Annotated in this window: 100 protein-coding genes and 4 pseudogenes (2 of these 104 running past the window's edge); 42 read left to right on the forward strand and 62 right to left on the reverse strand. The window is 72.9% G+C overall.

Annotation, left to right across the window (positions count from 1 at the left end):
• A protein-coding gene (locus AC067U_RS05525; RefSeq protein WP_478828344.1) for a tyrosine-protein phosphatase crosses the window boundary here: on the forward strand, positions 1-682 show its 3' portion. Its footprint begins 266 nt before the window's first position; the window shows 682 of its 948 coding nt (coding positions 267-948); the start codon falls outside the window, past its left edge; it ends in the stop codon at positions 680-682.
• Between the two features lie 154 nt (positions 683-836).
• Here AC067U_RS05525 and AC067U_RS05530 read toward each other — a convergent pair whose 3' ends face one another.
• The 3 genes from AC067U_RS05530 to AC067U_RS05540 form a co-directional block, all read right to left on the reverse strand.
• Complete coding sequence (locus AC067U_RS05530; protein WP_478828345.1) at positions 837-1,817, reverse strand: MASE1 domain-containing protein; 981 nt, start codon at positions 1,815-1,817, stop codon at positions 837-839.
• A gap of 150 nt (positions 1,818-1,967) precedes the next feature.
• Positions 1,968-2,798 (reverse strand): PP2C family protein-serine/threonine phosphatase, encoded by an 831-nt coding sequence (locus AC067U_RS05535; RefSeq protein WP_478828346.1) that lies wholly within the window; start codon positions 2,796-2,798, stop codon positions 1,968-1,970.
• A 267-nt stretch (positions 2,799-3,065) separates the two neighbouring features.
• Entirely contained in the window at positions 3,066-4,847 is a 1,782-nt protein-coding gene (locus tag AC067U_RS05540; protein WP_478828347.1) for a DEAD/DEAH box helicase, read from the reverse strand.
• Positions 4,848-5,030: 183 nt separating this feature from the next.
• Here AC067U_RS05540 and AC067U_RS05545 point away from each other — a divergent pair, with 183 nt between their 5' ends.
• Positions 5,031-5,675 (forward strand): SIMPL domain-containing protein, encoded by a 645-nt coding sequence (locus AC067U_RS05545; RefSeq protein WP_478828348.1) that lies wholly within the window; start codon positions 5,031-5,033, stop codon positions 5,673-5,675.
• Between the two features lie 77 nt (positions 5,676-5,752).
• Here AC067U_RS05545 and AC067U_RS05550 read toward each other — a convergent pair whose 3' ends face one another.
• The 3 genes from AC067U_RS05550 to AC067U_RS05560 form a co-directional block, all read right to left on the reverse strand.
• Entirely contained in the window at positions 5,753-6,910 is a 1,158-nt protein-coding gene (locus AC067U_RS05550; protein WP_478828349.1) for an acetyl-CoA C-acetyltransferase, read from the reverse strand.
• A 97-nt stretch (positions 6,911-7,007) separates the two neighbouring features.
• On the reverse strand, positions 7,008-7,655 hold the full coding sequence (locus tag AC067U_RS05555) for a TetR/AcrR family transcriptional regulator (RefSeq protein ID WP_478828350.1): 648 nt from the start codon (positions 7,653-7,655) through the stop codon (positions 7,008-7,010).
• Positions 7,656-7,669: 14 nt separating this feature from the next.
• Positions 7,670-8,452, reverse strand: a complete 783-nt coding sequence (locus AC067U_RS05560; protein WP_478828351.1) for an SDR family oxidoreductase — start codon at positions 8,450-8,452, stop codon at positions 7,670-7,672.
• Positions 8,453-8,654: 202 nt separating this feature from the next.
• Between AC067U_RS05560 and AC067U_RS05565 the strand changes: the two genes are divergently transcribed.
• From AC067U_RS05565 to AC067U_RS05575, 3 genes are all read left to right on the forward strand, one after another.
• Complete coding sequence (locus AC067U_RS05565) at positions 8,655-9,884, forward strand: acyl-CoA dehydrogenase family protein (protein ID WP_478828352.1); 1,230 nt, start codon at positions 8,655-8,657, stop codon at positions 9,882-9,884.
• Positions 9,884-10,903: an acyl-CoA dehydrogenase family protein gene (locus AC067U_RS05570; protein ID WP_478828353.1), complete on the forward strand. Its 1,020-nt coding sequence runs from the start codon at positions 9,884-9,886 to the stop codon at positions 10,901-10,903. The genes AC067U_RS05565 and AC067U_RS05570 overlap by 1 nt, the downstream gene beginning before the upstream one ends.
• A 771-nt stretch (positions 10,904-11,674) precedes the next feature.
• A complete protein-coding gene (locus AC067U_RS05575) occupies positions 11,675-12,439 on the forward strand; it encodes a class I SAM-dependent methyltransferase (protein WP_478828354.1) in 765 nt (254 codons plus the stop codon).
• 50 nt (positions 12,440-12,489) lie between these two features.
• On the opposite strand, the gene AC067U_RS05580 is transcribed toward AC067U_RS05575, so the two are convergent.
• Complete coding sequence (locus tag AC067U_RS05580) at positions 12,490-13,245, reverse strand: SDR family NAD(P)-dependent oxidoreductase (RefSeq protein ID WP_478828355.1); 756 nt, start codon at positions 13,243-13,245, stop codon at positions 12,490-12,492.
• 101 nt (positions 13,246-13,346) lie between these two features.
• On the opposite strand from AC067U_RS05580, the gene AC067U_RS05585 reads away from it, so the two are divergent.
• Both AC067U_RS05585 and AC067U_RS05590 read left to right on the forward strand, forming a co-directional pair.
• The gene (locus AC067U_RS05585) at positions 13,347-13,940 is read left to right on the forward strand and encodes a PadR family transcriptional regulator (RefSeq protein WP_478828356.1); all 594 of its coding nucleotides are present in this window, start codon (positions 13,347-13,349) and stop codon (positions 13,938-13,940) included.
• Between the two features lie 54 nt (positions 13,941-13,994).
• On the forward strand, positions 13,995-14,519 hold the full coding sequence (locus AC067U_RS05590; RefSeq protein WP_478828357.1) for a pyridoxamine 5'-phosphate oxidase family protein: 525 nt from the start codon (positions 13,995-13,997) through the stop codon (positions 14,517-14,519).
• A gap of 21 nt (positions 14,520-14,540) precedes the next feature.
• On the opposite strand, the gene AC067U_RS05595 is transcribed toward AC067U_RS05590, so the two are convergent.
• On the reverse strand, positions 14,541-15,794 hold the full coding sequence (locus AC067U_RS05595) for an MFS transporter (protein ID WP_478828358.1): 1,254 nt from the start codon (positions 15,792-15,794) through the stop codon (positions 14,541-14,543).
• A gap of 112 nt (positions 15,795-15,906) precedes the next feature.
• Between AC067U_RS05595 and AC067U_RS05600 the strand changes: the two genes are divergently transcribed.
• From AC067U_RS05600 to fusA, 4 genes are all read left to right on the forward strand, one after another.
• Positions 15,907-16,413: a MarR family winged helix-turn-helix transcriptional regulator gene (locus AC067U_RS05600; protein WP_478828359.1), complete on the forward strand. Its 507-nt coding sequence runs from the start codon at positions 15,907-15,909 to the stop codon at positions 16,411-16,413.
• Between the two features lie 678 nt (positions 16,414-17,091).
• Positions 17,092-17,811 (forward strand): hypothetical protein, encoded by a 720-nt coding sequence (locus tag AC067U_RS05605; RefSeq protein WP_478828360.1) that lies wholly within the window; start codon positions 17,092-17,094, stop codon positions 17,809-17,811.
• Between the two features lie 84 nt (positions 17,812-17,895).
• Positions 17,896-18,987 carry a DUF2330 domain-containing protein gene (locus AC067U_RS05610; protein ID WP_478828911.1) on the forward strand — a complete coding sequence of 364 codons (1,092 nt, stop codon included), beginning with the start codon at positions 17,896-17,898 and terminating at the stop codon, positions 18,985-18,987.
• Positions 18,988-19,416: 429 nt separating this feature from the next.
• On the forward strand, positions 19,417-21,486 hold the full coding sequence (gene fusA, locus AC067U_RS05615; protein WP_478828361.1) for an elongation factor G: 2,070 nt from the start codon (positions 19,417-19,419) through the stop codon (positions 21,484-21,486).
• A 90-nt stretch (positions 21,487-21,576) separates the two neighbouring features.
• On the opposite strand, the gene AC067U_RS05620 is transcribed toward fusA, so the two are convergent.
• Entirely contained in the window at positions 21,577-22,020 is a 444-nt protein-coding gene (locus tag AC067U_RS05620) for an ATP-binding protein (protein ID WP_478828362.1), read from the reverse strand.
• 92 nt (positions 22,021-22,112) lie between these two features.
• On the opposite strand from AC067U_RS05620, the gene AC067U_RS05625 reads away from it, so the two are divergent.
• Complete coding sequence (locus tag AC067U_RS05625) at positions 22,113-22,655, forward strand: UTRA domain-containing protein (protein ID WP_478828363.1); 543 nt, start codon at positions 22,113-22,115, stop codon at positions 22,653-22,655.
• The gene (locus tag AC067U_RS05630) at positions 22,652-23,434 is read left to right on the forward strand and encodes a GntR family transcriptional regulator (RefSeq protein WP_478828364.1); all 783 of its coding nucleotides are present in this window, start codon (positions 22,652-22,654) and stop codon (positions 23,432-23,434) included. Before AC067U_RS05625 ends, AC067U_RS05630 begins: the two co-directional genes overlap by 4 nt.
• Positions 23,435-23,618: 184 nt before the next feature.
• On the opposite strand, the gene AC067U_RS05635 is transcribed toward AC067U_RS05630, so the two are convergent.
• The 3 genes from AC067U_RS05635 to AC067U_RS05645 all read right to left on the reverse strand — a co-directional run bounded on the left by AC067U_RS05635 (position 23,619) and on the right by AC067U_RS05645 (position 30,770).
• Complete coding sequence (locus tag AC067U_RS05635; RefSeq protein WP_478828365.1) at positions 23,619-25,082, reverse strand: glutamate synthase subunit beta; 1,464 nt, start codon at positions 25,080-25,082, stop codon at positions 23,619-23,621.
• Entirely contained in the window at positions 25,075-29,643 is a 4,569-nt protein-coding gene (gene gltB / locus AC067U_RS05640; RefSeq protein WP_478828912.1) for a glutamate synthase large subunit, read from the reverse strand. Before gltB ends, AC067U_RS05635 begins: the two co-directional genes overlap by 8 nt.
• 395 nt (positions 29,644-30,038) lie before the next feature.
• Complete coding sequence (locus AC067U_RS05645; RefSeq protein WP_478828366.1) at positions 30,039-30,770, reverse strand: VIT1/CCC1 transporter family protein; 732 nt, start codon at positions 30,768-30,770, stop codon at positions 30,039-30,041.
• A gap of 405 nt (positions 30,771-31,175) precedes the next feature.
• On the opposite strand from AC067U_RS05645, the gene AC067U_RS05650 reads away from it, so the two are divergent.
• From AC067U_RS05650 to AC067U_RS05685, 8 genes and pseudogenes are all read left to right on the forward strand, one after another.
• A complete protein-coding gene (locus AC067U_RS05650) occupies positions 31,176-32,162 on the forward strand; it encodes an ADP-ribosylglycohydrolase family protein (RefSeq protein WP_478828367.1) in 987 nt (328 codons plus the stop codon).
• 455 nt (positions 32,163-32,617) lie between these two features.
• Entirely contained in the window at positions 32,618-33,880 is a 1,263-nt protein-coding gene (locus AC067U_RS05655; protein ID WP_478828368.1) for an ADP-ribosylglycohydrolase family protein, read from the forward strand.
• Positions 33,877-35,037 (forward strand): ADP-ribosylglycohydrolase family protein, encoded by a 1,161-nt coding sequence (locus tag AC067U_RS05660; RefSeq protein ID WP_478828369.1) that lies wholly within the window; start codon positions 33,877-33,879, stop codon positions 35,035-35,037. Before AC067U_RS05655 ends, AC067U_RS05660 begins: the two co-directional genes overlap by 4 nt.
• A gap of 1,130 nt (positions 35,038-36,167) precedes the next feature.
• Positions 36,168-37,256: pseudogene (locus AC067U_RS05665) on the forward strand (ADP-ribosylglycohydrolase family protein); the annotation flags it as partial.
• On the forward strand, positions 37,253-38,203 hold the full coding sequence (gene rbsK / locus AC067U_RS05670; protein ID WP_478828370.1) for a ribokinase: 951 nt from the start codon (positions 37,253-37,255) through the stop codon (positions 38,201-38,203). The pseudogene AC067U_RS05665 and the gene rbsK, both read left to right, overlap by 4 nt.
• A gap of 99 nt (positions 38,204-38,302) precedes the next feature.
• Positions 38,303-38,433: pseudogene (locus AC067U_RS05675) on the forward strand (RNA-guided endonuclease TnpB family protein); the annotation flags it as partial.
• Between the two features lie 261 nt (positions 38,434-38,694).
• Complete coding sequence (locus AC067U_RS05680; protein ID WP_478828371.1) at positions 38,695-39,951, forward strand: CaiB/BaiF CoA transferase family protein; 1,257 nt, start codon at positions 38,695-38,697, stop codon at positions 39,949-39,951.
• Entirely contained in the window at positions 39,948-40,793 is an 846-nt protein-coding gene (locus AC067U_RS05685) for an HpcH/HpaI aldolase/citrate lyase family protein (RefSeq protein ID WP_478828372.1), read from the forward strand. Before AC067U_RS05680 ends, AC067U_RS05685 begins: the two co-directional genes overlap by 4 nt.
• Here AC067U_RS05685 and AC067U_RS05690 read toward each other — a convergent pair.
• The 13 genes from AC067U_RS05690 to hisI form a co-directional block, all read right to left on the reverse strand.
• Positions 40,747-41,463, reverse strand: a complete 717-nt coding sequence (locus AC067U_RS05690; protein WP_478828373.1) for a hypothetical protein — start codon at positions 41,461-41,463, stop codon at positions 40,747-40,749. The two genes, AC067U_RS05685 and AC067U_RS05690, sit on opposite strands and share 47 nt — an antisense overlap.
• Before the next feature lies 1 nt (position 41,464).
• The gene (locus AC067U_RS05695; RefSeq protein WP_478828374.1) at positions 41,465-42,202 is read right to left on the reverse strand and encodes a TetR/AcrR family transcriptional regulator; all 738 of its coding nucleotides are present in this window, start codon (positions 42,200-42,202) and stop codon (positions 41,465-41,467) included.
• A 170-nt stretch (positions 42,203-42,372) separates the two neighbouring features.
• Positions 42,373-43,464, reverse strand: a complete 1,092-nt coding sequence (gene lgt, locus AC067U_RS05700) for a prolipoprotein diacylglyceryl transferase (RefSeq protein WP_478828375.1) — start codon at positions 43,462-43,464, stop codon at positions 42,373-42,375.
• A gap of 128 nt (positions 43,465-43,592) precedes the next feature.
• Positions 43,593-44,387: a DsbA family protein gene (locus AC067U_RS05705; RefSeq protein ID WP_478828376.1), complete on the reverse strand. Its 795-nt coding sequence runs from the start codon at positions 44,385-44,387 to the stop codon at positions 43,593-43,595.
• A 122-nt stretch (positions 44,388-44,509) separates the two neighbouring features.
• Positions 44,510-45,340 carry a tryptophan synthase subunit alpha gene (gene trpA, locus AC067U_RS05710; RefSeq protein WP_478828377.1) on the reverse strand — a complete coding sequence of 277 codons (831 nt, stop codon included), beginning with the start codon at positions 45,338-45,340 and terminating at the stop codon, positions 44,510-44,512.
• A complete protein-coding gene (gene trpB, locus AC067U_RS05715) occupies positions 45,337-46,587 on the reverse strand; it encodes a tryptophan synthase subunit beta (RefSeq protein WP_478828378.1) in 1,251 nt (416 codons plus the stop codon). Before trpB ends, trpA begins: the two co-directional genes overlap by 4 nt.
• 249 nt (positions 46,588-46,836) lie before the next feature.
• The gene (trpM, locus tag AC067U_RS05720) at positions 46,837-47,082 is read right to left on the reverse strand and encodes a tryptophan biosynthesis modulator TrpM (RefSeq protein WP_478828379.1); all 246 of its coding nucleotides are present in this window, start codon (positions 47,080-47,082) and stop codon (positions 46,837-46,839) included.
• 10 nt (positions 47,083-47,092) lie between these two features.
• Positions 47,093-47,902, reverse strand: coding sequence for an indole-3-glycerol phosphate synthase TrpC (gene trpC / locus AC067U_RS05725; protein WP_478828380.1), 810 nt, complete (start codon positions 47,900-47,902; stop codon positions 47,093-47,095).
• 158 nt (positions 47,903-48,060) lie between these two features.
• Entirely contained in the window at positions 48,061-48,504 is a 444-nt protein-coding gene (locus AC067U_RS05730; protein WP_478828381.1) for a DUF2752 domain-containing protein, read from the reverse strand.
• 313 nt (positions 48,505-48,817) lie between these two features.
• Positions 48,818-49,057 (reverse strand): HGxxPAAW family protein, encoded by a 240-nt coding sequence (locus tag AC067U_RS05735; protein WP_478828382.1) that lies wholly within the window; start codon positions 49,055-49,057, stop codon positions 48,818-48,820.
• 160 nt (positions 49,058-49,217) lie between these two features.
• The gene (locus AC067U_RS05740; protein ID WP_478828383.1) at positions 49,218-49,907 is read right to left on the reverse strand and encodes a TIGR02234 family membrane protein; all 690 of its coding nucleotides are present in this window, start codon (positions 49,905-49,907) and stop codon (positions 49,218-49,220) included.
• 26 nt (positions 49,908-49,933) lie between these two features.
• Entirely contained in the window at positions 49,934-51,430 is a 1,497-nt protein-coding gene (locus tag AC067U_RS05745; protein WP_478828384.1) for an anthranilate synthase component I, read from the reverse strand.
• Between the two features lie 11 nt (positions 51,431-51,441).
• Positions 51,442-51,810, reverse strand: a complete 369-nt coding sequence (hisI, locus tag AC067U_RS05750) for a phosphoribosyl-AMP cyclohydrolase (RefSeq protein ID WP_478828385.1) — start codon at positions 51,808-51,810, stop codon at positions 51,442-51,444.
• A gap of 92 nt (positions 51,811-51,902) precedes the next feature.
• Between hisI and AC067U_RS05755 the strand changes: the two genes are divergently transcribed.
• Positions 51,903-52,535 (forward strand): TIGR03085 family metal-binding protein, encoded by a 633-nt coding sequence (locus tag AC067U_RS05755; protein ID WP_478828386.1) that lies wholly within the window; start codon positions 51,903-51,905, stop codon positions 52,533-52,535.
• Positions 52,536-52,875: 340 nt separating this feature from the next.
• On the opposite strand, the gene hisF is transcribed toward AC067U_RS05755, so the two are convergent.
• From hisF to hisD, 8 genes are read right to left on the reverse strand one after another with little or no spacing between them, the layout of a single operon-like run.
• Entirely contained in the window at positions 52,876-53,631 is a 756-nt protein-coding gene (gene hisF, locus AC067U_RS05760; RefSeq protein ID WP_478828387.1) for an imidazole glycerol phosphate synthase subunit HisF, read from the reverse strand.
• Entirely contained in the window at positions 53,628-54,035 is a 408-nt protein-coding gene (locus AC067U_RS05765) for a RidA family protein (RefSeq protein ID WP_478828388.1), read from the reverse strand. Before AC067U_RS05765 ends, hisF begins: the two co-directional genes overlap by 4 nt.
• Entirely contained in the window at positions 54,032-54,760 is a 729-nt protein-coding gene (gene priA, locus AC067U_RS05770) for a bifunctional 1-(5-phosphoribosyl)-5-((5-phosphoribosylamino)methylideneamino)imidazole-4-carboxamide isomerase/phosphoribosylanthranilate isomerase PriA (RefSeq protein WP_478828389.1), read from the reverse strand. The genes AC067U_RS05765 and priA overlap by 4 nt, the downstream gene beginning before the upstream one ends.
• On the reverse strand, positions 54,760-55,398 hold the full coding sequence (gene hisH / locus AC067U_RS05775) for an imidazole glycerol phosphate synthase subunit HisH (protein WP_478828390.1): 639 nt from the start codon (positions 55,396-55,398) through the stop codon (positions 54,760-54,762). The genes priA and hisH overlap by 1 nt, the downstream gene beginning before the upstream one ends.
• A complete protein-coding gene (locus AC067U_RS05780) occupies positions 55,395-55,562 on the reverse strand; it encodes a hypothetical protein (RefSeq protein WP_478828391.1) in 168 nt (55 codons plus the stop codon). The genes hisH and AC067U_RS05780 overlap by 4 nt, the downstream gene beginning before the upstream one ends.
• A 2-nt stretch (positions 55,563-55,564) precedes the next feature.
• Positions 55,565-56,158 carry an imidazoleglycerol-phosphate dehydratase HisB gene (gene hisB / locus AC067U_RS05785; RefSeq protein WP_478828392.1) on the reverse strand — a complete coding sequence of 198 codons (594 nt, stop codon included), beginning with the start codon at positions 56,156-56,158 and terminating at the stop codon, positions 55,565-55,567.
• Positions 56,155-57,258, reverse strand: a complete 1,104-nt coding sequence (locus tag AC067U_RS05790) for a histidinol-phosphate transaminase (RefSeq protein ID WP_478828913.1) — start codon at positions 57,256-57,258, stop codon at positions 56,155-56,157. Before AC067U_RS05790 ends, hisB begins: the two co-directional genes overlap by 4 nt.
• A gap of 59 nt (positions 57,259-57,317) precedes the next feature.
• Positions 57,318-58,667, reverse strand: coding sequence for a histidinol dehydrogenase (gene hisD, locus AC067U_RS05795; protein ID WP_478828393.1), 1,350 nt, complete (start codon positions 58,665-58,667; stop codon positions 57,318-57,320).
• 128 nt (positions 58,668-58,795) lie between these two features.
• On the opposite strand from hisD, the gene AC067U_RS05800 reads away from it, so the two are divergent.
• From AC067U_RS05800 to ybaK, 3 genes are read left to right on the forward strand one after another with little or no spacing between them, the layout of a single operon-like run.
• Positions 58,796-60,397, forward strand: coding sequence for an oxidoreductase (locus AC067U_RS05800; protein WP_478828394.1), 1,602 nt, complete (start codon positions 58,796-58,798; stop codon positions 60,395-60,397).
• A gap of 34 nt (positions 60,398-60,431) precedes the next feature.
• Positions 60,432-61,175 carry an LON peptidase substrate-binding domain-containing protein gene (locus AC067U_RS05805; protein ID WP_478828395.1) on the forward strand — a complete coding sequence of 248 codons (744 nt, stop codon included), beginning with the start codon at positions 60,432-60,434 and terminating at the stop codon, positions 61,173-61,175.
• A 13-nt stretch (positions 61,176-61,188) separates the two neighbouring features.
• Positions 61,189-61,689, forward strand: a complete 501-nt coding sequence (ybaK, locus tag AC067U_RS05810; RefSeq protein WP_478828396.1) for a Cys-tRNA(Pro) deacylase — start codon at positions 61,189-61,191, stop codon at positions 61,687-61,689.
• Positions 61,690-61,942: 253 nt separating this feature from the next.
• On the opposite strand, the gene AC067U_RS05815 is transcribed toward ybaK, so the two are convergent.
• The 4 genes from AC067U_RS05815 to AC067U_RS05830 all read right to left on the reverse strand — a co-directional run bounded on the left by AC067U_RS05815 (position 61,943) and on the right by AC067U_RS05830 (position 65,869).
• Complete coding sequence (locus AC067U_RS05815) at positions 61,943-62,581, reverse strand: hypothetical protein (RefSeq protein WP_478828397.1); 639 nt, start codon at positions 62,579-62,581, stop codon at positions 61,943-61,945.
• A 135-nt stretch (positions 62,582-62,716) separates the two neighbouring features.
• A complete protein-coding gene (locus tag AC067U_RS05820; protein WP_478828398.1) occupies positions 62,717-63,514 on the reverse strand; it encodes an ABC transporter permease in 798 nt (265 codons plus the stop codon).
• On the reverse strand, positions 63,511-64,542 hold the full coding sequence (locus AC067U_RS05825) for an ABC transporter ATP-binding protein (RefSeq protein WP_478828399.1): 1,032 nt from the start codon (positions 64,540-64,542) through the stop codon (positions 63,511-63,513). The genes AC067U_RS05820 and AC067U_RS05825 overlap by 4 nt, the downstream gene beginning before the upstream one ends.
• A gap of 19 nt (positions 64,543-64,561) precedes the next feature.
• Positions 64,562-65,869 (reverse strand): NYN domain-containing protein, encoded by a 1,308-nt coding sequence (locus AC067U_RS05830; protein ID WP_478828400.1) that lies wholly within the window; start codon positions 65,867-65,869, stop codon positions 64,562-64,564.
• 208 nt (positions 65,870-66,077) lie between these two features.
• Here AC067U_RS05830 and AC067U_RS05835 point away from each other — a divergent pair, with 208 nt between their 5' ends.
• A complete protein-coding gene (locus AC067U_RS05835; RefSeq protein ID WP_478828401.1) occupies positions 66,078-66,242 on the forward strand; it encodes a hypothetical protein in 165 nt (54 codons plus the stop codon).
• A gap of 105 nt (positions 66,243-66,347) precedes the next feature.
• Here the strand turns inward: AC067U_RS05835 and dnaE are convergent, their stop codons facing one another.
• Positions 66,348-69,887, reverse strand: coding sequence for a DNA polymerase III subunit alpha (dnaE, locus tag AC067U_RS05840; RefSeq protein ID WP_478828402.1), 3,540 nt, complete (start codon positions 69,885-69,887; stop codon positions 66,348-66,350).
• 173 nt (positions 69,888-70,060) lie between these two features.
• Between dnaE and AC067U_RS05845 the strand changes: the two genes are divergently transcribed.
• Positions 70,061-71,425: a DUF2252 domain-containing protein gene (locus tag AC067U_RS05845; RefSeq protein ID WP_478828403.1), complete on the forward strand. Its 1,365-nt coding sequence runs from the start codon at positions 70,061-70,063 to the stop codon at positions 71,423-71,425.
• Between the two features lie 28 nt (positions 71,426-71,453).
• Here the strand turns inward: AC067U_RS05845 and AC067U_RS05850 are convergent, their stop codons facing one another.
• The gene (locus AC067U_RS05850; RefSeq protein WP_478828404.1) at positions 71,454-72,407 is read right to left on the reverse strand and encodes an alpha/beta fold hydrolase; all 954 of its coding nucleotides are present in this window, start codon (positions 72,405-72,407) and stop codon (positions 71,454-71,456) included.
• A gap of 95 nt (positions 72,408-72,502) precedes the next feature.
• On the opposite strand from AC067U_RS05850, the gene AC067U_RS05855 reads away from it, so the two are divergent.
• The 6 genes from AC067U_RS05855 to AC067U_RS05880 all read left to right on the forward strand — a co-directional run bounded on the left by AC067U_RS05855 (position 72,503) and on the right by AC067U_RS05880 (position 79,534).
• Complete coding sequence (locus AC067U_RS05855; protein ID WP_478828914.1) at positions 72,503-72,964, forward strand: MarR family transcriptional regulator; 462 nt, start codon at positions 72,503-72,505, stop codon at positions 72,962-72,964.
• Between the two features lie 60 nt (positions 72,965-73,024).
• Positions 73,025-73,717: a hypothetical protein gene (locus AC067U_RS05860; RefSeq protein WP_478828405.1), complete on the forward strand. Its 693-nt coding sequence runs from the start codon at positions 73,025-73,027 to the stop codon at positions 73,715-73,717.
• A gap of 90 nt (positions 73,718-73,807) precedes the next feature.
• Entirely contained in the window at positions 73,808-74,602 is a 795-nt protein-coding gene (locus AC067U_RS05865; protein ID WP_478828406.1) for a DsbA family protein, read from the forward strand.
• Between the two features lie 171 nt (positions 74,603-74,773).
• Positions 74,774-76,429: an alkaline phosphatase D family protein gene (locus tag AC067U_RS05870; RefSeq protein WP_478828407.1), complete on the forward strand. Its 1,656-nt coding sequence runs from the start codon at positions 74,774-74,776 to the stop codon at positions 76,427-76,429.
• Positions 76,430-76,677: 248 nt separating this feature from the next.
• Positions 76,678-77,670 (forward strand): zinc metalloprotease, encoded by a 993-nt coding sequence (locus AC067U_RS05875; protein WP_478828408.1) that lies wholly within the window; start codon positions 76,678-76,680, stop codon positions 77,668-77,670.
• 34 nt (positions 77,671-77,704) lie between these two features.
• Positions 77,705-79,534, forward strand: a complete 1,830-nt coding sequence (locus AC067U_RS05880) for a serine/threonine-protein kinase (RefSeq protein ID WP_478828409.1) — start codon at positions 77,705-77,707, stop codon at positions 79,532-79,534.
• A gap of 32 nt (positions 79,535-79,566) precedes the next feature.
• On the opposite strand, the gene AC067U_RS05885 is transcribed toward AC067U_RS05880, so the two are convergent.
• A complete protein-coding gene (locus AC067U_RS05885) occupies positions 79,567-80,139 on the reverse strand; it encodes a dienelactone hydrolase family protein (RefSeq protein ID WP_478828410.1) in 573 nt (190 codons plus the stop codon).
• A 152-nt stretch (positions 80,140-80,291) separates the two neighbouring features.
• Between AC067U_RS05885 and AC067U_RS05890 the strand changes: the two are divergent.
• The 3 genes and pseudogenes from AC067U_RS05890 to AC067U_RS05900 all read left to right on the forward strand — a co-directional run.
• A pseudogene (locus AC067U_RS05890) lies at positions 80,292-80,336 on the forward strand (hypothetical protein); the annotation flags it as partial.
• A gap of 22 nt (positions 80,337-80,358) precedes the next feature.
• A pseudogene (locus AC067U_RS05895) lies at positions 80,359-80,964 on the forward strand (RNA-guided endonuclease TnpB family protein); the annotation flags it as partial.
• 84 nt (positions 80,965-81,048) lie between these two features.
• On the forward strand, positions 81,049-81,990 hold the full coding sequence (locus AC067U_RS05900; protein WP_478828411.1) for a mechanosensitive ion channel family protein: 942 nt from the start codon (positions 81,049-81,051) through the stop codon (positions 81,988-81,990).
• A gap of 7 nt (positions 81,991-81,997) precedes the next feature.
• Here the strand turns inward: AC067U_RS05900 and AC067U_RS05905 are convergent, their stop codons facing one another.
• Complete coding sequence (locus AC067U_RS05905; protein WP_478828412.1) at positions 81,998-82,579, reverse strand: TetR/AcrR family transcriptional regulator; 582 nt, start codon at positions 82,577-82,579, stop codon at positions 81,998-82,000.
• Positions 82,580-82,644: 65 nt separating this feature from the next.
• Between AC067U_RS05905 and AC067U_RS05910 the strand changes: the two genes are divergently transcribed.
• On the forward strand, positions 82,645-83,151 hold the full coding sequence (locus AC067U_RS05910; RefSeq protein WP_478828413.1) for an SRPBCC family protein: 507 nt from the start codon (positions 82,645-82,647) through the stop codon (positions 83,149-83,151).
• Here AC067U_RS05910 and AC067U_RS05915 read toward each other — a convergent pair.
• The 5 genes from AC067U_RS05915 to AC067U_RS05935 all read right to left on the reverse strand — a co-directional run bounded on the left by AC067U_RS05915 (position 83,148) and on the right by AC067U_RS05935 (position 87,958).
• Positions 83,148-84,737 carry a Na+/H+ antiporter gene (locus tag AC067U_RS05915; protein ID WP_478828414.1) on the reverse strand — a complete coding sequence of 530 codons (1,590 nt, stop codon included), beginning with the start codon at positions 84,735-84,737 and terminating at the stop codon, positions 83,148-83,150. The genes AC067U_RS05910 and AC067U_RS05915 overlap by 4 nt on opposite strands.
• Positions 84,738-84,815: 78 nt before the next feature.
• Positions 84,816-85,313, reverse strand: coding sequence for a GNAT family N-acetyltransferase (locus AC067U_RS05920; RefSeq protein WP_478828415.1), 498 nt, complete (start codon positions 85,311-85,313; stop codon positions 84,816-84,818).
• A complete protein-coding gene (locus tag AC067U_RS05925; protein WP_478828416.1) occupies positions 85,310-86,251 on the reverse strand; it encodes an RluA family pseudouridine synthase in 942 nt (313 codons plus the stop codon). Before AC067U_RS05925 ends, AC067U_RS05920 begins: the two co-directional genes overlap by 4 nt.
• Positions 86,252-86,345: 94 nt before the next feature.
• The gene (lspA, locus tag AC067U_RS05930) at positions 86,346-86,906 is read right to left on the reverse strand and encodes a signal peptidase II (protein ID WP_478828417.1); all 561 of its coding nucleotides are present in this window, start codon (positions 86,904-86,906) and stop codon (positions 86,346-86,348) included.
• A 125-nt stretch (positions 86,907-87,031) separates the two neighbouring features.
• The gene (locus AC067U_RS05935; protein ID WP_478828418.1) at positions 87,032-87,958 is read right to left on the reverse strand and encodes a TraR/DksA family transcriptional regulator; all 927 of its coding nucleotides are present in this window, start codon (positions 87,956-87,958) and stop codon (positions 87,032-87,034) included.
• A gap of 516 nt (positions 87,959-88,474) precedes the next feature.
• Here AC067U_RS05935 and ileS point away from each other — a divergent pair.
• Positions 88,475-91,633 (forward strand): isoleucine--tRNA ligase, encoded by a 3,159-nt coding sequence (gene ileS / locus AC067U_RS05940; protein WP_478828419.1) that lies wholly within the window; start codon positions 88,475-88,477, stop codon positions 91,631-91,633.
• Positions 91,634-92,121: 488 nt separating this feature from the next.
• On the opposite strand, the gene AC067U_RS05945 is transcribed toward ileS, so the two are convergent.
• The 16 genes from AC067U_RS05945 to rsmH form a co-directional block, all read right to left on the reverse strand.
• Positions 92,122-93,354, reverse strand: a complete 1,233-nt coding sequence (locus AC067U_RS05945) for a DivIVA domain-containing protein (RefSeq protein WP_478828420.1) — start codon at positions 93,352-93,354, stop codon at positions 92,122-92,124.
• Positions 93,355-93,415: 61 nt separating this feature from the next.
• Positions 93,416-93,706 (reverse strand): YggT family protein, encoded by a 291-nt coding sequence (locus AC067U_RS05950; RefSeq protein ID WP_226739480.1) that lies wholly within the window; start codon positions 93,704-93,706, stop codon positions 93,416-93,418.
• A 38-nt stretch (positions 93,707-93,744) separates the two neighbouring features.
• Positions 93,745-94,359 carry a cell division protein SepF gene (locus AC067U_RS05955; RefSeq protein WP_478828421.1) on the reverse strand — a complete coding sequence of 205 codons (615 nt, stop codon included), beginning with the start codon at positions 94,357-94,359 and terminating at the stop codon, positions 93,745-93,747.
• Positions 94,360-94,508: 149 nt separating this feature from the next.
• The gene (locus AC067U_RS05960) at positions 94,509-95,228 is read right to left on the reverse strand and encodes a YggS family pyridoxal phosphate-dependent enzyme (RefSeq protein ID WP_478828422.1); all 720 of its coding nucleotides are present in this window, start codon (positions 95,226-95,228) and stop codon (positions 94,509-94,511) included.
• A gap of 3 nt (positions 95,229-95,231) precedes the next feature.
• The gene (gene pgeF, locus AC067U_RS05965) at positions 95,232-95,942 is read right to left on the reverse strand and encodes a peptidoglycan editing factor PgeF (RefSeq protein WP_478828423.1); all 711 of its coding nucleotides are present in this window, start codon (positions 95,940-95,942) and stop codon (positions 95,232-95,234) included.
• A gap of 17 nt (positions 95,943-95,959) precedes the next feature.
• The gene (ftsZ, locus tag AC067U_RS05970; RefSeq protein WP_478828424.1) at positions 95,960-97,168 is read right to left on the reverse strand and encodes a cell division protein FtsZ; all 1,209 of its coding nucleotides are present in this window, start codon (positions 97,166-97,168) and stop codon (positions 95,960-95,962) included.
• Positions 97,169-97,447: 279 nt separating this feature from the next.
• Complete coding sequence (locus AC067U_RS05975; protein WP_478828425.1) at positions 97,448-98,257, reverse strand: cell division protein FtsQ/DivIB; 810 nt, start codon at positions 98,255-98,257, stop codon at positions 97,448-97,450.
• A 33-nt stretch (positions 98,258-98,290) separates the two neighbouring features.
• Positions 98,291-99,385 carry an undecaprenyldiphospho-muramoylpentapeptide beta-N-acetylglucosaminyltransferase gene (murG, locus tag AC067U_RS05980; protein WP_478828426.1) on the reverse strand — a complete coding sequence of 365 codons (1,095 nt, stop codon included), beginning with the start codon at positions 99,383-99,385 and terminating at the stop codon, positions 98,291-98,293.
• Between the two features lie 6 nt (positions 99,386-99,391).
• Positions 99,392-100,753 (reverse strand): putative lipid II flippase FtsW, encoded by a 1,362-nt coding sequence (gene ftsW / locus AC067U_RS05985; RefSeq protein WP_478828427.1) that lies wholly within the window; start codon positions 100,751-100,753, stop codon positions 99,392-99,394.
• 46 nt (positions 100,754-100,799) lie between these two features.
• Positions 100,800-102,446, reverse strand: coding sequence for a UDP-N-acetylmuramoyl-L-alanine--D-glutamate ligase (murD, locus tag AC067U_RS05990; protein WP_478828428.1), 1,647 nt, complete (start codon positions 102,444-102,446; stop codon positions 100,800-100,802).
• Positions 102,428-103,498: a phospho-N-acetylmuramoyl-pentapeptide-transferase gene (gene mraY / locus AC067U_RS05995; RefSeq protein WP_478828429.1), complete on the reverse strand. Its 1,071-nt coding sequence runs from the start codon at positions 103,496-103,498 to the stop codon at positions 102,428-102,430. Before mraY ends, murD begins: the two co-directional genes overlap by 19 nt.
• Positions 103,495-104,913, reverse strand: coding sequence for a UDP-N-acetylmuramoyl-tripeptide--D-alanyl-D-alanine ligase (locus AC067U_RS06000; protein ID WP_478828430.1), 1,419 nt, complete (start codon positions 104,911-104,913; stop codon positions 103,495-103,497). The genes mraY and AC067U_RS06000 overlap by 4 nt, the downstream gene beginning before the upstream one ends.
• Positions 104,914-106,647 (reverse strand): UDP-N-acetylmuramoyl-L-alanyl-D-glutamate--2,6-diaminopimelate ligase, encoded by a 1,734-nt coding sequence (locus tag AC067U_RS06005; protein WP_478828431.1) that lies wholly within the window; start codon positions 106,645-106,647, stop codon positions 104,914-104,916.
• Between the two features lie 41 nt (positions 106,648-106,688).
• The gene (locus tag AC067U_RS06010) at positions 106,689-108,659 is read right to left on the reverse strand and encodes a peptidoglycan D,D-transpeptidase FtsI family protein (protein ID WP_478828432.1); all 1,971 of its coding nucleotides are present in this window, start codon (positions 108,657-108,659) and stop codon (positions 106,689-106,691) included.
• 306 nt (positions 108,660-108,965) lie between these two features.
• Complete coding sequence (gene ftsL, locus AC067U_RS06015) at positions 108,966-109,565, reverse strand: cell division protein FtsL (RefSeq protein WP_478828433.1); 600 nt, start codon at positions 109,563-109,565, stop codon at positions 108,966-108,968.
• Positions 109,562-110,491, reverse strand: a complete 930-nt coding sequence (rsmH, locus tag AC067U_RS06020; protein WP_478828915.1) for a 16S rRNA (cytosine(1402)-N(4))-methyltransferase RsmH — start codon at positions 110,489-110,491, stop codon at positions 109,562-109,564. The genes ftsL and rsmH overlap by 4 nt, the downstream gene beginning before the upstream one ends.
• Positions 110,492-110,849: 358 nt before the next feature.
• Between rsmH and AC067U_RS06025 the strand changes: the two genes are divergently transcribed.
• From AC067U_RS06025 to AC067U_RS06040, 4 genes are all read left to right on the forward strand, one after another.
• Positions 110,850-111,410, forward strand: coding sequence for a beta-class carbonic anhydrase (locus AC067U_RS06025; RefSeq protein ID WP_478828434.1), 561 nt, complete (start codon positions 110,850-110,852; stop codon positions 111,408-111,410).
• 144 nt (positions 111,411-111,554) lie between these two features.
• A complete protein-coding gene (locus AC067U_RS06030; RefSeq protein WP_478828435.1) occupies positions 111,555-112,559 on the forward strand; it encodes an AAA family ATPase in 1,005 nt (334 codons plus the stop codon).
• A complete protein-coding gene (locus AC067U_RS06035; protein WP_478828436.1) occupies positions 112,559-113,926 on the forward strand; it encodes a DUF58 domain-containing protein in 1,368 nt (455 codons plus the stop codon). The genes AC067U_RS06030 and AC067U_RS06035 overlap by 1 nt, the downstream gene beginning before the upstream one ends.
• A protein-coding gene (locus AC067U_RS06040; RefSeq protein WP_478828437.1) for a transglutaminase TgpA family protein crosses the window boundary here: on the forward strand, positions 113,923-114,808 show its 5' portion. Its footprint extends 1,529 nt past the window's final position; only the first 886 of its 2,415 coding nucleotides appear in the window; the start codon lies at positions 113,923-113,925; its stop codon lies off the right edge, out of view. Before AC067U_RS06035 ends, AC067U_RS06040 begins: the two co-directional genes overlap by 4 nt.

Raw genomic sequence — 114,808 nt, forward strand, 5'->3', positions numbered from 1 at the left:
CCTCAGCAAACTGACCGCGGCGGACATCACCGCCCTCTCCGGGCTCGGCCTCACGAAGGTCGTGGACTTCCGGATCCCCATGGAGCTCCAGTACGACGGCGCCGACCGGCTGCCGTCCGGGCTCACCCCCACCGCGCGCCCGGTCAGCGACCTCGGCCTGTACGGGACCCTGGTCGGGGCGATCTCCAGCGGCGACCCGGTCAAGCAGGAGCAGATGCTCGGCGGCGGCCGCGCCGAGGCCTACATGCGCGACATCTACCGCACGTTCGTGACCAGCCCCGAGAACCGGGCGCAGTTCGCGGCGACGCTGCGGGACATCGCGGCGGGCGGTCAGGGCCCGCTGCTGTTCCACTGCACCTCGGGCAAGGACCGGACGGGCTGGCTGGGTTACGTGCTGCTGCGGGCGCTCGCCGTGCCGGAGAGCTCGGCCGAGCGGGACTACCTGGCCTCGAACACCTACCGGGCCGCGTACGACGCGAAGCTGCGGGAGGGGCTGAAGCTTTCGGGCCGGATGCAGAACCCGGACCTGCTGATCCCCCTGCAGGAGGTCCGGCAGGACTACCTGGACGCGGCGACGGCACAGATGGAGGCCGACTACGGCAGCTTCTACGGGTACCTGACCCAGGGGCTCGGCCTGGACCTGCGGGTCCTGGTGGACCTCCAGAGGAAGCTGGTCCGCTGACGGACGGGCCGCAGGCCGGGCCCGGCACTCAGCCGGGTCCGGCCGGCGGTCGGGGCCGGGTCGCGGTCCGCGCGCCGGTCCGGGCGGGCGGTCCGGGCGGCGGTCGCGAGCCGGGCCGGGCGGCGGTCGCGAGCCGGACCCGAATCAGCCCGGCTCAGCCCCCTTCGGGGCGGGTCGGGGGCCGGCCGCCGCCCTGGTCCGGGCGGCCGCCGGCGCTGAGGTGGGCCACCACCTCGACCAGGTCCTCGCACGCCTGCTCGATCTGCAGGCGGATGTTGTTCTGCTCGGTGACCAGCGCCGACAGCAGCAGCCCGGTGAGGGCCGCCGCACCGTTGAGGGCCTGGAGGTTGACCATGATCTCCAGGAGGGTGTGGTCGGCGAACGGTCCGACGCGGTCGATCGCCGCGGAGACCGTCAGCACGGACACCATCAGGGCACAGGGCGCGCTCCCGGCGAGCTGGAACCGCACGGCGGCCCAGATGATCAGTGGGAAGACGAGGAAGAGCAGGGAGAGGGAGCTCCGCGCGGCCACCAGGGTGACCCCGAAGGCTCCGGCCGCCAGGGCCACCGCCTCGACGGCGCGGTAGGGGTCCCGGGTCAGCCGGACTCTGGGGAGGACCAGCAGCATCGGGGTGACCAGCAGGACGCCCATGGCATCCCCGACCCACCAGGCCGCCCAGATCGGCCAGGCGCCGGAAGGCTGCAGGTCACCGGTGAGGATCAGGGTGGCGACACCCACGGTCGCGCTGATCAGCATGGGCAGCAGGCCGCCCAGGAAGACCAGCAGGAGCCCGTCCCGCAGCCGGTCGAGTTCGATGTGGAAGCCCGTACGGCGCAGCAGCAGGTAGGCGCACACCGGGCCGAGGGTGTTCCCCGCGACGATGGCCAGGTCCTCGGGGGCGAAGGTGCTGAGCTGCTCGATGGCCAGGTAGGTGCCCAGCGCGATGCCCGGCCAGAGGCGTACGCCGCCCCAGAGCAGGCAGGCCAGCGCGATGCCGGTGGGCGGCCACAGCGGCGTGACCTGGGCCCCGTCCACGACGACGCGCTGCATCAGACCGGCCCACCCGGAGACGTGGTAGGAGACGGCCACGACCAGGATCAGCAGGAGATCCAGGAGGACACGTCGCCATTCCACGGTGCGCACCCCAGCATCAGACACCAGCGGCTCGCCCGGCCCGGAGCGCGACACGCACCGGACCGGGCCAACCGGGGCCCGGCGGCCGGGCCGGTCCGCGATGCGGCACACCCCTGTCGGCCGGGCCCTGCATGATCCAAAAGGCACGGCCTAAGCCGGCTCGGCGGCCGCCGCGTCGTGACGGATGACCAGGACCGCGGCGTCGTCGGCGTGGCCGGTGGAGTCGGCCACCTTCATCACCGCGGCGGCGAGCTCGTCGGGGTCGGCCGTCGGCGCCTCCCGGACGACCCGGGCCACCCGCTGGAGGCCCTCGTCCATGGGGAACGGCGGCCCTTCGACCACCCCGTCGGTGACCAGCACGATGGCTCCCGCCTCGGTCAGCCGGCGCCGGGTGACGCCGTAGCCCGCGCCGGGCAGCAGGCCCAGCGGCAGTCCGCCGTCGTCGTCGGCGATGCCGTAGCGGCCGTCGACCGTGGCCCAGACGGCGGGTACGTGGCCGGCCCGGGCCGTCTCGACCTCCCAGGTCTCGGGGTCGAAGCGGAGCAGGCTGCAGGTCGCGAAGAGCCGGGAGTCCATCGAGAGCAGCACGTCGTTGGCCCGGCTCAGCACCTCGCCGGGATCGTCGACGATGGCGGCCACCGCGCGCAGGCAGATCCGGACCTGGCCCATGAAGGCGGCCGCCTCGACGTCATGCCCCTGCACGTCGCCGATGGAGAAGGCGAGCGCGCCTTCGGGCAGCCGGAAGCCGTCGTACCAGTCTCCGCCGATGTCCAGGCCGTCCCGGGCGGGCGCGTACCGGGCCGCGGTCCGCAGCCCGGGCAGGAGGGGCAGCGCGGCCGGCAGCATCTCGCGCTGCAGCGCCTCGGCCAGCTCCACCCGGGCATGGTGCAGCTCCGCACCTTCCCGGGCCTGCGCGGTGAGCTGTCCGAGCATGTCGAGGAGCTCGGCGCTGGCCGCGTGCGGGGCTCGGCGCCTGGTCACGACCCGCTCCGAGCTTCGTCCATGTCCTCTGCTTCCGCCGCTGTGCGAAACAGCCACCGCTCATCATATTTCCGGTCCGGTGCGACCGCGTTTCCGGTCCGCTCCGCCCACACCGGCGGGCCGGGCGGGCGCGGGGACGCGGACGGCCGCCGTCCCGCGAGCGGGGCGGCGGCCGTCGTGCCTGGTGGGGCGGGGTGCGGCGGAACCGGGTGGGGCCGGGCAGTCTCCTTCCGGATCTCGCCGGACCCGCAGGATCCGAAACGGAGGCTACTGGGCCGAGGGGCCGCGGCGGCCGGGGCGGCCGCCGGATCCGATGCGGCTGCGGGCCGAGGCGCCGGCCGCGCCGCCGGAGCCCGCCGCGCCGCCACGCCGTCCTCCGCCGCCGGAACCGGTGGCGGAGCCCGCACCGGAGCCGGAGCCCGTGCCCCGGGACCGGCCGCCGGAGCGGGAGGCCGAGCCCGTACCGGAAGCGGGGGCAGAACCCGAGCGGGAGCCGGAAGCCGAACCCGAGCGGGAACCCGAGCGGGCGTCCGATCCGGAACCGGAGCCCGAGCCCGTGCCGCGGGACCGGCCGCGGGAGCCGGACCCGGCGGTCTGCGCGCCGCCGTCGGCCGCGGCCGACGTCCCGCCGCCGCCCGCGCCGCGGCGGCGCGAACGCCCGCCACCGGCCTTGGCCGCCTTGGGCTGCTGCGCGGGCTGCGGGACCTCCAGGACCACCGGGACGCCGGAGGGCTCGCGCGCCCCGGTCAGCCGGCTCAGCTCCTCGTCGGAGGACTTGATCTGGGCCGTGCGCGGGCGGATCCCCGCGTCCGACATCAGCCGGGTCATCTCGCGCTTCTGCTCCGGCAGGACCAGCGTCACCACGCTGCCCGACTCCCCCGCCCGGGCGGTGCGCCCGCCCCGGTGCAGGTAGTCCTTGTGGTCCGTCGGCGGGTCGATGTTGACGACCAGGTCCAGGTCGTCGATGTGGATGCCGCGGGCCGCGACGTTGGTCGCCACCAGCGCCGTGACCTCGCCCGTCTTGAACCAGTCCAGGGTGCGGTTGCGCTGCGGCTGCGACCGGCCGCCGTGCAGGCCGGAGGCCCGTACGCCGCTCGCGAGGAGCCGCTTGACCATCCGGTCCACCGACCGCTTGGTGTCGAGGAAGAGGATGACCCGGCCGTCCCGCGCGGCGATCCGCGTGGCCACGGCCTTCTTGTCGGTCTCGTCCAGCACGTACAGGACGTGGTGCTCCATCGTGGTGACCGCACCGGCCGACGGGTCGACGGAGTGCGTGACCGGATCGGTCAGGAACTCCTTGACGAGTTTGTCGATGTTCTTGTCCAGGGTCGCGGAGAACAGCAGCCGCTGGCCGCCCGCCTCCACCTGCTTCAGCAGCCTGGTGACCTGCGGCAGGAAGCCCATGTCGGTCATCTGGTCGGCCTCGTCCAGGACCGTGACCGCCACGCGTTCCAGCGTCACGTCGCCCCGGTCGATGAGGTCCGCGAGCCGCCCGGGGGTGGCCACCAGCACCTCGGCGCCGCGCGCCAGCGCGCCCGCCTGCCGGTTGATGGACATGCCGCCGACCACGGTGGCGATGCGCAGCCGCAGGCCCTGCGCGTACGGGGTCAGGGCATCGGTGACCTGCTGCGCGAGTTCCCGGGTCGGTACGAGGACCAGGGCGAGCGGAGCCTTCGGCTCGGCCCGGCGGCCGGCGGTGCGGGCCAGCAGGGCCAGCCCGAAGGCCAGGGTCTTGCCCGAGCCGGTGCGGCCGCGCCCGAGCAGGTCACGGCCGGCCAGCGAGTTGGGCAGCGTCGCGGCCTGGATCGGGAACGGCTCGGTCACCCCCTGCTCGGCGAGGGCCTTCAGCAGGGCCTCGGGCATGTCGAGGTCCTCGAACGCCGCCACGGGCGGCAGCCCGGGGGTCAGCGTCTCGGGCATGGTGAACTCCTGCGGCCTCGCCGGCTGCGCGGGAGCTGACTTCTTGGAGCGCCCCCCGGCGCCCTGGGCGGCGGATCCCCGGCGGCGGGCGGAGCGGCGGGCGGCGGGTATGGAGCTGGAGCTGGTCATATGAGAGTTCACGCTAGCACGCGGCGATCGGGCTTCCCGGCCACGAGGAAGCGCTTCCGGCCGCTTCCTGGTGGCCGGGAAGGAGGGTCCCGGCCGGTCCGGGCGGCCCGGCGCCCGGCATACGCCACACATATGCCGGGCATATGCCGCGCGACCCGGTGTGATGAGTGGTTGAATCCCCGGATGGCAGAGATCAAGGAGCCCTGGGGGCTCAGTGTGCTCGGCGTGGGCGGCGTGTCGGCGGAACCCCGGTTCGCCCGTGTCGGGCTGGGCGTCGACGTCCTCTCCCCGACCCCGAAGGAAGCGTTCGCGGAGGCCGGCGCGGCCGTCGGTCGGCTGCGCGCGATCCTGCGCGAGCACGGCATACCCGACGCCGACGTGTCCGGCTCACGGCTCGGACTCACCTCCAAGTACGAGGGCTACGGCGCCGACCGGACCTTCGAGGGCTACGCGTGCAAGGCGACGTACACGGTGCGCACGGCGGCCCTGGAGCGGCTGGAGGTGCTGATCGACGACGCGGTCACGGCCGGCGCGAACCGCGTCGACGAGGTCTCCTTCGAGGTCGACGACATGCCCGGGATGCGTGACGAGGCCCGCCGCCGGGCGGTGGCGGCGGCCCGGCGCAAGGCCGAGGTCTACGCCGAGGCGTGCGGGGTGCGGCTGGGCGCGGTGGTCCACATCGAGGACGTGGACCCCGAGTCGGTGGGCAACTACAGCCACGGCCGCCGGCGCGGCGGGGACCCGGAGGGCGATGGCACGCTCTCCCCCGGCTCCGTCCACGTCCAGGCGGCCGTTCTGCTCGGCTTCGCCCTGAGGCCTGAGGCCTGACGCCGGACGCTTGACGGCCTGGCGCCTGGCGCCTGGCGCCCTGATGTCTACGGGCCTGACGGCGGTCGGCCGGGCCGTTACAGGCGTTCGATGATGGTGACGTTGGCCTGCCCGCCGCCCTCGCACATGGTCTGGAGGCCGTAGCGGCCGCCGGTGCGTTCCAGTTCGTGGAGCAGGGTGGTCATCAGCTTCACGCCCGTCGCGCCCAGCGGGTGACCCAGGGCGATGGCGCCGCCGTTGACGTTCACCCGGTCCGGGTCCGCGCCGGTCTCCTTGAGCCAGGCCAGGACCACCGGGGCGAACGCCTCGTTGATCTCCACGAGGTCGATCTCGGCCAGGGTCAGTCCGGTCTTCTTCAGGGCGTGTGCCGTGGCCGGGATCGGGGCGGAGAGCATCCGGATCGGGTCCTCGCCGCGTACCGAGAGGTGGTGGATGCGGGCGCGCGGCCGCAGCCGGTGTTCCCGGACCGCGCGTTCCGAGGCGAGCAGCATGGCGGCCGCGCCGTCGGAGACCTGGGAGGAGACGGCGGCGGTGATGGTGCCGCCCTCCACCACGGGTGCGAGGGCGGCCATCTTCTCCAGGCTGGTGTCGCGGCGCGGCCCCTCGTCGGTACGGACCTCGCCCCACGGCACGGTCTCGCGGTCGAACCGGCCCTCGTCAATGGCCCGGACGGCCCGCTGGTGCGAGCGGAGCGCGTACTCCTCCATGTCCGTGCGGGAGATGCCCCACTTGTCGGCGATCAGCTGCGCGCCGTGGAACTGGTTGACGGGCGCGTCCCCGTAGCGTGTGCGCCAGCCCGCCGAGCCGGCGTACGGGCCTTCCGTCAGGCCCAGCGGTTCGGCGGCCTGCCGGGAGGCGAAGGCGATCGGGATCATGGACATGTTCTGGGTGCCGCCGGCCACGACCAGGTCCTGGGTGCCGGACATCACGCCCTGCGCGGCGAAGTGGACGGCCTGCTGCGAGGAGCCGCACTGGCGGTCGACGGTGACCCCGGGCACCTCTTCCGGCAGTCCGGCGGCCAGCCATGCCGTGCGGGCGATGTCCCCGGCCTGCGGGCCCACGGTGTCCAGGCAGCCGAAGACCACGTCCTCCACGGCCGCCGGGTCGATGCCCGAACGTTCGACGAGCGCCGCCAGGACGTGCGCGCCCAGGTCCGCGGGGTGGACGCCGGACAGGCCCCCTTTGCGCCGGCCTACGGGGGTGCGCACCGCTTCGACTATGTACGCCTCGGGCATGGCTGAAGCTCCTTCACCGGATCACGGGTGGTCACGTGGGTCGCGTACGTCATGTGAATCGCGTACGTCACGTGCGCGGGTCGCGTGACCGCGTGCCTCACGTGCGTACGGCGATGCCGTCCAGGACCATCGACAGGTACTGGCGGGCGATCTCCTCGGGGCTGTGCTGTCCGCCCGGCCGGTACCAGGACGCCGCGACCCACACCGTGTCGCGCACGAAGCGGTAGGTGAGGCGGATGTCCAGGTCGGCCCGGAACACCCGGGCGGCGACCCCGCGCTCCAGCGTCCCCAGCCACGCCTCCTCGAACTTCACCTGCGAGTCGGAGAGGTAGTGGAAGCGGGGCTGTGCGGACAGGGTGCGGGCCTCCTTCTGGTAGATCGCGACGGCGGCGCGGTGCCGGTCGATCTCCCGGAAGGACTCGGTGACGAGCGCCTCGATGGTCTCGCGCGGGCCGAGGCCGGCGGCGAGGACCGCGTCGTAGCCCTCCCAGAGTTCGTTCAGGAAGGCGGAGAGGATCTCGTCGAGCATCGATTCCTTGGAATCGAAGTGGTAGTAGAGGCTGCCGGCGAGCATGCCGGCGGCGTCGGCGATCTTGCGGACGGTGGTGGCGTTGTAGCCCTGGGCGGCGAACACCTCGGCGGCGGTGCGCAGGAGTTCGCGGCGGCGTTCCGGTGAGGCTGCCACCTGAGTCTTCTTCTGCGTCTTCGGGGTCGTCGGCTCGTTCGCCTGCTCGTTCGTTGGCACCGGACCATTCTGGGCTAGGCATGCTGACTGCTGACCGACACGGTCTCCCCGGTCATGTACGACGAGTAGCCGCTGGCCAGGAAGACGATGACGTTGGCGACCTCCCAGGGTTCGGCGTACCGGCCGAAGGCCTCGCGGGCGGTCAGTTCGTCGAGGAGCTCCTGGCTGGTGACCTTCACCAGGTGCGGGTGCATGGCGAGGCTGGGTGCGACGGCGTTGACCCGGACGCCGAATTCGGCGGCCTCCAGGGCCGCGCACCGGGTCAGCGCCATCACTCCGGCCTTGGCGGCGGCGTAGTGGGCCTGGCCGGTCTGGGCGCGCCAGCCGATGACGGAGGCGTTGTTGACGATCACCCCTCCGCGGCCGGCCGCGCGCAGGGAGCGCAGGGCTGCGCGGGTGCAGCGGAAGGTGCCGTTCAGGGTCACGTCGAGGACGGTGGACCACTGCTCGTCGGTCATGTCGGCCAGGGCGGCCGTACCGCCGAGTCCGGCGTTGTTGACGACGATGTCGAGGCCGCCGTGGGTCCGTTCGGCGCAGGCGAACAGGGCCTGGACCTGTTCCTCGTCGGTGACGTCGCAGGGCAGCGCGGCGACCCGGTCGGCCCCGAACTCGGCGGCGAGCGCCTGCTCGGTCTCCTTCAGGCGGCGGGCGTGGGCGTCACCGATGACGATGCGGGCGCCTTCCTCCAGGAAGCGGCGGGCGGTGGCCCCGCCGATGCCGGCGCCGGCGGCGGCGGTGATGACGGCGGCCCGGCCGCGCAGCAGCCCGTGGCCGGGGACGTACTCCGGTGCGCTCATGCGCGTGCCTCCTTCGGCCGGGGCCCGGCCGGTTCGTCCGGCGCTCGGCCCCTCGTCGGCCTCTCGGCCTCTCGGCTTCTCGGCTTCTCGGCTCTCTCGGCTTCTCTCGGCTACTCGGCACTTCTCGACGCCGCTCCGGGCGTACGTTAACCTACCAAACACTTGTTAGGGAAGCAGAATCCGCAGTGGAGGAGAGCCCGCAGTGGACCTGACGCACACGCCCGGCACGGAGGCCCTCCGCACCGAGGCCCGGGACTGGCTGCGCGCACACGTGCCGGCCGTCCCGCTGCCCTCCCTGGAGACCGCGGAGGGCTTCGCCGCGCACCGGGAGTGGGAGGCCACGCTGCACACGGACCGCTGGTCGGTGGTGTCCTGGCCCGAGCGGTACGGCGGCCGGGGCGCGGACATCTTCGGCTGGCTGGTCTTCGAGGAGGAGTACTACGCGGCAGGGGCCCCCGGCCGGGTCTCGCAGAACGGCATCAACCTGCTCGCGCCGACCCTGTTCGACCACGGGACGGAGGAACAGCGGGCCCGGGTGCTGCCGTCCATGGCGAGCGGAGAGGTGATCTGGGCGCAGGCGTGGTCCGAGCCGGAGGCCGGCTCGGACCTGGCCTCGCTGACCTCCAAGGCGGTACGGACGGACGGCGGCTGGCTGCTGTCCGGCCAGAAGACCTGGTCCTCGCGGGCCGCCTTCGCCGACCGGGCCTTCGGGATCTTCCGTACCGATCCGGAGGCGGCCCGGCCGCACCACGGGCTGACCTACCTGATGTTCGACCTGCGGGCGCCGGGCGTCACGGTCCGGCCGATCGGGCGCCTGGACGGCAAACCGGCCTTCGCCGAGCTCTTCCTCGACCAGGTCTTCGTCCCGGACGAGGACGTGATCGGGGAGCCAGGGCAGGGCTGGCGGATCGCGATGTCCACGACGGGGAACGAGCGGGGGCTGACGCTGCGCTCTCCCGGGCGCTTCCTGGCGGCGGCGGACCGGCTGGCCGCGCTGTGGCGGGCGGGGGGTGGGCCGGAAGGCGGCGGCGACGCAGGCGACCGAGGCGACCGAGGCGACTGGGACGGTGGGGACCACGGCGGGGACCGCGGCGGGGACGGGAGGAATGCCGCGGTGCGGGACCGGGTGGCGGACGCGCTGGCCGGCGCCCGCGCCTACGAGCTGTTCACCTGGGCGAACGCCTCGCGGTTCGCGGCGGGCGAGACGATCGGCGCCGAGTCCAGCCTGAACAAGGTGTTCTGGAGCGAGTACGACATCGCCCTGCACGAGACGGCGCTGGACCTGCTCGGCCCGGACGGCGAACTGGCCGACGGGGAGTGGGCCGAGCCGTGGGTGTTCTCGCTGGCGGGCCCGATCTACGCGGGCACCAACGAGATCCAGCGCGACATCATCGCCGAGCGGCTGCTCGGCCTCCCGAAGGGCCGCCGCTGATGCGATTCCTGCCGACCGGCGAGCAGTCGGAGTTCGCCCGTACGCTGCGCCGGCTGCTCGGCGCCTCGGACCTGCCGGGGGCCGTCCGCGCCTGGCAGGCCGGCGACACCGGGCCGGGGGCCGGGGTGTGGCGGAAGGTGGCTGACACGGGCCTGTTCGCCCTGCCCGTCCCCGAGGCGTACGACGGGCTCGGCCCGCTGCCGGTGGAACTGGCGATGGGCTTCGCGGAGCTGGGCCGGGCGGGGATGCCGGGGCCGCTGGCGGAGACGGCGGCGGCGTGCGTGCTGCTCGCCTCGCTGGGCGGGGAGGGGGCCGAGGGTGCGGCCGCACCGGCCAAGCGCTTCCTCCCGGCGCTCGTCGCGGGCGAGACCCGGGCCACGGTCGTCCTGCCCGGCGGAGGGCCGTACGCGCTGGACGCGGACACCTCGGACCACCGCTTCACCGTGTCCGCGGACGGGGAACTGCGGCTGTCGCCGGCACCGGGGGCCGGGGCGGTACGAGTCTCCACGGACCCGGCGCGCCGGCTCGCCGGGCCGGCGCCGGGCGGCGAACTGCTCGCCTCCGGGCCCGCGGTGCTCGCGGCGGCGGCGACCGCACTGCGCTGGGCGCGGCTGCTCACGGCCGCGCAGTGCGTCGGGCTGGGCGAGGCGCTGCTGGCCCGGACCGTGGAGTACGCGCAGCAGCGGACCCAGTTCGGCACGCCGATCGGCGGCTTCCAGGCGGTCAAACACCGGCTGGCGGACGTCCTGCTCGGCCTGGAATTCGCGAAACCGCTGGTCTGGGCGGGCGCGCTCGCCCTGACGGGCGGGGTGGCGGCGGTGGACGACGTGGCGGCGGCGAAGCTCATGGCCGGGGAGGCGGCGTATGCCGCGGCCCGGGCCGCCCTCCAGCTGCACGGTGCCATCGGCTACACCGAGGAGCTCGACCTCTCCCTGTGGCTCCGCAAGGCCCGCCCGCTCCGTGACGCGTGGGGCTCCCCCGCGATGTGCCGTGCGGCACTGCTCTCCGCCGGGCCATGACCTCGCCCGGTGGGCGCGGCTCCGGCTCCACCGAGGCGCGGCAGGCGTTCCGCACGGCGCGGCCCACCCAGCCCGGTGGCGGCGCCCCTCCGCCGAGGCGCGGGCAGGCGTTCCGCAGGGCTGTGCCCTCCCCGCGCCGTGGGGGTGCCGTACCTCCGGCGGAGGTATGGGCAGGCACCTCCGCCGAGGTGTGGGCGGGCCTCGGCCGGAGGTGTGGGCGGCCTCCGCCGAGGTGTGGGCGGCCTCCGCCAAGGTGTGGGCGGCCTCCGCCAAGGTGTGGGCGGCCTCCGCCAAGGTGTGGGCGGCCTCCGCCAAGGTGTGGGCGGCCTCCGCCAAGGTGTGGGCAGGCGTTCCGCAGGGCGGAACGGGTGGGCACACCGGAACGCCGCCCAGCGGGCAGCGCTCCCGCCCCACCGAAGCCATGGCGCGCTTTCGCCGCAGCGCCGCCCGGCCATGGCGGTGGCTTTGCCGGACCCGGCACCGCCAGGAGCGGAGCTCCGCCCGGACGGGGGTCCGGACCGCAGCCGGACCGGGGCGCGGGGTGGCTGCGCGAGCCCTCGCGGGACCGGGGTGCCGTGTGCCCACCCGTGCCGCCCCAGCGGCACGACTGCCCACACGGCCGGTGGAATCGGGCAGCCTGCCCGCACGGCGGGTGGTGTGCGGTAGCCGCGCACCCCACGGCCGCGGGCAAACGGCCGGCGAGGCCGTAGGGCCTCAAGGCCGACACAGGAAAGCGGGCGTGGCCGCATGGCCCATGGGCAGGATGGAGGCATGGCAGAGCAGCGCGTGAACTCCGAGGTGCGGGCCCGGTCGTTCAGTTCGGCCGCCGGGCGGTACGGGACGTATCGGCCGACCTATCCGCCCGCGGTGTTCGACGCGGTCGAGGAGATCGCCGGGCGGCCGCTCCGCGGCGCGCGGGTCGCGGACGTGGGCGCGGGGACCGGCCTGGCCACCGAACGGCTGCGGGAGCGCGGCGCCGAGGTGATCGGGGTGGAGCCCGGCGAGGGCATGGCCGCCGAGTTCCGGCGCCGGCTGCCCGGCGTACCGGTGGTGCGGGGGGACGGCAACCGGCTGCCGTTCGCCGACGGCCGTCTCGACTTCCTCACCTACGCCCAGTCCTTCCACTGGACCGACCCCGCCCGGTCCGTGCCCGAGGCGGCCCGGGTCCTCCGTCCCGGCGGTGCGCTCGCGCTGTTCTGGAACGAGCCCGACGTGTCCGTCCCCTGGATCGCCGAGCAGGACGCCCGGCTCAAGTCCCGCTTCGGCGAGGGCTGGTACGTCGCCGACCACACCATCCCGCCCGCCGACCTCGGTCTCGGCTTCACCGGCCGGATGCTGCACTGGGTCCGCCGGGTCCCGCTCGACGTCCACCTCGCCAAGCTGTCGACGCACTCCCTGTTCCTCACCGTGGGACCGGAGGGCAAGGAGTTCCTCGCGGCGGAACGGGACCTCCTGGGCGACCGCTTCCCCTCCGGTGAGATCGACGAGCACTACGCGGTCACCCTGCTGGTGGGCGTCCGCAGCCGCCCCGCCTGACCGCCCCCGCCCGGCCCTGACGCCGCCCTCGCGCCGCCCCCACGCCGCGGTCAGGCCGCTGTCATGCCGCCGTCCACGGTGAACTCCGCGCCGGTGATGTACGAGGAGGCGTCCGAGCAGAGGAACAGCACCAGCCCGGCGACCTCCTCGGGCCGGCCCATCCGGCCCAGCGCCAGGTGTGACCAGTCCCGTCCGGCCACCGCCCCGGCGACCATCGGGGTGTCGACCGCCCCGGGGTGCACCGAGTTGACCCGGATCAGGTCCGCGCCCAGGTCCAGCGCCGCCGAGCGGGTCAGGCCGCGCAGGCCGAACTTGGTGGACCCGTACGCCGCGTGGCCGCGGATGCCGACCAGTCCGGCCGTGGAGGAGATGTTGACGACCGACCCGCCGCCGGCCGCCCGCAGCACCGGGGCCACCGCCCGAATGCCGAGGAACGGGCCGAGGAGGTTGACCCGGATCAGCTCCTCGAAGCCCTCCAGGCTCTGCCGCTCCACGTGCGCGGTGCGCCACAGCGCCGCGTTGTTGACCAGCGCCGACAGGGTGCCGAAGGCGTCGACCGCCGCCCTGACCGCCGTGTCCCAGCTCGCCGGGTCGGCCACGTCGTGCCGGACGAACACGCCCTGGCCGCCGAGTTCGGCGGCGACCGCGCGTCCCTCCTCCTCGCGTACGTCGGTGAGCACGACCCGCGCCCCCGCCTCCGCGCACAGCCGGGCCTCGACGGCGCCCTGGCCGCGGCCCGCGCCGGTGATCAGCACCACCTTGCCGTCGAGCGCCCTCGAACCCTCCGCTCCGCCCACCCCGTCCACCCACCCTCCGGAGACACGCCGCGTATTTCTAATAGGCATACCTCTAGCAGGCTCGGCCGAAGGACGGAAGACGGCCGGACGGCGGTCGTAGACTGCGCTCCGTGGCAGACGACACGACGGAAGCGGCGACCGGGAACGGGCGCGGTCTGCCCGCGACCGCCTGGGCCGTGCTCGGCCTGCTGTCCTTCGGCGAGGAGCTCTCCGGCTACGACCTGAAGAAGTGGTCGGACCGGTCCCTGCGCTTCTTCTACTGGAGCCCGTCCTTCAGCCAGATCTACGGCGAGCTCAAGCGACTGGAGAAGGCCGGCTACGCCGTCTCGCGGATGGTCGCGCAGGAGACCGGCATCCGCGACAAGCGGGTGTACCGGATCACCGACGAGGGCCTGGCCGCCGTACGGGACTGGGCCCGCGGGACCCCGGTCGACGCGCCGGTGCTCAAGCACGGGCCGATGCTGCGGCTCTGGCTGGGGCACCTGCTGGAGCCGGACGGGATACGCGAACTGCTCCGACAGCACGGCGAGTTCGCGGAGTCGATGCGGCTCCGGGCGGCCGCCGACGCGGAGGGCGCAGAGGAGCGGGCCGTGGGGGCCTACCCCGCGCTCACCCTCAGATGGGCCGAGCGGTACTACGCCTCCGAGCGCGACCTCGCGGCCGCCATGCTCTCCGACATCGAGGAGCTCGGCGGGCTCCCTTGACGGTCCCGGAGCGCCGCACCCGTCGCGCCCCCGCTTTGGCGCTTTGATGGAACCATGACGACGAACAACTGGGCAGCGTTCGAGAAGGCCGAACCCGAGTTCGCGGACCAGGTGCAGAAGCGCTTCGGGCAGTACAAGCACCACGTCCTGGCCACCCTGCGCCGTGACGGCTCGCCCCGGGTGAGCGGCCTGAACACCGAGTTCCGCGGCGGGGAGCTGTGGCTGGGGATGATGCCCGGCTCGATGAAGGCACGGGACCTCGAACACGACCCGCGCTTCTCGCTGCACACCAACCCGGGCGCCGACGAGAGCATGCCGGACGGGGACGTGCGGATCTCCGGCCGGGCCGTCGAGGTCGTGGACCCGCCGGAACAGCACCGGTTCGCCGAGGAGACCGGCACCGAGCACCCGTTCCACCTGTTCCGCGTGGAGCTGACGGAGGTGGTACGGATCGGGGTGGAGGGCGACGAGCTGGTGGTCCGGGCCTGGACCCCGGAGAAGGGAACGCACACCTACCGCCGGGGCAACGACGACGAGCCGGCACGGGAGGACCCGCCCGGGTCGGCTTCCCCGGCCTGAGCTCCGGCAGGGGTGCCGGCCTCAGGAGGCGAGGAGCACGGCGAGGGCCGGCCCGAAGGCGCCGCCCAGCTGGTAGCAGAGGGTGAAGAGGCCGAGGGCGGCGGGCCGCTGCGCGGCGTCGACCCGGCCGGCGGCCCGCACGGAGAGGGTGGCCTGGCCGCCGGTGGTCGCGAACACGGCCAGACCCGCGGCCGGCAGCAGCAGCACGGCCCACGGAGTGGCCAGCGCCGTCGTCAGGGCCAGACCGCCGGCGACGAGCAGTACGGCGAGCACCCGGCCGTGGCCGAGCCGGACGGATGCCGCGGCGAGCAGCCAGGACAGCACGGAACCGGCGAGCAGGACGGCCAGCTGCCCGGCACCGATGGTGCCGGTAGTCCAGTCGGTGCGCTCGCCGAGCCACCGCGGGACGGCGAACAGCAGGGTGAAGTAAGAGGTGGACAGGGCGCAGGCGATCAGCGCCGACGAGAGGAACCCGGGGGCGCGCAGCACGGCGACGGGGACGAAGCCGGCGGAGCGGGCGCGTACGTGTGCGGCGAGCAGGCCGCCCAACGGCAGTGCGAGCGCGAGGGCGGGCAGCGGATACCGGGGCACCAGCACCAGCGCGGTGACGAGGGCGACGACCAGTCCGGCGCCGCGCCCGTCGAAGGGGGCGGCGGAGTCGGGCCGCCCCGCGGCCGTGTGCCGGGCGACCACCGGTACGGCGGCCAGCGCGAGGACGGACACCGAGAGCGCGACCCGCCACGACAGGGCGCCCTCGACCCAGGAGCCCAGGAGCGGGCCGGTGGCTCCGAGCACACCGAACCCGGCGGTGACCACGCCCATCCGGCGGGCGGATCCGGCCAGGCCGATGGCGACCGCGATCAGTCCGGCGCCGCCGAGCGCCTGCGCGGTCCGGCCCGCCAGGGCGAGGGGCAGCCAGGGCGCCGCGGCGAGCAGCACCGTCCCGCCGAGCACCAGCAGGGCGCTCGTCCACAGCGCGCGGCGGGCCCCGCGCAGCCGTACCAGGCCGGCCATCAGCGGGGTGCCGATCGCCATGCCCCAGGCGTAGAGCTGCACGAACCAGGTGGCGGAGGCGGTCCCGGTCCCCCAGGCGGCGGCGATGTCGGGAAGGGTCAGCACCGGCGCGTTGGCCCCGGCGGCGGCCGGGGTGGCGAGCAGGGCCAGCCACAGGGGGTGGACCGGTGCCGCCGCACGGCCCGTTTCCGCCCCCGCGTCCGGCTTCGGGCCCGGGCCCGCTCCCCACCGCACGGTCCGCACGTCCAGCCGCATCCCCATGACGACCCCCTTCTCTCAACATTGATTATCTCAACGTTAAGAGAATGGCGGACGATCCCCCACCCGTCAAGTCTCTTAACATTGAGAAGGTTTACGTTGAGAGGAGAGTGCGGTGAGCGACGCGATCGACGCGATCATCGGCCAGTGGAGTGCCGAACGGCCCGATCTGGAGGCGGAGATGTGGCCCGTCCAGCTGCTGGGCCGGGTCCAGCGCCTGTCCCGTGTCATCGACCGTGAGTACAAGGTCTTCCTCAGCGGGCACGGCCTGGAGCTGGGCGAGTTCGACGTGCTCACCACCCTGCGCCGGTCCGGGCCGCCGTACGCGATGACGGCCGGCGCCTTCCTGAAGGCCGCCATGGTCACCTCGGGCGCGATCACCAACCGCATCGACCGCATGGAGGCCAAGGGCCTGGTCGAACGCGTCCGCGACCCCGATGACCGCCGTCAGGTCCTGATCCGGCTCACCCCGCACGGCCGCGCGCTCATCGACGAGGTGATGGAGGGCCACTTCCGGAACCTGGCCGACATCGTCGCGGGCCTCCCCCGCGAGGAGGCCGAGGCCGCCGGAGCCGCCCTCCGCACCCTGCTGGAGTCGCTCGGAGACACCTCCCTCGGCTAGGGCCTGTCCGGCGTGGTCGTACCGATGGCGTGGTAGAGGCCGCCGCCCTGGGCGGTGCCGAAAGCGGGACAGTCCGTCGCCGTGCCGCCTCGGATCGTGGTCCGGGTGAGGGTCACATTGCCCGTCGTGTCGACGAAGAGGATGCGGAACTTGTCGGCGGCCTTCCTGTCCCGGGCGATCGTCGCCCCGTGCCCCTCGATGGTGATCTCGCAGGGACCGAGCAGCGGACGTGCACGGCTGCGTCGGCATGGACAGCCGGGGCGGGGACCGCCACCAGCGCACCGGTCAGGAGGCCGAGGACGGTCGGGGCATGCTGACGGGACATCGAGGACTCCTCCTTGAGCACCGGACGGTCGGACTGCGGGTGGACGCACACCGGCCGAGCACAGCCGAACACGTGCGGCCGCCGCCGGTTCCCCGGCGTGATCCGTACGGGGCAGACCCGTATCCGAGCGCGGGCCACAACCCCGGGTACAGTCTCCTGTCGATCTTGATCGGCTCGGGGGACGGGAGCGGCACATGGCACGGCGGGGCGGGCGGTACGAGCAGCACGGGCAGCACGAGCAGCACGAGCGGCGGCCGAACGGATGGGCTCCGCCCGGGAGGGCCGACGCGGGACCGTACCGGCCGGTGGCGGCGGACCGGTCCGAACCACGGCACGGCTGTGTGACGGCTCTGATGGCTCCTTTCGTCACGGCGGCCCGGTTCCAGCGGCCCGGGCGCGAGGACCGGCTGGCCGACCCGGCCATAGCCGGGGCCCAGGTGGCCCGTACCGGCATCGGCCTGGGCGCCACGGCCTGGCTGTTCTACGCGTTCTCGCTCCGCCAGGAGGCCGGAGACGTGATCGAGGACAAGATCACCGAGATGCTGATCGCCGCGGCGGTGCTGACGGTCGTCGGGGTGCTCGCGCTGGGCGCCTTCGTGGCCGCCGCCCGGCCGCCGCTGCGCAGCGGGTACCGCCGGCGGCTGCGCGGCCCGCTGACGGCGTTCGGCGCCCTCTTCGGGGCCGCGGCCCTGCTGTCGTTCACGCTCGTTTCCGACCTGCGCGACCAGGTGTTCGGGGGAGCCGGCGGCATCGGCTTCGTACTGAGCCTGCTCATCGGGCTGACCTCCCTGTTCCTGCTTCCGTTCGTCCTGGCGTCTTCGGTGCTGTGCGTCCACCACTCCTTCCGGACCGCTGATGTCCACGAGGTGCTGCCGCCCCTGCTCTCGCCGGTGGTCGTCGTGGTGATGTCGGCCCTCCAGGCCGTCGACGGGCCGCCGGTCAACGCCCCGCAGAGCGTGTGGTTCCTCTTCCTCGCGGGCGCACCGCTGTCGGTGGCGGCCCTGTCCGTCTGGGAACTGCGCCGGCTGCGCACCCGGTACGGGATCACCCTGCGCGGCGCCCTGGGCCGGTAGCCCATGGCACGGCGCCAGGCCGCGACGGCGCCGGCCGGGAACCGACCTGCCGCGTGCTGCGTCGGATAGCGCGTGCACAAGAGGATGAGCAGACTGCTGACCCTGGCCGCGGTACTGCTGGCCCTGCAGGGCGCGAGCCTGGCCGGTCCGGCGTACGCGTGCGGCTGCGGGGCCATGGTCACCGACCGCACCTCCCGCCTGGGCGTGGAGAAGGAGATGTCGGTGGTCCGCTGGGACGGACGCACCGAACAGATCGTCATGAGCTTCACCGTCGACGGCGACGCACCCCGGGCCGCGTGGATCATGCCGGTGCCGACCCGGGCCACGGTGGAGCTCGGTGACCCGACGCTGTTCGCGGATCTGGCATGGGTGACCCGGCCCGAGCGGAAGACCCGCCACTACTTCTGGCCCCGGGAGGACGACTGGCCGTTCTCCGCCGGGGAACGCGACGGCGTGGGCGCCGCCGCGCCTGCCGGGGCCGCGCCGGTCGGCGTGGTCGGCCGCGAGCAGCTCGGCGACTTCGACGTGGCCCGGCTGACCGCCACCGACCCGGACGCCCTGCGCGACTGGCTGACCGCCAACGGTTTCGAGCTGCCGCCCGCCCTGGCCTCGGAGTTGCGCCCGTACGTGGAACAGCGCTGGGAGTACGTCGCCGTACGCCTCGCCCCGCGCGAGCCGGGCCGGAAGCTGTACGGCACCCTCGACCCGCTGCGGATCCGGTTCGCCAGCGACCGCGTGGTCTACCCGATGCGGCTGTCCCGGCTGGCCCGAACGCCGCAGGCCCTCGGCCTGTACGTGCTGGCCGACCACCGCATGGAACCCCGTGACGCGATCGGCGGCGAGGACCCCGAGGTCACCTTCGCGGGCCGCGTCGAGCCCTCGCCCACCGAACCCCTGGCCGCCCTGACCGACGGCCGCCCGGCCTACCTGACGGCCATCGAGCAGGACTTCCCCCGCCCCTCCGCCATCACCTCCGACCACGAACTCGTTCGCAGCCCGAAGGACACCCCCTTCCGCCGCGCCACGTACACCGACGCCCTCCTCACGGTGGGCCCCGGCATCCCGGCCTGGCTCCTCACCACGGTCTCCGTCCTCCTGGTGGGCACGGCAGCCCTGTTCACCCTCCGTCTCCGCCGCCGAAAGGCCCGCCGGGTGGCCGTCCCGTCCTCGGGATGACGGCCTCCGGCCACCGGCCGCCACTGCGCCCTCCCTCGCCCTCCCCTTGGCGGTGATCTCCGGAAGGGCAAGCCTGCCGACCGTTCCTGAAGGCCGGTCAGCGGAAAATGTGGTGCCCCGAACCGTCCCCGCTCCCTACACTCGCGGTGCCGATCGGGAACGACCTCTCGACCGAGCCATCGCCGAGTGGAATCGAAGAGAAGGGGAACAGGGTCATGTGCCGTAGCCGTAGCCGCGCTGCCGCCGTCGCCTTCGTTCCCCCCGCCCGGTACGACGTGATCCGGGTGTCCTCGTGCGTACGGTGCCGGCTGCGCGGCCGACACCGTATGCCCGTGACGCACTTCTGAGCCGCACTCACGCGCTCCGCCGTCCGGGGAATCGCGCTGCCCTGTGCTCACGCACGCAGCATTCTTCGAAAGGCCTCCGGCCATGCGCACGCACGTCCTCAACCCCCTGACCGCCGTCCGCAACATCGGCATCCTCGCCCACGTCGACGCGGGCAAGACCACCCTCACCGAGCGCGTCCTGTTCGCCACCGGCACCATCCACAAGCGGGGCGAGGTCCACGACGGCACCACCGTCACCGACTTCGACGCGCAGGAACGCGACCGCGGCATCACCATCTTCGCCGCGGCCGTGAGCTGCACCTGGGACGGACACCGGGTCAACCTGATCGACACCCCCGGCCACGTCGACTTCTCCGACGAGGTCGAACGCTCCCTACGGGTGCTGGACGGGGCGGTCGCCGTGTTCGACGCCGTCGCCGGTGTGGAACCGCAGAGCGAATCGGTGTGGCGGCAGGCCGACCGGCACGGTGTCCCCCGGATCGCGTTCGTCAACAAGCTGGACCGGGCGGGCGCCGACCTCGACACGGCCGTCGCCTCGATCCGGGACCGGCTGGGCGCCGTACCGCTGGTGGTGCAGCTGCCCGTCGGCCGGGAGTCCGGTTTCACCGGTCTCGTGGACCTGCTCCGCATGGAGGCCCTGACCTGGGACGGAACCTCCGAGGCGGACACCGTGGGCGCCGTCCCGGAGGAGCTGCGCGAGGAGGCGGCCCGAAGGCGCCGGCTCCTGGAGGAGACGGTCGCCGAACTCCACCCGGGCGCACTGGAGGAGTTCTGCTCGGCGGGCGCGCTGAGCCGGGAGACCCTGGCCACGGCCCTCCGGGACCTGACCCTGTCCGGGGACGGCGTGGTGGTGCTGTGCGGTTCGGCGTACAAGAACCGCGGGGTCGAACCACTGCTGGACGCGGTCCTGGCCTACCTGCCCTCGCCCGCCGACGTGCCGCCGGTACGCGGCACCCTGGAGGAAACGGAACAGGAACGGGAAGCCGACCCGTCGGCACCGTTCACCGCCCTTGCCTTCAAGGTCGCGGCGACCCCGACGGGCCGGCTCACCTACCTGCGCGTCTACGCGGGCACGGTCCGCAAGGGCGAGTCGGTCCTGGACCCGGCGACCGGCCGGACCGAACGCATCGGCCGCATCCTGCGGGTGCAGGCCGACCGCCACGAGGAGAGGGAGGAAGCGGTGGCCGGTGACATCGTCGCCGTGGTCGGCCTGAAGTCGGCCCGCGCCGGTACGACGCTCTGCGCGCCGTCGGCTCCGCTCGTGCTCGAACCGCCCTCGGTGGCCGAGCCGGTGGTGTCGGTGGCCGTCGAGGCCCGCCGCAGCACCGACACCGGCCGGCTGGCGTCCGCCCTGGCCCACCTGGTGGAGGAGGACCCGTCCCTGGTCGTCCGCACGGACGCCGAAACGGGGCAGACGCTCCTCTCCGGAATGGGCGAACTGCACCTGGAGGTGGCGGTGGAGAAGATCCGCCGTGACCGCGGGGTGGAGGTCTCGGTCGGCCGGCCCCAGGTCTCGTACCGGGAGACGGTCGTCGACGGGGTGGCGGGCTTCGTCCACCGCCACGTCAAACAGGACGGCGGTGCGGGCCAGTTCGCCCACATCGTCTTCGACGTGGAACCACTCGCAGAAGCAGAGGAGGAGACCTTCGTGTTCCGCTCGACGGTCACCGGCGGCCGGGTGCCGCAGGAGTTCGTGCGCGCGGTGGAGGCCGGCTGCCGGGACGCCCTGGCGGAGGGCCCGCTGGGCGGCCACCCCGTGACGGGTCTCCGCGTCACCCTCACCGACGGCGCGACCCACACCAAGGACTCCTCGGAGATGGCGTTCCGGGCGGCGGGCCGCTTCGGCCTGCGCGAGGCGCTCCGCGCGAGCACCCTGGAGCTCCTGGAGCCGGTCGCGGAGGTCACGGTCACCGTCCCGGAGGACGCGGTCGGCGGGGTCCTCGGTGACCTCGCCTCCCGCCGCGGCCGGGTCTCCGGCTCCACCACCCGCTCCGGCACCTCGGTGATCACGGCGGCGGTCCCGCTGGCCGAACTCTTCGGCTACGCCTCCCGCCTCCGCAGCCGCACCCAGGGCCGCGGCACCTTCACGGCCCGCCCGTCGGGCCTGGCCCCGGTCCCGGTGCAGGTGGCGGCGGAGGTCCTGAAGCGGTAGCCGTCACGGGGACTAGCAGCCGTGCCGCGCCCGGCCGCGCACCGGCCGGGGGCGGCGCGCTGCCCGTTCAGCGGCAGGCAGCCCGCCGCGTCACCCGGACGCGAAGGCGACCCACGCCGTCTTGCCCACCGGTTCGTCGAGCACGCCGAACTCATCGGCGAGTTCTCGCACCAGCCAAAGCCCTCGCCCGGACTGGGCGTCCCACGCGGTGCACTGGACGACAGGGAGGCCAGGGCCCGTATCTCGGACTTCGATAACCACCCGGTGCGGCTCACGTACGAGACGGACGCTGAAGTCCCGGCCGGGCGGGGCCCCGTGCAGCACCGCGTTTGCCGCGAGCCCGGAAGCGCAGAGACGCATGTCGTGCCACCGGTCTCTGATGTCCCAGCCCGCGAGGGTGTCGCCTGCGAAACGCCTGGCCGCGCCGACAGAGACCCGGGCTCGCGGAAATCGTTCCTGACGGGAAGCGTGCATCCACACCACCACCTTGACACCGAGTCTTCGGGAAGACACAGACCGTAGCGCTATTCGCATATAGCAGCAAGGTTGCCCCTGTACGGCAGTCGCCGCCCCCCGGTCACATACCGTGGGGTGGCAACAACGGGCAGACGTACGGGAGGACGACCGTGAGCGACAGCGGATGGATCAGCACCTCGATGCCGTACTTGGTGCCGCGCGCAGCCGGCGACCCTGACGCCTGGACCACCGAGGCCGCCGCGCACGGCCGCCACGGTGCCCAGCGGATCGTGAGGGCGGGCGAGGTGTCCGCCCCCGCCGAAGTCGCGGCACTGCTCGGGGTGGAAGCCGGCCGGCCCGTCGTGGTCCGGCGCCGGGTGATCGAACTCGACGGCGAACCGAACGAGCTGACCGACACCTACTACCCGCAGGACGTCGCGGCGGGCACGCCGCTCGCCGGTACGGCGAAGATCCGCGGCGGAGCCGTTTCCCTTCTCGCCTCACTCGGGCACATCGGTGTCCGGGTCACGGAGCACGTCTCGGCCCGGATGCCCTCCAAGGAGGAGCGCGAGCAACTCAGGACGGCGGACGATGAACCGGTTCTGCGGATCAGCCGGGTGACGTATGACGCCGCGGACCGTCCGATCCAGGCCGATGTGATGCTCATGCCCGCAGCCCGTCAGCAGCTGCGCTACGAGATCAGGATCGGATGAATCCCTTGGCCGTGACAGAAGAAGGATCGTCGGACCCCCGCCCCCTGCACGCACGGATCGCTGCGGATCTACGGGCAGAGATCATGAGCGGTCAGCTCCCGGCCGGGGCCAAGCTGCCCTCGACGAACCAGCTCAAAGCCCGCTTCGACGCCTCCAACGCGACCATCCAGAAGGCGCTTCTGCTCCTCAAGACAGAAGGACTCGTCGTCGGCCGTGCCGGAGCCGCAGTGAGCGTGCGCGAGAACCGGCAGCGGACCGTGCGGCCCGCGGAATCGTTCGCCACAGCGGTTCCGGGAGACCGGTTCCCCTGGCTGCTGAGGGCGGCGGAGCAGGGCGGTGCGGCGCACAGCGCGCTGCTCGCCGTGGAACGGACGCAGGTGAGGGGCGATATCGCGGCGGCCCTCGACATCGCGGACGGCGGCACGGTCGTGCTCCGGAGTCAGCTGATCAGCATCGACGGTGAGCCGGCCGAACTGGTCAGCTCCTACTACCCGCTGAACGTGGCACACGGCACCCCGCTCTCCGAGAGCCGCAAGATCCGGGGTGGTACCCCGACGCTGCTCCGGGAGCTCGGCCACGCACCCGGCCTCAGCGTGGACCGCGTCACCGCTTGCACAGCAACCCAGGAGCAGTACGCGGCACTGCGCCTGCCCGGCGACCTGCCCGTCCTGCGTACGCTCCGCACCGTGTACACGGCGGAGGGGAAGCCCGTCGAGGTCACCGTGATGGTGAAGGCCGGGCACCTGTACGAGCTCCAGTACGAGTTCGCTCCGGAGTGACCGCCCCGTGGCGCGGACACGCCACGGCGCCCGTCATCCCTGGTCGGGGACATGACGGGCGCCGTGTCGGAGTTCCGCACGCCGTTGTACGGACCGCATGAGGGGTCCCCGGCCGGAGCCGGAGGGGTACTGCAAGATCCCGGTGTCCCGGGGCGGGAGGCCCCAGGGCAACGTGACGGTCGGATCAGACCGCGATCGCGCGGTCCGTCGGCTTGACCGGGTACGGGAGGGTGCTGGATCCCGTCAGGTAGCGGTCCACGCCGCGGGCGGCCGAGCGGCCTTCCGCGATGGCCCACACGATCAGGGACTGGCCGCGGCCGGCGTCGCCGGCGACGAAGACGCCGTCCACGTTGGTCGCGTACGAGGCGTCGCGGTCGATGTTGCCGCGCGCGTCCAGGTCCACGCCGAACTGCTCGACGAGGCCGTTGGCCTGGTCGGTGCCGGTGAAGCCCATGGCCAGGGTGACCAGCTGGGCCGGGATGACCCGCTCGGTGCCCGGCTTGGTGGTCAGCTTGCCGTCGATGAACTCGACCTCGACCAGGTGCAGCGACTGGACGTTGCCGTCCTCGTCGCCCTCGAAGTGGGTGGTGTTGACGGAGTAGATCCGCTCGCCGCCCTCCTCGTGGGCCGAGGTGACCTTGTAGAGCATCGGGAAGGTCGGCCAGGGCTGGGAAACCGCGTTCCGCTCCTCGTTGGGGCGGGGCATGATCTCCAGCTGGGTGACCGAGGCCGCGCCCTGGCGGTGGGCGGTGCCCACGCAGTCCGCGCCGGTGTCGCCGCCGCCGATGACCACCACGTGCTTGCCCTCGGCGGTGATCGGCGGGGCGACGAAGTCGCCCTCCTGGACCTTGTTCGCGAGCGGCAGGTACTCCATCGCGAAGTGGATGCCGTTCAGCTCGCGGCCCGGGACCGGCAGGTCGCGGGAGACGGTCGCCCCGGCGGCCACGACCACCGCGTCGAAGCGCTTCCGCAGGTCGGTCGCGGTGATGTCGCGGCCGACCTCGATGCCGGTGCGGAACTTGGTGCCCTCCGCGCGCATCTGCTCGATGCGGCGGTTGATGTGCACCTTCTCCATCTTGAACTCGGGGATGCCGTAGCGGAGCAGGCCGCCGATGCGGTCCGCGCGCTCGTACACCACCACGGTGTGGCCGGCCCGGGTCAGCTGCTGGGCCGCGGCCAGGCCGGCCGGGCCCGAGCCGATGACGGCGACGGTCTTGCCGGACAGGCGCTCCGGGGCCTGCGGGGTGACGTCCCCGTTGTCCCACGCCTTGTCGATGATCGAGACCTCGACGTTCTTGATGGTGACGGCCGGCTGGTTGATGCCGAGCACGCACGCCGACTCACACGGGGCCGGGCACAGACGGCCCGTGAACTCCGGGAAGTTGTTCGTCGCGTGCAGCCGCTCGGAGGCCGCCGTCCAGTCCTCGCGGTAGGCGAAGTCGTTCCACTCGGGGATCAGGTTCCCCAGCGGGCAGCCGTTGTGGCAGAACGGGATGCCGCAGTCCATGCAGCGGCCGGCCTGCTTGCTGATGATCGGCAGCAGGGAGCCGGGGACGTAGACCTCGTTCCAGTCCTTGAGGCGCTCCTCGACGGGACGGGAGCAGGCGGTCTGCCGCGGGGTGGTGAGGAAGCCCTTCGGGTCAGCCATGGGTCGCCGCCTCCATCATCTTCTCGGTGGTCTCGGCCTCGGAGAGACCGGCCAGCTCAGCGGCGTCCTTGGCGGCGAGCACTGCCTTGTACGTGGTCGGGATGATCTTGCTGAACCGGGCCGCCGCGGCGTCCCAGTCGGCGAGGAGCTTCGCGGCCACCGTCGAGCCGGTCTCCTCCTCGTGGCGGCGCACCACGTCGTGCAGCCACTGCTTGTCCTCGTCGGAGGGGGCCTCGACGGCGTCGAGGTTGCCGACGTTGACGCTGTTGCGGTCCAGGTCGATGACGTACGCGACACCGCCGGACATGCCGGCCGCGAAGTTGCGCCCGGTCTCGCCGAGGACGACCGCCGTACCACCGGTCATGTACTCGCAGCCGTGGTCGCCCACGCCCTCCGAGACGACCAGCGCACCGGAGTTGCGGACGCAGAAGCGCTCGCCGGTGCGGCCGCGGAGGAACATCTCACCGCTGGTCGCGCCGTAGCCGATGGTGTTGCCGGCGATGACCGAGTACTCGGCCAGGTGGTCGGCTCCGCGGTCGGGGCGGACCACGACGCGGCCGCCGGACAGGCCCTTGCCGACGTAGTCGTTGGCGTCGCCCTCCAGGCGGAGGGTCACGCCCTTCGGGACGAAGGCGCCGAAGGACTGGCCGGCCGAGCCGCTGAAGGTCAGGTCGATGGTGTCGTCGGGCAGGCCCGCACCGCCGAACTTCTTGGTGACCTCGTGGCCGAGCATGGTGCCGACGGTCCGGTTGATGTTGCGGATCGCGACCTGGGCGCGGACCGGCTGGGCCTGCTCGGCGGTGGCGGCGGCCAGCGCGTCGGCGGCGAGCTCGATCAGCTCGTTGTCGAGGGCCTTCTCCAGGCCGTGGTCCTGGGCGACCAGGGCGTGGCGGACCGCGCCTTCCGGCAGGTCCGGGACGTGGAACAGCGGCTCCAGGTCGAGGCCCTGCGCCTTCCAGTGGGTGACGGCACGCGAGGTGTCGAGCAGCTCGGCGTGGCCGACGGCCTCCTCCAGGGTGCGGAAGCCGAGCTCGGCGAGGAGCTCGCGCACCTCCTCCGCGATGAACTCGAAGAAGTTCACCACGAACTCCGGCTTGCCGGAGAAGCGGTCGCGGAGGACCGGGTTCTGGGTGGCGATGCCGACCGGGCAGGTGTCCAGGTGGCAGACGCGCATCATGACGCAGCCGGAGACGACGAGCGGCGCGGTCGCGAAACCGAACTCCTCGGCGCCGAGCAGCGCGGCGATGACCACGTCGCGGCCGGTCTTGAGCTGGCCGTCGGTCTGGACGACGATCCGGTCGCGCAGGCCGTTGAGCAGCAGGGTCTGCTGGGTCTCGGCGAGGCCGAGCTCCCAGGGGCCGCCCGCGTGCTTGAGCGAGGTCAGCGGGGAGGCACCCGTACCGCCGTCGTGGCCGGAGATCAGGACCACGTCCGCGTGCGCCTTGGAGACACCCGCGGCGACCGTGCCGACGCCGACCTCGGAGACGAGCTTCACGTGGATGCGCGCGACCGGGTTGGCGTTCTTGAGGTCGTGGATCAGCTGGGCCAGGTCCTCGATGGAGTAGATGTCGTGGTGCGGCGGCGGGGAGATCAGGCCGACACCCGGGGTGGAGTGCCGGGTCTTGGCGACCCACGGGTAGACCTTGTGGCCGGGCAGCTGGCCGCCCTCGCCGGGCTTGGCGCCCTGGGCCATCTTGATCTGGATGTCGTCCGCGTTGACCAGGTACTCCGAGGTGACGCCGAAGCGGCCGGACGCGACCTGCTTGATCGACGAACGGCGCGCCGGGTCGTACAGGCGCTCCGGGTCCTCGCCGCCCTCACCGGTGTTGGACTTGCCGCCCAGCTGGTTCATGGCGATGGCGAGGGTCTCGTGCGCCTCCTTGGAGATGGAGCCGTACGACATGGCACCGGTGGAGAAGCGCTTGACGATCTCGGAGACCGGCTCGACCTCGTCGACGGAGATCGACGGGCGGTCGGAGGTGAAGCCGAACAGGCCGCGGAGCGTCATCAGGCGCTCGGACTGCTCGTTCACCCGGTCCGTGTACTGCTTGAAGATGTCGTAGCGGCGCTGCCGGGTGGCGTGCTGGAGGCGGAAGACCGTCTCGGGGTCGAACAGGTGCGGCTCGCCCTCGCGGCGCCACTGGTACTCGCCGCCGATCTCCAGCGCGCGGTGCGCCGGGGCGATGCCGGAGGCCGGGTACGCCTTGGCGTGGCGGGCGGCCACCTCCTTGGCGATGACGTCCAGGCCCGCGCCGCCGATCTTGGTGGCGGTGCCGTGGAAGTACTGCTCGACGAACTCGTCGTTCAGGCCGACGGCCTCGAAGACCTGGGCGCCGCGGTAGGAGGCGACGGTGGAGATGCCCATCTTGGACATGACCTTCAGGACGCCCTTGCCGAGGGCGTAGATCAGGTTCTTGATGGCCTTCTCGGGCTCCAGGCCGGAGAGGAAGGTGCCGGCGCTGAGCAGGTCCTCGACCGACTCCATCGCCAGGTACGGGTTGACGGCCGCGGCACCGTAGCCGATGAGCAGCGCGACGTGGTGCACCTCGCGGACGTCGCCGGCCTCGACCAGCAGGCCCACCTGGGTGCGCTGCTTGGTGCGGATGAGGTGGTGGTGCACGGCGGAGGTGAGCAGCAGCGACGGGATCGGCGCGTGCTCGGCGTCCGAGTGGCGGTCCGAGAGGACGATGAGGCGGGCGCCGTTGGCGATGGCGGCGTCGGCCTCGGCGAAGATCTCCTCGATCCGGGCGGCGAGGGCCTCGCCGCCGCCGGAGACCCGGTACAGGCCGGACAGGGTCGCGGCCTTCATGCCCGCCATGTCGCCGTCGGCGTTGATGTGGATGAGCTTGGCCAGCTCGTCGTTGTCGATCACCGGGAACGGCAGCATCACGTTGCGGCAGGACGCGGCGCTCGGGTCCAGCAGGTTGGCCTGGGGGCCGATGTGGGAGCGCAGCGAGGTGACGAGCTCCTCGCGGATGGCGTCCAGCGGCGGGTTGGTGACCTGCGCGAACAGCTGGGTGAAGTAGTCGAACAGCAGCCGGGGGCGTTCGGAGAGCGCGGCGATCGGCGAGTCGGTGCCCATGGAGCCGATCGGCTCGGCGCCGGTGCGGGCCATCGGGGCGAGGAGGACGCGGAGCTCCTCCTCGGTGTAGCCGAAGGTCTGCTGGCGGCGGGTGACCGAGGCGTGGGTGTGGACGATGTGCTCGCGCTCGGGGAGGTCCTCGAGCTCGATCTCGCCGGCCTCCAGCCATTCGGCGTACGGGGCCTCGGCGGCGAGCTGGGACTTGATCTCGTCGTCCTCGATGATCCGCTTCTGGGCGGTGTCGACGAGGAACATCCGGCCGGGCTGCAGGCGGCCCTTGCGGACGACCTTGGCCGGGTCGATGTCGAGGACGCCGACCTCGGAGCCGAGGACGACGAGGCCGTCGTCGGTGACCCAGTAGCGGCCCGGGCGCAGACCGTTGCGGTCGAGGACCGCGCCGACCTGGGTGCCGTCGGTGAAGGTGACGCAGGCGGGGCCGTCCCACGGCTCCATCATCGTCGCGTGGTACTGGTAGAACGCCTTGCGCGCCGGGTCCATGGAGGTGTGGTTCTCCCACGCCTCGGGGATCATCATCAGCACGCTGTGGGGCAGGGAGCGGCCGCCGAGGTGGAGGAGCTCCAGGACCTCGTCGAAGGAGGCCGAGTCGGAGGCGTCCGGGGTGCAGATCGGGAAGATCCGCGAGAGGTCCTTGCCGTCACCACCGCTGTGCCCATTGTCGGCGGAGCCGAACAGCTCGGAGGCCAGCTGGGACTCGCGGGCGCGCATCCAGTTGCGGTTGCCCTTGACCGTGTTGATCTCGCCGTTGTGCGCGACGAAGCGGTACGGGTGGGCGAGCGGCCAGCTCGGGAAGGTGTTCGTGGAGAACCGCGAGTGGACCAGGGCGATCGCCGAGGCGAAGCGGCGGTCGGAGAGGTCCGGGAAGAAGGGCTCCAGCTGGCCGGTGGTCAGCATGCCCTTGTAGACGATGGTGCGGGAGGACAGCGAGGGGAAGTAGGTGCCGGCCTCGCGCTCGGCGCGCTTGCGCAGCACGAAGGCCTTGCGGTCCAGCTCGATGCCCGTGGTGCCGTTGCTCACGAAGAGCTGGCGGAAGGCGGGCATGGTGGTGCGGGCGCCGTTGCCGAGGAGGTCCGGGGTGACGGGCACCTCGCGCCAGCCGAGGACGGTGAGGCCCTCCTCGGCGGCGATCGCCTCGATCTGCTCCACGGCGACGACCTGTGCGTTGTCGTCGCCGGCGAGGAAGGCGATGCCGACGGCGTAGGCGCCGGCCTCGGGGAGCTCGAACCCGGCGACCTCGCGGAGGAACGCGTCGGGGATCTGGGAGAGGATGCCCGCGCCGTCACCGGAGTCGGGCTCGGAGCCGGTGGCACCGCGGTGCTCGAGGTTCCGCAGGACGGTCAGTGCCTGCTCGACGAGAGTGTGGGTCGCCTCGCCGGTGAGGTTCGCCACGAAGCCGACGCCACAGGCGTCCTTCTCGTTGCGCGGGTCGTACATGCCCTGGGGGGCGGGGCGACCGTCCATGGGCGACCAGGCGGTGCTGCTGAGGCCGGTCGCGGAGTGCGTGGATGCGGAACGCATCGGCTCTCCCGTCGTCGTCGTGGCATAAGTGCTTGCCGAGGGACGACGTTGGCCCTCTGCGAAATTTCGTGCAGGTTACATGATGACTGCAATCCCGCGAAGCGGATATCGCGTTCCAGCATGCGGACATGCGCGAGGCAGAAAGAAAGGAGACCTTCGCGGGGAGTGTCGACGGGTCTTTGGCGACGTTCGGAGGGTCCCGGCGCGGGGCGGGCATCCTTGCCCGCGCCGCCACGGTCTCATGCCCGGTGGATACGGAACCGAAACCACCGGGAAACACACCACATGCGACCGTGTACTTATGTGGGGTCGCGCATAGTGTCTCACCCCCGGCCGCGTCAGCCTATGGACGAACCGATCCAGGTTCCCAGGATGTACGTCACACCGGCCGCCGCGCCACCCAGCACGAGCTGGCGCAGTCCGCTGAACCACCACGAGGCCGCGGTGACCTTCGCGACCACCGCGCCGCACAGGAAGAGCCCCACCAGGGCCAGCAGCACGGCCGGCCACAGGACGGTCGCCCCGAGCAGGTAGGGCAGGACGGGCACCAGCGCGCCGAGCGCGAACGAGCCGAACGAGGACACGGCGGCGACCAGCGGCGAGGGCAGGTCGTCGGGGTCGATGCCGAGCTCCTCGCGGGCGTGGATCTCCAGCGCCTGCTCGGGGTCGCGGGAGAGCTGCATGGCGACCTCGCGGGCCAGCGCGGGCTCGACGCCCCGGGAGACGTAGAGCTCGGCGAGCTCCTCCATCTCGTCGACCGGGTGCTTGCGCAACTGCTGCCGCTCGACGTCGAGTTCCGCGAGGACCAGTTCCCGCTGGGAGGCGACGGAGGTGTACTCGCCCGCCGCCATGGAGAAGGCGCCGGCCGCGAGTCCGGCGAGGCCGGTGATCACGACGGTCTGCGGCGCGACCGCGCCTCCCGCCACGCCGGTCATCAGGGCGAGGTTGGAGACCAGGCCGTCCATCGCGCCGAACACCGCCGGCCGCAGCCATCCGCCGTTGACGTCGCGGTGGGTGTGGTTGGCACGGTGCGCCTCGTGGAGCGGCGCCTCGGTGGTGATGATGGACATGCTGTGCTCCCCTTTCCTGCGGAGTCCTCTCGGATCCGTCTCGGATTCCCCTCGGCCGCGCGACCGGCCGCGCGACCGGCGCGTGACCGGGCGCCCGACCGGCCTCGTGACCGGCCTCGTGACCGGCCGCGGGCGTGCCGGACACGGGCATGGCAAAACAGGGGCATACCGCGCAAACCGCACGGCCCCGGTGCGGGCCGACCGGCCCCCCTGAACACCTCGAAACTACGCACGATTTCCGGCGGCCGCCAGCAAGGAAGGCCGTACTTACCTGCGGTTTTGCACTTCGGCGACCGGGTGACGAGCGGCTTCCGGGGGTGTTTCGCGACAACCGACAAACGACATGCCATGGCACAAATCCCCCAAGGGCTCATGATGGGTCCCAACACGTCGGAGAGGCGCGCCATGGAGCTGATTGCATGCGATCCGCAGGTCCTTCTGGAACGGGCCCGGGGCGCGCTTCTGGGCCTCGCGGTCGGTGACGCGCTGGGGGCGCCCGCGGAGAACATGAAGCCGTCCGAGATCCGCGCGCGGTGGGGCCGGATCGAGGGCTTCGTGGAGGACGATCCGGCGGGTACGGACGACACCGAGTACGCCATCTTCTCGGGCCTGTTGCTCGCCCGGCACGGCAGCGCGCTGACCGTCGCGCACGTCGAACGCGCCTGGCACCACTGGATCGCGGACCTCGACGAGGGCCCGTTCCGCGGCGCGGGATTCAGCGAGCGCGGCACCCTGGAGAACCTCCGGCGCGGTCTCGCCGCCCCCATCTCCGCCCAGCACCGGCACGCCTGGTCCGACGGACTGGCGATGCGGGCCGCGCCCTTCGGGGTCTTCGCGGCCGGACGACCCGCCGAGGCGGCACGGCTGGTCGCGATCGACGGCACGGTCAGCCACGACGGGGAGGGCATCTACGGCGGCCAGGCGGTGGCGGCCGGGGTGGCCGCGGCGATGGCGGGCGGCTCGCCCGCATCGGTCGTCTCGGCGGCCCTGTCGGTCATCCCCTCCGACTCCTGGACGGCCCGCTCCCTCCGCCGCGCGGTGACGGCCGCCCCGCGCGGCGAACGGGCGGTCCGCTCGGCGGTGGTCATCGGCGGCTACCCGTGGACGGACCTGGCGCCGGAGGCCGTCGGACTGGCCTTCGGCGCGTTCGCCGCCTCCGGCGGCGACTTCCGCGCGTCCGTCCTGACGGCGGTCAACATGGGCCGCGACGCGGACACCACGGCGGCGGTGGCCGGCGCCCTCTCCGGCGCCCTGTCCGGCAGCACCTCCGTTCCCGCCGACTGGGCCGTCGCCATCGGCCCGGTCCGCGGGACCTGCCTCCCCGCCATGCGCGGCTACCACGTCTTGGACATCGCGGACCTCCTGACCCCGGAAAGCGAGGCAGGCGCATGACCCCGCTCTACGACCCCGCCGAACCGCCTTCGAGGCCCAGCCCCACCGGAACGGGCACCCGACCGGAGCCCCCCGAACCGGCGACGGGGCCGGAAACCGCCACAGGCCCGGCCGAGGCCCGGCCCGACGAAACGACGGCCCGGCCGCAGACCGCCGCGGGCACGGGCGAGGCCCGCCCCCCTATGCCCGTGACCGGCCCCCGGGCGGAGGCCGGGGCAGGCCTGGCACGGCGTGCGGGGGGATCCGGGGGGTCCGGGGGCTCGCCCCCGGTTTCGGGAAGGGGCGGGGTGGGGGAAAACACCCCCTCGCCGGCCGAGTGGCAGGCGGCCACGTCCGGCACCGCGCCCGCCCGAGCGGCACAACCGGCGGCGGGGCACCCGTCGGCGACGCCGGCAGCGGCGGCCCCGCCGACAGCGGCGCAGCCGCGAGGGCCGGCCGCGACGCCCGGTGCGGCAATGGCGCAGCACGCACCCCCGGGCGCAGGGCGGGCAACCGCCGTACAGCAAGCGGCGGAGCGGGCAACACACGGGCCGCGCCGCATCGAGGGGCTGCTGCTCGGGCTGGCCGCCGGGGACGCCGCCGGGTGGCCCGCCGCCCGCCACCGCGCGATCCGGATGCCCGAGTGGACCCGCCGGCTCACCCGCGAGCTCGACACCTTCGCCGAGCAGAACGCCACCACCACCCTCCCCGTCCCGATCGCCCTCAACCAGCCCCCCGAGCCGCTCCGCCTCGGCCCCTCCGACGACGCCGAGTGGGCGGCCTTCGCCGCCGAGTCCGTGCTCACCGCCGCCGGCGTCCTGCTCAGCGACCTCAGCCGGTCCCGCCGGATGCGCGCCGCCATCGACCTGGCCTGGAACGCGCTGGCCTCCGAGGTCGCCGCCGCCGCGGAACGCGCCCCCGAGGTCGAGTCCGCGGTGGTCCCGCTGCGCGCCCGGATCTCCGTACGGGCCGGGCTCGGCAACCTCGCCGCCGGCCTGCGCCCGCCCGCCACCGGCCACGACAACCCGCACTACTTCGACGACGCCGCCTGCGTGCGCGCCGCCGTACTGGCCGTCGTCCACCCCGGGGACCCGTCCGCGGCGGCGGACCTCGCCGAGTTCGACGCCCGCTACACCCAGGACGGCGACGGCGTCCACGGAGCCCGCGCCATGGCGGCCGCGGTCGCCGCCGCGCTCGGCGGGGCCGAAGTCGACACCGCCGTCGACGAGGCCCTCGGGCAGCTGCCCGGCCCGACCGAGATCGGCCGCAACGCCCGGCACGCGGTGAAACTCGCCCGCGCCGCCACGGAAGGCGCCTTCGGCCTCGTCCCCACCCTGGAGCACGAAATCGTCGACCACGTCTACAGCTACGGGATCGCCGCCGCCGAAACCGTGCCCGTCGCCCTCGCCCTGGCGACCGCCGCCCGCGGCCGGGCCGCGGAGGCCGTACCGGCCGCCGCCTGCCTGTCCCGCGTCGCGGACTCCGCGCCCGCCCTCGCCGGTGCGCTCACCGGCGCGCTCGGCGGCGGCGGCTCCATCCCCGCCGCCTGGCGCGAGGCCTGCCGGACCCTGTCCGGCTGCGCGCTGCCGCGGCTGGCCGGCACCGACCTGGTGGAGCTGGCCGCGCTGCTCGCCCGTACGGAACTGACCTCGCACCGGACACCCCCGGCAACGCTCGCCGCACCCCCGGCCCCCACCGCGCCACCGACCCCCAAGGGACAAGGAGTCCTTCGCACATGACGCCCACTCTGGAGGACAAGGCGACCGGCTGCCTGGTCGGCGCCGCCGTCGGCGACGCGCTCGGCGGCCCCGTGGAGGGCTGGTCCCCGGACCGGATCGTGGAACGGCACGGCGGCCGGGTGCACGGCATCGTCGGCCCCTGGTACGAGGACTGGCGCACGGCCCGGCCCATCGCCCCGTACCACAAGGGCGACGGACACGTCACCGACGACACCCTGATGACCCACGCGCTGGTCCGGGTCTACCAGGCCGTACGGGACCACCTGGACGCGTACGCGATCGCCGACCACCTGGTCCCGGACCTGATGGGCACGCGCCGCTGGATCCCGGAGCTGGAAGCGGAGGCACTCCCCCTCCAGCGGATCTTCCTGGCCGAGAAGTGGATCGTGGCGCGGCTGCACTACGGGCACGCCGACCCGCGGGAGGCCGGCACCGGCAACATCGTCAACTGCGGCGCGGCGATGTACATGGCGCCGGTCGGCATCGTCAACGCGGGCAATCCGCGCGGCGCGTACGAGGAGGCCATCGAGATCGCCGGCGCCCACCAGTCCTCCTACGGGCGGGAGGCCGCCGGGGTGTTCGCGGCGGCGGTGGCGGCGGCGTGCGCGCCGGGCGCGACGGCGGCGTCCGTGGCGGAGGAGGCCCTCGCCCTGGCGAAGGACGGTACGCGGGCGGCGATCGCGGCGGTGTGCGCGGCGGCGGACCGTCAGGTCTCGGCCGGGCAGCGGGACTTCGAGTCGGCGATCGGCCCGCTGCGGGCGGCGGTGGAACCGTTCGACTCCGTCGGGCCGGACTACCGGACGCCCTCGCTGGGCGCGCGGCGGCCGTCGCGGCTGCACTCGATCGAGGAACTGCCGGTGGCGCTGGGCATGCTGCTCGTCGCCGACGGGGACTACGCGACGGCGGTGCTGGGGGCGGTGAACTACGGCCGGGACTGCGACTCGATCGCGACGATGGCCGGGGCGCTGGCGGGGGCGCTGGGTGGTGAATCCGCCGTCCCGTCGGGCTGGGTGAAACAGGTCGCCGAGGCCAGCCGGCTCGATCTGCACGGGCCGGCGGCGGCGGTCGCGGAGGTCGCGCGCGAGGTCTTCGCCCGGGACCGCGCGCGGCGGCGCCTCCACGAAGCCGCGTTCGCGGCCCTGACGGAGCCCCGGTGACCCGGCGGGGCCCCGCGGGGCCCCCGCCCGCCACCCCGGCCGCGGCGGCGGCTCCGGCCCTGGCTGCCGCCGCCGGCGCCTCGGGCACCGCGGGGCCCATCGCGGCTCCCGCTCCGGCCTCGGGCTCGGGCTCGGGCTCGGCCCCGGCTGCGGCTGCGGGCGCGGGCGCCCCGGGCTACACGGGGCCCACGCCGTCGCCGCCCGCGGGCGCTCCCGGCCCCGCGGCACCCGCCGGCCCCGCTCCGGACGCCGGGGCCCCGGGCACCGCCGCGGCCGGCCGGCCGCGTGAGTCGACCGACGGCCGAACCGATGAGCGGGCAGGGCCGGGGGCCGTACGGCTCACCTGGGTGCAGCCCGAAGACCTCGTCGGGCACGAGCTGCGGCAGGCGGCCGAGGACGGCCGTGACGCAGGGGCGCAGCTGCGGGCCTGGCTCGCGGCGGGCGGCCGGCTCCCGCCGGAGCGGGCCGGCGCCTCGCCGGAACCGGCCCCGCCGCAGCTCCGCGCGCTGGCGGAACGCTTGCTGGACGAGCTGGCCGCCCTCCCGGTCCCTGCGGGGCATTCCCCCACCCCGCCCCTTCCCGAAACGGGGGCTGCGCCCCCGCCCCCCTGTGGGGGCTCCGCCCCCACACCCCACCCGGGGCTCCCCCAACCGGGGCTCCGCCCCGAACCCCAACCGGGGCTCCGCCCCGAACCCCGCACGGAGCTCCGGCCCGCACCCACCACGGGACCGAGCCCCACACCCAACCCGGAGCCAGGCCCCACACCCCACCAGGGGCTCCGGCCCACACCACCCACGGGTCGCAGCCCCGGGGGCCCGGCTGCGCAGGGGGGAGGGCGCCGGGGCTCCGGCCCGGCACCATGGGCCGGGGCGGAACCATGGGCCGGAGCGGCTGCCGCAGGCGGGGGGCCGGGGGCGGGGCCCCCGGTTTCGGGAAGGGGTGGGGTGGGGGAAGGGGGCCCAGGGCTCGACCCCGCACGAGAGCGGTGGCGCCGCACGGCCGGGGGCTCTGCCCGGGGCCGTCCCGCCGACGGGACCACCTGCCCTCCGGCCGACCACGGGAACAGCTTCCGCCGAGCCACGAGCGCGGGGCCCGGCGACGACCACGGCCGCGGCCCGCGGGGAGCGTTCGTCGCACGGCTCGAAGCCGCCTGGCTCGGCCGGGCCGTGGGATGCCTGCTCGGGAAGCCCGTCGAGAAGCTGCCGCTGGACGGGATCCGGGCCCTGGCCACGGCCAGCGGCAACTGGCCGCTCGACGACTGGTTCACCGCCCGCGGCGTCCCGCCGCACCTGCTGGCCGCGCACCCCTGGAACCGCCGTTCCGCCACCACCTCCCTCGCCGAGAACATCGACGGGATGCCCGAGGACGACGACCTCAACTACCCCCTCCTCAACCTGCTCCTCCTCCAGCGGTACGGCCGCGGATTCCACACCGCCGACGTCGGCCGGCTGTGGCTCGACGAACTGCCCGCCGGCCGGACCTTCACCGCCGAGCGCGTCGCCTACCGCAATCTGCTGCTCGGCCTCGAACCCCCGCTCACCGCCACCTACCGCAACCCGTTCCGCGAGTGGATCGGTGCCCTCATCCGCGCCGACCTCCACGGCTGGACCAACCCCGGCGAACCGGCCCGCGCGGCGGCCCAGGCCGACCGCGACGCGGCACTCAGCCATACCGGCAACGGCCTGTACGCCGCCCGGTTCGCCGCCGCGACGATCGCCGAGGCCGCCTCCGGCACGGCCGACGTGCACGGCGCGCTCCGGGCCGGCCTGGCCGTCGTACCGGCCGGGTCGCGGCTCGCCGAGGCCGTCCGGTACGGGATCGGGGCCGCGGCGCGCCGTGCGGGCCTGGACTTCGACCCGGTCGTGGACGATCTGCACCGCCGCTACGGGCACTATCACTGGGTGCACGCCGTGCCCAACACCGCGCTGATCGCCGCCGCCCTCACCCACGCCGAAGGGGACTTCACCCGCTCCGTGTGCGGGGCGGTGTCCGGCGGCTGGGACACCGATTCCAACGGGGCCACGGCCGGCAGCGTCGCCGGGCTGCTGGCCGGCGCGCCGGACCGGCTGCCGGACCGCTGGACGGCGCCCCTGAAGAACCGGCTGGCCACCACCGTCCCCGGCTTCGACGGCATCGGGTTCGACGCCCTGGCGCGGCTCACCGCATCCCTCGTGTCCCCCTCATCCCCCGACCACACGCAGGAGGAAGCCCACTCATGACGGGCAGCAAAGGCAACAACGGCAACGGCATTGCCGTGCTCGGCAGCACCAACATGGACCTCGTCGCCTACGTCGCCAAGGCCCCGCGCCTCGGGGAGACCGTGACCGGCCGGGAGTTCCGTACCGTCCCCGGCGGCAAGGGCGCCAACCAGGCCGTCGCCGCGGCCCGGGCCGGCGGGTCGGTGACGATGATCGGGGCGGTCGGCGCCGACGAGTTCGGCGTACGGCTGCGCGCGTCGCTCTCCGCGGCCGGGGTGGACACCGACGCCCTGCGCACCGTCGAGGGAGCCAGCGGCACCGCACACATCACGGTCGACGACGAGGGCGGCAACGCGATCGTGGTCGTCCCCGGTGCCAACGGCCGCGTCACCGGCCTGGAGGCGGGCGACGAGGCCCGGATCGCGGCGGCCGGCTCCCTGCTGCTGCAGCTGGAGGTGCCGCTGTCCGCGGTCACCGCCGCCGCGCGGGCCGCGCGGGCGCACGGCGTACGGACCGTGCTGACGCCGGCTCCGGCCCAGCCACTGCCGCCCGAACTGCTCGCCGCCGTCGACCTGCTGGTGCCCAACGAGCACGAGGCGGCCGCGCTCACCGGGCTGACCGACGCACGGCAGGCGGCGCAGGCGCTGCTGCACGACGTACCGGAGGTCGTGATCACCCTGGGCGCGGCGGGGGTGCTGTACGCGGCGCGCGGGCGGGAGCCCCTCGCCGTGCCCGCGCCACGGGTCCGGGCCGTGGACACCACGGCGGCGGGCGACACCTTCGCCGGTGCCCTCGCCGTGGCCCTCGGCGAGGGCCGCCCGGTGCCGGAGGCCCTGGCCTGGGCCGCGGCGGCGGCCGCGCTGTCCGTGCAGCGGCCGGGAGCACAGGACTCGATGCCGGCCCGGCCGGAGATCGACGCCGCGGCGGCCGCGTTCGCGGCACGGCGCGGCGAGGAGGGCGCATCTTGAAACCTCCCCTCCCTGAAGGGCGGGGATCCTGGCTCACTTTGCCTGACCATCAGCGACGGGCAGGGTTTACAAGATCGGCACTAGCCGGGTTGAGGCCAGGTCCGGGACTCCGAGGTGATCGCGGTGGAGGACTTCCGGCCGCGCTTCCTGGCGAAGAGCAGCATGGCCCGCAAGGCGGCCGACGCCGCGATCGGCGCCACGCGCTGGTCGAGATGGCCCGCAAGCACGGCCCAACGACACCGCCCCCACTCCGCCTCCAGCACAGCGCGGGCAGTGGACGACACACGAAGCCGGAAGGTGTACCGGGCGTGCCCGGCCACCTCCCCCGGCCATCACCGCTGTCGTCACATTCGGAACCTAACAGCCGCCACTGACAACGGAAGAAAGTACAGGTCCCAGCTGATGCGCAGAGAACTCCGCCGCCCCGCGGCTCCACCCCCAGGACCCATTCCTCCCCGCCCTGAAGGACGGGGCCTCCTGCGAGAAATCAGGTGAACCCCGCCCCGCCCCGGCCCCCCGTCACGGGCGAGGCCGGGTCCCCCGGCCCGGACGGGCGCCCCTCCCCCGGCCCGCTCGACGGGCTCCGCGTGCTGGACCTCGCCACCCTCTTCGCCGGTCCGCTGGCCGCCACCCTGCTCGGTGACTTCGGCGCCGAGGTGATCAAGGTGGAGCACCCGCGCCGCCCCGATCCCTCGCGCGGGCACGGGCCGGCCAAGGACGGGGTCGGGCTGTGGTGGAAGCTGCTCGGACGGAACAAGCGGACCATCACCCTCGACCTGTCCGCGCCCGGCGGCCGGGACACCCTGCTCAGGCTGGCCGCGACCGCTGACGTGATCATCGAGAACTTCCGGCCCGGGACCCTGGAGAAGTGGGGCCTGGGCTGGGCGGAGCTGAGCGCCGCCAACCCCCGCCTGGTGCTGGCCCGGGTGACCGGCTTCGGCCAGACCGGCCCGTACGCCCGCCGCCCCGGCTTCGGCACGCTCGCCGAGGCGATGAGCGGTTTCGCCGCGATCACCGGGGAACCGGACGGCCCGCCCACCCTGCCGCCCTTCGGACTGGCGGACTCGATCGCCGCGCTGACCGCCGCGTACGCGGTGATGACGGCCCTGGCCGGGCGGGACCGCACCGGCTGCGGGCAGGTGGTCGACCTGGCGATCATCGAGCCGATCCTGACCGTGCTCGGCCCCCACCCGCTCTGGTACGACCAGCTGGGCTACGTCCAGCCGCGCACCGGCAACCGGTCCACGAACAACGCGCCACGCAACACCTACCGTTCCGCGGACGGGCGCTGGCTCGCGGTGTCCACCTCGGCGCAGTCGGTCGCCGAACGGGTGATGCGCCTGGTGGGGCGGCCGGAGCTGACCGCCGAGCCGTGGTTCGCGACGGGCTCGGGGCGGGCCGCGCACGCCACGCTGCTCGACGAGGCCGTCGGCGGGTGGATCGCCCGGCACAAGGCGGACGAGGTCCTCGCCGCCTTCGAGGAGGCGGAGGCCGCGGTGGCGCTGGTGTACGACGTCCGGGACGTGATGGCCGACCCGCAGTACGCGGCCCTGGACACGGTGACCGAGGTCGTCGACCCCGAACTCGGTCCGCTGCGGATGCAGAACGTGTTGTTCCGGCTGTCCGGTACTCCCGGCGGCATCCGCTGGGCGGGCCGCCCGCACGGTGCGGACACCACGGCGGTGCTCACCGAACTCGGCCTGTCCGAAGGGGACGTGGCCCGGCTCCGGGAGGAGGGAGCATTGTGATCCTGACCTGGCTGTACGTCCCCGGGGACCGCCCGGAGGTGGTGGCGAAGGCGCTCGCCTCCGACGCGGACGCGGTGATCGTGGACCTGGAGGACGCGGTGCCGGCCTCGCGGAAGGAGTACGCGCGGGCGGCGACGGCGGAGCTGCTGACGGCCCGGCCGCCGAGGCCGGTCCATGTCCGCGTCAACGCCCTGGACTCGCCGTGGGCGGGTGCGGACCTCGCCGCCCTGACGGGCCTGCGCGGTCTGGCGGGCCTGCGGCTGCCGAAGGTGACCGCGCCCGAGCAGATCGTGCAGGTGGCGCACCGGACCGGCGGGGTGGCCCTGTACGCGCTGCTGGAATCGGCGCTGGGCGTGGAACGGGCGTACGAGATCGCCCGTGCCCACCCGGCGCTGCGCGGGCTGTCGCTCGGCGAGGCGGATCTCCGGGCGGATCTGTGCCTGTCGGGGCCGCTGGCCGACGCCGGTCTGGACTGGCCGCGCTCCCGGGTGGTGGTGGCGGCGCGGGCGGCGGGCCTCGCGCCTCCCGCGCAGTCGGTCTTCCCGGACATCCGCGACCTGGAGGCCCTGGCCGTGTCCTGCGCCCGGGGGCGCGCCCTGGGGTTCCTGGGGCGGGCGGCCATCCACCCGCGCCAGCTGCCGGTGATCGAGCGGGCCTACCTGCCGACCGCCGAGGAGGTCACGGCGGCCCTGGAGGTGGTCAGGGCCGCGGCGGCCGCCCCGGGCGCGCTGGCCCTGGCGGACGGCCGCTTCGTCGACCCGGCGGTGGTGGCCGCCGCGAAACGGACGCTCGCCCTCACCCAGCGGGAGGCCCCGGCACCGCGCTGCACTTCGGCGTCCTGAGGAGGACGACACCGGCGGCGAAGGCCCAGTACACCATCAGCGCGGCGGTCAGGGCGCTGTTGCCCCAGCCGACCGCGCTGTAGAAGCGGGCGGCGTCGGTGCCGAAGTACAGGGAGGGCAAGAAGGCCAGGTTGGCGGCGGCGACGGCGTACGCGGCCAGCCCCGTCCAGCGCGGCAGGACGCCGCTGCGGAGGATCGCGTATCCGGCGGCGGCCAGCAGGAGGGCGGTGAGCAGCCGGGCGGCCGAGCCGTGCAGGAGCATCGCGCCGTGTGCGAGGGGGCCGTCGACGGTGGGGTCGAGGCTCCCGTCCGGGTGCTCCAGGACCACGCCGGCCTCCAGCGAGGCGGCGACCAGGGTGATGGTGACGTAGGCGGTCCCGGCTCCGAGGACGAGCCCGCCCAGGTGGTCGAACCCGGGCGCGGCGGTGCGGATCAGGTGCCGCAGCCCGGCCACGAAGACGAGCAGGGCGCCGCAGGTGAGCAGGTTGAGGAGGATCCGGGTGAGCACGTTCCCGGCGGGCGGTGGCCCCTCGTACACGAAGTAGAGCGGCACCACGACGAGCGCGAGCAGCCCGGCGGCGACCCCCGCCCCGCCGGTGATCCGGCGTAACCGGGCGTCGTGGGCGGCGCTCCCGGGGAGGTCGGTCCTGGGTATGTCATACACAGCCATGTCATCTCTCCGTGTCTTGTGCGTCTCGTGCGTCTCGTGCGTCTCGTGCGTCTCGCGCGATGCCGTCGAGAAGGCGGGCCAGGCCGAGCCGGAGGATCGGGGCGACGTCGCCGTCCTCCTCCTCGTCGAGCCCCGGTCCGCCGATGAGCGAGGTCAGGACGGGGAAGCGGGACGGGTCCAGCCGCTCGGCGAGCACCTGGCCGTAGGCCGCGGCCCCGTCCGGGTCCAGTTCGGTGGCGACACGCGCGAGGTCGCGTACGGCGCCGGAGAGGAAGGTGGCGACCGGGACCAGCTCGCCCGGGCCGAGCCCGGACCGGGCGAGCGGGGCGAGCAGCGCCTCGAACCAGGCGAGCTCCCCCGGGCCGACGGGCGCGCCGGTGGTGGGGGCGCGGAGCAGCCACGGGTGCCGGAGGTAGAGGTGCCAGAGGGCATCGGCCCAGGCTTCGACCTCGCCGCGCCAGTGCGCATCGCCCGCGGCGGGCGGCGGGGAACCGGTCGCGGCGTCGACCATCGCCGCGAGGAGCTGTTCCTTGCCCCCGACGTGCCGGTAGAGGGCCATGGCGGTGCACCCGAGCTCCTTGCCGACGCGCTGCATGGACAGCGCCTCCAGCCCCTCCGCGTCGGCGACGCGGATGCCGGCGAGCACGATGCCCCGCGCACTGAGCCTCGGCCCGGGGACCGCGTCCCGCTCCCCCGCGACCCGCCACAGCAGTTCGGCAATCTCCCTGGGGTCGGACATGGGCACTCCCGCCTCTCCGCGGCCGCGCGTTTACGAGCTATACTGAATTTACGTCATAAACACACGCCAAGTCCAGAGGGGCCCTCGGACGGAGTCCGGAGGGAGGGCGAGGTGGGCGGACATGCCGAAGGGGGGTGCCGCGTCAGCGGCACCCCCCTTCGGGACGTCTGTCAGGCCTGCTTCGCCCCGGCCGAGCCGTCGCTCTCCTTGGCCTCGGCTTCGGCGTCGGACGCAGCCTCGTCCTCGGCCTTCGCGGGGGCCGCGTCCACCGGCTCCGCACCGGCCGGCTTCGCGTCGGCCGGCTCCGCCTTCTCGAGCTTGGCGCCCGCAGTCGCGGCGTTGCCGCCCTCGGCCTTCGGCTTCGTCTTCGCCTTCGCCGCCGCCACCACGGCCTTGATCTGCTCCTCGTCCGCGGCCGCGTCCGTGCCCGCGTCCGCCGACGGCGCCTTGCCCTCCGGCTCGACCACGAGCTCACGCCCCGGCCGGTACTTCGCCGACAGCACGAAGTAGGTCACCGCGAGCACGAAGACCACGATCGCGGTCCACACGTTCAGCCGTACGCCCAGGATGTGGTGGGCGTCGTCGACCCGCATGTACTCGATCCAGCCGCGGCCCGCGCAGTACGCCGCGACGTAGAGGGCGAAGGCCCGCCCGTGGCCCAGCCGGAAGCGGCGGTCCGCCCAGATGACCAGCAGGGCCACGCCGACGCACCACAGGGACTCGTACAGGAAGGTCGGGTGGTAGGTGCCCGCGACCCGGTTCGGGCCCTCACTGATCTCCAGCGCCCACGGCAGGTCGGTGGGACGGCCGTACAGCTCCTGGTTGAACCAGTTGCCCCAGCGGCCCAGCGCCTGCGCCAGCGCGATGCCCGGGGCCAGGGCGTCGGCCCAGGCGGGGAGCGGGATCCCGCGGCGGCGGCAGCCGATCCACGCGCCGACCGCGCCGAGCGCGATGGCGCCCCAGATACCGAGGCCGCCCTCCCAGATCTTGAAGGCGTCGACCCAGTCCCGGCCCTCGCCGAAGTAGAGCTGGTAGTCGGTGATCACGTGGTAGAGCCGGCCGCCGACCAGGCCGAACGGCACGGCCCAGACGGCGATGTCGGCCACCGTGCCCGGCTTGCCGCCGCGCGCGATCCAGCGCCTGTTGCCTAGCCAGACGGCGACGAAGACGCCGATGATGATGCAGAACGCGTAGCCGCGCAGCGGGATCGGTCCGAGATGGATCACGCCGGTCGACGGGCTGGGGATGTAAGCAAGGTCCATGGCAGGTCCGACGCTACCCTGCCGGGCGGTACGCACCGCAACCCGCCCGGCAAGACGAAACCAAACCGTCGCACGGAAGTCCCCCGAGGATCACCCCCGATGGATCAGCCTGTCCCGCGATCAGGCCGTCAGCCCTTGGCCGCCTGCTCCACGGCGGCCTTGAGCTTCTGCGGGGTCATCGGGTTCGCCTGGTCGCCGAAGATGTCCTTGCCGTTCAGCAGGACGGTCGGGGTGCCCCGGAAGTTCCCCGCCTTGAAGGCGTCGTAGGACTTGGCCACCCAGCTGTTGTGGGTGCCCTTCTCCACGCAGGCCCGGAACTCGTCCGTGTCCAGCCCCGGCACCTTCCCGGCCAGCTCCAGCAGCTTCGCGTCCTTGGCGTAGGCGTCCTCGATCTCCGGCGGCTGGTTGACGAAGAGCACGTCGTGGTACGGGGCGAACTTGCCCGCGTCCTGGGCGCAGGCCGCCGCGTTGGCCGCCTTGAGCGAGCCGCTGCCGCGCATGTTGTTGTCGATCAGCGTGACCAGGTGGTACTCGGCCTTGAGCAGGCCCTTGTCCTCCAGCTCGTGGATGACCTCGCGGTAGTTGTTCTCGAAGGACTTGCAGGCCGGGCAGCGGAAGTCCTCCCAGACCGTGAGGGTGGACTTGGCGGAGTCCTTGCCGGTCTGGATGGCGAGCGCGTCCTTGCCGACGGCTCCGGACGGTGCGACGGCCGGGCCGGCCTCGGCGCCGCCGTCGTTCTTGCCCGCATTGGCCGCGATCACGCCGACGACGGCCGCCAGGCCGAGTACGCCGACCACCGTGGCGGTCACCAGGAGGGTCCGCCGGCGCTTCTCCCGGCCCCTCTCCCGTTCCCGCTCCTCTTGGAGTCGCTCCCGGGCCGATCGTTTCGCATCGCGGTTCGCACCGTCGTTCTTCTCGCTCACGTCCCGGCAAACGAAGCGGGGAGGCACCCCAGTGCCTCCCCGCGACCGGTTCCACCCGATCGGGCTACAGAACCCCGTCCGCGCGCGGTCGTGTGAACACGCGTGCGTCAGCAGTCATACGTTCAGCCGCGGCGGACGCCGTCCGCGAGCTCGCCGGCCAGGGCGCGTACGGCGGCCAGCCCGGCCGGCAGGTCGGGCGCGTCCAGCAGCAGCTTCACGAAGGCCGAGCCGACGATCACTCCGTCGGCGAAGGCGGCGACCTCCTTGGCCTGGACGGCGTTGGAGACGCCGAGTCCCACGCAGACGGGCAGTTCGGTGGTGCGGCGGGTCCGCTCGACCAGTTCCTGGGCCTGCGTGCCCACGGACTCGCGGGTGCCGGTGACGCCCATCAGCGAGGCCGCGTAGACGAAGCCGCTGCCGGCCGCCGTGATGGTGGCCAGGCGCTCGTCCTTGCTGGACGGGGCGACCACGAACACGGTCGCCAGACCGTGCTTCGCGGCGTGCTCGCGCCACAGCGCGGACTCCTGGACCGGCAGGTCGGGCAGGATGCAGCCGGCCCCGCCGGCCGCCGCGAGCTCCTGCGTGAACCGCTCGACGCCGTAGCGGTCGATCGGGTTCCAGTAGGTCATGACGAGGATCGGCGCGCCGGTCGCCGCGTACGCCTCGCGGACCGTGCGCAGCACGTCGGCGATCTTCACGCCGCCGCGCAGCGCGATGTCGTCGGCGGTCTGGATGATCGGGCCGTCCAGGACCGGGTCGCTGTGCGGCAGGCCGACCTCGACGATGTCCGCGCCGCCGGCCAGGGCGGCCTTCACGGCCTCGATGCCGCCGTCCACGGTCGGGAAACCCGCCGGGAGGTAGGCGACCAGGGCGGCCCGGTCCTCGGACTTGGCCTTGGCCAGGGTGTCGCTGAGCAGCTGGATGCTGCCGGTCTTGTTCTCGGCGGTGGTCACTTCGACTCCCCCTCGGCCTCGTTGTCGTAGAGCCCGAAGTAGCGGGCTGCCGTGTCCATGTCCTTGTCGCCGCGACCGGACAGGTTGACGATGATCAGGCCGTCCTTGCCCAGCTCCTTGCCGAGGTCCAGGGCGCCCGCGAGCGCGTGCGAGGACTCGATGGCAGGGATGATGCCCTCGGTGCGGGAGAGCAGGCGCAGGGCCTGCATGGCGGCGTCGTCGGTGACCGCGCGGTACTCGCCGCGGCCGCTGTCCTTGAGGTAGGCGTGCTCCGGGCCGATGCCCGGGTAGTCCAGGCCGGCCGAGATCGAGTAGGGCTCGGTGATCTGGCCCTCCTCGTCCTGGAGGACGTAGCTGCGGGAGCCGTGCAGGATGCCCGGCTCACCGGCGGTCAGGGTGGCCGCGTGCTCGCCGGTCTCGACGCCGTGGCCGGCCGGCTCCAGGCCGACGAGGCGGACGGAGGCGTCCGGGATGAAGGCGTGGAACAGGCCGATGGCGTTGGAGCCGCCGCCGACGCAGGCCGCGACGGCGTCGGGCAGGCGGCCGGCGCGCTCCAGGATCTGGCGGCGGGCCTCGACGCCGATGACCCGGTGGAAGTCGCGGACCATGGCCGGGAAGGGGTGCGGGCCGGCGACGGTGCCGAAGAGGTAGTGGGTCTGGTCGACGTTGGCGACCCAGTCGCGGAACGCCTCGTTGATGGCGTCCTTGAGGGTGCGGGAACCCGACTTCACCGCGATGACCTCGGCGCCCAGCATGCGCATGCGGGCCACGTTGAGGGCCTGCCGCTGGGTGTCGATCTCGCCCATGTAGATGGTGCAGTCGAGGCCGAACAGGGCGCAGGCGGTGGCGGTGGCCACGCCGTGCTGCCCGGCGCCGGTCTCGGCGATCACGCGGGTCTTGCCCATGCGCTTGGTGAGCAGCGCCTGCCCCAGCACGTTGTTGATCTTGTGCGAGCCGGTGTGGTTCAGGTCCTCCCGCTTGAGGAAGATCCGCGCGCCGCCGGCGTGCTCGGCGAAGCGGGGCACCTCGGTGAGGGCGCTGGGGCGGCCGGTGTAGTTGACGAGCAGGTCGTTGAGCTCGGCCGCGAAGGCCGGGTCGCCCTTGGCCTTCTCGTACTCGACGGCGACCTCGTCCACCGCGGCGACCAGCGCCTCCGGGATGAACTTGCCGCCGAAGGCACCGAAGTAGCCCTCGGCGTTGGGGACGTGACCCTCCGGGTCCGGGATGAAGAACTGCTCGCTGGACATGGCCAGAACTCCTACGGAAGCGACGGTTGGGAACAACGTATTGCGCCGTCGGCCCAGACGGCCCACACCGGGGCGAAACCACCGTAAACGGGTATCGCCGACCGGCCGGGGAGACCCCGGGTGTGGGTATGCCGAAATGGGCGGAGCAGCTTGCGGCCGGGGCCGGTCGGCCCACGGCGGCAAGCGGAGGGCACCGCGGACGGTACGGACGCCGGCGTGCTCGCCGGTGCCCACCGTGCCGTGGCTGCGCTACGGCGCGCCTCCGGCGCGCCATCGCATGCCGTTGACCTGTCCCGGCTCGGAGCCGATCACGTACCGCACCCGGCGGCCGAGCACCCGCCGGGCCGGTGCCCGGCAGCCGCGGGGCTTGCGGCCCCGGGCCAGGCAGGCGTGCGGATCACGGGCCTGCACCGCCGTCCCGGGCACGCCGACGCGCGGCCCGGGGCCGATGTGGCCCTCGGGACGGCGGCGGGTGCGCGGGCGGGTGGCGGTCATGGGCGGTGGTTCAGCTCCGGCCGTGGCGCAGAGCGGGGTGGGCGCCGGCGGCGACGAGGTCGGCGACGGCCGCCTTCGGGTCGCGACCGGTGACCAGGGACTCTCCGACGAGGACGGCGTCGGCGCCCTCGTTGGCGTACGCGATCAGGTCGTGCGGCCCGCGAATGCCGGACTCGGCGACCTTGACGATGTGCGCCGGGATCTCCGGAACGACCCGCTCGAAGGTGGAACGGTCCACCTTCAGGTCCTTCAGGTTGCGCGCGTTGACACCGATGATCCGGGCGCCGGCGGCGACGGCCCGCTCGACCTCTTCCTCGTCGTGGACCTCGACCAGCGGGGTCAGGCCGATGGACTCGGCACGCTCGATGAGGGAGACCAGGGCCTCCTGCTCCAGGGCCGCGACGATCAGCAGGGCGAGGTCGGCACCGTAGGCGCGGGCCTCCCACAGCTGGTACGCCGTGACGATGAAGTCCTTGCGGAGGATCGGGATGTCCACGCGGGCGCGGACGGCCTCCAGGTCGGCCAGCGAGCCGCCGAATCGGCGCTGCTCGGTGAGGACCGAGATGACCGCGGCACCGCCCGCCTCGTAGTCGGCGGCGAGCCCCGCCGGGTCGGCGATCGCGGCCAGCGCGCCCTTGGAGGGGCTGGAGCGCTTGACCTCGCAGATCACCTTGACGCCGTCGCCGCGCAGGGCCGCGACGCCGTCCTTCGCGCGGGGCGCCTTGGCGGCACGCTCCTTGAGCTCGTCGAGGCTGACGCGAGCCTGCCGTTCGGCAAGGTCTTCGCGGACCCCTTCGATGATCTCGTCGAGCACACTCACGCGAGCGGCCCCCTTCCGGGTCGGATGGCTGGTTCAGGGTCGGTTCGACTGCCTCATGGTCAGCAATCAAATGGTATCCGGCCGAGCGGTCCCGCCCGGCATGCGGTTGACGCCATCCCACCACCCGGACATTCGGAATCCAAGGCGCACCTGACGGATCACGGTGCCAACCATGTGCCGATGGGCAGATTCCGGACAACGGCGAAGGCCAGGCCAAGGATACCGAGGGCCCACCAGCCTTGCGATTTCATGGCGATACGGGGGGCAGGGCCGCCCGCATAGGCGCGTTTCAGCCACACGGCCAGATAGGCCGCGAAAGCGAGGTAGGCGAGGACCGCGAGGGCGTTCGCGCCTGCCGCGGTGATCAGGTCGGCGTGCGCGAAGGCATGGGCGCTGCGGAGGCCGCCGCAGCCGGGGCAGAGTATTCCGGTCAGCCGGAAGAGGGGGCAGACCGGGTAATGGCCGGGCTCGTTCGGATCGACGGCGCCGACGTACGCGAACGCGGCGACCGCCGCCGCGGCGGTGGCGACCGGTGCCGCGAGGCGCCGCAGTCGCGTGCTCTGCCGCCTGGGCGTGGGCGCGGGCGGATGAAGGGCGTCCATGGCCCGATTGTCCCCTGCGGGGCCGTCCTCGGCCGCCGTGTGGGCAGGCGTGCCCCGCCGCCGTGTGGGCAGGCGTGCCGCAGGGCGGCACGGGTGGGCACACGGCACCGGAGCCGCCGCGCACACGCCCGCAGCCCCGCTCGGCCGCGCCCGGCAAAGCGGAGGTACGGCCGCTGAGCGGGGTGTCCCGGTGTGCCCACCCGTCCCGCCCTGCGTGACGCCTGCCCACACCGGGGCGGGACGCCCGCATGGCGGGGGGTACGGCAAAGGGCGCAGCCCGGACGGGTGCGCCCCTGCAGCGGCCGCGAAACGCTCAGGCGGTCTTGGCGGCGATGACCTCGGCCAGGTCCTTGTGCTCCGGCTTCTTCGCGCCCATGCCGGCCGCACGCATCGCCATGCCGACGACGCCACCGATCGCGACGATCACCATGCCGGCCCAGAAACCGAGCGGGTTGGCCAGCACCATGAAGGCGCCGGAAACGCAGAAACCGATGAAGGCGATGGTGACACCGGTCCAGGCGGCCGGGGTGTGTCCGTGGCTGCTGCCCGCCATGAGTTGCTCCTCGTTGCTCTGTCCGAACGCGCTGTGTAGCACGCTCGCGCATCATTCTTCCGCACCGCACGTGACCCGGCCTCAGCGGGTCCGGGTTCGGCGGGTCCGGGTTGACGGACCGCACGGGCCCCGGGTTGACGGGCTGCCCGGCGCCGCCGGTTCAGCCGGTCGGGTCCTCGCCGCGGTCCAGGGCCTTCCAGAGTTCCTCGGGCCGGTCCGGGTCCGCCGCGGCCGACCCGCCGCGCGACCGGGGCCGGGCGGTGCCCTCCCGCTCGTACCTGCCGCCCATCGCGGGCCAGGTCCGCCCGTAGCGCAGGGCCAGCAGTCCGGCGAGGAGGATCAGCAGTCCGCCCGCGGCGGTGACGTACGGCCAGGCGGTGTGGGTGAGCCCGGCCACCCTCGCGGCGGTGTCCGCGGTGGTACGGGCGGCCTCGTCGTCCAGCGCGGCCCGGTCCGAGGCGCCGGCCAGCGCCGCCGCGGCGGCGCCCAGGCCGCTCAGCGCCAGCACCGCGGCCACCGTCAGGCGGCCCTTGCTCCGGACGGCGAACACGGCCACCAGGGCCGCCAGGCCGACGATGGCCAGGGCGGCCGGCACACCGGTGACCTCACGGCCCTCGGCGCTCAGCGCCATCGAGGAGTCCGCGATCGCGGCGGTGCCGCGGGCCCAGACCCGGCCGGAGGCCAGCAGCACGACGGTGGCGCCCAGGGCACCGAGCAGCAGCGCGATCGCCACGCTGCGGCGGCCGGAGCCACGGCCGGAGGCAGCGGCGGAGCCGCCGGCCGTGGCGGCCTCGGCGGAGGCACCGGCCGCGTCGGAGGCATCGGAACGGGGTGGGGGTACGGCACTCACGTACCCCACTATCCCCTACGCCCGTCTCAGCCGTGGAGGCGGTTGGCCGCTCCCACGGCCCGCAGCACCGCGGCCGCCTTGTTGCGGCACTCGTTGTCCTCCGCCTCGGGCACCGAGTCGGCGACCACACCCGCCCCGGCCTGCACGTACGCGGTGCCGTCGCGCAGCACGGCGGTGCGGATGGCGATGGCGGTGTCGGAGTCCCCGGCGAAGTCGAGGTAGCCGACGCAGCCGCCGTACAGCCCGCGGCGGGTGGGCTCCAGTTCCTCGATGATCTGCATGGCGCGCGGCTTGGGCGCCCCGGACAGGGTGCCGGCGGGGAAACAGGCGGTCAGCACGTCGAAGGCGGTCTTGCCCTCGGCGACCCGGCCGGTCACGGTCGAGACGATGTGCATGACGTGGGAGTACCGCTCGATCGACATGAAGTCGACGACCTCGACGGAGCCCGGCTCGCAGACCCGGCCCAGGTCGTTGCGGGCCAGGTCGACGAGCATGAGGTGCTCGGCCCGCTCCTTCGGGTCCGCGAGCAGCTCCTCGGCGAGGTCGTGGTCGGCCTGCGGGGTGGCCCCCCGGTGGCGGGTGCCGGCGATCGGGTGGACCATGGCCCGCCGGTCCTCGACCTTGACGAGGGCCTCCGGGCTGGAGCCGACCACGTCGAAGCCGTCGAACCGGAAGAGGTACATGTACGGCGAGGGGTTGGTGGCCCGCAGCACCCGGTACACGTCGAGGGCACTGGCCGCACAGGGCGTCTCGAACCGCTGCGAGGGCACCACCTGGAAGGCCTCGCCGGCCCGGATCCGCTCCTTGATGTCCTCGACGGCGGCCTGGTACTTCTCGCCGCCCCACAGGCCGGAGAACTCGGGCAGCTCGGACGGCGGCAGCGGGGCCGGCGCGTACGGCGCGGGCCGGGCGAGGTCCGCCTCCATGGCGTCCAGACGGGCCACGGCGTCCGCGTAGGCCTCGTCGACCCCGGAGTCGAGGTCGTTGTGGTTGATGGCGTTGGCGATGAGCAGGACCGTGCCGTCCCAGTGGTCGAGGACCGCCAGGTCGGAGGTGAGCAGCATGGTCAGCTCGGGCAGCCGGAGGTCGTCGGTCCCGTGCTCGCCGATGCGCTCCAGGCGGCGGACGATGTCGTAGCCGAGGTAGCCGACCATGCCGCCGGTGAACGGGGGCATCGTCTCGCCCAGCCGTGACGTCAGGTCGCGCGGGGTGTGCAGGGTGTCGACGGTGCGGCGCAGCGCCTCCAGCGGGTCGCCGTCCACGGGCACGCCCACGGGCGGGGTGCCGATCCAGTGCGCCTGGCCGTCCCGGACGGTCAGGGTGGCGTCGGAGCGGACTCCGACGAAGGAGTAGCGGGACCAAGAGCGTCCGTTCTCGGCGGACTCCAGGAGGAAGGTGCCCGGGCGTTCGGCGGCCAGCTTCCGGTAGAGGCCGACGGGGGTGTCTCCGTCGGCCAGCAGGCGGCGGCTGACGGGGATGACACGGCGGTCGTCCGCGAGCTTGCGGAACGTCTCAAGATCCATGTTCTGGGACCTTACCTGTGCGAGAGCGGCAGGACGTCGGCGTCGAAGCAGGTGCGGGCCCCGGTGTGGCAGGCGGCGCCGACCTGGTCGACCTTGACGAGGACGGTGTCGGCGTCGCAGTCGAGTGCCACCGACTTCACGTGCTGGAAGTGGCCGGAGGTGTCCCCCTTGACCCAGTACTCCTGGCGGCTGCGGGACCAGTAGGTGCAGCGCCCGGTGGTCAGGGTGCGGTGCAGGGCCTCGTCGTCCATCCAGCCGAGCATGAGCACCTCGCCGGTGTCGTACTGCTGGGCGATGGCGGGCACCAGGCCGTCCGGGGACCGCTTGAGGCGGGCGGCGATGGCCGGGTCGAGGTCGCTGGGTCGGGGGGTGGTACTCATGCGTGCCATTGTGCCGCGCGCGGCGGCGGGGCCGGACGGGCCGTCCGCCTGATGAGCGGGCATCTGTCAGGTCCGCGCCGTAGTCTTGCCGCATGTCGACGCATGCGAAGCGGGAACGTCTGCTGCTGGCGGACCTGTTGGAGGCGGCCGGGCCGGAGGCCCCCACGCTGTGCGAGGGCTGGGCCTGCCGCGATCTGGCCGCGCACGTGGTCGTACGGGAGCGCCGGCCGGACGCCGCGGGGGGCCTGCTGCTGGGTGTGCTGAAGGACCGGCTGGACCGGGCGATGGCCGAGTACGCGGCCAAACCGTACGAGGAACTGATCCAGCTGATCCGCACCGGCCCGCCGAGGCTGTCGCCGTACGCGCTGAAGCCGATCGACGAGGCGGCGAACGCGGTGGAGTTCTACGTCCACGCGGAGGACGTCCGCCGGGCGCAGCCGGACTGGTCGCCGCGGGAGCTGGACCCGGTGTTCTCGGACGCGCTGTGGAGCCGGCTGGAGAAGCTGGCGCGGCTGACCGGGCGCCGTTCCCCGGTCGGGCTGGTGCTGCGCCGCCCGGACGGCCGTACGGCGGTCGCCCGCAAGGGAACGCCCGTGGTCACGGTCACCGGGGAGCCGGGCGAGCTGACCCTGTTCTGCTTCGGCCGGCAGGCGGCGGCACAGATCGACCTGGAGGGCGAGAAGCCGGCCATCGCTTCGCTGACGACGGCGAAGCTCGGGCTCTGACGGGGCTCCGTCGCCGCGCTGTGCAGGGCTGGGCGGGCGGGCTCCCCGCCGGGCGGGTTCCGCTGCGTGGGCCTTGCCTCGGCGCTGCCCCGCGCGGGGCGGGGCTCCGCTGCGCGGGGCATTTCCCCACCCCACCCCGCCCTCCCCCAGACTCCGTCCGGGGCTCCGCCCCGGAACCGGCTGGGCCGCGCCCCGGAGTCCGGCGCCGCCGGCGTCGCCAGGGGCGCGGGGACTGCGCGAACGGCCACGACGGCGCCGCAGGCCCGGTATGACGGGGCCGCCCCGGACCGGGGAGGGTGTCCCGCCCGACGGGACAGGGGCTGCGGCGCCGCGCAGCGGGTCAGCGGACCGGGTGGCCCGCCCCGCGGAGCGCGTCCTTGACCTCGCCGATGCGCAGGTCACCGAAGTGGAACACGGAGGCGGCCAGCACGGCGTCCGCGCCCGCCTCGATGGCCGGCGGGAAGTCGGCCAGCCTGCCCGCTCCGCCGGAGGCGATCACCGGCACGGTGACGTGCTTGCGCACGGCCGCGATCATCTCGATGTCGTAGCCGTCCTTGGTGCCGTCGGCGTCCATCGAGTTGAGCAGGATCTCGCCCGCGCCGAGCTCGGCCGCCCGGTGCGCCCACTCGACCGCGTCGATGCCGGTGCCCTTGCGGCCGCCGTGCGTGGTGACCTCGAAGGAGCCGGACGGGGTGCGTCGGGCGTCGACGGACAGGACGAGCACCTGGCGGCCGAAGCGCTCGGCGATCTCCTGGATCAGCTCGGGCCGGGCGATGGCCGCGGTGTTGACGCCGACCTTGTCCGCGCCGGCCCGCAGCAGCTTGTCCACGTCGTCGGCGGTGCGGACGCCGCCGCCCACCGTGAGCGGGATGAAGACCTGCTCGGCGGTGCGGCGCACCACGTCGTAGGTGGTCTCCCGGTTGCCCGAGGAGGCCGTGATGTCGAGGAAGGTCAGCTCGTCGGCGCCTTCGGCGTCGTAGAGCTTGGCCATCTCGACGGGGTCGCCCGCGTCGCGCAGGTTCTGGAAGTTGACCCCCTTCACCACCCGGCCGTTGTCCACGTCCAGGCAGGGGATCACTCGTACCGCGAGGGTCATGCCGCACCTCCCCGGTACGCCTCGACCTCGACCTCGACGACCAGGTTGGGGTCGACCAGGCCGGCGACGATGACCATCGTGCTGGCCGGGCGGGCCTTGTCGAAGAGGGCCTTGTGGGCGCGGCCCACCTCGTCGACGTCCCGGGCGTGGGTGAGGTACATGCGGGTGCGGACCACGTCCTGCGCGCCGAGCCCCGCCTGTTCCAGGGCCCCCAGGGCCACGTTGAAGGAGTTGACCGTCTGCTCGTACGGGTTGCCGTAGACGACGGACCCGTCGACCACGGAGGTGCAGCCGGAGACCAGCACCATGCCGTTGGGCAGTTCGACGGCGCGGGAGTACGCGATCACGTCCTCCCAGGGGCCGCCGGAGGAGATGCGCTTGATCTCGCCGGTGCGCTCGCTCATGCCGAGACCACCTCCAGTGCCTCCTGCAGGGTGAAGGCCTTGGCGTACAGGGCCTTGCCGACGATGGCGCCCTCGACGCCGAGGGAGACCAGGCCGGACAGGGCGCGCAGGTCGTCCAGCGAGGAGACGCCGCCGGAGGCGACGACCGGCTTGTCGGTCGCGGCGCAGACGTTCTTCAGCAGCTCCAGGTTGGGGCCGGTCAGGGTGCCGTCCTTGCCGATGTCGGTGACGACGTACCGGGCGCAGCCCTCGGAGTCGAGGCGGGCCAGGGTCTCGTAGAGGTCGCCGCCCTCGCTGGTCCAGCCGCGGCCCTTGAGGGTGGTGCCGACCACGTCGAGGCCGACGGCGATCTTCTCGCCGTGCTCTGCGATGACCTTGGCGACCCATTCGGGGGTCTCCAGGGCCGCGGTGCCGAGGTTGACCCGGGTGCAGCCGGTGGCCAGGGCCTTGGCGAGGGTGGCGTCGTCGCGGATGCCGCCGGAGAGTTCGACCTTGATGTCCATGGCGCCGGTGATCTCGGCGACCAGGTCACGGTTGTCGCCGGTGCCGAAGGCGGCGTCCAGGTCGACCAGGTGGAGCCATTCGGCGCCGGCGGCCTGCCAGGCGAGGGCCGCCTGGAGCGGGGACCCGTAGGAGGTCTCGGAGCCGGACTCGCCGTGGACGAGGCGGACCGCCTGGCCGTCGCGGACGTCCACGGCCGGGAGCAGTTCGAGCGTTTTCGGCATCAGAGGGTCTCGATCCAGTTGGTGAGGAGCCGGGCTCCGGCGTCGCCGGACTTCTCGGGGTGGAACTGGGTGGCCCACAGGGCCCCGTTCTCCACCGCCGCGACGAAGGGCTCGCCGTGGGTGGCCCAGGTGACCTTGGGTGCGCGGATGTTCGGGTTGCCGACCTCCAGGGTCCATTCGCGGACCGCGTAGGAGTGCACGAAGTAGAACCGGGCGTCGGCGTCCAGGCCGGCGAACGCCTGGCTGTCGGCTGGGGCGTCGACGGTGTTCCAGCCCATGTGCGGGACGACGGGGGCCTTCAGCGGTTCGACGGTGCCGGGCCACTGGTCGAGCCCTTCGGTCTCGACCCCGTGTTCGATGCCGCGCTCGAAGAGGATCTGCATGCCGACGCAGATGCCCATGACGGGGCGTCCGCCGGAGAGCCGGCGGCCGACGATCCAGTCGCCGCGGGCGTCCTTGAGTCCCTGCATGCAGGCGGCGAAGGCGCCGACGCCGGGGACGAGGAGTCCGTCGGCGTCCATGGCCTTGTCGTAGTCGCGGGTGATCTCGACGTCCGCGCCGACGCGGGCGAGCGCCCGCTCGGCGGAGCGGACGTTGCCGAAGCCGTAGTCGAAGACGACGACGTTCTTCTTGCTCATGCCCAGATTCCTTGGATCCGCAGGACTCCGGCGACCAGGCACATCACGGAGCCGATGGCGAGCAGGAAAATCACCGATTTCGGCATTTTCTGCTTCTGGAACGAGTAGACGCCGCCGGCCAGGAAGAGGCCGACGACGATCAGGATGGTGGACAGGCCGGTCACGACTACAGGGCACCCTTCGTGGAGGGGAGGATGCCGGCGGCACGCGGGTCGTGCTCGGAGGCGTAGCGCAGCGCGCGGGCCAGGGCCTTGAACTGGCACTCGACGATGTGGTGGGCGTTGCGGCCGTACGGGACGTGCACGTGCAGCGCGATCTGGGCCTGGGCCACGAAGGACTCCAGGATGTGGCGCGTCATGGTGGTGTCGTACTCGCCGATCATCGGCGCCATGTTCTCGGGCTCGGTGTGCACGAGGTAGGGGCGGCCGGAGAGGTCGACGGTGACCTGGGCGAGGGACTCGTCCAGCGGCACGGTGCAGTTGCCGAAGCGGTAGATGCCCACCTTGTCGCCGAGCGCCTGCTTGAAGGCGGCGCCGAGCGCGAGGGCGGTGTCCTCGATGGTGTGGTGGGAGTCGATGTGCAGGTCGCCGTCGGTCTTGACGGTGAGGTCGAACAGACCGTGGCGGCCGAGCTGGTCGAGCATGTGGTCGTAGAAGCCCACGCCGGTGGACACGTCGACCTTGCCGGTGCCGTCGAGGTCTATCTCGACCAGGACCGAGGTCTCCTTGGTGGTGCGTTCGACCCGTCCGATGCGGCTCATGCCTGCTGCTCCTTCTTCAGTGCGCGAACCGCTTCCAGGAACGCGTCGTTCTCTGCCGGGGTGCCGGCGGTGACCCGCAGCCATCCCGGTACGCCGTTGTCCCGGACCAGGACGCCCCGGTCGAGGATCTGCTGCCAGGCGGTGTGGGAATCGGCGAACTTGCCGAACTGGACGAAGTTCGCGTCCGAGTCGGTGACCTCGTAGCCGATCGCGCGCAGTTCGGCGACCAGGCGGTCCCGCTCGGCCTTGAGCTGCTCGACGTAGCCGAGCAGGGTGTCGGTGTGCTCCAGGGCGGCCAGGGCCGTGGCCTGGGTGACGGCGGAGAGGTGGTACGGCAGGCGTACCAGCTGGACGGCGTCGACCACGGCGGGGTGGGCCGCGAGGTAGCCCAGGCGCAGTCCGGCCGCTCCGAAGGCCTTGGACATGGTCCGGGAGACCACCAGGTTCGGGCGGCCCTCGATCAGCGGCAGCAGGGAATCCCGGTGGGAGAACTCCACGTAGGCCTCGTCGACGATCACCAGGGAGGGCTTCGCGGCCTGCGCCGCCTCGTACACGGCCAGCACGGTCTCCGCCTCGACGGCGGTCCCGGTGGGGTTGTTGGGCGAGGCGATGAAGACGACGTCCGGGGCGTGCTCGGCGATGGCCGCGAGGGCGGCACCGAGGTCGATGGTGAAGTCCTCGTTGCGGGGGCCGGAGATCCAGCCGGTGCCGGTGCCGCGGGCGATGAGCGCGTGCATCGAGTACGAGGGCTCGAAGCCGATGGCGGTGCGGCCGGGGCCGCCGAAGGTCTGCAGCAGCTGCTGGAGCACCTCGTTGGAGCCGTTGGCCGCCCAGACGTTCTCCTTGCCGACCGGGTGCTTGCCGGTGCGGGTCAGGTACGCGGCGAGCTCGGTGCGGAGTTCGACGGCGTCCCGGTCGGGGTAGCGGTTGAGGCCGCGGGCGGCCTCGGCGACCCGCTCGGCGATCCGCCGTACGAGCTCCTCGGGGAGCGGGTACGGGTTCTCGTTGGTGTTCAGCTGGACGGGGACGTCGAGCTGGGGGGCGCCGTACGGGCTCTTGCCGCGGAGCTCGTCCCGGATGGGGAGGTCGTCGATGCCGATGGTGCGGGCGTTGCCGGTGTTGCCCGTGTTGCTGGCATTGCTGGCGTTGCTGGTGTTGCTCACTGGCCGGGAACCTTCCATCCGAACCTCGCCTTGAGGGCCGCCCCGTGCGCGGGCAGGTCCTCGGCCTCGGCGAGCGTCACCACGTGGTGGGTGACCTCGGCCAGGGCGTCGCGCGTGTAGTCGACGATGTGGATGCCGCGCAGGAAGGACTGCACGGACAGGCCCGAGGAGTGGCAGGCGCAGCCGCCGGTGGGCAGCACGTGGTTGGAGCCGGCGCAGTAGTCGCCGAGGGAGACCGGGGCCCAGGGGCCGACGAAGACCGCGCCGGCGTTGCGGACCCTGGCGGCCCACTCCGCGGCGTCGGCGGTCTGGATCTCCAGGTGCTCGGCGCCGTACGCGTCGACGACCTTCAGGCCGTCCTCCAGGTCCCGCACCAGCACGATCGCGGACTGCTTGCCCTCCAGGGCCGGCTTGATCCGGTCCTCGACGTGCTTGGCGGCGGCGACCTGGGTCTCCAGCTCGCGCTCGACGGCCTCGGCCAGCCATTCGGAGTCGGTGACCAGGACCGCTGCGGCCAGCGGGTCGTGCTCGGCCTGGCTGATCAGGTCGGCGGCGACGTGCACCGGGTCGGCGGTGGAGTCCGCGAGGACCGCGATCTCGGTCGGGCCGGCCTCGGTGTCGATGCCGATCTTCCCGGTGAAGTAGCGCTTGGCGGCGGCCACCCAGATGTTGCCGGGGCCGGTCACCATGTTCGCCGGGGCGCACCCGTCCGGTCCCGAGGTGCCGTACGCGAACATCGCTACGGCCTGGGCACCGCCGGCCGCGTACACCTCGTCCACGCCGAGCAGTGCGCACGCGGCCAGGATGGTCGGGTGCGGCAGCCCGCCGGCTGGGTCTCCTTCGAATCGCGGGGCCTGCGGCGGGGAGGCCAGGGCGACGGACTCGACGCCCGCCTCCTGGGCCGGGACCACGTTCATCACGACGGAGGACGGGTAGACGGAACGCCCGCCCGGCGCGTAGAGGCCGACGCGCTCGACCGGGACCCACTTCTCGGTCACCGAGCCGCCGCGCACCACCTGGGTGGTGTGCTCGGTGCGGCGCTGGGCGGAGTGCACGATCCGGGCGCGCCGGATCGACTCCTCCAGGGCGGCGCGGACGTCCGGGTCGAGGTCGGCGAGGGCCTTCTCCAGGGCCTCGGCGGGCACCCGGATGCGCTCCAGGGTGACCCCGTCGAACTTCTGCGCGTACTCGATCAGCGCCGCCGTGCCACGATGATGGACGTCCTCGCAGATCGGCCGGACCTTGTCCAGGGCGGCCGCGACGTCGAACTCGGCACGGGGAAGCAGATCGCGCAGGGCGGCACCCTCGGGGAGGGCGTCACCGCGCAGGTCGATTCGAGAGATCACGTCCCAATTCTCTCAGACCCGCTCCCACCGCCGTCCGCCCGTATCACTGGCTGATACACGTCCCGGATGTCACACCCGGCCGATAGCGTTCCCGTACGGCCGGTTGCGGGCGAGCGGAGGGGGACCGCGTGACAGAGGTACGCGCCGAAACGGAACCGAACGACCTGACCACCGCCGAACGGCGGATGTGGCAGGCGTTCCGCACCGGCAGCGTCTGCGACCTGAGCACCCGCGCCGCCGGCCAGGACGACCCGTTCGGGGACCGCGGGTGGGGCCCGGAGCGCAGTGTCCGCGCCCAGGTGGTCGCCCTGCTGCTGCTCCACGGCCCGGCGCCGGTGCCGGGCCGGGTGGCCTCGCTGAAACTGCGCGGCGTACGGATCACCGGGCGGCTGGACCTGTCCGGCGGCACCGTGGAGCCGTACGTGGAGCTGCAGGCGTGCCGCTTCGACAGCGAGGTGCAGCTCTCGGAGGCCCGGTTCGGCACGCTGCGGATGGTGCGGTGTGCGATACCCAGGCTGGAGGCGGCCCGGCTGCACACCGAGGGTGACCTGCACCTGCCGCGCTGCCGGGTGGCCCGGGGCATCCGGCTGACCGACGCGCAGATCGGCACGGACCTGCTGATCAGCCAGGCGGTGGTGCAGCGGGACACCCGGGGCCGGGCGATCGCCGCCGACGGGATGTCGGTGGCACAGGACCTCCAGGCGGAACTGCTGGAGGCGTACGGGGAGGTCAGCCTGCGCGGCGCCAAGATCGGCGTGTCGATGAGCATACGCGGGGCGAAACTGGTCAATCCCGCGGGGCGGCGGGCGCTGAACGCCCCGCAGCTGACCGTGGAGCGGACCCTCTACCTGACCTCGATCTCCCTGGACTACGGGGTGGACGGCGGCTCCACTCCCCCGTACGGCCTGGGCCAGACCCCGGCTCCGCCCACGCGCGGCGGGCGGGCGCAGCACTTCGAGTGCCGGGGCGGGCTGCGGCTGGACGACGGCCGCTTCGGGGACGCGGTGGACTTCTACGGCGCCCGGTTCGTCCTGGCGGAGGAGCAGGAGGTGTCCCTGCGCCGGATCCAGACGCCCGAGTTCCGCTTCGTCGGGGAGCACCCGGAGCGCGGGCGGGTGGTGATCTCCGGAGCGCGGGTGGACAAGCTGGTGGACCGGTCCGCCAGCTGGCCGGGCCCGGGGCGCCTCTCGATGGAGGGCTTCGCCTACGGGAACCTGGCCCCGCGCGGGCACTTCCCGCTCGCCCGGCGGCTGGAATGGGTGGCGGCGGCCACGGTGGAGTACTCCCCGGAGCCCTACGAGCGGCTGGCGGCCGTCCTGCGGGCGAGCGGGGAGGACGCGGACGCCCGGGAGGTGCTGCTGGCCAAGCAGCGGAGGCGGCGGGTGACCCTGCCGCCCGCCGCCAGGGCGTGGGGGTACCTGCAGGACTGGACGGTGGCGTACGGGTACCGGCCGGGGCGTGCGGCGGTGTGGATGCTGGTGCTGTGGGCAGCCGGTGCCCTGCTGTTCTCCCGGCACGAGCCGCCGCCGGTGAAGGCGGGCGAGTCCCCGCACTGGAACGGGGTCCTCTACGCCCTGGACCTGCTGCTGCCGGTGGTGGATCTGGGCCAGCAGGGCCACTGGAAGGTGGAGGGCGGCTGGCAGTGGGGGGCGGCGGCGCTGGTGATGCTGGGCTGGATCCTGGCCACGACCGTGGCGGCGGGGGCCTCCCGGCTGCTGCGTCGCGGGTGACGGGCCCGGCCCCCGGGCCATTACCCTGTGGCTCGTGACCACCGTTCGCCTGCCGCTGTTCCCGCTGAACACGGTCCTTTTCCCGGGGCTCGTGCTGCCGCTCAACGTCTTCGAGGAGCGGTATCGCGCCATGATGCGCGAACTGCTGAAGACGGGTGACGAGGAACCGCGCCGCTTCGCCGTCGTCGCCATCCGCGACGGACGGGAGGTGGCCGCGACCGCGCCGGGCATGCCGGACGAGACCGCCCTGCCGGAGCGCGGCCCGGCGGCCGGCTTCGGGCCGGACCCGATCCAGGCCTTCCACCGGGTGGGCTGCATCGCGGACGCGGCGACGATCCGCGAGCGGGAGGACGGCAGCTTCGAGGTGCTGGCGACCGGCACGATCCGGGTCCGGCTGCTGTCCGTCGACGCCACCGGCCCGTTCCTGGTGGCGGAGCTGGAAGAGCTGCCGGAGGACCAGGGCGAGGGCGCGGGGGCGCTCGCGGAGGGCGTGCTGCGGGCGTTCCGGAACTACCAGAAGCGGCTGGCGGGTGCGAGGGAGCGGTCGCTGACCCACGCGGGCGCGGAACTGCCGGACGAGCCCTCGGTGGTCTCGTACCTGGTCGCGGCCGCGGCGGTGCTGGACGTGCCGGCCAAGCAGCGGCTGCTGCAGGCGCCGGACACGGCGACACGGCTGTCGGAGGAGCTCAAGCTGCTGCGGGCGGAGTCCGCGGTGATCCGGCACCTGCCGTCGCTGCCGGCGGTCGACCTGACATTCGCTCCGACGAGCCCGAACTGAGATCGGCACTCACGTGGGGAAGAAGAGCAAGGCCGGTACGGGTACCGGCACCCCGGCCCTGACGGTGGTCGCGGGGGCCGGGGTCCCGCACACGGTGCACAGCTACGACCACGACCCGGCGCACCCCTCGTACGGCGAGGAGGCCGCGGAGGCGCTGGGGGTGTCGGCCGACCGGGTGTTCAAGACCCTGGTCGCGGAGGTGGACGGGGCGCTGACGGTGGCCGTGGTGCCGGTGTCGGCCTCGCTGGACCTGAAGGCCCTCGCCGCGGCGGTGGGCGGCAAGCGGGCCGCGATGGCCGATCCGGTGCTGGCGGAACGCACGACCGGCTATGTCCGCGGCGGCATCTCCCCGCTCGGGCAGCGCCGCCGCCTCAGTACGGTCCTGGACGCGTCGGCTTCGGCCCACGCGACGATCTGCGTCTCGGCGGGGCGCCGGGGGCTGGAAGTGGAGCTGGCCCCCGCGGACCTGGCGGCCCTGACCTCGGCGGTCGTCGCCCCGGTGGCCCGCGGGTAGGCGCTGCGCGGAGCCATCGCCCCACCCCGCCCCTTCCCGAAACCGGGACTCCGCCCCGGATCCCTCCTTCACCTGCGGGCCGGTGCGGGCCGGTCACGCGCAGTTCCCCGGGCCCCCGACGGGGCGCACCCCCGGTGTGGGCAGGCGTCCCGCAAGGCGGGACGGGTGGGCACACCGGGACACCCCGCTCAGCGGCCGGACCCCTGCTCAGGTGTACCCATGCCCACCCGAGGCTTCCGCTCAGCGCACCCGGCTAGGGCGTGGGGCCCTGCGGGGGCATCGGGGGCTGTGCCCCAGGGATCCAGGGCTCCGGGGCGGGGTCCCGGGGGCCCCAGAGGGCCGTGAGGGCGAGGTGGACGCCCACCGCCGCCGCCGCCCAGGCCAAGAGCATGCCGTGCGCCAGCAACTGCAGCGGCGCGTCGAACGGCACGCCCTTCCCCGCCGCCCTCGCCGCGGCGACCAGGTCCCGGGACGGGCCCAGCCACAGCCCCAGCCGCCACCCGACGAGCGCCGCGAACACCGAGCCGACGGCCAGCCCGATCACCAGCGGGATCCCGCCCCTGCGCCGCCACAGGAAGACCGCGACCGCGCTCAGCGCGCCCAGTCCGAGGGACAGCAGGAAGAAGGTGCCGTCCGCGCCGATCCGGGCCTCGCTCTCGGTGTCCCGCAGGAACACCGCCTCGCCGTTGGACACGTACTGCACCCGGGGTGCCAGCCACACCCACAGCAGGCCGAGCAGCACCCCGGCCGCGCCCACGAGCAGGGTCACGGCCGCGGCGTCCCGGATGTCGGCGGCGGTGACGCCGTCGTTCGGGCGGGCCGGGTCGGGGCCGGGCTCCGGATCGGGCGCGTACGGGTCGGCGGGGGGAGGCGGGGTCACGGCTTCGGTCACCCCCACATCGTGCCAGGTGGAAAACTCCGGGGCCTCAGCAGACCACCGCGGGCCCGTACGCCGCGGGGGCGACGGCGGCCGACACCACGCGGGACACCCCCACGGCGCAAGGGCGGCCGCGGCAGCGGCGACGCCTCAGCGGACCGCCGCCCGCCGGTACGCCCGGGTGGCGACGGCCAGCGACAGCACCCCGACCGCCCCGCACACGGCCAGGTCGGCCGCGACGGCGGCCCAGTCCGGGTGCGGTGCGAAGGTGTGCGCGAAGGCCTCGACCCCGTAGGTGGACGGCAGCAGGTCCCGCGCCCACACGATCACCCCCGGCATCCGCTCCGGCGGCAGCACCCCCAGCAGGAGGGCCGCCGACATGCCCAGCTGGCCGGCCAGCGTCGCCAGCTCCTGGCGGGGAGCCAGCAGGCCCAGGGCCGCGCCGAGCCCGGCCAGGGCCGCTCCCGCCAGCGGGACGACCGCGGCGAGGATCCACAGCCCGCCCATCGGCAGTCCGAAGAGCAGACAGCCGAAGACCGCCGTGACCAGGGTGCCCGGCAGGGTGAACGAGGCGTACGCGGCGGCGGCGCCCAGCACCACCGAGGCGGGCGGCACCGGCAGGGTGGCGTAGTGGTCGAGGCCGCCGCTCGCCCTCAGCTGGCCGAAGTACTGGGCCAGCAGGTTGAGCGCGACGAAGGCGACCACCAGGACGGAGGAGCCGGCGACCACGGCGCGGGCCTCGGAGCCCCCGTCCACCACCCCGCGCATCAGGATCATGATCCCGACGGACTGGAAGGTGGCCACGAACAGCAGCGGGATCCGGGCCACCCGGGCCCGGCTGAGCTGCGCCCGGTAGACCGCCGCCAGGGCCGGGAAGAGCCGTGCCCTGGGCCCGAGGACCGCGGCGGCGTGGGGTGCGGCGACGTCGGGTGCGGCGTCGGATGTCACGATTTGACCAGTCCCTTGGTGCGGCCGCCGAGGGCCAGGTACACGTCCTCCAGGCTGGGTGTGGCCAGCGTGAAGTCGTCCAGCGAGGCGAAGGCCGACCCGCCGGTCACCGCGGCGACCGCGGCCCGCGCCCGGTCCGGCGGGAGGCGGAGCACCCACTTGCGGCCGGCCTCGGCCGCCGACTCGGCGAGCTCGGCGACCTCCGGCACCTCCATCGGGGCACGCTCGCGCCACACGAGCTCCAGCCGGACCTCGTCGGAGACCATGGCCTTGAGCCCGGCCGGGGTGTCGCAGGCGATGACCCGGCCCTGGTCGATCACGGCCACCCGGTCCAGCACCGTCTCGGCCTCGATGACGTTGTGGGTGACCAGCAGGACCGTGGTGCCGTGTTCGGCGCGCCGCCGGTCCACCGCCGCCCAGACGGCCCGTCGGGCCACCGGGTCCATGCCCGTGGTGGGCTCGTCCAGGACGAGCAGCGGGCGCTCCCCCACCAGGGAGGCGGCGAAGCAGGCCAGCCGCCGCTGCCCGCCGGACAGCTTCTTCAGGGGGCGTCCGGCGATGCCGGTCAGGTCCAGTTCGGCCAGGACGGCGTCCCGCTCCGCCCGGGCCCCGGCGGCGCCGAGCCCGCGCAGCCGCGCGGTGGTCTCCACGGCCAGCGCGACCGTCAGCTCGTCCAGCGCCGTGGACTCCTGCCCGAGGTAGGCCAGGAGACGGGAGGCCCGCTCGGGGTGGCCCACGATCTGGTGGCCCAGCAGCTCCACCGTTCCGGAGTCGGGCCGGAGCAGGCCCGTGAGCTGGCGGACGAGGGTGGACTTGCCCGCGCCGTTGGGTCCCAGCAGGCCGAAGATCTCGCCGCGGCGCACGTCCAGGGAGATTCCGTCGGTGGCCCGTACGGCGGGCAGTGCGGGAGCCCCGCGCCTGCCCCGCACCGCCGGATAGGTCTTGACGAGGTCGCGCACCACGCAGACCGGGTCCGCGGCGGCGGCGCCCGCCGTGCCGTGTTCCGCCTGTGCAGTGCCCGTACTCACGAGGGAGCAGCCTACGGGGTTACGGCGCCTCCCCGGCCCCCGGGGTCACCGGCGCGGCGACCGGGGCGGCGATCGGGGCGGCGGCGGCCCGTACGTCGATCTCCCGCCAGAAGCCGGCCCGGATGGCGTACCGGTCGTGCTCGTCGATCTGGTCGTCCTTGTGGGCGAGCAGGCCGAACCGGGCGGCGTAGCGCAACAGCTCCCCGTCGATGCGGTGCGGGATCCGCGGGTACATGATGGAGAGTTTCTGCAGGTGGACGGCCTCCGGGAGGCGTTCCATCCAGCGGCGGGCGAAGACCTGCCCGACCTCGAAGGGGTCGCCGCCGACGGTGGTGATGTCCTCCTCGCGGTCGGCCCAGCGCTGCTCGGCGCTGGTGAGCTGGGCGAGGGTGGGCAGGGAGGCGGTCTCGGCCGGCTCGCCGAGGGGTCCGCCGCGGTCGATCCAGCCCTTGTCGGAGGACCAGCGCAGGGCGCTGCCGGCGGGCGGCAGCGGGCTGGGAACGGTGGCGGTGCCGCCGGTCGTGGCGGGCGGGCGGAGACCGGCGAGGTCCTTTGGCGTGGGGACGGTCCGGCCGGCCCCGGCGGGGGCGGAGGGGGCGACGACGGTCCCGGCGGGGCCCCCGGGTGCCGCGGGGCCGGCCAGGCCGGGCACGGCCGGCACCGCGCCGTTGCGGGCGGCCTCGGCGAGCGCGGCCTCGGGCAGGGGCGCGGAGAGGATGGCGGCGATCTCGGGGCGCGGGGCGGGCGGCGGCGGACAGAGCCCGGTGAGGTCCTTGGCGCGGACCGCCCGGGTGATCCATGACCGGTCCAGTACCCGGCGTTCGTCGGCCTCGGCGACCAGGTCCTCGGACTGGTTGTAGTCGCCGTCGGCGGCTTGTACGGCCCACAGGTGGACGGCGACGCCGTGCTCCTTGGCGGACATCAGGCCGGGCAGCAGGTCCCCGTCGCCGGTGACGAGGACCACGTCGGAGCAGGCGCGGTTTCTGGCCAGTTCGGTGAGCTCGGCGTGCATGGCCGCGTCCACGCCCTTCTGGGCCCAGCGGCCGTCGCTGCGGGTCAGGGCGCCCAGCCGGACGGTGACCCGGGGCATCACGCGGAGCCTGCGGTGCTCCGGCTGGGGGACCCGGTCGGGGGCGCCGTCGAACCAGTAGATGCGGAGCAGGGGCTGGGCGGTGTCGGCCTCCGCGCCTTCCCGGAGCCCCTGGATGAGGGCGGCGTGGTCGACGGTGATGCGGGAGCGGGACGGCTCCCCTGCGAGAAGGCTCGCGGCGGCGCCCAGCAGATAGCCGGCGTCCACCAGGACGACGCAGCGGTCCACGCTTTCCACCCTCTTCCGGGAGAGCTCGGCTTTTCACCGAGTCTGCCCGAAGGCAAGGGTGTTGACGGCCGGAACTCGATCATCGGCGTGGCGGATCTCACGGTGGGCGCCCGGAGGGCGGCCACTACGCACAGTAATGATCCAAAATGCGCCGTATCCGGCGGTGTGTGAGATTGAAGGCGGCCCTGGCCCCTACACCCCACATGGAGGCTTCACCATGGCCAAGAACAAGAATCAGAAGCAGCCCGCGAAGCAGCAGCCGCGCAGCGGCCAGCAGAGCTCCAAGGGCACCTCGGAGTCCGTCTCCGAACCCTCGTCGTCCGCCCCCAGCCCCATGGACCTGGCGCACAAGAGCAAGCAGCGGAAGTTCGGGCACAACTGAGGTCCCTGAGGCCGTAGCCGCACCACGACGGCGAGGCGCCCCCGGCACGCGGCCGGGGGCGCCCTGGTGTGTACGGGGCTCTCCCTCCCGGGGGAGCCGGCCGGGTCAGCCGGCCAGGCAGCTCGGGCCGAGCAGCACCTTCAGGTCGCCGAACAGCGCCGGGTCGGGCTGCACCCGGTGCCGGTCCAGCCGCAGCACGGTCGTGGAGCGCGGCCCCTGGAGCTTGATCCGCACCTCGGTGTTGCCCTTGTGGTGGCGGAGGATCTCCCCGAGCCGGGTGACCATCGGCGGAGTGACCTTCAGCGCCGGGATGGTGAGCACCACGGGCGCGTTGGTGCCGGCCGAGGACAGGTCGGGGACCATCAGCTCCATGGCGACCAGCCGGGGCACGTCCTCCCGCTTGTCCAGGCGGCCCTTGACGAACACCACGGCGTCCTCGACCAGCTGGGTGGACACCAGCTGGTAGGTGGCCGGGAAGAACATGCACTCGATGGAGCCGGCCAGGTCCTCCACGGTGGCGATGGCCCAGGCGTTGCCCTGCTTGGTCATCTTCCGCTGGAGGCCGGAGATGATGCCGCCGATGGTGACGACCGCGCCGTCGCTGTGCTCCCCGCCGGTCAGCTGGGAGATGCCGGCGTCGGTCTTGTCGGAGAGGACGTGCTCCAGGCCGAACAGCGGGTGGTCGGAGACGTACAGGCCGAGCATCTCGCGCTCCTGCGCGAGCAGGTAGGACTTCTCCCACTCCACGTCGGAGAACTCGACGTCGAGGCCGAAGCCGGGCTCGCTGCTCTCCTCCTCACCCATTCCGCCGAACAGGTCGAACTGTCCCTCGGCCTCCTTGCGCTTGACCGCCACCACGTTGTCGATCATCGGCTCGTGGTGGGCGACCAGGCCCTTGCGGGTGTGGCCCATCTCGTCGTACGCGCCGGCCTTGATCAGCGACTCGATGGTCCGCTTGTTGCAGACCACGGCCTCCACCTTGTCCAGGAAGTCGGGGAAGGAGGCGTACTTCCCCTTCGACTTCCGCGTCTTGATGATCGAGTCCACGACGTTCTGGCCGACGTTGCGCACGGCGGTGAGGCCGAAGAGGATCACGTCGTCGCCCTGGGCCGCGAAGTTCGACTCGGACTCGTTGACGTTCGGCGGGAGCACCTTGATGCCCATGCGGCGGCACTCGTTGAGGTAGATCGCGGACTTGTCCTTGTCGTCCTTGACCGAGGTGAGCAGGCCCGCCATGTACTCGGCCGGGAAGTTCGCCTTGAGGTAGGCGGTCCAGTACGAGACCAGGCCGTACGCGGCCGAGTGGGCCTTGTTGAAGGCGTAGCCGGCGAAGGGGACCAGGACGTCCCAGAGGGCCTGGATGGCCTGGTCGCTGTAGCCGTTCTTCCGGGCGCCCTCCTGGAAGATCGTGAAGTTCTTCGCCAGTTCCTCGGGCTTCTTCTTGCCCATCACGCGGCGGAGGATGTCGGCCTCGCCGAGCGAGTAGCCGGCGATGATCTGGGCGGCCTTCTGCACCTGCTCCTGGTAGACGATCAGGCCGTAGGTGACCGCGAGCACCTCTTCGAGGGGCTTCTCCAGCTCGGGGTGGATCGGGGTGATCTCCTGCTGCTTGTTCTTGCGCAGGGCGTAGTTCGTGTGCGAGTTCATGCCCATCGGGCCCGGCCGGTAGAGGGCGGACACGGCGGAGATGTCTTCGAAGTTGTCGGGCTTCATCAGGCGCAGCAGGGAGCGCATGGGGCCGCCGTCGAACTGGAAGACGCCGAGGGTGTCACCGCGCTGGAGCAGCTCGAAGGTCTTGGGGTCGTCCAGCGGGAGGGCCAGGAGGTCGATGTCGATCCCCTTGTTGGCCTTCACCATCTTGACGGCGTCGTCCATGATCGTGAGGTTGCGCAGGCCCAGGAAGTCCATCTTCAGCAGGCCGAGCGACTCGCAGCTCGGGTAGTCCCACTGGGTGATGGTGACGCCGTCGGTGTGCCGCACCCAGACGGGGACGTGGTCGGTGATCCGCTCGCTGGACATGATCACGCCGGCGGCGTGCACGCCCATCTGGCGGACCAGGCCCTCGACGCCGCGCGCGGTGTCGATGACCTTCTTCACGTCGGGCTCGTTCTCGTACATGCTGCGGATCTCGCCGGCCTCGCTGTAGCGGGGGTGCGAGGGGTCGAGGATGCCGGAGAGCGGGATGCCCTTGCCGAGGACGTCGGCGGGCATCGCCTTGGTGAGCCGGTCGCCCATGGCGTACGGGTAGCCCAGCACGCGCGCCGAGTCCTTGATCGCGTTCTTGGCCTTGATGGTGCCGTACGTGCCGATCATGGCGACCTTGTCGGCGCCGTACTTCTCGGTCACGTACCGGATCACCTCGACGCGCCGACGCTCGTCGAAGTCGATGTCGACATCGGGCATGGACACGCGCTCGGGGTTGAGGAACCGCTCGAAGATCAGGCCGTGCGGGATCGGGTCGAGGTCGGTGATGCCCATCGCGTACGCGACGATCGAGCCGGCCGCGGAGCCTCGGCCGGGGCCCACCGCGATGCCCTGGTTCTTGGCCCACATGATGAAGTCGGCGACCACGAGGAAGTAGCCGGGGAAGCCCATCGAGATGATCGTGTCCATCTCGTACTCGACCTGCTTCATGCGGTCCTCGGGGATCCCGCCGGGGAAGCGGCGGTGCATCCCCTTCATGGTCTCCTCGCGGAACCAGGTGACCTCGGTGTAGCCCTCCGGGATGTCGAACTTCGGCATCAGGTTCCGGAACTTGAACATGCCCTCGGTGTCGACCTGCTCGGCCACCAGGCGGGTGTTCGCGCAGCCCTCCTGCCAGGCGTCCGAGGAGTCGATGGCGTACATCTCGTCCGTGGACTTCAGGTAGTAGCCGGAGCCGTCGAAGCGGAACCGGTCCGGGTCGGAGAGGTTCTTGCCGGTCTGGATGCAGAGCAGGGCGTCGTGCGCGCCGGCCTCGTGCGCGTAGGTGTAGTGGGAGTCGTTGGTGACCAGCGGCGGGATGCCGAGCTTCTTGCCGATCTCCAGCAGGCCGTCGCGGACCCGGCGCTCGATCTCGATGCCGTGGTCCATCAGCTCCAGGAAGTAGCGGCCCTCGCCGAAGATGTCCTTGTAGTCGGAGGCCGCCTTGATGGCCTCGTCGAACTGGCCGAGGCGGAGCCTGGTCTGCACCTCGCCGGAGGGGCAGCCGGTGGAGGCGATCAGCCCCTCGGACCACTGGGCGATGGTCTCCTTGTCCATCCGGGGCCACTTGGTCAGCCAGCCCTCGGCGTAGGCGTCGGAGGACAGCCGGTAGAGGTTGTGCAGACCGGTGTTGTTCGCCGCCCAGATGGTCTTGTGGGTGTAACCGCCGGAACCGGAGACGTCGTCCCGCTTCTGGTGCGGCTGGCCCCACTGGATCCTCCGCTTGTTGCGCCGGGACTCGGGGGCGACGTACGCCTCGATGCCGATGATCGGCGTGATCCCGGCCTTCTGCGCGGAGTGGAAGAAGTCGTACGCCCCGTGCAGGTTGCCGTGGTCGGACATGGCGATATGGGTCATGCCCATCTCGCCGCACGCGTTGAACATGTCCTTCAGCCGCGCGGCACCGTCCAGCAGGGAGTACTGGGTGTGGACGTGCAGGTGCGTGAACGGCGGCTTGGTCACGGCGGGAGGCTCCAGAGCACGAGGGAGACGGGGGGCAGCTCTGAATCCTACGTCGATCCGAGCGGCGGAAGGGGGTGCCGGGAACCGGGCACGCGGGAGTAGCGTCGCCCGTTGCACAGCCAGGACACCTGTCCGGAAACCGATAGAGCCAGCGCCACCAGGAGGCACCCGCCATGGCGGTCCCCGACACCACGAACGAGCAGCGCGCCGAGCAGATCCTCGACGTGTTCGACACCGCCTTCGGTGAGCTGCTGGCCGCGGACCCCGCAGCGTTCCAGGTGAAGTTCCGCAAGATGGCGGCCTCCGCTTTCGCCTTCTACCGGGGGACGGCCTGCCTCTTCTACGCCGACCTGGAGCACGAGTGCGCTGGGCGGGGCGGTGGGAGCCGGGGGGTCGGGCCCTACCTGGACGAGCGGACCGGCCGGGTCTGGATCCACGGCGATCTGCACGCCGAGAACTTCGGCACGTACATGGACTCCACCGGCCGGCTGATCTTCAACGTGAACGACTTCGACGAGGCGTACGTCGGCCCCTTCACCTGGGACCTGAAGCGGTTTGCCGCCTCGGTGGCGCTGATCGGCTACTCCAAGGCGCTCAGCGACGAGCAGATCAGCGGGCTGGTGCGGGTCTACGCCGCCGCCTACCGGGAACGCATCCACCTGCTGGCCGCCAGCGCCAAGCACCGTGACGCGCTGGAGCTGCCCTCCTTCACCCTGGACACCTCCGAGGGAGCGCTGCTGGACGCACTCCGCTCGGCCCGGGCCCGGACCCGGTTCGCGCTCCTGGACTCGATGACGGAGATCCGCGAGCACGAGCGCCGCTTCACCGCCGGCGGGGGCTCCATAGAACTGGACGCCGCGACCCGCTACAAGGTGCTGGCCGCCTTCGACGGCTATCTGGAGACCCTGCCGGAGTCGAGCCTGCTGCGCCCGGACTCGTACCGGGTGAAGGACGTGGTGGGCCGCCGGGGCATCGGCATCGGCTCGGCCGGCCTGCCTTCGTACAACATCCTCCTGGAGGGGCACAGCGACGCCCTGGAGAACGACGTCGTGATCTACGTCAAGCAGGCGCAGACCCCGGCGGTGTCCCGGCACATCACGGACCGCGAGGTCCGGGAGTACTTCCACCACGAGGGACACCGCACGGTGATCTCCCAGCGGGCCCTGCAGGCACACGCCGACCCGTGGCTGGGCTGGACGGAGCTGGACGGCGCCGGACAGCTGGTCGCGGAGGTCTCCCCGTACGCGGTGGACCTGGACTGGTCCGACATCGACGACCCCGAGGAGATCGCGGCGGTGATCGCGGACCTCGGCCGGGCGACGGCCTCCATGCACGCGGCGGCCGACGCGGACGAGAGCGGCCAGTCGCTGGTCCCCTTCTCCACGGAACGCGCCATCGACGCGGCGATCGCGGCGGACGAGGCCGGCTTCGCGGGCCTGCTGGTCGACTTCGCCCACGCCTACGGCGCCCGCGCCCGGTCGGATCACCAGATCTTCGTCGACCTTTTCCGCAACGGCCGGATCATGAACGTGTCGTAGACCGCGGGATTCCCGGTCCCCCGCCGGGTCATGCGCCGAGCACCCCCTCCGCCCGGCGCCGGTCCTCGGCGAGCACCTCGCGCAGCCGCGCGGCCCAGGCCGCCGGGTGCGTGAGGTTGCCGTTGTGCCCGCCGGGGAACTCGGCCGTCTCCGTGCCGAGCAGCGCGGCCAGTTCCTCGGCGCACCGGTGGTCGAAGACGGTGCGCGGGGTGGTGCGGCCGGTCACCGGCACGATCCGCGGGCCCGCCCCGGTCCGCGCCGCCGGGCCGGCCAGGCGCGCCAGCTCCGCCGGGGCGAAGCTGTCCTCGACGATCGCGGTGAGGTCGCGGGTCAGGAAGAAGTCGAAGTCGGCGGCGCGCTCGGACAGGCCCGGCTGCGGGGTCAGTCCGCGTTCGCGGTCCTGGGCGACCGGGTCGATGCCGAGCACCCGTGCCACCTCGCCGAGTGCGGGCAGCAGCCCGTCCCGCCGGTAGTGCTCCTGTATCTCCCTGAGCTCCTGCTCGTGCCGGTGCCGCTCCGCGGCGGGCAGCAGCCGGGGGGTCACCGGCTCGTGGGCGATCAGGACCGACAGCTGTCCGGGGTGGCGGACCGCGAGGTGCAGTCCGATCGAGGCGCCCAGGCTGAGTCCCAGCATGATCGCCGGTTCGCCGGTCAGCTCGGCCAGCAGCCGGTGGACGTCGTCGGCGTGCTCCTCCATCGTCACGCCCCGGCCCGGCGGTAGGGCGCTGCGGGACAGCCCCCGGCGGTCGTAGGTGAGCACGGTGTGGTCCTGGGCGAGCCGGTCCACCAGGTCGACGCTGCGGCCGGCGTTCCCCTCGCCGCTCTGCGCGACGAGGAGCAGCGGCCCGCTCCCCCGCAGCTCGTAGTACAGCTCCGCCCCGGGCACCCGGAGCATCCCCTCACGCGTGCCGTTCGCACCGTCGGCCGTCTTCGTGCCGTTCGTCTTCGCGCTGTTCGTCTTCGCGCTGTTCGTCTTCGTCATGCCCCCACCGTAATCCATCGATTTAGATTCATCAATAGAGATGGATCGGAAAAGATGAATCCATCGCGATGTACCGTGGCCCGGTGAGCGACAGCATGAGCGCGGTCGAGCTCTTCCTGCTCGGCCGGACCCTGATGAAGATCGGCGAGGAAGCGCTGCCGGCCCCGGAGGCGGCCGGCGAGGGCCCCGCCGCGCAGGGCGCCCGCGCGGTGCTCATCGCCCTCAGCGACATCACCGCCCACCCCGGCAGCGCGGTCGGCGAGATCGCCCGCCGCACCGGGCTGCCGCAGAGCCAGGTCTCCACGGCCGTCGCCCGGCTGAAGAAGGCCGGCTCGGTGGTGACCTCCCCCGACCCCGCCGACGGCCGCCGCCTGCTGGTCCGGCCGGCCGAGGAGCTCTCCGAACGGGTCGCGCAGGTACGCGCCACCCGCATCGAGTCCGCCCTCGCCGCCGCCCTCGGCACCGCCGACGCGACCGCCTTGAGCGAGGTCACCGCGGCACTGGAGGTGCTGGCCCGGCACCTCCCGCCGGACGCCCTGGCCAACCTGCGCCCCTGATCCGGCCGTCCGCGACCACCGAATCCTCTTTTCACAGGAAGGCGTGGCACACTCGCACGGATGGACGTATCAGGAGCACGGCTCAGGGGGCTGCGGGCGGCGCTGTTCAGCGCGTTCGTCGTGCTGCTCTCGTCCGGCTCCCATGTCCTGCTGTCCCGGGTGCCGCTGCCGCCCTCCCTGGTACTCGGCGCCTTCGCCTCCGTCTTTGTGATCGCCTACGCACTGGCCGGGCGCGAGCGCGGCCTCGGCCCGATCGCCGGGCTGCTGGTGCCGCTGGAACTGGCCGCCGACACCGTCTTCACGGCCGGCCAGCACCTCTGTTACGGCCCCGCGGGAGGCCCGGTCGCCGGACCGCTGCGCGCGCTGGGGCTGGAGGAACTCTGCGGCGGCGCTCCGCTCGGCGGACCGCTCGTCGAGGTGACCGGTCCGGCCGGCAGCGCCGCGGCGCTGCTCTCTTCCCCGGCTCCCTGGACCCCCTGGCTGCTGCTGGCCGCCCACGTCTCGGTCGCGCTGACGGCCGCCGTATGGCTGTGGCAGGGCGAGCGGTCGCTGGGCCGGCTCCTGCGGACGACGGCCGCGCTGGCCTTCCGCCCGCTGGCACTGGCGGTGGCCGTCGTCACCGCGGTGTCCCGGCCGGCCCGCCGGGCGGTCCGTACGGCGCGCGCCGCCGCACGGGCCCGGACCCGGTTCCCCGTGCACTCCGTGGGACGGCGGGGTCCGCCCGCGTTCGCCGCGGCGCCCTCCGGCGCCTGAGCGGAACAGACGCAACGGCAGGATCCCTCACCCTCCCCCCTGGGCCAGGCCCGCGGGGAGACCCCGCACACCTCACCACGGAGTACCACCATGAGCGCACGCAACAACAAGGCCAACAAGGCCGCGGCCCGCGAGCGGCTGCGCCAGGAGCGCGAGGCCCAGGCGAAGAAGGACAAGGCGCGCCGGCAGGCCATCGTGGCCGGCTCGGTCGTCGGCGTGCTGGCGCTGGCCGGCGGCATCGGCTACCTGGTCATGGAGATGACCAAGCCGGACGCCTGGGAGAAGGCCGAGACCGCCGCGCTGGTGACGCCGAAGAACGCCACCGGGGACAAGGGCACCACCGTGGTCATCGGCAAGCCCGAGGCCAAGAAGACCCTGGAGCTGTACGAGGACTCGCGCTGCCCGGCCTGCGCCGCGTTCGAGCAGTCGATGGGCGACCAGGTCAAGAAGGACGTGGAGGCGGGCAAGTACAAGCTGCGCTACGTCGGGGCGACCTTCATCGACAAGGGCGTCACCGGCGAGGGCTCGAAGAACGCGCTGAGCGCGCTGGGCGCGGCGCTGAACGTCAGCCCCGAGGCCTTCCTGGAGTACAAGGCGGCGCTGTACTCGAAGCAGAACCACCCCGAGGAGACCAAGGACGCCTTCGCCAAGGACGACTACCTGATCAAGGTGGCCGACGGGGTGGCCGCGCTGAAGGGCAACGCCGGGTTCCAGCAGGCCGTGAAGGACGGCACGTACGACCGGTGGGCGCTGGAGATGTCGAAGTCCTTCGACGCGTCGGGCGTCAAGGGCACGCCGACCCTGATGATGGACGGCAAGAAGATCGAGATCCCGCAGACGCCGGCGGCGTTCAACGAGGCGATCGACAAGGCCCTCAAGGGCTGACCCCGCAACGGGCCGGTCCCCGGACCGGCCGACCCCGGAACGGGCGGTATATCCCCGTCCGGCCGGAACATCACCTTCCTCCCAACGGGCGGGCGGACTCCTGGAGTTCGCCCGCCCGTTGCCGTCCGAGGGGTGTTAAATTCGTCATACTGGCCAGTAATATGACCGGCCGTGACCAGTCAACTCCCCCTCGATCCAGCGGCTTCGCCGCGCCGCCGCACGGTCGTCCTGGCCGCGGCCGCCACCGCCGCCCTCGCCCCGCTGGCCTTCGCCGGCGGAACCGCGCAGGCGGCCGAGAACGCCCCGGCGTTCCTGCACGGCGTCGCCTCCGGCGACCCGCTCCCCGACGGGGTCCTGCTGTGGACCCGCGTCACCCCCACCCCCGAGGCGGTCCCCGGCTCCGGCAACGGCCCCGACACCCAGGTCTCCTGGGAAGTCGCCGAGGACAAGGGCTTCTCCCGGATCGTCGCGAGCGGCAGCCTGACCGCCTCCGCCGCCGAGGACCACACCGTCAAGGCCGACGTGCGGGGACTGCGGCCCCAGACGGCGTACTTCTACCGGTTCAGCGCAGGAGCCACCGTCTCCCCGGTGGGCCGCACCCGCACCACCCCGGCCCACGACACCACCGCCGCGGGGGTCCGCTTCGGCGTGGTGTCCTGCGCCAACTGGGAGTCCGGCTACTTCTCGGCCTACCGGCACCTGGCGGCCCGCGCCGACCTGGACGCGATCCTGCACCTCGGCGACTACATCTACGAGTACCAGACCGGGGGTTACCCGGAGGATAAGTACGTCGTCCGCCGCCACGAGCCCGCGCACGAGATCACCACCCTCTCCGACTACCGGACCCGGCACGGCAAGTACAAGACGGACGCCGACCTCCAGGCCCTGCACGCCGCCCACCCGGTCATCGCCATCTGGGACGACCACGAGTTCGCGAACGACATGTGGTCCGGCGGCGCCGAGAACCACACCCCGGGCGCCGAGGGCGACTGGGCGGCCCGTGCGGCGGCCGCCAAGCAGGCGTACTTCGAGTGGATGCCGGTCCGCACCTCCGTCGCGGGCACCGTCTACCGGCGGCTGCGCTTCGGCACCCTGGCCGACCTCCACCTGCTCGACCTGCGCTCGTTCCGCTCCCAGCAGGTCAAGCTCGGCAGCGGCGGGGTGGACGACCCCGAGCGCACCATCACCGGCCGGGCCCAGCTGGACTGGCTCAAGTCGGGCCTGGCGGCCTCGGACGCGACCTGGAAACTGGTCGGCACCTCGGTGATGATCTCGCCGGTGGCCTTCGGCTCGCTCCCGGCACACCTGCTGGCCCCGCTGACGAAGCTGCTTGGGCTCCCCGAGGGCGGCCTGGCGATCAACGTGGACCAGTGGGACGGGTACACGGACGACCGCAAGGAACTGCTCGGCCACCTGAAGAGCCGGAACATCAGGAACACGGTGTTCCTCACCGGCGACATCCACATGGCGTGGGCGAACGAGGTCCCGGTGAACATGGCGACCTACCCGGGCTCGGGCACCGCCGCCACCGAGTTCGTGGTGACCTCGGTGACCTCGGACAACATCGACGACCTGCTGCACGTGCCGTCGAACACGGCCTCGCTGGTGGCCGAATCCGCCATCAAGGCCGCGAACTGGCACGTGAAGTGGCTGGACATGGACGACCACGGCTACGGCGTCCTCGACGTGACCGCCGAGCGCTCCCAGATGGACTACTACGTGGTGTCCAACAAGAAGCGCGCGGACGCGACCTCGGCCTGGTCGCGCTCGTACCGGACCATGAACGGTACCCAGAAGGTGGAGCGGGTGTACCAGCCCGTCCGATGACCTGACGGAAGCCCGAGAAGGGTCTGACCGAACCTGACAGACCCTTGACGGAGTTTCACTCCTGATACACCGTCAAATTTACGGCCGACGGCGGTGCCCGGAAAATCTCCGGGCGCCGCTGTGCGTATTCGGCAACAATTCTTTTACGTCAGACGTCTTGACGTCTCGATGACATGCACACGTAAGCTTCGCGCCAACCGGGAGATCTTTCCCGGCCAGTAACCCCCCACCACTTGCGAGGAGCACACGTGCGCGCCGTTGCCCGCATATCCCCCACCCTCCGTCGCCGCCTGATCGGCTCCGCCGCCCTGGCCGGTGCCCTGGCGCTGTCGCCGCTGGCCGGCCCCACCTCGGTCGCCGCGGCCAAGACCCCGGCCGAGGCGTGTGTCGAGGCGGCCGACGCTCCGGCCAACGCCCGCGTGGCCAAGCCGCAGGGCCCGAAGGCCGCCGAGCCCAACGAGGTCAGCGACGCCCAGGCCAAGGCCATGGACGCCGACCTCAAGGTGAAGCTGGACAAGGCCCTCAAGAACCAGCCGCAGCGCAGCCTGCGCGCCGCCGAGGCCGTCAAGACCATCCCGGTCTACTTCCACGTCATCCACTCCGGCACCACCGGCAAGCTGACCGCGACCGACGTCAGCAAGCAGATCACCGTCCTGAACTCCGCCTTCGGCGGCCAGGGCACCGGCAACGTGAACAGCAACTTCCAGTTCCAGCTGGTCTCGACCGACTACACGGACAACGCGAGCTGGTACAACCTGGCCGACGGCTCCGCGGCCGAGACCAACATGAAGACCACCCTGCGCAAGGGCGGCGCCGACGCGCTGAACATCTACACCGCCAACCTGTCCGGCGGTCTGCTCGGCTGGGCCACCTTCCCGAGCTCCTACGCCTCGCAGCCGAAGATGGACGGCGTGGTCCTGCTCGACTCCTCGCTGCCGGGCGGCGCCGCGGCCAACTACAACGAGGGCGACACCGGCACCCACGAGGTCGGCCACTGGATGGGCCTGTACCACACCTTCCAGGGCGGCTGTAGCGGAAGCGGTGACTCCGTCTCCGACACCCCGGCCGAGAAGACCGCCGCGTACGAGTGCCCCGAGGGCCGCGACTCCTGCACCAGCAAGGCCGGCAAGGACCCGATCCACAACTTCATGGACTACACGTACGACGCGTGCATGTACCAGTTCTCCGCCGGTCAGGTGGCCCGCATGAACAGCCACTGGACGGCGTACCGCGGAGCCTGAGTCACCGCGTCCCCCGCTGCCCTAACCTGGCGGCATGAGCACCGCGGGGGACGTGATCGACGGACGGTTCGAGCTGCTTGAGCGGCTCGGCAGCGGGGGTATGGGCACGGTCTGGCGAGCGCTGGACCGTGCCCTTCACCGTGAGGTGGCCGTCAAGGAAGTGCGGGCCTCGGCCGGCCCGGAGGATCCGGAGCGCCGGCGGGTGCTCCGCGAGCGGGTGCTGCGCGAGGCCCGCGCCCAGGCCCGGATCAGCCATCCGAACGTGGTCACCATCCACCACATCGTCGACGAGGACCCGCACCCCTGGCTGGTGATGGAGCTGCTGCCCGGCTCCTCCCTCCAACAGCGCCTGGAACGTGAACCGCTGTCACCCGTTGAGGCCGCCCGGACCGGCCGAGAGGTGCTCGCCGGGCTGCGGGCCGCGCACGCGGCCGGGATCCGCCACCGGGACGTGAAGCCCGCCAACGTACTGCTGCGCGCCGACGGTTCGGCCGTGCTCACCGACTTCGGCATCGCCGCCCTGCAGGACGCCGCCTCGCTCACGATGACCGGGGAGGTCATCGGGACGCCCGAATACCTGGCCCCCGAGCGGATCCGCGGCGCCGACCTGCCCGCCTCCGACCTCTGGTCGCTGGGCATGACGCTCTACGTGTGCGTCGAGGGCGTCAGCCCGATGCGCCGTGCCACCACCCTGGCCACACTGGCCGCGGTCCTCGACGAGCCGGTACCCGCGCCCCGCCGGGCCGGACCGCTGGCCGCCGTACTGGCCGAGCTGCTGGTCCGCGACCCGGCGGCGCGGCCCGACGCGGAACGGCTGGACCGGCTGCTGGCCGCCGTCGCCGGCGGCGGCGCGGGCAGCGCCGTACCGCCGGAACCCACCCGGCTCGACCGGGCACCCGCCGCTCCGCCCGAGCCCTCACCCGGGTCCTCGGCCGAGCCCTCCGCGGGATCTCCCTCCGGGCCCTCGCCCGCACCGGGCCGGCCGCCGTCCGTGGACCGGTTCGGCCCGCCGCCCCCGCTGCCGCCGGGCCCGGCCCCACGACCGGAGCACCCCGCTCCGCCGCCGCCGGCCGCCCCGCAGGCGGAACCTGCGGCCACACCCGTGCCCTTCCCGCCGCACGCGGCCACGCCCCGCGACGCCCTGCCCACCCTCGGCACCCTGAACGGCGGCGGCCCCTACGGAACCGGGCCGGACCGCCGCCGGAAGGTCACCCCGCTCGCCGCCGCGGCCGCCGTGATGGCCCTGGCACTGCTCGGCATCGGCGGGTACGCGCTGTTCGACCCCGGCGCGAACGGCGGCACGGACGGCAAGGACACCGCCTCGCCGACCCTCCCCGCCGTCGCCACGGCCACCGGGCCGGCCCCGGCGACTTCCGCACCGAGCACCACCGGCACACCGTCAACGGGCCCCGCCCCCACACCCGTCACCACCGCGGCCGGCACGGGTACCCCGGCCGTCACACCACAGGGCACGCCACCGAGCACGCCACCGCCCGCCGTACCCGGCACCGGCGGTCCGGCGGTCGGCAGCGGCGGCGGCAGTTGGATCGCCCAGCTGCACTCCGAGCCGGAAAGCTCCGGCACCGCCGCCCGGGACCAGCGCCTGGCCGTGATCCGCGCCACGGTCCCGGAGGCCCGGCTGCTGCTCAGCCGGGACCACGCCTCCCTCAACCCCGGGTACTGGGTGGTCTACGCGCCCGGCCCGTTCGCCGACGGCCGGGCGGCCCTCACCTTCTGCGCGCAGAAGGGACGGACCACCGCAGACCAGTGCATCGGCCGCTACCTCAGCGACGACCGGGCCGACCACGCGTACCAGTGCACCCCGCCCGCCACCGCCCCCGGCGGCCGCTGCCGCCACTCCTGACCGGAGCCGGCGGGGCCCGGGAGCCGCCGGCGCTACCGGAGCGAGTCGAGGAAACCGAGCGCGGTCGTCCAGGTCCGCTCGGCGGCCTCCTCGTCGTAGTCCGGGAGCTCCGGGTCGGTGTACAGGTGCCCGGCACCCGGGTACCGGTGCACCTCCACGTCCGCTCCGGCCCGGCCCATCCGCAGGTACCAGGTGTTCAGCCAGTCGTGCGGCTCGAAGGGATCCGGGTCGGCGACGTGCAGTTGCACCGGCAGCTCGTCCACCGAGGCGTCGTCGGCGATGTCGGAGGTGCCGTGCAGCAGGAGCAGGCCGCGCGCCTTCTCGTCGTGCAGGGCCAGGTGCTGGGCCATCGAGCCGCCGAACGAGAAGCCCGCGTAGACCAGGCCCCGGTCCGAGTAGGGGGCGGCGGCCAGCACGGCCCGCTTGAGCAGCTCGTCCCGCCCGATCTCCTCCTGGTGGGCCATGCCCTCCTCCACGGTGTCGAAGGTCCGTCCCCCGAAGAGGTCGGGCACATGCACCTGGTGGCCGGCGGCCCGGAGCCGCTCGGCCGCGGAGAGCACCGCGGGACGGAGGCCGTACGTGGAGTGGAAGAGCACGATGTTCATCTAAGTCCTTTCGTGGATACCCCACCTGTAGGTGGGGGAGGAAACGAAACCCCCTGCGGAGCAGGGCAGCGGGCGGGGTTTCGCCCCCTGGGCGAAAGGCCGTGTTCTGACCCGCGGGTTTGATCCTCACATGCACCGCTAGTTTGTGAGCCATGACCACGACTCACGTGAAGCGGGCGTTCAAGTACCGCTTCTATCCGACGGATGCGCAGGCAGCGCCTGTCCACCGGGGAGAAGATCACCAACCCCCGGCACGAACGTGCCGACCGGGCCCGCCTCGCCGAGGCGCAGCGGGATCTTTCCCGTAAGGCCAAGGGCGACGGAGCCAACCGGTCCAAGGCCCGGCGCCGTGTGGCGAAGATCCACGCTCGGATCGCCGACCGTCGCAGGGACGATCTCCACAAGCTGACCACTCGTCTCGTGCGTGAAAACCAAACGCTCGTGATCGAGGACCTGACCGTGCGCCACACGGTCAGGAATCACACCCTCGCCCGCGCCATCATTGATGCCGCGTGGCGGGAGCTTCGGATGATGCTGGAATACAAGAGCCGGTGGTACGGCAGGAACCTGGTGGTCGTGGACCGCTGGTTCCCTTCCTCCAAGCTGTGCTCTACCTGCGGCACTGTTCAAGGGAAGATGCCGCTCCACGTCCGTACCTGGACGTGTGGCTGCGGGACGACCCACGACCGGGACGTGAACGCGGCGAAGAACCTTCTGGCGGCCGGACGGGCCGTTACAGCCTGTGGAGCTGGTGTAAGACCTCAACGGAGCATTCCGGGCGGGCAGTCGGCGACAAAGCAGGAAACCCCACGGCGCGAGCCGTAGGAATCCCCTCCCTTCAGGGAGAGGAGGACGTCAAGTGCCCATCGTGCCAGCCGCCGCCGACAGCGGTCCGCTACGGTCGAGGACATGGAGACCGCGCTCCGTACGCTGCTGCTGCGCCGCTGCCTGCCGCCGTCCCTGGTGCTGCTCTGCGCCGCCGGCCTGAAGGCCTTCCTCCGTCCCGCCGACTGGTGGGGCAGAGCCCTGACCCTGGTGGTGATCGGCGCGGCGGCCTGGCTGCTGGTCCGGATCGCCGACGCGGTCATCGACGCCTGGTACGCGCGCTACGCCGGCTCCGCGGCCCCCGAACAGGACGCCAGGGTGCGCCGGGTGCGCACCCAGGTCACCCTGATCCACCGGGTGGTGACCGCGGTCGTGGTGGTGGTGACCCTGGCCGCGATGCTGCTGACCTTCCCGGCGATGCGCGCGGTCGGCGCCTCGATGCTGGCCTCCGCCGGTGTGCTGGGAATCGTGGCGGGCATCGCCGCCCAGTCCACCCTGGGCAACCTCTTCGCAGGCCTGCAGATCGCCTTCGGCGACACCGTCCGGATCGGGGACACGGTGGTCGTCGACAGGGAATGGGGACAGGTCGAGGAGATCACCCTGACCTTCCTGGTGGTGCGCACCTGGGACGAGCGCCGGATCACCATGCCGGTCTCGTACTTCACCTCGAAGCCCTACGAGAACTGGTCGCGCGGCGGCGCCGAGATGACGGGCACGGTCTTCCTGCACCTGGACCACCGGGCTCCGGTGCAGCTGATGCGGGAACGGCTGGAGCTGATCCTGGGGGACCTCCCGGAGTGGGACGGCCGGTCGAGCGGACTGCTGGTCACCGACACCACCCCGCACACCGTGCAGGTGCGCGCGGTGGTCACGGCGAAGGACTCCGACGACCTCTGGACCCTGCGCTGCGCGGTCCGCGAGCGCCTGATCGCCTGGCTGGTGGCCGAACACCCCTATGCCCTCCCCCGTATCGCCACCGCCCCGGCCGCCGCCCCGCCGGGCGAGGAGGACCGGCCGGGGGCCTGACTCCCGCTCAGCCCAGCAGCGCCGCCGCGGACTCCTCGGTGAGGTCCTCGGCGTGCGGCGGCAGCGGTGTGCCCGCCCGCAGGTGGCGGCGGACCACGGCCAGCGGGAGGTCGACCAGGGCCAGGGCGACGCGGTCCCGGCCCTGCTCGTCGGTGGCGCCCAGGGCTTCGGCGAGGCCGCCCAGGGCGGCGAACACCCGCCCGTTGCCGGCGTCGGCGCGCCGGACGTGCTCCTCGGACCAGTCGGCGCGCCCGAAGTCGGCGGGGCCGTAGAGGAGGAGGGCCGCCTCGTCCGGGTGCTCCCGGCACCAGGCCACCACGTGCCGGGAGGCCGCGCGGGCCGCCCGGCGGGGGTCCGGTGCGCCGCGGAGCACCGCCTCGTAGCCCTCCTGGAAGCGCTCCACCGTACGCAGCCACACCTCGGCGAGCAGGGCCGTACGCCCGGGGAACCGGTGGTAGACCGAGCCGCTCGGTGCGCCGACGGCCTGGGCGACGGCCGACATGGTCACGGCGGCCGGGCCGCCCGTGGCCGCGAGGGTGACGGCGGCGTCGAGGAGCCGGCCGGTGTCGAAGCGGGGTGGTCTCGCCATGAATCAGAGAGTACCCTCCAATTTATTGGAGAGAGGTCTCCAATATTCTTGAGGGGAGGGCACCCATGGGCGTCCACAACGTGCACGAACGCCTGCTCGCCGCGAAGGAGGACGAGGTCGGCGCACTCGTCGACGGCCTCGCGAGCGGGGAGGACGATCTGCTGTGGCCCGGCCCCGCGTGGGCGTACATGGAATTCGACCGGCCGCTGGGGCCCGGCGCGGCCGGCGGGCACGGGCCGGTGCGCTACACCGTGACCGGCTACGCCCCCGGGCAATGGATCCGTTTCGGGTTCACCGGGCCGCGGGGCTTCCACGGCTTCCACGAGCTGGCCGTGCTGCCCGTCGACGCGGACCACACCCTGCTGCACCACACCCTGACGATGTCCACCAGCGGCCTGGCCCGCCTGACCTGGCCGCTGGCCTGGCGCCCGCTGCACGACGCCTGCCTGGAGGACGGCCTCGACCGCGCCGAACTCGCCTGCACCGGCACGGTGGCCCGCCCGGCCCGCTGGTCCGGGTACGTCCGCTTCCTCCGCGCCCTGGCCCGCACCGGCCGACCTGACCGCGGCTAGGGCCGCAGACTGCGGACGTCCAGGTGGCGCAGGACGCGGTCCACGACCTCCGGGTCGGCGCCCGGCTCGCTGCGCGAGGCGAGGACCTCGTGGCGGGCGGCGGACATCATCTCCCGCTGAATGTGCTGGACGTAACGGAGCCGGGAGACCCGCTGCGCATAGGCCTCGCGGCGTTCCTCGTCGACCAGGTCGGGGCTGATCCGGGCGCCCACGTCGTAGGCGCGCCGCTGGAGCTGTTCGAGGAGGTCCTCGGGGATGTCCTCGACCTCCTGGATCTCCTTGAGGCGGCGCTTCGCCGCCTTCGCAGCGCGCAGCGCCAGCTCCCGCCGCAGGGCCCGCTCGGCGTCCGTGTCCGCCCGGACGCCCAGCTTGCGGACCAGCCAGGGCAGGGTCAGCCCCTGGAGGACCAGTGTGGTCATGATGACGGCGAAGGCGATGAAGATGATCTCTTCGCGGGCGGGGAAAGGGGCACCGGAGTCCGTCCGGAGCGGGATCGCCAGAGCCAGCGCGACCGAGGCCACCCCGCGCATTCCGGCCCACCACATCACCACGGTCTCCCGCCAGCCGAGGGGGATCTCCTCGTCGTAGTCGCGCCGACCGTGCAGCCGTTTCGCCAGCCAGGTGGCCGGCAGCAGCCAGGCCAGCCGTACGCCGACCACCACCGCGACCACGGCCGCCGCCCAGCCGGCCATCTGCTCCCAGCGGCCCGCGGCCGTGCCGAACACGTGGTGCAGCTCCAGTCCGATCAGGCCGAACGCCACCCCGGTGACCAGCGTGTCGACGACCTCCCAGAAGGTGTGCCCGGCCAGCCGGCCCAGGACGTCGTCGGGGTCGCTCGCGTACTCCGCGAGGAACAGGGCGGTGGTGAGGACGGCCAGCACCCCCGAGCCCATCAGCACCTCGGCCAGCGTGTACGCGACGAACGGCAGCAGCAGGGTCAGCCCGATCCGCAGGGTGGCGTCGCCGAGCCGGACCGTCAGCAGCTTGGCCGCCCAGCCCAGGGCCAGGCCGACGGCGAGGGCGACCACCGCCGACAGCACGAACTCCAGGGTGGCCTCCGGCCAGGAGAAGCTGCCGCTGACGGCGGCGGCGATCGCCACGTGGTACAGCACGATCGCCGTCACGTCGTTGAACAGGCCCTCGCCCTCCAGGATCGACACCAGGCGGCGCGGCAGCCCCAGCGAGCCGGCCACGGCGGTGGCGGCGACCGGGTCAGGCGGCGCGACCAGCGCGCCCAGCGCCAGGGCGGCGGCGAGCGGCAGCCCCGGCACCACCGCGTTCGCGACGGCGGCGACGGCCGCGGTGGTAACGAAGACCAGCGCGACGGCCAGCAGGAGGATCGGCCGTACGTTGGCCGCGAACTGGCGCCAGGAGGTGCGCTGCGCGGAGGCGTACAGCAGGGGCGGCAGCACCAGCGGCAGGATGAATTCGGGCGGGATGTCCACGTTCGGCACGACGGGTACCAGGGCCAGCACCACCCCGCCGAGGGTCATCAGGACCGGCGCGGGCAGACCCAGCCGGTCCCCGACCGGCACGCTGACGACGGCGCCCAGCAGCAGCAAGAAGAGCAGGAGGAGCTGATCCACTCCCCCACCCTGCCAGGAATGCCGGATTCGATCAGGTAAGGCGGGGTGTGCGGGACAGCGCGGTTCGGGGCTCCGCGGTTACGGCAGGGTGCGCCGCATCGCCCGGTGCGGCATGCCGGCGTCCTCGAACTCGGGGCCGTACGCCACGTACCCGAGCCGCTCGTAGAAGGCGAGCGCGTGCGTCTGCGCGCCGAGGTCCACGGCGGTCAGCCCCAGCCGGACCGCCTCCGCCTCCAGGGCCCGGACCAGGGCCGCGCCCACGCCGAGCCCCCGCGCGGACTTCAGCACGGCCAGCCGGCCGAGCGAGCCGACTCCGGACGTGCCCGTCTTGGCCAGGGCGGCCGGGCCGTACAGCAGCCGGCCGGTGCCCAGGGGCCCGTCCGGTCCGGTCGCCAGCACGTGCACGGCGTCCGCGTCGTAGACGTCGTACTCGATCTCCTCGGGCACGGACTGCTCGAGGACGAAGACCTCGGTGCGGACGGCGAAGCAGGCCGCCCGGTCGGCCTCGCCGGTGGCCACCCGCACCTCGTAGGGCACGGGGGCGGGGCCGGCCGTCGGCTCCCCGGAGGAGGTCATTCGCTCTCCGCGCGGATCACGTCCAGCGCGTGCTGGAGGTCCTCCGGGTAGTGGCTGGAGAACTCCACCCACTGGCCGTCCGCCGGGTGCTCGAAGCCGAGCCGCACCGCGTGCAGCCACTGGCGGGTGAGCTTCAGGCGCTTGGCGATGGTCGGGTCGGCGCCGTAGGTGAGGTCGCCCACACAGGGGTGCCGGTGCGCCGACATGTGCACGCGGATCTGGTGGGTGCGGCCGGTCTCCAGCTTGATGTCCAGCAGGGAGGCGGCGCGGAAGGCCTCGATCAGGTCGTAGTGGGTGACCGAGGGCTTGCCCTCGGAGGTGACGGCCCACTTGTAGTCGGCACTGGGGTGGCGGCCGATGGGGGCGTCGATGGTGCCGCTCATCGGGTCCGGGTGGCCCTGGACCAGGGCGTGGTAGCGCTTGTCCACGATCCGCTCGCGGAACTGGTTCTTCAGCGAGGTGTACGCGCGCTCGGACTTGGCCACCACCATCAGGCCGGAGGTGCCGACGTCGAGGCGGTGCACGATGCCCTGGCGCTCGGCGGCGCCGGAGGTGGAGATCCGGTACCCGGCGGCGGCCAGGCCGCCGATCACGGTGGTGCCGGTCCAGCCGGGGCTGGGGTGCGCGGCGACCCCCACCGGCTTCATGATCACGACGATGTCCTCGTCGTCGTGGACGATCTCCATGCCCTCGACCGGCTCGGCGACGATCTCGACCGGGCGGGGCGGCGCGGGCATCTCGACCTCGAGCCAGGCACCGCCGTGCACCCGCTCGGACTTCCCGACGACGCTGCCGTCGACCGCGACCTTTCCGGCCGCGGCGAGCTCGGCCGCCTTGGTCCGGGAGAACCCGAACATACGGGCGATCGCGGCGTCGACGCGCTCGCCTTCGAGGCCGTCGGGAACGGGCAGGGTGCGGATCTCGGGAATCGTACTCACCCGTCGAGTATGCCGGACGCGCGTCGCGGCCCGTTCTCGATCTCGCCTCCGCCCGGTTCCCGCGGGGGCCGCAGGGGCCCCCGGGCGGTCCCGCTCAGTCCTTGTGGACCGTGCCGTCGGGGTCCAGACCCCGGAAGGACAGCAGCACGATCAGGATGCCGCCGCACACGATCGCCGAGTCCGCGAGGTTGAACACCGCGAAGTGGGCGGGCGCGATGAAGTCCACGACGGCCCCCCGGAAGACGCCCGGCGAGCGGAAGATCCGGTCGGTGAGGTTGCCCAGCGCACCGCCGAGCAGCAGGCCGAGCGCGATGGCCCAGGGCAGGCTGTAGAGCTTCCGGGCCAGCCGCACGATCACCACGATCACGGTGGCCGCGATGATGGTGAAGATGATCGTGAAGGCCTCGCCGAAGCCGAAGGCGGCGCCGGGGTTCCGGATCGCCTCGAACTTCAGCAGATCGCCGACGATCTTGATGGGCGCCTGGTGCTCCAGCTTCGCCACGACCAGCATCTTGCTGCCGAGGTCGAGCAGATACGCGAGCACGGCCACGACGAGCAGCGCCGTGATCCGCCGCCGCCCCTTGGGCTGCACGGGCTCCGGCTGCGTGTCGTCCCCGACCTCCGGCGTACCGATGATGCGCTCCGCCTCTGCCACGTGCGTCCCTCGAACTCGCTCGACAACTGTGACGAGAGTACGTCAGGCACGCGCGGGACGGAGGTCCCAGGTCCGCCACGGATCCTTCCCGGCACCGCCGCCTCACGCCGCGGCCATGCCGCCGCCTAATGCCGCCGCTCCTGCTTGGCCTTGCACTCCACGCACAGGGTGGCCCGCGGGAACGCCTGCATCCTGGCCTTGCCGATGGGGTTCCCGCAGTTCTCACAGACGCCGTAGGTGCCGGCCGCCAGGCGGTCCAGGGCGCGCTCGGTCTGCTCCAGCATCTCGCGGGCGTTCGACGCGAGGGCGATCTCGTGCTCGCGCGTGATGTTCTTGCTGCCGGTGTCGGCCTCGTCGTCGCCGGCTCCGGCGCCGCCGTCCCGCATCAGGCCGGTGATGGCCAGCTCGGAGGCCTCCAGCTCGGCCCGCAGCCGCAGCACCTCCGTCTCCAGCTCCGTACGGGCCTCCGTGACCTCGGCAGGGGTCCAGGGCTCCTCGCCGGGGCGTACCGCGAGCTCGCCGGGCGCGGCGGCCCCGGCCCCGGCCGCCGCCGGGCGGCTCTTGGGCAGCCCGCTGGTGGCCGCCGTGGCGGTCTTCCTGGCCTTGCTCGTGCCCGTGCTCTTCTTGGCAACCACTGGTCCGGCTCCCGTCTCTTCCGCGGCCTGTGCCGCCCCCTCGGCCGCGGCACCGGTCGGGGCCGTGACCTTCTTCGCGGTCGTCCTGCTGGCGCTGCTCTTCCTCGCCGGGGCCGCGGTGGACCCGGTCTTCTTCGCCGCGCCGCCGGCCGCGGACTTCTTCGCCGCGGGCTTCTTGGCCACGGACTTCTTGGCCACGGACTTCTTCGCCACGGCCTTCCCGGCCACGGCCCCGTCGACCGCCACCGTCTTCCCGGCGGCGGCTTTCGCGGGGGATTTCGCATCGGATTTCGCATCGGATTCCACTGCGGATTTCGCTGAGGCCTTCCTCACCGGAGCCTTGTCGGCGGCCTCCTTCGTCCCGGGGGCCGGGTCCTCGGCCGCAGTCGCGGCCACCGCCTGCTTCTTCGCCACCATGGCTGCGGCCCCTTTACATATGGTGATCTGGCACGCAAATCGTGCTGGGACGATAAATCGACTCCACCCCCGCGGCAACGGGGCACGCGCCCGCCAAGAGCAACCTGCATCCGTTGTGCCCAGCTCCGGGCCAGGTATTCCGCCACTCGCCCGCACACAGAGACCATTCGGGCGCATCGGCCCATTCGGGTCACCGTAAACCGGTCTGCCGACCCGCCCCCCGGCCCTTACACTGGGCCCAGCGAAAGGCATGGATGGGGACGAGTAGCGTCGTACGCAGCCAGGAGCGACCCGGGGACGGTGAGAGCCCGGGGGCGAGCGCGTCGTGAAGGATCACCCCGGAGCCGCCGGAAGAACGCCAGGGCCCCGGCCCGGGCCAGTAGAACCGGCTTCGCACCCCAATGAGGGGGCCACCGGACCCGTCCGGCGGCCAAGGAGGGTGGTACCGCGGGAGCCGAGCGCTCTCGTCCCTCCGGTCGGAGAGAACAAGCCCGCCGGAGGAAGACGAAGAGCCCCATGACGAACCCGCAGCAGTACCGCCCGGTACCCGCCCAGGTCGACCTGCCCGCCCTGGAGCACGCAGTCCTCGACTTCTGGCACGAGAACAAGACCTTCGCCAAGACCCTGGAGCAGTCCGAGGGACGCCCCGAGTGGGTCTTCTACGAGGGCCCGCCGACCGCCAACGGCATGCCCGGCGCCCACCACATCGAGGCCCGCGTCTTCAAGGACGTCTTCCCCCGTTTCCGCACCATGCGCGGCTACCACGTGGCCCGCAAGGCCGGCTGGGACTGCCACGGCCTGCCGGTCGAGCTCGCCGTCGAGAAGGAGCTCGGCTTCAACGGCAAGCAGGACATCGAGGCGTACGGCATCGCCGAGTTCAACGCCAAGTGCCGCGAGTCCGTGACCCGCCACACCGACGCGTTCGCCGAGCTCACCACCCGGATGGGCTACTGGGTGGACCTGGACGACGCCTACCGGACCATGGACCCGGAGTACGTCGAGTCCGTCTGGTGGTCGCTGAAGGAGATCTTCAACAAGGGCCTGCTGGTCCAGGACCACCGGGTCGCCCCCTGGTGCCCGCGCTGCGGCACCGGTCTCTCCGACCACGAGCTGGCCCAGGGCTACGAGACCGTCGTCGACCCGTCCGTCTACGTCCGCTTCCCGCTGACCTCCGGCCCGCTCGCGGGCGAGGCGGCACTCCTGGTGTGGACGACCACCCCGTGGACCCTGGTGTCCAACACCGCCGTCGCGGCCCACCCCGAGGTCACCTACGTCGTGGCGCGCCGTGCCGGCGACGAGGAGTCCGAGAAGATCGTCGTCGCGGCGCCGCTGCTGGAGAAGGCGCTCGGCGAGGGCTGGGAGGCCACCGGCCAGACCTTCACCGGCAAGGAGATGGAGCGCTGGACCTACCGGCGCCCCTTCGAGCTGGTCCCCTTCGAGGCCCCGGCCCACTTCGTGGTCAACGCCGAGTACGTCACCACCGAGGACGGCACCGGTCTGGTCCACCAGGCCCCGGCCTTCGGCGCCGACGACCTCGCGGTCTGCCGCGCGTACGGCCTGCCCGTGGTGAACCCGGTCCGCCCCGACGGCACCTTCGCCGAGGAGGTCCCGCTGGTCGGCGGCATCTTCTTCAAGAAGGCCGACGAGAAGCTCACCGCCGACCTCGACGCCCGCGGCCTGCTGTTCAAGCACATCGCCTACGAGCACAGCTACCCGCACTGCTGGCGCTGCCACACCGCGCTGCTCTACTACGCGCAGCCGTCGTGGTACATCCGCACCACCGCCGTCAAGGACGCGATGCTGCGGGAGAACGAGAAGACCAACTGGTTCCCGGACTCGGTCAAGCAGGGCCGCTTCGGCGACTGGCTGAACAACAACATCGACTGGGCGCTGTCCCGGAACCGGTACTGGGGCACCCCGCTGCCGATCTGGCGCTGCGAGGACGGCCACCTGACCTGCGTCGGCTCCCGCGCCGAACTGTCGGAACTGTCCGGCGCGGACCACTCGGGCCTGGACCCGCACCGCCCGTACATCGACGAGGTCACCTTCCCCTGCACCGGTGCGGGCTGCTCCCACACCGCGGTGCGCGTGCCCGAGGTCATCGACGCCTGGTACGACTCGGGCTCCATGCCGTTCGCGCAGTGGGGCTACCCGTACAAGAACAAGGAGCTGTTCGAGAAGCGCTACCCGGCGCAGTTCATCTCCGAGGCGATCGACCAGACCCGCGGCTGGTTCTACACGCTGATGGCCGTCGGCACGCTGGTCTTCGACAAGTCCTCGTACGAGAACGTGGTCTGCCTGGGCCACATCCTCGCCGAGGACGGCCGCAAGATGTCCAAGCACCTGGGCAACATCCTGCAGCCGATCCCGCTGATGGACCAGCACGGCGCGGACGCGGTGCGGTGGTTCATGGCGGCCGGCGGTTCGCCGTGGGCGGCGCGCCGGGTCGGCCACGGCACCATCCAGGAGGTCGTCCGCAAGACGCTCCTCACCTACTGGAACACGGTGGCCTTCCAGGCCCTGTACGCGCGCACCTCCAACTGGGCGCCGTCGGCGGCCGATCCGGCCCCGGCCGAGCGCACGGTGCTCGACCGGTGGCTGCTCTCCGAGCTGCACGCGCTGGTCGGGGACGTCACCGAGGCGATGGAGGCGTACGACACCCAGCGCGCCGGCAAGCTGCTGTCGGCCTTCGTGGACGACCTGTCGAACTGGTACGTGCGCCGGTCGCGCCGCCGGTTCTGGCAGGGCGACGCGGCGGCGCTGCGGACGCTGCACGACGTGGTCGAGACGGTGACCCGCCTGATGGCCCCGCTGACCCCGTTCATCACCGAGCGGGTCTGGCAGGACATGGTCGTCCCGGTGACCTCGGACGCCCCGGAGTCGGTGCACCTGACCTCCTGGCCGGAGGCCGACGCGGCGCTGGTGGACCCGGTGCTGTCGCGGCAGATGCTGCTGGTCCGGCGGCTGGTCGAGCTGGGTCGCGCCACGCGTGCCGAGTCCGGCGTCAAGACCCGCCAGCCGCTGTCGCGGGCGCTGGTCGCCGCCGCGGGCTTCGCCGAGCTGTCGGCGGAGCTGCAGGCGCAGATCACGGAGGAGCTGAACGTCTCCTCCCTGGCCTCCCTGTCGGAGGTCGGCGGCTCGCTGGTGGACACCACGGCGAAGGCGAACTTCCGGGCGCTGGGCAAGCGGTTCGGCAAGGGCGTGCAGGACGTGGCGAAGGCGGTCGCCGCGGCCGACGCCGCGGCGCTGTCCCTGGCGCTGCGCTCCGGCGAGGCGACGGTCGAGGTCAACGGCGAGACGGTCACCCTCACCCCCGAGGAAGTGATCATCACGGAGACCCCGCGCGAGGGCTGGTCGGTGGCCTCGGACTCGGGCGCGACGGTCGCGCTGGACCTGGAGATCACCCCGGAGCTGAAGCTGGCGGGCCTGGCCCGTGACGCGATCCGGCTGATCCAGGAGGCCCGGAAGAACTCCGGCCTGGACGTGGCGGACCGCATCGCGCTCCGCTGGTCCTCCGCGGACCAGGAGGTCGTGACGGCGCTGACGGACCACGCGGCGCTGATCGCGGACGAGGTCCTGGCCGCGGACTACGCGTCCGGTGACGCCGATGCCACGTACGGTGACCCGTTCACGGACGAGTCCCTGGGCCTGACCTTCCGCCTCCGCAAGGCGTAGCCCCCGGGCCGGGCCCCGCCTTCGGGACTCCGCAGGACGGAGCCCCGCTCCGGGCCGGCCCGGGCCCACCCGCAACGGCGCCCCTCCGGGGGCGCCGTTCCCTTTTCCCCACCCCGCCCCTTCCCGAACCCGTGGCCTGCGGCCCCGGACCCCGCCCCCTGTCCGGGGCGGATCGGTTGCCACGGGCCTGCGGCACCGCTGTGGCCGGTCGCGCAGTTCCCCGCGCCCCTGGGGGCAAGCCCCCCGGGGGCTGGGGGCAAAGCCCCCGGGGGGGCTGGGGGCAAAGCCCCCGGGGGCTGGGGGCAAAGCCCCCGGTTTCGGGATGGGGGTCCCCCCGGACGGAGTCTGGGGGAGGGCGGGGAGGGGAAACGCTCCGCGCAGCGGCACCGGCGGCACCGGCACCGCCCGGTACGACGGAATCGGGCCGGGCCCGGATCCCCGTGAGGGGGTCCGGGCCCGGCCCGTAGAGGCTGCCGACGGCGGCGCGACTAGTTGTCGTCCTCGTCGATCAGGAAGCCCCGCATCGGCGACGGCGCCTGCATCGGCTGCGGCGCGGCCGGCCGCACCGGAGCCATCGGCTGGGTCATCGCCGGAGACATCTGCTGCTGGCCGCCGTAGGACGGGCCGCCCGACATGGGCGACGGACCGCCCGACATCGGCGAGGACATCGGCGACGGCATCGGCGAGGAGTGACCCATCGCACCGGCCGGAGCCATCGACGGCGCCGGGCTCGGCGGCAGCGAGGCGGTCGCCGGGGTCCGCGGCGGGGCCAGCGAGTCGTCCGCCTGGGTCTCCAGCTGACGCAGCTGCGACTCCAGGTAGGACTTCAGACGCGTGCGGTACTCACGCTCGAAGCCCCGCAGGTCCTCGACCTTGCGCTCCAGGGTGGCGCGGGCGGACTCCAGGGAGCCCATCGCGACGCGGTGCTTCTCCTGGGCGTCCCGCTCCAGCGCGTCGGCCTTGGCACGGGCGTCCCGCTCCAGGCCCTCGGCGCGGCTGCGCGCCTCGCCGACGATCTTGTTGGCCTCGGAGCGGGCCTCCGCGATCGCCTGGTCGGCGGTCTGCTGGGCGAGCGAGAGGACACGCGCGGCGCTGTCGCCACCGGGGCCCTGACCGGGCGGCGGCAGCTGGGGCTGCTGCTGCGGAGGCATACCCATGGGCTGACCCATCGGCTGGCCCATCGGCTGCCCCATGGGCTGACCCATCGGCTGCATCTGCTGGCCCATGGGCTGCATCTGCTGGCCGAGCGGGTTCTGGCCGCCCATGGACGGGTTCGGGCCGCCCATCGGGTGCTGCTGCATGGGGCCGCCCATGGGGCCGCCCATCGGACCGGGACCCTGCGGGCCCTGCCCACCGGGGCCGGGCGGCAGCTGCGGAGCGCCACCCGGAAGCTGCGGGGCGCCACCCGGCAGCTGCGGCGGGCCCATCTGCGGCGGGCCCTGCTGGACCGGCGGGCCGGATATGGCGGCGGGCACGGGTCCGCCCGGACCGCGCTGGTCCTGCGGCTCCGGCTTGCGCATGTTCGCCTGCTGCTGGCTCTGGGCGGCGGCGCGCGTCGCGGCGGCGAGCTTGGCGCGCAGATCCTCGTTCTCACGCAGCAGACGGGTCAGTTCGGCCTCGACCTCGTCGAGGAAGGCATCGACCTCGTCCTCGTCATAGCCTTCTCGGAGACGGACGGTCGTGAACTGCTTGTTCCGCACGTCCTCGGGGGTCAGCGGCATGTCTTCTTCACCTCTACGTAGTCGTCGGCAGTCGGCAGGCCCGTGTCGTCCATGTCCGTTCTCATCTCGCGAAGCCGCTCACGATGCTGATCAGGATGTAGACGATGATCATCAGCACGAAGAAGGACAGGTCGAGTGCCACGCCCCCGAGACGCAGCGGCGGGATGAATCGCCGCAGAAGCTTGAGCGGTGGGTCGGTGACAGTGTAGGTGGCCTCGAGAACGACCACCATCGCCTTCCCCGGTTCCCATGAACGTGCGAACTGGAAGACGTAGTCCATGACCAGTCGGAAGATCAGCACGATGAGGAAGCACATCAGCGCGATATAGACCACCTGCAGTGCGACGCCCATCCCGTGCTTCCCTCTCCCCTTGCTCTCGCCTGTCCGGTCTAGCTCTGGTTGAAGAACCCGCCCTCCGCAATGCGGGCCTTGTCCTCCGCCGTGACATCGACGTTAGCAGGCGACAGCAGGAACACCTTCTGTGTCACGCGTTCAATGCTGCCGTGCAGACCGAACACGAGACCGGCCGCGAAGTCGACCAGACGCTTGGCGTCAGTGTCGTCCATCTCGGTCAGGTTCATGATCACCGGGGTGCCCTCACGGAAGTGTTCCCCGATGGTACGGGCCTCGTTGTAGGTCCGGGGGTGCAGCGTCGTGATGCGGTACGGCTCCCGCTCGGAGACGACCTTGGGCATGATCACGGGGGCGTTCTTCTCCATGTTCGAGCGTTCGGGTGTGATGGATGCCACGGGGGCGATTCGGGCGGGTCGTCCGCTTTCAACCGGCAATGGGATAGGTTCGCGTGGAGCCGGCGGCTGTGCCATGCGTACCGGTTCGTCCCTTACGGGCGGTTGGTGCGCCGGCGGATCCCGGCGGTCCCGCTCCCGGGGCGCCAGCTCCGGCTCGGGCTCGAACTCGTCATCGGGGTCGTAACCCGGGTTGTCGTACCGGTCGTCCTCCACGAGGCCGAGGTAGACCGCCATCTTGCGCATTGCGCCGGCCATTCTCTGAGTCCTCCGCTCTGTGGTGGATCGCCCACCGACAAATCTCGCAGTGTCACACTCGTCACCAACTGCCCGCGATCCACGTGGTCCGCCCGCCCATCAGCGGTAATGACCATATTTTCTGCTGTGGTCCGACTTTCTTCGCGACGTTACCCGAGCCGGGGTCTCCCGCCGAGTACCGCAGTGCCGACGCGTACGTGTGTCGCCCCGGCGGCGACGGCCTGCTCCAGATCGGCGCTCATCCCGGCCGAGACCATCGTTGCAGCCGGATGGGCCCTGCGCAGGCCGCTTGACAATTCCACCAGCCGCTCGAAAGCGGCCTGTTCGCGCCCCGCGTAGCGGCCGGCCAGCGGAGCCACCGTCATCAGCCCGGCCAGCCGCAGCCCCGGGGCCTCCTCGATGAGCCCGGCCAACTCGGCCAGCTGCTCCGGCGCCGCGCCGCCCCGCTCCCCGCGCTCCCCCGACTCCGCGTCGAGGGCGATCTGCACCAGGCAGCCGAGCTCCCGCTCCGCCTTGACGGCGGCCGCCGAGAGCGCGGACACCAGCCGGGGCCGGTCGACGGACTGCACCAGATGCGCGTATCCGGCCACGGAGCGGACTTTGTTCGTCTGCAACTGGCCGACGAAATGCCAGGTGAGCGGCAGATCCGCACAGACCAGGGCCTTCGGGCCGGCCTCCTGGTCGCGGTTCTCGGCCACGTGACGGACACCCAGTTCCGCCAGGAGGCGTACGTCGCTCGCGGGGTAGGTCTTGGTGACCACGATGAGGGTCACTTCCTCCCGCTTCCGCCCGGCGGCGGCGCAGGCGGCGGAGATTCGTTCCTCCACCCGCGCCAGGTTGGTGGCGAGCTCGGCCTTGCGATCTGTCATTCCTCAGTCCAACCAGACATATCCGGCGAGCCGGCCGGTCACCCGGTCGCGGCGGTACGAGAAGTGGTCGCGCGATTCCAGTGTGCAGACCGGGGACCGCTGAGCGTCCGTCACCCCCAGCTCGGCGAGCTGGGCGTGCACTCCGGCCACCACGTCGACCGCGGGAGTGCCCCAGCTGGTCTCGGAGTGGGCGGCCGGCACCAGCTCGGCGACCGCGTCCCGCATCTCGGCCGGCACCTCGTAGCACCGCCCGCAGACGGCGGGTCCGGTACGGGCGACCAGCCGGGAGGGGTCCGCGCCGAGCGCGGTCATCGCCTCGACCGCGGCCGGCACCACCCCGGCGACCAGGCCGGGCCGGCCCGCGTGCGCCGCGGCGACGACCCCGGCGACCGGGTCGGCCAGCAGGACCGGGACGCAGTCGGCGGTGAGGACCGCGAGGGCGAGCCCCCGGCGGGCGGTCACCACCGCGTCCACGGCGGGAATCCGTGCCGGATCTCCCCAAGGTCCGTCCACCACGGCCACATCGCGGCCGTGCACCTGGTTCATCCAGACCACCTGGCCCGGGTCGACGCCCAGGGTCCGGGCGGCCCGCGCCCTGTTCTCCCGTACGGCGGCCGGGTCGTCGCCGACGGCGCCGCCGAGGTTGAGCTCCTCGTACGGAACGGCGCTCACCCCGCCCCACCGGTCGGTGAAGGCGAAGTGGGCGCCGCTCACGGTGTGCTGCCCTATCGTCACTTCAAGAAGTCCGGAACGTCCAGTTCCTCGGCCGGGCTGTCCTGGTAGGGACGCGGGACCGTCGGGGGCGCGACCGGGGTCTGCGGGATCTCGCTCACCGGGGCCGGCTCGACCGGCGCCGGGGGCTCCTCGCGCGGGGTGACCGTACCGAGGCCGCCGAAGGACGGGCGGACCGGCTCGGGCCGGCTGACCGGGGCCGGGGGCTCCTCGCGCTTGGTGGAGGCGGCGCCGATCACGTTGTCCCGGCGGGCGGGGGGCTGGCCCCCGTCGAACCCGGCGGCGATGACGGTGACCCGCACCTCGTCGCCCAGCGCGTCGTCGATGACGGCGCCGAAGATGATGTTCGCCTCGGGGTGGGCTGCCTCGCTGACCAGCTGGGCGGCCTCGTTGATCTCGAAGAGACCGAGGTCGGAACCGCCGGAGATGGAGAGCAGGACCCCGCGGGCGCCGTCGATGGACGCCTCCAGGAGCGGCGAGGAGATCGCCATCTCGGCGGCGGCCACCGCGCGGTCGTCGCCGCGGGCGGAGCCGATGCCCATGAGCGCCGATCCGGCTTCGGACATCACGGACTTGACGTCGGCGAAGTCCAGGTTGATCAGACCGGGGGTGGTGATGAGGTCGGTGATGCCCTGCACACCGCTCAGCAGCACCTGGTCGGCCGACTTGAAGGCGTCGAGCACCGAGACCTGGCGGTCCGAGATGGACAGCAGGCGGTCGTTCGGGATGACGATGAGGGTGTCGACCTCTTCGCGGAGCTCGGCGATGCCGTCCTCCGCCTGGTTGGCGCGACGGCGGCCCTCGAAGGTGAACGGCCGGGTGACCACACCGATCGTCAGGGCGCCCAGGGAGCGCGCGATGTTCGCCACGACGGGCGCGCCGCCGGTGCCGGTGCCGCCGCCCTCGCCGGCGGTGACGAAGACCATGTCGGCCCCCTTGAGGACCTCCTCGATCTCCTCACGGTGGTCCTCTGCCGCCTTGCGACCGACTGCCGGGTTGGCGCCGGCGCCGAGGCCCCGGGTCAGTTCACGGCCGACGTCGAGCTTGACGTCGGCGTCGCTCATCAACAGCGCCTGGGCGTCCGTGTTGATGGCGATGAACTCGACGCCCTTGAGACCGACCTCGATCATTCGGTTGATGGCATTGACACCACCGCCGCCGACACCGATGACCTTGATGACTGCGAGGTAGTTCTGCGGTGCTGCCACGTCGAAGGCCTCTCGCCTCGAGTTACGTGTCGCCGCCTCGCGGGCCTGCGGTGCGACGACTGATGCCGAAAAAGGGACGGTCCGAACGCGCCGACCCGAACCCTAACCCTGAAGTTTAGGGTTAAGACTGTGTCTGTTCCTTGGACTCTTCCGAACAGGACACTAAGTCGACAAGTAGCGCGTGTTCAACGAACACGCCGAACCTCCCGTTTTTCTTTTCACCCTATGTGATCACCCATATCGCTGGCCAACCAGGGTGCGTCGCTGTTCGACCGCGCGTCAACTCCCGGCCACCGCGGGCGCCGTGGGAGCGCTCACGTCGAAGTGTCCGGCCCTGGGCGCGGCCTTCAACAGCGCCGTCAGCGCACGGGCCTTCGCCGGTCCCTGTTCGGCGCTGCCCCAGGCCACCGTGCGGTCCCGGCTCAACTCCAGTTCCACGGAGTCGTACGAGGCCACCCGGATCCGGAGGGTCTCCTTCGCCACGGCTTCGGGGAGGTCCCCGGCGACGCCCACCGCCTCGTGCAGCAACCGTTCCTCGTCAAACCGGCGCAGACTGGGCGAGTTGCTCGCGTTCAGCTCCAGAACGGGCACTCCGGCGGGGGCTTTCGCCACCGTGTCGAACCGCACGCCCGAAGCGTCCACTTCGACGAACTTGGCGTCCTTCCGGACGAGCAGGACGGGTTTGCGCTCGGTGACCTTCAGTACGATCCCGTGCGGCCAGGAGCGCACCACGTCGACCGATTCGATACGGGGCAGCCGCCCGCGCAGCCGGGCCGCGATCTCGTCCGTGTCCACGGTGGCGAGCGGGGCCCCGACGGGTACGGCGGCCGCCCGGAGGACCTGCTCCGGGGTGAGCACGGCGGTGCCGGCGGTGGTGACCTTCTCCACCCGCAGCCAGTCCGAGCCGTACAGCACCCAGCTGCCGCCGCCGGCGAGCAGCACGGCGGCGGCCAGGGCGGCCAGCGCGGGGCCCCGGCGGAGGCGTCCCGCGCCGGGGCCCTGGGGGGCGGGGCCGGACTGCTGCGGCTGCTGCGGCTGCGGCGTTCTCGCCGGCCGCGGCGCCTTCGACTGCTTCGTCGGTCCGGCCACGTGCGGTGCCTCCTGCGTCTGTGCTTTCCCGCCTCAGCGGGTCCGGTGCGCCGCGATGGCCTCGTGCACCATGGCGACCAGCAGTTCGTCGGCGTCCCGGCGGCCGAACTCGGCGGCCGCGCGGGACATCTCGTACAGCCGGTGCGGATCGGCGAGCACCGGGAGGACGTTGCCCTGGACCCACTCGGGGGTCAGTTCGGCGTCGTCCACCAGCAGACCGCCGCCGGCCTTGACCACCGGCTGGGCGTTGAGCCGCTGTTCGCCGTTGCCGATCGGCAGCGGGACGTAGGCGGCGGGCAGCCCGACGGCGGACAGCTCGGCGACGGTCATCGCCCCCGCGCGGCACAGCATCATGTCGGCGGCGGCGTACGCGAGATCCATCCGGTCCAAGTACGGTACCGGGACGTAGGGCGGCATTCCGGGCATGTTGTCCACGCGCGGCAGTTCGTTCTTCGGGCCGACCGCGTGGAGGATCTGGACCCCGGAGCGCTGGAGGGCCGGGGCGATCTGCTGCACGACCTCGTTGAGGCGGCGCGCTCCCTGCGAGCCGCCGGAGACCAGGAGGGTGGGCAGGTTGGGGTCGAGGCCGAAGGCCGCGCGCGCCTCGGGGCGGGCCTGGGCCCGGTCGAGGGTGGCGATGGCGCGGCGCAGCGGGATGCCGACGTAGCGGGCGTTGCGGAGCTTGCTGTCGGGCGTGGAGACGGCGACCGCGGCCGCGTACCGGGAGCCGATCTTGTTGGCCAGGCCGGGCCGCGCGTTGGCCTCGTGGACGATGATCGGCACGCCGAGCCGCTTGGCGGCCAGGTAGCCGGGCAGGGCCACGTACCCGCCGAAGCCGACGACGATGTCGGCCTTGGTGCGTTCCAGGATCTGCTCGGCGGCCTTGATGGTGCCGCGCAGCCGCCCGGGGACGGTGATCAGCTCGGGGGTGGGCTTGCGGGGCAGCGGTACGGCCGGGATCAGGCCGAGGTCGTAGCCGCGCTCCGGGACCAGGGTGGTCTCCAGGCCGCGCTCCGTGCCGAGGGCGGTGATCCCCACGGTCGGGTCCTGCCTGCGCAGAGCATCCGCGAGGGCGAGGGCCGGCTCGATGTGGCCGGCGGTCCCCCCACCGGCGAGTACGACATGCACCGAAATTCACCGCTCTCCGGACGGACGCTTCTTGACGCGCCGTCTCATCGACTTCCAGATCGGCCCGGTCCGCTTCCAGCCGAACCTCGGCTGTCGCATCGCGAGCGCCGCGCGCGCCGCGGGCTCCTCCCGCGCGAAGGCGATGAGCAGTCCGACGGCGAACATGGTCGGCAGCAGGGCGGACCCTCCGTAGGAGAACAGCGGGAGCGGGACCCCGGCGATCGGCAGCAGACCGAGCACCGCGCCGATGTTGATCACGGCCTGGGCCGTGATCCAGGTGGTCACGCCTCCCGCGGCATACCTCACGAAGGGGTCCTCCGTGCGTCCGGCCACGCGGATACCCGCATAGCCTAGAGCCGCGAAGAGACCCAGGACCGACAGCGTCCCCGCCAGCCCCAGTTCCTCCCCGGTGATGGCAAAGATGAAGTCGTTGTGTGCTTCGGGTAGTTCCCCCCATTTTTCCACACTGGCACCGAGACCGGAACCGAACCATCCGCCTGACGCGAGGGCGAAGATTCCATGAACGGCCTGCCAGCATTCACCTTTCGGCCCGAGATCGGTCGCGCCGATGCAGGAGAGTCGCTCCATCCGGTGCGGGGCGGTCTTGATCAGGACCGCTCCGATCACCACGGCGACGGCCAGTACCCCGACGAACATCCGGGTCGGGGCCCCGGCCAGCCACAGCAGGCCGAAGAGGATGGCGCAGAGGATCATGGCGGTGCCCATGTCGCCGCCGAGCATGATCAGTCCGAGCAGCAGGAAGGCCACCGGCACCAGCGGCACCAGCAGGTGCTTCCACTGGACGAGGAGGCCCTTGTCGCCCTTGCGGGCCAGCAGGTCGGCGCCCCACAGGATCAGGGCCAGCTTGCCGAACTCGCTGGGCTGCAGCATGAACGGGCCGCCCAGGGAGATCCAGTTCTGGTTGCCCTGGATGGAGACCCCTATCCCGGGGATCTGGACGAGCACCATCAGGAAGACGGTGGCGGCCAGCACCGGGTAGGCCAGCGCCCGGTGCAGCTTGACCGGCATCCGGGAGGCGGCCAGCAGCAGGCCGGCGCCGATCGCGGCGGCCAGGAACTGCTTCTGGAAGAAGTACGAGGGGGACAGGCCCAGCTGGAGCGCCTTGATCATGGAGGCGCTGTAGACCATCACCAGCCCGAGCACGGTGATCAGCAGCGCACTGCCGAAAATCAGGTAGTACGCCGTGAGTGGCCGGTCCCAAGTCCGGCGCATCCGCCGGTAGGTGCGCCGGACGCGCTCCAGCGGGCCGCGCCCCGCGGGGCCCTTGGCGGTCACCGAAGGACGTCTGCGCCCCTGCGCCCGGACGGCGGCGGGCCGTCGTCCGGGCAGCATCTGCTTGGCCGGCATCTGTCGTCTTCCCCTCCACTCGTACGAGCAGCCGGTCGGACAGGCCCTAGGCGCTCTGCTCCGCGGCCAGTTCGCGCACCGCGTCGGCGAACGCGTCCCCGCGCCGGCCGTAGTTCGCGAACATGTCCATCGAGGCGCAGGCGGGTGCCAGCAGGACCGTGTCACCGGGCTCGGCGAGCCGGGCCGCTTCCCGGACCGCTGCGAGCATCGCCTCAGTGTCGGTCCGGTCGAGGTCGACGACCGGGACATCGGGGGCGTGTCGCGCCAGTGCGTCCCGGATCAGCGCCCGGTCGGCGCCGATCAGCACGGCTCCGCGGAGCTGCCCCGCCGACTTGCGGACCAGCTCGTCGAAGGTGGCGCCCTTCGCCAGACCCCCGGCGATCCAGACCACCGGCTCGTAGGCGGCCAGGGAGGCCTCGGCGGCATGGGTGTTGGTGGCCTTGGAGTCGTCGATGTACGTGACCCCGCCGACCTCGGCGACGTAGGCGATCCGGTGGGCGTCCGGGCAGAAGTTGCGCAGGCCGTCGCGGACGGCCTTGGGCTGCACGCCGAAGGCGCGGGCCAGGGCGGCCGCGGCGAGGGCGTTGGCGATGTTGTGCGGGGCGGGCCCGGGGGCTCCGGGGGCCGTCCCCCGGGAAGCCGCGGCGACGTCCGCGACCTCGGCGAGCTCCTGGGCGTTCTTCTGCCGGTTCTGCACGAAGGCCCGGTCGACCAGGACGCCGTCGACGACGCCGAGCATCGAGGGGCCGGGGGCGCCGAGGGTGAAGCCGATGGCCCGGCAGCCCTCGACCACGTCCGCTTCCTCGACCAGCTTCTCGGTGGCCGCGTCGGCCACGTTGTAGACGCAGGCGACGGTGTTGCCCTCGTAGATCCGGCCCTTGTCGGCGGCGTACGCCTCCATGGAGCCGTGCCAGTCGAGGTGGTCGGGGGCCAGGTTGAGCACGGCCCCGGAGTGGGCGCGCAGGCTGGGCGCCCAGTGCAGCTGGTAGCTGGACAGCTCCACGGCGAGGACGTCGTACGTCTCCTCGCCGAGCACCACGTCGATGATCGGCGTCCCGATGTTGCCCACGGCGGCGGTGCGCAGCCCGGCCGCCCGCAGGATCGAGGCGAGCATCTGGGTGGTGGTGGTCTTGCCGTTGGTGCCGGTGATGGCGAGCCATTCCGCCGGCCCGGCGGGGGCGGGCGGGGTCTGGCCAGCCCCGGCGTCGGGGGCGGCTGTGGCACCCGGTCCGGCCTGCGCCGCCGGGGCCGCCGCGGCGGCCTGGCGGGCCGCGCGGAGCGCCACGCCCGCCTCGCGCAGAAGCCAGGCGATCTCGACGTCGCCCACGACGTCCACGCCGGCCTTGGCGGCCTCCAGGAAGAGCGGGCTGTCCGGCTTCCAGCCGGGCGAGGTCACCACGAGCTCGGTGCCCTCGGGGAGGGTCTCCCCTGCCCTGGCGCCGTCGGCCAGGTGCCCGAGGCGGGTCCGGATGCCGAGCTCCGCGAGCTCCGCGGCGCGGGCCCGGTGGGCGTCGCCGTCGCCGTTGTCGACGACGGTGACCTCCGCGCCGAACCGGGCCAGGGCGCGGGCGGCGCTGATGCCGCTCACGCCGAGCCCGGCCACGGTGATGTTCCGCGGCAGGCCGTACCGGTCCCGCGCATCGGGGCCCAGCAGGGCCAGGTACTCCGCGTTGCTCACTTGTCCGCTGCCCATCCCGCGTAGAAGATGCCCAGACCCACGATGACGCACATGCCCTGGATGATCCAGAACCGCACCACCACGAGGACCTCGGACCACCCCTTGAGCTCGAAGTGGTGCTGGAGCGGGGCCATCCGGAAGACGCGCTTCCCGGTGAGGCGGAAGGAGCCCACCTGGATGACCACGGACAGGGTGATGAGCACGAAGAGGCCGCCCAGCAGCGCGAGCAGCAGCTCGGTGCGGGAGCAGATGGCCAGACCGGCCAGCGCGCCGCCGAGGGCCAGCGAGCCGGTGTCACCCATGAAGATCTTGGCCGGCGAGGTGTTCCACCACAGGAAGCCGAAGCAGGCGCCCATCAGGGCGGAGGCGACCACCGCGAGGTCCAGCGGGTCGCGGACCTCGAAGCAGGCGGCCGGGTTCATCAGGGTCTCCGCGTTGGCGCAGGACTCCTGGTACTGCCAGACACCGATGAAGGTGTAGGCGCCGAAGACCATCACCGAGGCACCGGTGGCCAGGCCGTCGAGGCCGTCGGTGAGGTTCACGCCGTTCGACATCGCCAGGATCATGAACAGCGCCCAGACCACGAACAGCACCGGTCCGATGGCCCAGCCGAAGTCGGTGACGAAGGAGATCTTGGTGGAGGCCGGGGCGAGCCCGCGCGAGTCCGAGAACTGCAGCGCGAGCACCGCGAAGGCGATGCCGACGATCAGCTGGCCGGCCATCTTCGCCTTGGCCCGCAGACCCAGCGAACGCTGCTTGACGATCTTGATGTAGTCGTCCAGGAAGCCGACGAGGCCCATGCCGGCCATCAGGAAGAGCACCAGCAGGCCGGAGAAGGTCGGCTCGCTGGAGGTGATCACCTTCGTCAGGGCGTACGCGGCCAGCGTCGCCAGGATGAAGGAGATGCCGCCCATGGTGGGCGTGCCCTTCTTGCCGGCGTGGCCGCGCGGGCCGTCGTCCCGGATGAACTGGCCGTAGCCCTTGCGGGCCAGCAGCTTGATCAGCAGCGGGGTGCCGACGATCGTGAGGAACATACCGATGACACCGGCGAACAGGATCTGCCTCATCGGTCGGCACCCTCGCCCTCAAGCAGCGCCTGTGCGATCCGCTCCAGGCCGATCGACCTGGATGCCTTCACCAGCACGACGTCCCCCGGGCGCAGTTCTCTGCGCAACAGGTCGACCGCCGCCTGCGCGTCGGACACGAGCACCGACTCCTCACCCCACGAACCCTCGTTATATGCGCCCAGTTGCAGCCAGGACGCTTCCCTGCCCCCGACTGCGACGAGCTTGCTCACGTTGAGCCGGACGACAAGCCGTCCGACCGCGTCGTGCTCGGCGAGCGACTCGTCACCGAGCTCGGCCATCGGGCCGAGCACCGCCCACGTGCGTCCCCCCCGCTGCTGGGCGGCGCTGCCCATAGCGGCCAGCGCGCGCAGTGCGGCCCGCATGGACTCGGGGTTCGCGTTGTAGGCGTCATTGACGACCGTCACGCCGTCGGCGCGCTCGGTGACCTCCATCCGCCAGCGGGAGAGCGTGCCCGCGCCGGAGAGCGCGGTGGCGATCTCCTCGGTGGACATGCCCAGCACATGGGCGACGGCGGCCGCGGCGAGCGCGTTCGACACGTGGTGCTCACCGTACAGCCGCAAGGTCACATCGCTGCACCCGGAGGGTGTGTGCAGTGTGAAGGAAGGCCGGCCACTGTCCGTCATCCGGACGTTCGTGGCCCGGACTTCGGCGTCCTCCGCCTCTCCGAAGAAGACCGTACGGGCCTTCGTACGGGCGGCCATGGCGCGCACCAGCAGGTCGTCCGCGTTGAGTACGGCGACGCCGCCCTCGGCCGCCGACGGGAGGGCTTCGACCAGCTCTCCCTTGGCCTGTGCGATGGCCTCGCGGCCGCCGAACTCGCCGATGTGGGCGGTGCCGACGTTGAGCACCACGCCGATCCGGGGCGGGGTCAGGCCGGTGAGGTAGGAGATGTGGCCGATGCCGCGGGCACCCATCTCCAGCACCAGGTGCCGGGTTTCCGGGGTGGCGCGGAGGGCCGTGACGGGCAGACCGATCTCGTTGTTGAGCGAGCCGGGCGTCCACACCGTGGGCGCGTGGTGCTGCAGCACCTGCGCGATGAGGTCCTTGGTGGAGGTCTTGCCGGCCGAGCCGGTCAGGGCCACCACGTCGGTGCCGAGCCGGGAGACGACGGCGCGGGCGAGGGCGCCCAGCGCCTCCTGTACGTCGGGGACGACGATCGCGGGGACCCCGACGGGCCGGGTCGCCAGGACGGCGGCGGCACCGGCGGCGACCGCGCGCTCGGCGTAGTCGTGACCGTCCACGCGCTCGCCGTTGAAGGCGGCGAACAGGCTGCCCTGTTCGACCTCCCGGGAGTCGTAGACCACGGATCCGGTGACCTGGACGGACGGATCCGGTATGTCGTGGAGCTGCCCGCCGGTGATGTCGGCGATCTCGGCGAGGGAGAGGGGGATCACTTATTTCACCTCGGCCTGTCGGGCCTGCTGGAGCGCGTCTTCTTCGGGCACGGCCTTGTCGGGCACGGCTTTTCCGGGAGCGGTCGCGATGGCGGCGCGGAGCACCTCGCGGTCGTCGAAGGGCCGCACCTCGCCGGCGGTTTCCTGGCCCTGCTCGTGGCCCTTGCCCGCGACGAGGACGGTGTCGCCGGGTTCGGCACGGGCGACCGCGGCGGCGATGGCGGCGGCCCGGTCGGCGTCGACCAGGACGGTGCCGCGCTCCTCCGCGGGGACGGAGACGGCGCCCTCGAACATCGCGGCGAGGATCTTCAGCGGGTCCTCGGAGCGCGGGTTGTCGGAGGTCAGCACGGCGGTGTCGGCGTAGCGGGCGGCGGCGGCGCCCATCGGGGCGCGCTTGGTGGTGTCGCGGTCGCCGCCGCAGCCGAGCACGATGTGCAGCTTGCCGGCGGTGACCTCGCGCAGGGCGCGCAGGACGGAGACCACGGCATCGGTCTTGTGGGCGTAGTCGACCACGGCGAGGTAAGCCTGGCCGGCGTCGACCCGCTCCAGGCGGCCGGGGACGCCGGGGACCGCGGCGATCCCGTCGGCGGCGGTCTGCGGGTCCACTCCGGCGACGGCCAGGGTGACGATCGCGGCGACGGTGTTGGCGACGTTGAACGGGCCGGGCAGCGGGGCGGTGGCGCTGATCCGCTGTCCTTCGGGGCCGATCAGGGTGAAGGTGGAGTCCATGTGGCGGGAGACCACGTCCTGGGCGCGCCAGTCCGCGGCCGGGTCCCCGGCCGCGGAGAAGGTGACCACGGGGATCGCGGACTCCTTGGCCAGCCGGCGGCCGTACTCGTCGTCGGTGTTGACCACGCCGAGGCGGGCCCGGGCCGGAGTGAACAGCCGGGCCTTGGCCTGGAAGTAGTCCTCCATGTCGGAGTGGAACTCCATGTGCTCCGGGCTGAGGTTGTTGAAGACGGCGACGTCGAAGACGCAGCCGTCGACCCGGCCGAGCATCAGGGCGTGGCTGGACACCTCCATGGCGAGCGCGTCGACACCGCGTTCCTTCATGACGGCGAAGAGCGCCTGGAGGTCGGTGGCCTCGGGGGTGGTGCGCTCGGACTTGATGCGCTCGTCGCCGATCCGCATCTCGACCGTGCCGACGAGGCCGGTACGGCGTCCGGCGCCGCGCAGGCCGCCCTCCACGAGGTACGCCGTGGTGGTCTTGCCGGACGTGCCGGTGATGCCGATCTGGAGGAGGGCCTCGCCGGGCCGTCCGTAGATCTCGGCGGCGAGCGCGCCCATCCGGCCGCGCGGGTCGTCGACGACCAGCACGGGCAGTCCGGTGGCGGCGGCGCGGTCGGCACCGGCCGGGTCGGTCAGGACCGCGGCGGCGCCCAGGGACGCGGCCTGGGCGGCGAAGTCGGCACCGTGCAGGCGGGCTCCGGCCAGGGCGGCGTAGAGGTCGCCGGGGCGGACCGCGCGCGAGTCGTGCGTGATGCCGGTGATCTGCGCGGCGGCTCCCGGTCCGGCCGGGGCGGCGGTGCCCAGCAGGGCGGCCAGTTCACCGAGCGGGGTCGGGCGGGCGGCCACGGGCCGGGGCGGTCCCGGCGGCGCTGCCGGGGCTTTCTGGGCGGTTCTGGGCTGATCAGCGTGGGGCACGGCGGTGAGCGTACCGGGCGCGGCGGGCCCGCCGGGAATTCGGGGGGCCGGGCCGCTCTGGTTCCCGGGGTTCGGGGTGATCGTTGTCACTGGGGGTGCCTCGCGCTTTTCTCGGTCGCAGGGGGTGCGGGTCACGGTCCGGGCTGGAAGGTGACCGGCAGCCCGGCGGGGGCGGTTCCGGTGGGGGCGACCTGGAGGGTCTTGAGGGCGAACTCCATCACGGTCTTGTAGATGGGGCCGCAGATCTGGCCACCGAAGTAGCTGCCCTTGGTCGGGTTCTGGATGGCGCAGTAGACGGTGATGCGGGGGTCGTCGGCGGGGGCGAAGCCGGCGAAGGAGGCGGTGTAGCCCTTGTAGCGGCCGGTGGCCGGATCCACTCGGTTGGAGGTGCCGGTCTTGCCGCCGACACGGTAGCCGGGGATGCGGGCCTTGGTGCCGGTGCCCTCCTGGTCGTCGACCACCGATTCGAGCATGGCGGCCAGGGTCTTGGCGGTCTCCTCGCTGACCACGCGGGTCTTCTCGGGTGCGGGGGCGGGGGTGAACCGGCCGTCGGGGCCCTTGTAGCCGCGGACCAGGGTCGGTTCGATGCGGACCCCGCCGTTGGCGATGGCGGAGTACACGGAGGCCGCCTGCATGGCGTTGAGGGACAGGCCCTGGCCGAAGGGGATCGTGTACTGCTGGGAGGTGGACCAGTCCTCCGGGTCGGCCAGGATGCCGCGGGACTCGCCCGGGTAGTCCAGGCCGGTGGGCCGGCCGATGCCGAACCGGGTCAGGTAGGAGTGGAGCACCTTGTTGGATTCGGCCTGGTTCCTGCCGAGCTGGCCGGTGGCGAGGATGGTGCCGATGTTGCTGGACTTGGCGAGGACCCCGTTGAGGGTCAAGTACCAGGTCGGGTGGTCGATGTCGTCCTTGAACAGCCGGTCGCCGCGGTGCAGCCGGTTGGGGACGGTGACGTGGGTGGTGGGGGTGGCCTTCTTCTCCTCCAGGACGGCGGCCATGGACATCACCTTGGCGGTGGAGCCGGGCTCGTAGACGTCCTGGAGGGCGGCGTTGCCCATGGCGGTGGAGCGTGCCTTGGTGAGGTCGTTGGGATCGAAGCCGGGGGCGTTGGCCATGGCCAGGACCTCGCCGGTGCGGGTGTCCTGGACGATGACGTAGCCGCGGTCCGCGCCCGAGTCCTGGACCTGCTTGGTGATGGCGCTCTGGGCGGCCCACTGGATGTCCCGGTCGATGGTCAGCTCGATGTCCTGGCCGGGCTCGGCGGGCTTCTCGCTGGATCCGGCGGTGGGCACGCGGCGGCCGCCGGACTGGGCGTAGGTGACCTCGCCGTCCTTGCCGGCCAGCCGCTTGTCGAGGGAGGACTCCAGGCCGCCGGCGCCGTGGCCCTCGGCGTTGACGTAGCCCAGTATCCCGGCGGCGAGGGTGCCGTTCGGGTAGATCCGCTTGCTGCTCTCCTCGTTGAAGATGCCGGCGAGGACGTTGGCGCCCGGGCCGTTGTTCTTCTTGTCGGCCGTCGCCTTGTCGGCGAAGACCCGCTTGAGGTCGCGGATCTGGTTCCAGACCTGGGGGGTCTGGCGGCGGGCGAGGACGACGTAGCGGGTGTTCCTGGTGCGGAGCCGGTCGGCGATCTCCCCGGCGTCCTTGCCCAGGATGGGCGCGAGGAGCGCGGCGGCCTGTTCCGGGGCGTCGGGGGCCTTGCTCTCCTCGGGCGTGAACATGGACGGGTCGGCGGTGATGTCGTACGCGTCCACGCTGGTGGCGAGGGCGACGCCCTTGCGGTCGGTGATGTCGCCGCGTTCGGCGGCCAGGGTGTAGCTGGCGTAGCGGTTCTTGGAGGCGACGGCGGAGAAGGTGGAGGCGTCGACGGCCTGGACCTGGAGCAGCCGGACCACGAAGGCGAGCATGACGAGGGTCAGGCCGATGCCGACCAGGCGGAGGCGGGGGCGGGGGCTGCCCAGCTTGATGGTGTGCGGGGCGCGGGGGGCGGTGGGGCGCCGTGTGGCGGGGCGGGTGGCCGGCCGGCCGGCGGGCCGGTTCCCGCCCTGCCGGCGCGGCCTCGCGGGTCCGGGGACCCGCTTGCGCGGCGGCTCCTGCGGGCTCATGCGGCGCCCTGCCGGCGTCCGCTGCGCGGGGCCATTTCCCCACCCCGCCCCTTCCCGAAACCGGAGCTCCGCCCCGGACCCCTCGCGGGGGCTCCGCCCCCGCGCCCGGTGCGTTCGAGCGCCGCTCGGGCCGGCTCTGCCAGGGGCGCGGGGAACTGCGCGACCAGCCACGACCGGTCCGCGGACCCGTCACGGCCGATCCGCCCTTCACCGGGGGGCCGGGGGCGGAGCCCACGGTTTCGGGATGGGGCGGGGTGGGGGTCATGCCCCGCAGGGCACACCACAGCTGCCGGGTGGGTCACGTCGTCACCGTCCGGTGGTCGGAGTGGACTGCGCGGGAGTGTCGGGAGTGGCGGGCGCGGAGCCCGCCGGCGTATCGGGTCCGGAACCGGCGGGCGCGGGCGGCTGCGCCGGGGTTCCGGGGGTGGAGCCCGAGGGGGCTTGGGAAGCCGGGCCCGCAGGGGCGGAGCCGGCCGGTGTGGCCGGGGCGGATGCCGGCGGCGGAGCGCTTTGCGCCGGGGTCGGGTTCCCCGCCGTCTTCCCGTCGGCGCCCAGGAAGACCGGGCTGCCGCCCGGGACCATGCCGAGCTCGCGGGCCCGCCGCTCCAGCGCGTCCGGCGCCGAGCGGGCGTCGACGTCGCGCTGCAGGGCCTGCTGTTCGTCGGTGAGGGCGGTGGTCTCCTTCTTCAGCCGGCTCAGCTGGAAGGAGCCCTGGTTGAGGGCCGAGTTCAGCAGCAGCAGGCTGATCAGGCCGCCGCCGAGGAGGACCACGACCAGCAGCACGAAGGGGGTGCGGGCGGCCTGCCCGGACGCCGCTCCCCCGCCGGGCCGCCCCGGGCCGGGCCGCGGCCGACGCGAGCCGAGCCGCGCCACCCGCAACCGCGTCGCCGTGGCCACCCTGTTCACAGGTGCGCCTCGCGGATCCGCTGGACCCCGCGCAGCCGGGCCGGCGCCGCGCGGCGGTTCTCCGCGACCTCCTCCTCCGTGGGCAGCTCCGCACCCCGGGTCAGGAGTTTCAGCTTGGGCTGGTACTTCTCCGGTACGACGGGCAGTCCGGGCGGCGCGGTGGACGCGGCGCCCGCCGCGAAGACCGTCTTGACCAGGCGGTCCTCCAGCGAGTGGTACGAGAGGACGGCGATCCGGCCGCCGACCGCGATCCGGTCCACCGCCGCCGGGATGGCCTTCTCCAGCCCGGACAGTTCGCTGTTGACTTCGATGCGCAGGGCCTGGAAGGTCCGCTTGGCGGGGTTGCCGCCGGTCCGCTTCGCCGCTTGCGGCAGTGCGTCGCGGATCAGTTCCACGAGGCGGGCGCTGTTCGAGAACGGCTCCTTCTCGCGGCCGCGCACGATCGCGGACACGATCCGCTTGGCCTGCTTCTCCTCGCCGTACTGGCGCAGGATCCGGACGAGCTCGCCCGGCGGGTAGGTGTTGAGCACCTCGGCGGCGCTGATGCCCGTCGTCTGGTCCATGCGCATGTCCAGCGGGGCGTCCTGCGCGTACGCGAACCCGCGGTCGGCCTCGTCGAGCTGCATGGAGGAGACGCCGAGGTCGAAGAGGATGCCCTGGACGGTGGGGATGCCCAGCCCGTCGAGGACCTCGGCCAGGTCTGCGTAGATCGCGTGGACGAGGGTGGCCCGGTCGCCGTAGGGGGCGAGCCGTTCACCGGAGAGCAGCAGGGCGTCCTTGTCGCGGTCCAGCCCGATCAGCCGTACGTCGGGGAACCGCTTGAGCATGGCCTCGCTGTGGCCGCCGAGCCCGAGGGTGCAGTCGACGACGACCGCGCCGGGCTTCTCCAGCGCCGGGGCCAGCATGTCCAGGCACCGCTTGAGCATGACCGGGACGTGTCGGGATTCGCTGGTCAATGCGCCCTCTCAGACAACGGCGCGGCAGGCGTATGCGTAGGCGTACGCACCGCGCACGCGGATTCTTTGTGGTGTACGGCCCTGCGGCCGCTCCGGCACGGCCGTGCTCCGGCCGGTTTCGCGTCACTTTAGTCCAACGGCGGACGCGGTCAACGAACCGGCCCGCGCCCGGTGTGCCCCGCCCCGATCGAACCCGCAAAAGCCGCGAATCACCCGTACGGCCAGATCCTCCACACCCCTGTGGGTTAGCTCACATCAAGGTTCGTTGACGTTCTTTGTCCAGCCTCACACAAGGCCCACCCCCGCGGTGACCACTAACGTCGTACACATGACGACTTCCGCACACCTCCCTGCCGACTCCGCCGCCGAGCCCCTCGCCGAGCGTGCCGGGGACACCGTCATCGACCGGCTGGTCGACCACAACCGCACCTACGCCGGCGCTTTCACCGACCCCGGCATGGACGCCAGTCCGGTCCTGCACGTGGCCGTGGTGGCCTGCATGGACGCCCGCCTCGACCTGCACGCCGCGCTCGGCCTGAAGCTCGGCGACTGCCACACCATCCGCAACGCCGGCGGCGTGGTCACCGATGACGTGATCCGGTCCCTCACCATCAGCCAGCGCGCCCTGGGCACCCGCAGCGTGATACTCATCCACCACACCGGCTGCGGCCTGGAGCGTCTGACCGAAGACTTCAGGCACGAGCTGGAGGACGAGGTCGGCCAGCGCCCGTCCTGGGCCGTGGAGGCCTTCCGGGACGTGGACAAGGACGTCCGCCAGTCCATGCAGCGGGTCCGCACCAACCCCTTCCTGCTGCACAAGGACGATGTGCGAGGCTTCGTCTTCGACGTGCACACCGGACTGCTTCGGGAGATCGACCCCGCTTCGTGAGTGACACGGGGCGGGGCGGGCGTCAAGAATGCGGGATGAACGCCGTCCGGACGCGCGTCCGTGCACCCGTCCGTGCGCGCGCCTGCGCACCGGACCGGCGTCCGCACTTTTGATCGTTTTTGCGTGTTTGGGGTGGAGAACCAGGTGACGACCTACGACGACCGTGCCAGCCTCGCCGACCTGACCAGCACCGCGGAGCGGGTGCGCAGGTCGGTGGAGAGCGTGATCGAGGGAAAGCCCGAGATCGTACGGATCGCGCTGACCGTCCTGCTCGCCGAGGGCCACCTGCTGATCGAGGACGTCCCCGGCGTCGGCAAGACGATGCTGGCGAAGTCCCTCGCGAAGTCGATCGACTGCACGGTGCAGCGCATCCAGTTCACCCCGGACCTGCTGCCCTCCGACATCACCGGCGTCAGCATCTACGACCAGCAGCGCCGGGAGTTCGAGTTCAAGCCGGGCGCGATCTTCGCGCAGATCGTGATCGGCGACGAGATCAACCGGGCCTCCCCCAAGACCCAGTCCGCGCTGCTGGAGTCGATGGAGGAACGCCAGGTCACCATCGACGGGAAGAGCTACGAGCTGCCCTCCCCGTTCATGGTCGTCGCCACCCAGAACCCGGTGGAGATGGAAGGCACCTACCCCCTCCCCGAGGCCCAGCGCGACCGCTTCATGGCCCGGGTCTCCGTCGGCTACCCCAGCCCGGCCGCCGAGCTCCGGATGCTCGACGTGCACGGCGCGGTGAACCCGCTCGACGACCTCACCGCCGTGGCCCACGCCCACGACGTCACCAAGCTGATCGAGGCGGTCCGCGAGGTGTACGTCGCCGAGCCCGTCCGGCGCTACGTCGTCGAGCTGGTCTCCGCCACCCGCAGCCACCAGGACCTGCGCCTGGGCGCCTCGCCGCGCGCCACCCTGCACCTGCTGCGCGCCGCGAAGGCCTCCGCCGCCCTGTCCGGCCGCGACTACGTGCTCCCCGACGACGTACAGGCGCTGGCCGCCCCGGTCCTCGCCCACCGGCTGCTGCCCACCGCGCAGGCCCAGCTGAACCGGCGCACCGCCGAGCACGTCGTCGCCGACATCCTCCAGCGCACCCCGGTGCCCGCCGCGCACGCGGGCGGCCAGCCCCAGCCGGGCGTCCGGGGCTACTGATGACCACCGGTACCCCCGGCGGTGCCGGCGGGGAGAGCGCCGGACTGCGCGCGGCCCTGTCCGGGCTCACCACCCGGGGCCGCTCCTTCCTGGCCGCCGGCGTCGCCGCGGCCGTGTGCGCCTTCGTCCTCGGCCAGACCGCGCTGCTCCAGGTCGGCCTGCTGATCACGGCGCTGCCGCTGATCTGCGTGTACGCCCTGCACCGCACCCGCTACCGGGTCTCCGGCAGCCGTCGGCTGACCCCGATGCGGGTCCCCGCCGGTGCCGAGGCCCGGGTGCAGCTGCGCATGGACAACGTGTCCCGGCTGCCCACCGGCCTGCTGATGCTGCAGGACCGGGTGCCCTACGTGCTGGGGCCCCGCCCCCGCTTCGTGCTGGACCGGGTGGAGCCCGGCGGCCGCCGCGAGGTGTCCTACCGGGTCCGCTCGGACCTGCGCGGCCGCTACCCGCTCGGCCCGCTGCAACTGCGCCTGGCCGACCCGTTCGGCCTGGTCGAGCTGACCCGCTCGTTCAGCACCTACGACACGCTGACCGTGATACCCCGCACCGAGGCGCTGCCCCCGGTGAAGCTGGCCGGCGAGTCGAGTGGCTACGGCGAGGGCAACCAGCGCTCGCTGGCCCTGGCCGGCGAGGACGACGTGATCCCGCGCGGCTACCGGTACGGCGACGACCTGCGCCGCGTCCACTGGCGTTCCACGGCCCGCTACGGCGAGCTGATGGTGCGCCGCGAGGAGCAGCCGCAGCGCGCCCGTGCCACCGTCCTGCTGGACACCCGGTCGAACGCCTTCGACGGCGGCGGTCCCGACTCGGCCTTCGAGTGGGCGGTCTCCGCGGCCGCCTCCACCCTGCTCCACCTGCTGGAGCGGGGATTCTCCGTACGGCTGCTGACGGACACCGGGGACATGGTGCCCGGGGAGGGCGGCGGCGGGTTCTCGGCGGGCGGTGGCGAGTCCGCCGAGGCCGCCGGGCTGATGCTGGACACCCTGGCCGTCGTCGGGCACTCCGACGGCGGCGGTCTGGCGCGGGCGTACGAGGCGCTCCGCGGCGGGCAGGAGGGGCTGCTGATCGCCTTCCTCGGCGGCCTGGACGAGGAACAGGCCGGGCTGGTCGCGAGGATGCGGCAGCGTGGCGGCGGTGCGGTGGCCTTCGTGCTGGACCCCGCGGCCTGGACCGGCCAGGCCGGGCGGAACGCCGCGAGCCCGGCGGCGGAGCGGCTGGGCCGGCTCCGCGAGGCGGGCTGGACGGTCCTGCCGGTGCCACCGGGCACCGGCTTCGGTGACATGTGGCGGCAGGCCGGGGCGGGCGCCCCGGTCGTGGCCTCGGGGCCGGCGGCCGCCACGGGGACTTCGGGTGGGGGCCGGTCATGAGCGGCATGGCGAGACTGACGCTGTTCGCCTGGCTGGCGACGCTGCTGACGGCGGTGTCGCTGTCGCCCCTGGTGGACTCTCAGGGCTGGCTGCTCCAGGCGGGCTGGCTGCTGGCGGTGCAGAGCGGGGTCGGCGCGCTGGGCCGGCGGGTGCCGCTGGCGCGCCCGCTGACGGTCGGCGCGCAGGTGCTGGTCTCGCTGCTGCTGCTGGTCCTGCTGTTCGCCGGCCAGGGCCGCTCGGTGGCCGCCTCCGACGGGATCGGCACGCAGCTGCTGACCGGGCTGGGCTCGCTCTTCCAGGAGGGCGTCGCCGACGTCGGTGAGTACGCCATACCGGCGCCGCAGACCGACGGCATCCGGCTGATGCTGGTCTCCGGGGTGCTGCTGATCGGGCTGCTGGTCGACCTGCTCGCGGTGACCTTCCGGACCGCCGCGGCCTCCGGGCTGCCGCTGCTCGCGCTGTACTCGGTGGCCGCCGGGCTGTCCGGCGGCGACGGCTGGCTGCTGTTCGTGCTGGCCGGCTGCGGCTACCTGATGCTGCTGCTGGCGGAGAGCCGGGACCGGCTGGCCCAGTGGGGCCGCGTCTTCGGCGGCACGCCCGGCGGGGGCGCCTCCCGGGCGGGGCACGCGGTCGCGCCGCTGCGCACCGGCCGGCGGATCGGGGCGGTGGCGGTGCTGGTCGCGCTGGGCGCGGCGTACGTGCTGCCCACGCCGACCGGCGGACTGCTGGGCGAGAACGGCCCGGGCGGTGCCGCGGGCGGCGGCAGCGGTGCCGGGGGCGGGACGATCTCGGCGGTGAACCCGCTGGTGGCCCTGCAGTCCAGCCTGAACACCCAGGACGACCGGGTGGTGCTGCGGTACCGCACGGACGCCCGGCAGGCCG

This window comes from Streptomyces sp. NPDC043853 (assembly GCF_056436025.1).

What these genes read in the sequence shown, in the direction of transcription:
- hisF (WP_478828387.1), bottom strand. Translation starts at nt 53,631, where the DNA reads ATGACCCTCGCGGTACGAGTGATCCCCTGCCTGGACGTGGACAACGGC.
- AC067U_RS05650 (WP_478828367.1), top strand. Translation starts at nt 31,176, where the DNA reads ATGGAGCTGATTGCATGCGATCCGCAGGTCCTTCTGGAACGGGCCCGG.
- murD (WP_478828428.1), bottom strand. Translation starts at nt 102,446, where the DNA reads ATGGGCAGCGGACAAGTGAGCAACGCGGAGTACCTGGCCCTGCTGGGC.
- AC067U_RS06010 (WP_478828432.1), bottom strand. Translation starts at nt 108,659, where the DNA reads ATGAGCCCGCAGGAGCCGCCGCGCAAGCGGGTCCCCGGACCCGCGAGG.
- AC067U_RS05920 (WP_478828415.1), bottom strand. Translation starts at nt 85,313, where the DNA reads ATGACCTCCTCCGGGGAGCCGACGGCCGGCCCCGCCCCCGTGCCCTAC.
- AC067U_RS05960 (WP_478828422.1), bottom strand. Translation starts at nt 95,228, where the DNA reads ATGACAGATCGCAAGGCCGAGCTCGCCACCAACCTGGCGCGGGTGGAG.
- AC067U_RS05745 (WP_478828384.1), bottom strand. Translation starts at nt 51,430, where the DNA reads ATGGATCTTGAGACGTTCCGCAAGCTCGCGGACGACCGCCGTGTCATC.
- AC067U_RS06035 (WP_478828436.1), top strand. Translation starts at nt 112,559, where the DNA reads ATGACCACCGGTACCCCCGGCGGTGCCGGCGGGGAGAGCGCCGGACTG.
- AC067U_RS05660 (WP_478828369.1), top strand. Translation starts at nt 33,877, where the DNA reads ATGACGCCCACTCTGGAGGACAAGGCGACCGGCTGCCTGGTCGGCGCC.
- AC067U_RS05850 (WP_478828404.1), bottom strand. Translation starts at nt 72,407, where the DNA reads ATGACGAAGACGAACAGCGCGAAGACGAACAGCGCGAAGACGAACGGC.
- AC067U_RS05950 (WP_226739480.1), bottom strand. Translation starts at nt 93,706, where the DNA reads ATGGGCGTCGCACTGCAGGTGGTCTATATCGCGCTGATGTGCTTCCTC.
- gltB (WP_478828912.1), bottom strand. Translation starts at nt 29,643, where the DNA reads ATGGACGGTCGCCCCGCCCCCCAGGGCATGTACGACCCGCGCAACGAG.
- hisB (WP_478828392.1), bottom strand. Translation starts at nt 56,158, where the DNA reads ATGAGCCGCATCGGACGGGTCGAACGCACCACCAAGGAGACCTCGGTC.
- AC067U_RS05900 (WP_478828411.1), top strand. Translation starts at nt 81,049, where the DNA reads ATGGAGACCGCGCTCCGTACGCTGCTGCTGCGCCGCTGCCTGCCGCCG.
- AC067U_RS05590 (WP_478828357.1), top strand. Translation starts at nt 13,995, where the DNA reads ATGACGACGAACAACTGGGCAGCGTTCGAGAAGGCCGAACCCGAGTTC.
- AC067U_RS05610 (WP_478828911.1), top strand. Translation starts at nt 17,896, where the DNA reads ATGAGCAGACTGCTGACCCTGGCCGCGGTACTGCTGGCCCTGCAGGGC.
- hisH (WP_478828390.1), bottom strand. Translation starts at nt 55,398, where the DNA reads ATGAGCAAGAAGAACGTCGTCGTCTTCGACTACGGCTTCGGCAACGTC.
- trpB (WP_478828378.1), bottom strand. Translation starts at nt 46,587, where the DNA reads ATGTCCAGCGAGCAGTTCTTCATCCCGGACCCGGAGGGTCACGTCCCC.
- AC067U_RS05655 (WP_478828368.1), top strand. Translation starts at nt 32,618, where the DNA reads ATGGCGCAGCACGCACCCCCGGGCGCAGGGCGGGCAACCGCCGTACAG.
- AC067U_RS05955 (WP_478828421.1), bottom strand. Translation starts at nt 94,359, where the DNA reads ATGGCCGGCGCAATGCGCAAGATGGCGGTCTACCTCGGCCTCGTGGAG.
- ileS (WP_478828419.1), top strand. Translation starts at nt 88,475, where the DNA reads ATGACGAACCCGCAGCAGTACCGCCCGGTACCCGCCCAGGTCGACCTG.
- AC067U_RS05860 (WP_478828405.1), top strand. Translation starts at nt 73,025, where the DNA reads ATGGACGTATCAGGAGCACGGCTCAGGGGGCTGCGGGCGGCGCTGTTC.
- AC067U_RS05620 (WP_478828362.1), bottom strand. Translation starts at nt 22,020, where the DNA reads ATGCGAATAGCGCTACGGTCTGTGTCTTCCCGAAGACTCGGTGTCAAG.
- AC067U_RS05905 (WP_478828412.1), bottom strand. Translation starts at nt 82,579, where the DNA reads ATGGCGAGACCACCCCGCTTCGACACCGGCCGGCTCCTCGACGCCGCC.
- AC067U_RS05560 (WP_478828351.1), bottom strand. Translation starts at nt 8,452, where the DNA reads ATGAGCGCACCGGAGTACGTCCCCGGCCACGGGCTGCTGCGCGGCCGG.
- AC067U_RS05880 (WP_478828409.1), top strand. Translation starts at nt 77,705, where the DNA reads ATGAGCACCGCGGGGGACGTGATCGACGGACGGTTCGAGCTGCTTGAG.
- AC067U_RS05545 (WP_478828348.1), top strand. Translation starts at nt 5,031, where the DNA reads ATGGCAGAGATCAAGGAGCCCTGGGGGCTCAGTGTGCTCGGCGTGGGC.
- AC067U_RS05910 (WP_478828413.1), top strand. Translation starts at nt 82,645, where the DNA reads ATGGGCGTCCACAACGTGCACGAACGCCTGCTCGCCGCGAAGGAGGAC.
- AC067U_RS05935 (WP_478828418.1), bottom strand. Translation starts at nt 87,958, where the DNA reads ATGGTGGCGAAGAAGCAGGCGGTGGCCGCGACTGCGGCCGAGGACCCG.
- rsmH (WP_478828915.1), bottom strand. Translation starts at nt 110,491, where the DNA reads ATGCTCAAGCGGTGCCTGGACATGCTGGCCCCGGCGCTGGAGAAGCCC.
- ftsW (WP_478828427.1), bottom strand. Translation starts at nt 100,753, where the DNA reads ATGCCGGCCAAGCAGATGCTGCCCGGACGACGGCCCGCCGCCGTCCGG.
- AC067U_RS05835 (WP_478828401.1), top strand. Translation starts at nt 66,078, where the DNA reads ATGGCCAAGAACAAGAATCAGAAGCAGCCCGCGAAGCAGCAGCCGCGC.
- AC067U_RS05765 (WP_478828388.1), bottom strand. Translation starts at nt 54,035, where the DNA reads ATGAGCGAGCGCACCGGCGAGATCAAGCGCATCTCCTCCGGCGGCCCC.
- lgt (WP_478828375.1), bottom strand. Translation starts at nt 43,464, where the DNA reads ATGGACCTTGCTTACATCCCCAGCCCGTCGACCGGCGTGATCCATCTC.
- AC067U_RS05885 (WP_478828410.1), bottom strand. Translation starts at nt 80,139, where the DNA reads ATGAACATCGTGCTCTTCCACTCCACGTACGGCCTCCGTCCCGCGGTG.
- AC067U_RS05690 (WP_478828373.1), bottom strand. Translation starts at nt 41,463, where the DNA reads ATGGCTGTGTATGACATACCCAGGACCGACCTCCCCGGGAGCGCCGCC.
- AC067U_RS05695 (WP_478828374.1), bottom strand. Translation starts at nt 42,202, where the DNA reads ATGTCCGACCCCAGGGAGATTGCCGAACTGCTGTGGCGGGTCGCGGGG.
- AC067U_RS05855 (WP_478828914.1), top strand. Translation starts at nt 72,503, where the DNA reads ATGAGCGCGGTCGAGCTCTTCCTGCTCGGCCGGACCCTGATGAAGATC.
- AC067U_RS05540 (WP_478828347.1), bottom strand. Translation starts at nt 4,847, where the DNA reads ATGACCAGCTCCAGCTCCATACCCGCCGCCCGCCGCTCCGCCCGCCGC.
- AC067U_RS05595 (WP_478828358.1), bottom strand. Translation starts at nt 15,794, where the DNA reads ATGGGGATGCGGCTGGACGTGCGGACCGTGCGGTGGGGAGCGGGCCCG.
- priA (WP_478828389.1), bottom strand. Translation starts at nt 54,760, where the DNA reads ATGCCGAAAACGCTCGAACTGCTCCCGGCCGTGGACGTCCGCGACGGC.
- AC067U_RS05630 (WP_478828364.1), top strand. Translation starts at nt 22,652, where the DNA reads ATGAATCCCTTGGCCGTGACAGAAGAAGGATCGTCGGACCCCCGCCCC.
- hisI (WP_478828385.1), bottom strand. Translation starts at nt 51,810, where the DNA reads ATGAGTACCACCCCCCGACCCAGCGACCTCGACCCGGCCATCGCCGCC.
- AC067U_RS05645 (WP_478828366.1), bottom strand. Translation starts at nt 30,770, where the DNA reads ATGTCCATCATCACCACCGAGGCGCCGCTCCACGAGGCGCACCGTGCC.
- AC067U_RS05730 (WP_478828381.1), bottom strand. Translation starts at nt 48,504, where the DNA reads ATGGACGCCCTTCATCCGCCCGCGCCCACGCCCAGGCGGCAGAGCACG.
- fusA (WP_478828361.1), top strand. Translation starts at nt 19,417, where the DNA reads ATGCGCACGCACGTCCTCAACCCCCTGACCGCCGTCCGCAACATCGGC.
- AC067U_RS05945 (WP_478828420.1), bottom strand. Translation starts at nt 93,354, where the DNA reads ATGCCGCTGACCCCCGAGGACGTGCGGAACAAGCAGTTCACGACCGTC.
- AC067U_RS06025 (WP_478828434.1), top strand. Translation starts at nt 110,850, where the DNA reads ATGACGACTTCCGCACACCTCCCTGCCGACTCCGCCGCCGAGCCCCTC.
- mraY (WP_478828429.1), bottom strand. Translation starts at nt 103,498, where the DNA reads ATGAGGCAGATCCTGTTCGCCGGTGTCATCGGTATGTTCCTCACGATC.
- rbsK (WP_478828370.1), top strand. Translation starts at nt 37,253, where the DNA reads ATGACGGGCAGCAAAGGCAACAACGGCAACGGCATTGCCGTGCTCGGC.
- AC067U_RS05570 (WP_478828353.1), top strand. Translation starts at nt 9,884, where the DNA reads ATGCGATTCCTGCCGACCGGCGAGCAGTCGGAGTTCGCCCGTACGCTG.
- AC067U_RS05845 (WP_478828403.1), top strand. Translation starts at nt 70,061, where the DNA reads ATGGCGGTCCCCGACACCACGAACGAGCAGCGCGCCGAGCAGATCCTC.
- AC067U_RS05865 (WP_478828406.1), top strand. Translation starts at nt 73,808, where the DNA reads ATGAGCGCACGCAACAACAAGGCCAACAAGGCCGCGGCCCGCGAGCGG.
- AC067U_RS05635 (WP_478828365.1), bottom strand. Translation starts at nt 25,082, where the DNA reads ATGGCTGACCCGAAGGGCTTCCTCACCACCCCGCGGCAGACCGCCTGC.
- AC067U_RS05550 (WP_478828349.1), bottom strand. Translation starts at nt 6,910, where the DNA reads ATGCCCGAGGCGTACATAGTCGAAGCGGTGCGCACCCCCGTAGGCCGG.
- AC067U_RS05755 (WP_478828386.1), top strand. Translation starts at nt 51,903, where the DNA reads ATGTCGACGCATGCGAAGCGGGAACGTCTGCTGCTGGCGGACCTGTTG.
- AC067U_RS05735 (WP_478828382.1), bottom strand. Translation starts at nt 49,057, where the DNA reads ATGGCGGGCAGCAGCCACGGACACACCCCGGCCGCCTGGACCGGTGTC.
- AC067U_RS05575 (WP_478828354.1), top strand. Translation starts at nt 11,675, where the DNA reads ATGGCAGAGCAGCGCGTGAACTCCGAGGTGCGGGCCCGGTCGTTCAGT.
- trpM (WP_478828379.1), bottom strand. Translation starts at nt 47,082, where the DNA reads ATGACCGCCACCCGCCCGCGCACCCGCCGCCGTCCCGAGGGCCACATC.
- AC067U_RS05605 (WP_478828360.1), top strand. Translation starts at nt 17,092, where the DNA reads ATGGCTCCTTTCGTCACGGCGGCCCGGTTCCAGCGGCCCGGGCGCGAG.